Here is a 113,809-nt window from a genome sequence, read left to right as displayed (position 1 = left end):
ACTGACTCCTGTACGACGGCATGCGGGCATACGCGTACAAGTACACCGTTGCGGGACAGTTCCGGATTCACACCGGATTCCCCTGCGGCGACAGCGAGCATGAGCATACATCTTGTGCCGGGCTCCGGAAGCACCCCCACATGTTGTGTCGTGGCGGCTCCGGAGGGTGCAGCGGAGTGTGTCAGAGCGTCAACTCGTAGCTGAGGAGCATGATGTCGTCCAGCTGCGGGACGGGGTTCCAGTCGCGGCCGGGGGCGCGGGTGAAGCCGAGGCGCTCGTAGATGCGGTGGGCGCTGTGCATGGTGCGCTGGGTGGACAGCACGATGCCCCAACAGCCCTCCGTGGTCCGGGCGCGGTCGATGCACGCGCGGACGAGGGAGGTGCCCACGCCCCGTCCTCGGGCCTCTTTCGAGACCGCCAGCATCCGTATCTCGGCCTCGCCCTCGCGCGAGATCTCGGCCATGAGTCCGCCGGACGGCACGAAGGTCACCCCGCCGAGGACCCTGCCCCCGGAGGACTTGGAGGACTTGGAGGTCCCGGCGCTCTCCACGGCCACCAGCACGTCGGCCGCGGCGGCGCGCTTCGCGACGTTCCGCAGCTCGCCGAGATACTCGTCGCTCTCCCCGAAGTCGAGCAGCCCGTCCCCGAGATAGGCCTGCGCGGTGATCTCTCCCAGCGCCGTGTACTCCCCGGGCTCCGCCCGCCTGATCGCGATGTCCATGCCCCGCAGTGTGCCCGAGGAGGGCGACGGCGGCTCCCGGATTTTCCGCTCCTCCGGCTTCCGGGGAGCGGGGGAGCGGGGGGCGGGCCCTGGGCCCGGAGGAGAAGACGGGCAGGGGCGGCCGGGGGCGAGAACGCCCCCGGCCGCCCCTCGGGCCAGGCCGACAGGGCCTAGTGCCCCGCCCCGGCCGTGGCCGGCGGCAGCTCCACCTGGACGCCCTTGTCGCCGGCGTCCGCCGTGTAGTCCTCCGGCGACGTCTCGTCGATGCCGTCGGGGGCCTTGAAGGCCCTCAGCGCGAAGGTCAGGACGACCGTCACGACCACGTTCAGGACGAACGCCGTCAGGCCGATGTACCCGATCTCGCCGATCCCGGGGATCTCCTTGGCCGAACCACCGAAGTGCTTCTGGGTCGGCGAGGCCACCCCGTACGCCGCGACCGTGCCGTACAGCATGCCGACCGCCCAGCCCGCGAGCAGCGCCCACCGGTGGAACCACCGGGTGAACAGACCGCCGACCAGCGCCGGGAAGGTCTGCAGGATCCAGATCCCGCCCAGCAGCTGGAAGTTGATCGCCACGGTCTTGTCCATGGTGAGGACGAAGGCCAGCGCGCCCACCTTCACCAGCAGCGAGACCAGCTTGGAGACCTTGGTCTCCTGGGCGGGTGTCGCGTCGGGCTTGATGAAGTCCTTGTAGATGTTGCGGGTGAAGAGGTTCGCCGCCGCGATGGACATGATCGCCGCCGGTACGAGCGCGCCGATACCGATCGCCGCGAACGCCACGCCCGCGAACCAGGCCGGGAACATCGTCTCGAAGAGCTGCGGGATCGCCAACTGCCCGTTCTGCACCTTGATCCCGGCCGCGATCGCCATGAACCCGAGCAGCGCGAGCAGCCCCAGCATCAGCGAGTACAGCGGCAGGATCGTGGTGTTGCGCCGGATCACCTCACGGCTGCGGCTGGACAGCGTCGCCGTGATCGAGTGCGGGTACATGAACAGCGCCAGCGCCGAGCCCAGGGCCAGCGTCGCGTACGTCCACTGGCCGGCCTCGCTCGGGGTCAGGGCGCCACGGGGCGCGCCCGTCGCCGGGTTGGTCTGGCTGTAGGCCTCGCCCGCCTTGGCGAAGATCTCGTCGAAGCCGCCCAGCTTGATCGGGATGTAGATGATCGCGACCGCGATGACTATGTAGATCAGCGTGTCCTTGACGAACGCGATCAGGGCCGGTGCGCGCAGGCCGGACGAGTACGTGTACGCGGCCAGCACGCCGAAGGCGATGAGCAGCGGCAGGTCCTTGATGAACCAGTTGGTGTCCTCCCCGCCGCCGACGCCCATCACGTCCAGGACGGCCTGGATGCCGACCAGTTGGAGCGCGATGTACGGCATCGTCGCGAGGATGCCGGTCACCGCCACCGCGAGCGACAGCCCCTTCGAGCCGAAGCGCCCGCGTACGAAGTCCGACGTCGTCACGTACCCGTGCTTGTGCGAGACCGACCACAGGCGGGGCAGGAACGTGAAGATGAGCGGGTACACCAGGATCGTGTAGGGGACGGCGAAGAAGCCGGCCGCGCCCGCCGCGTAGATCGCCGCCGGGACCGCCACGAAGGTGTATGCCGTGTAGAGGTCGCCGCCGAGCAGGAACCACGTGACCCAGGTGCCGAACGACCGTCCGCCCAGGCCCCATTCGTCGAGGCTGTCGGTCTCGGCCCGGCGCCAGCGCGACGCGAGGAAGCCCATGACCGTGACGGCCAGGAAGAAGAAGATGAAGACGGCGAGTGCCACGCCGTTCACGCCGTCGTTCATGCGGACGCGCCCTCCTTCCGGGACTTGCGGGCGCGCTGGTCACGGTTCCACAGCGCGTACGCGACCATGGTGAGCGCGGTCGAGACGAACACCCACAGCATCTGGTACCAGTAGAAGAACGGGATGCCGATGAAGGCCGGGTCGACCTTCGCGTACGACCCCACCCAGAGCATCGCCACGAACGGCGCGATCAGACAGAGGGCGATCACCACACGGACCGGTGTCACCACCGGCGGTTTCTCTTCGGGCGCTCTCGGCGCGTCCGGTGTGTCCGGCATATGACGGCTCCGTCCCCTCACTGATCACCTGTGCGACGCGCAGGAAATCTAAGGGACGGCTTTGCTTTATGGAACCCCCCGTCCGCACACCGGAGATCGCGTACCCTTCCGCCGCCGGATCGGATGCCGGACCACGGCGGATGCCCTGCCGCGGATCCGCCTCCCGGCGGTCCGCGCACAGCCGCCCGCACACTCCCTGCGGACCTACTCCGTGGGCCGCTTGAGCCGTGCGACGAACTTGTAGCGGTCCCCCCGGTACACCGACCGCACCCACTCCACCGGCTGCTCGTCCTTGTCCAGCGAGTGCCGGGACAGCATCAGCATCGGCAGGCCCACGTCGGTCCCGAGCAGCCCGGCCTCCCGGGGTGTGGCCAGGGACGTCTCGATCGTCTCCTCGGCCTCGGCGAGATGCACGTCGTACACCTCGGCCAGCGCCGTGTAGAGGGACGTGTACTTGACGAGCGACCTCCGCAGCGCGGGAAAGCGCTTCGCGGACAGATGCGTCGTCTCGATGGCCATCGGCTCACCGCTCGCGAGCCGGAGCCGCTCGATACGCAGGACGCGCCCGCCGGCCGTGATGTCGAGAAGCTCGGCGAGGGTGTCGTCGGCGGTGATGTAGCCGATGTCCAGGAGCTGCGAGGTGGGCTCCAGGCCCTGCGCCCTCATGTCCTCGGTGTACGAGGTGAGCTGGAGGGCCTGCGAGACCTTCGGCTTGGCGACGAAGGTGCCCTTGCCCTGGATGCGTTCGAGGCGGCCCTCGACGACCAGTTCCTGGAGGGCCTGGCGCACGGTCGTGCGTGAGGTGTCGAACTCGGCGGCGAGCGTGCGCTCGGGCGGTACCGGCGTGCCCGGCGGCAGCGTGTCCGTCATGTCGAGCAGGTGCTTCTTCAGGCGGTAGTACTTGGGCACGCGCGCGGTACGGATGGGGGCCCCACCCTCGTTCTCCGCACTGCTGACGTCGGTGCTCATACTCTGCCTTCCCGGCTCCGGGTGCCGATGCGGCCGACGTGCGCGTCGGCCACGGCTCACATCGTGGCACGCCCAGCCGTGCGAGTGTCCTCCCGCACGCTGCGTGATCCCCTCTATATACCGTCGGGGTCCCTTTTGGTCTAGTCCACCGCGAGAGCGGGTGCGCCGTGGACACCGGCCGCGGCCTGCGCACGGGCGCGCCCGTTCTGTCGCCCCTGTAGTGAAAGGTCCCTTCATATGTAGGTCGCGTAACGGACGGCCGGGAGCGGCTTTTCGACCCTTGACACCCCTCTAGGTCTAGGCCAAGCTCCCCGTACTGGTCTAAACCATTGAGGACCAGGTCCCAGCCCCACGGGCAGTACTCGTCGTAAGTCACGCGGTGGGCAGGGGGGTTGCTGGCATCCCTGAGGAGGATGACGTGAAGCGCAAGCTCATCGCGGCCGTCGGTGTCGCGGGCATGTTGATGTCGGTCGCGGCCTGTGGCGGCGACGACGGTGACAGTGGTGACAAGACGGGGGCCGACGGTTTCAAGGGCCAGACCCTGACCGTCTGGGCCATGGACGGCTCCACGCCGCCCGGCTGGACCAAGGACGTCAAGGCCGCCTTCGAGAAGAAGACCGGCGCCAAGCTGAAGTTCGAGACCCAGCAGTGGAACGGCATCCAGCAGAAGATCACCACCGCGCTCTCCGAGGACAGCCCGCCGGACGTCGTGGAGGTCGGCAACACCCAGACGCCCGCCTACGCGGCCACCGGCGGTCTCGCCGACCTGACGGACCTCAAGGCGGAGATCGGCGCCGACTGGACCGAGGCCCTCAACGCGTCCTCGGTGTTCGACGGCAAGCAGTACGCGGCTCCGTGGTACTTCGCCAACCGCGTCGTCATCTACAACAAGAAGGTCTGGGCCGACGCCGGCATCAAGGACACCCCGAAGACCCGCGAGGAGTTCTTCGCGGACCTGAAGGCCATCGACAAGAAGACCGACGCCGAGCCGATCTACCTGCCCGGCCAGAACTGGTACTTCTTCGACGGCCTGACCATCGGCCAGGGCGCCGACCTGGTGAAGAAGGACGGCGACAAGTACGTCTCCAACCTCGCGGACCCGAAGGTCGGCAAGGCCATGGAGATCTACAAGAAGTACCAGTCCTTCTCCAAGGCCCCCAAGGACAAGGACGAGGCGACCCCGCAGCAGGCCGAGGTGTTCGCCAAGGGCAAGGTGGGCGCCTTCGTCGGCATGGGCTGGGAGGCCGGCACGGCCATCGCCGCCAACAAGAAGATCGAGAAGGACATCGGCTACTTCACCATCCCCGGTGAGACGGCCGACAAGCCGGAGGGCGTCTTCCTCGGCGGCTCCAACTTCGCGGTCGCCGCGGGCAGCAAGAAGCAGGAGCTCGCCAAGGAGTTCCTCAAGGTGGCCCTGTCCGACAAGTTCGAGGGCGCGCTCGCCAAGGAGAACGGCGTCATCCCGAACAAGGAGTCGCTGCAGTCCCACCTCGCGGGCAACGGCGCCGCCGAGGCGGCCGCCCCGGCCGCGGCCGGCGGAGGCACCACGCCGCTGATCCCCGAGTGGGCCGCCGTGGAGAACGACCCGAACCCGATCAAGGCCTACATGACCGCGGTCCTCAAGGGGAAGTCGCCCGCCGACGCCGCCGAGCAGGTCGAGTCCGAGATCAACAAGCGGCTCGCGCAGAGCAGTTGAGCACCCGCCGGGGGCGGCCCGCCCGCCCCCGGCGCCGGCGCATCGAACGACCTGTGACTCCTGACGGTGGAAGAGATGGCGAGCATGTCAGTGCAGACCGAACGCACGGACACAGGCACGGCCGCGGCGCCCGGTGCCCGTAAGACCGACGTACCCCCGCCCACCGACGCCACGGACCCGGCCACGGCCAGGAGGCGCGGCGGTGCGTCCGCCCCCTACCTGCTCCTGGTGCCCGCGCTGCTCGTCACCGTGGTGCTGCTCGGCTGGCCGCTGGTCAAGAACGGCATGCTGTCGTTCCAGAACCTCAACCCGCGCCAGCTGATCCTGCACCTCACCGAGTGGAACGGCGGCGACAACTACAAAGAGGTCCTCGGCAGCGCTGACTTCTGGAAGGTCGTCCAGCGCACGGTCGTCTTCACCACCGTGAACGTCGTCCTCATCATGGTGCTCGGCACCCTCGTCGGCCTGCTCCTCGCCCGGCTCGGCAAGCGCATGCGGTTGCTGCTGCTGCTCGGTGTGGTGCTGGCCTGGGCGATGCCCGTGATCGCCGCGACCACCGTCTACCAGTGGCTGTTCGCCCAGCGCTTCGGCGTCGTCAACTGGCTGCTCGCCAAGGCGGGCTGGACGTCGATGGCCGACTACAACTGGTTCGGCTCCCAGCTCTCCACCTTCTCCGTGATCACCCTGGTGATCGTCTGGCAGTCCATCCCGTTCGTGGCGATCAACCTGTACGCCGCCACGACCACCATCCCGAAAGAGCTGTACGAGGCCGCCTCCATCGACGGGGCCGGGGTGTGGAAGAGCTTCACCCACGTGACCTTCCCGTTCCTGCGGCCGTTCCTGTGGGCGACGACCTTCCTGGAGGTCATCTGGGTCTTCAAGGCGTTCCCGCAGATCTTCGCGATGAACATGGGCGGACCCGACCGGCTCACCGAGACCCTGCCGATCTACGCGTTCGTCGAAGGCCCCGGCAACCAGCACTACGGGATGGGCGCGGCGATCTCGTTCCTGACGATCCTCATCCTGCTCGGCCTGACGGCCTACTACCTGCGAACCGTTCTCAAGCAAGAGGAGGACGAGCTGTGAAGCGCCCCGTCTCTTCCGTGGCGTCCCGGATCTGGCCCAACGCGACGGCCCTCGCCCTCTTCGTCGTCTTCGCGTTCCCCGTCTACTGGATGTTCGCGACCGCGCTGAAGCCGACCGGCGACATCATCGCGGACGACCCGGTCTTCGTGCCGACCGACATCACCCTCGACCACTTCCGACGGGCCCTGGACGCCGACCACTTCTGGACACTGGTCGGCAACTCCCTGACGGTGACCGTCCTCGCGGTGGTCTTCTCCCTCGTCATCGCGCTGCTCGCGTCCTTCGCGCTGGCCCGGATGCGGTTCAGGGGCCGTCGCGGCTTCCTCCTGACCTTCATGATCGCGCAGATGGCACCGTGGGAGGTCATGGTCATCGCGATCTACATGATCGTGCGCGACGCCGACCTGCTCAACAGCCTCGTACCACTCACCCTCTTCTACATGATCATGGTGCTGCCCTTCACCGTCCTGACGCTGCGCGGGTACGTCGCCGCCGTGCCGAAGGAGCTGGAGGAGTCGGCGATGGTGGACGGCTGCACCCGCAGGCAGGCCTTCGTGAAGGTCATCTTCCCGCTGCTCGCCCCCGGACTGATGGCCACCTCGCTCTTCGGCTTCATCACGGCGTGGAACGAGTTCCCGCTCGTCCTGATCCTCAACAAGGACGCCGAGAAGCAGACGCTCCCGCTGTGGCTCTCCAGCTTCCAGACGACGTTCGGCGACGACTGGGGGGCCACCATGGCCGCGGCCTCGCTCTTCGCCATCCCGATCCTGGTCCTCTTCGTCTTCCTCCAGCGCAAGGCCGTCAGCGGACTCACCTCCGGCGCGGTGAAGGGATAACGCCACCCGATGACCACCATCGTCTCCGGCACGGACACGCTGACCCGCGACGCCCTTGCCGTCCTGCAGCCCGGCTTCACCGGGACCTCCGCCCCCTCCTGGCTGCTGCGGCGGCTCGGCGAGGGCCTCGCCTCCGTCGGCCTCTTCGGCCGCAACATCGCTTCACCCGCCCAACTCGCCGCCTTGACCGCCCAGTTGCGCGCGGAGCGGGGCGACGTACTGGTCGCCATCGACGAGGAGGGCGGTGACGTCACGCGACTGGAGGTGCGGACGGGCTCGTCGTTCCCCGGCAACCACGCGCTGGGCGCGGTCGACGACGTGACGCTGACCGAGGCCGTGGCCCACGAGCTGGGCCGCCGGCTGGCCGACTGCGGGGTGAACCTCAACTGGGCACCGTCCGCGGACATCAACTCCAACCCCGACAACCCCGTCATCGGCGTACGGTCCTTCGGCGCCGACACGGCCCTGGTCGCCCGGCACACCGCCGCGTACGTCCGCGGGCTCCAGTCCGCCCACGTCGCCGCCTGCACCAAGCACTTCCCGGGGCACGGCGACACCGCGGTCGACTCCCATCACGCGCTGCCGCGCATCGACGCGGAGCTGTCGGTCCTGCAGTCGCGTGAGCTGGCCCCGTTCCGCGCGGCCATCGAGGCCGGCACCCGCGCCGTGATGAGCGCGCACATCCTGGTACCCGCCCTCGACCCGGCCCACCCCGCGACCCTCTCCCGCCGCGTCCTCACCGGACTGCTGCGCGAGGAACTCGGCTACGACGGGCTGATCGTCACCGACGGCATGGAGATGCGGGCCATCTCCGCGACCCACGGCATCGAGCGGGGCAGCGTCCTCGCGATCGCCGCGGGCGCCGACGCCATCTGCGTGGGTGGCGGGCTCGCGGACGACGCGACGGTCCTGCGGCTGCGGGACGCGCTGGTCACGGCGGTCCGCTCGGGCGAACTCCCCGAGGAACGACTGGCGGACGCGGCGGCCCGGGTGCGGGCCCTGGCGTCCTGGACCGCCTCGGCCGCCGTGGGGCCGGCCTCCGCCGCCGACGAGCCCGACCCCGGGATCGGCCTGGTGGCGGCCCGGCGCGCGCTGACCGTCACCCGCGGCCCGCACTGCGCGCCGCTCACCGGGGCGCCGTACGTCGCGGCCCTCACCCCCGCCACCAACATCGCCGTCGGGGACGAGACCCCCTGGGGCGTCGGCGCCGAGCTGCGCCGCAGGCTGCCGGGCACGGAGACCGGGAGCTTCTCGGGGGAGGGGGCCGGGGCGGAGGTGCTCGCGGCCGCCGGGCCGCGCCGGGTGGTCGCCGTCGTGCGCGACGTCCACCGGCACGGCTGGATGGCCGAGGCTCTCGACGCGCTGGTCACCGCCCGGCCGGACACGGTCGTGGTCGAGATGGGCGTACCGCAGGCTCCGCCCCGGGGCGCCCTCCACCTCGCCACGCACGGCGCTGCCCGGGTGTGCGGCCTCGCAGCGGCGGAGGCCATCACCGCCCTGTGACCTTGCCGGGCCCCCGGAGCACCTGGAGCTTTTCAAGGGGCCGGAGACCGGGGCTTTCAGGGGCGCGGGGAACTGCGCGATCAGCTGCGGCGAGCCCGCACCCGACCTCGCACTGGCGGCAGCGCCGAACGACAGGCGCCGGACTCCCACGCGGGGAGCCCGGCGCCTTCCGCGTCCCCCGAGAACCGCTAGATCCCCTGCCAGGCCGGCTTGTTGGAGTACGTGTGCCGGAAGTAGTCCGCCAGCTTCAGCTTGGACGCGGCCGCCTCGTCCACCACGACCGTGGCGTGCGGGTGCAACTGGAGCGCGGATGCCGGGCACACCGCCGCGACGGGGCCCTCGACGGTCGCCGCCACGGCGTCGGCCTTGCCTTCACCGGTGGCCAGCAGCACCAGGTGCCGTGCCTCCAGGATCGTCCCGATCCCCTGGGTGATCACGTGGTGCGGCACCTGCTCGATGTCGCCCTCGAAGAACCGGGCGTTGTCGACCCGTGTCTGCTCGGTCAGCGTCTTGATCCGCGTACGGGAGGCGAGCGAGGAGCACGGTTCGTTGAACCCGATGTGCCCGTCGGTGCCGATCCCGAGCAGCTGGAGATCGACCCCGCCCGCGTCGCCGAGCGCCTTGTCGTACGCCTCGCACGCGGCACGTACGTCCTCGGCGGTCCCGTCGGGTCCCATGAACGCCGCCATGCCGATCCCCAGAGGCTCCAGCACCTCGCGCCGCAGCACGGACCGGTACGACTCGGGATGCTCGGCCGGCAGTCCCACGTACTCGTCGAGCTGTGCGACCCGTGTCCGCGAGGCGTCCACGGCCCCGGAGCCCACCTTCGCCGCCAGCGCCTCGTAGATGGGCAGGGGGGTCGAACCGGTGGCCACCCCGAGCAGGGCTTCGGGCTTGTGCCGGATCAACTCCGCCATGGCCTCGGCAATGAGCTCGCCACCCGCCTTGGCGTCCGGAACGATGACAACTTCCACGCTGGGCCTGCCGTTCTGAGAGGGAACTCACCTGCATATGTGGTATAGACCAATCTAGCAGAACGCTCCTTCCCGGTCACCGCTGCCCGGCCGCTCCTTCCGCCCGGCGTTTTCCCTGTCGCCCGCTCTGGAATTCGCCGCACGGTGAGCAGCCAGGACGTCACGGGCACCGCCGGGCCGGTCCCCAGGCCGCGCGGACGCCCCCGCTCCTTCGATCGCGAGACGGCACCGCGGTGGAGCGGATGCTGCGCGAGGCCGCAGCCGGGTTCACCGTGCCGGGCCGCCCGCTCGGCTGCCTGGTCCTCCACGCCGCGACCAACTGCACCACCCCCGAGGTGGAGGCCTCTCTGCGGGATCGGCGCAGGGCCGGCATCGCCGCCGTGGAGCGCCGCGTACGGGCCGGTGCCGACGCGGGCGAGCTGCCCCCGGACACGGACACGGACACGGACACGGACACGGACACGGACACGGACGCGGCAGCCCTGGCCCGCCGTGCCGGCGCCATGATCCAGGGCATGTCCCAGCAGGCGCGCGACGGTGCCACCAAGGAGGAACCGGAGGCGCTCGCCGAACTCGCGATGTGAATCTGGCCCCGCCCGTGAACCGCTCGGGGTTAGGCTGCGTGGTGGATGGAGGACGCGAGTTGTTGGATTGAGAGACAACAACAAACATCCGTCAACGCATGGACACTCACAGTGGTCTAGTCCACAATGCTTACGCGAAGCTTGAGAACGCAACTGCACGATCAAGCCAGCTGAACGACCAAGCCTCCGCCTTCCCCGCACAGGAAGGCGGATCGAGGAACCGGCGCTCTCTGCCCTGACTGCACCGGCTCCTCATCCTTCGGCCGATCGGGACCGCACACCCCGCGGCCGATGTTGCTCCGGGCTGCGGTGCCGGGAGGGTTGAGGGTCCCTCCCAGGCGCCGCGGCCCGCGGGTGTTCTCCGGGGCCGCGCGGGTGGCCGATTTCGGGCCTTGTCGCACGCGACGGGTACGCTCGCACACGTGCCCTCCATGAACGATCTCGTACGCCAGCACACGGCCCTCGGTGACTCCGACCTCGAGTGGCTGCATCTGCTGGTCTCGGAGTGGCAGCTGCTCTCCGACCTCTCCTTCGCCGACCTCGTCCTGTGGGTCCCCACCCGCGACGGCACCCGCTATGTCTCGGTCGCCCAGATGCGACCCAACACCGGCCCCACCTCGTACCAGGACGACATGGTCGGTCACCTCGTGCCGCGCGGCCGCCGCCCCATGCTGGACGCCGCCCTGGACGAGGGCCGGATCGTGCGCGAGGGCGACCCGGAGTGGCGCGAGGAGGTGCCCGTCCGGGTCGAGTCCATCCCCGTGCGCAGGGAGGGCCGCGTCCTCGGTGTCATCGCCCGCAACACCAACCTCCTCACCGTGCGCACGCCCTCGCGGCTGGAACTCACCTATCTGCAGAGCGCATCCGACCTGGCGCAGATGATCGCGGCGGGCTCCTTCCCGTTCCCCGACCAGCAGGTGGACATGGATGCCTCGCCCCGCGTGGGCGACGGCCTGATCCGGCTGGACGCGGACGGCGTCGTCCAGTACGCGTCACCGAACGCGCTGTCGGCGTACCACCGCCTCGGCCTCGCCGCCGACCTGGTCGGCCACCACCTGGGCATGACCACCGCCGAACTCGCCCCGTCCCGGGGCCCGGTGGACGAGGCGCTGGCCAAGGTCGCCAGCGGCTGGGCGCCCCGCGAGTTCGAGATCGAGAGCAACGACGGCGTGATCCAGCTGCGCGCCATCCCGCTCAAACCCAAGGGCACCCGCGTGGGCTCGCTGGTACTCCTGCGGGACGTCACCGAACTGCGGCGCCGCGAGCGGGAGTTGATCACCAAGGACGCGACCATCCGGGAGATCCACCACCGGGTGAAGAACAACCTCCAGACGGTCGCGGCGCTGCTGCGTCTCCAGGCCCGTCGCATCGAGTCGGACGGGGGCCGCGAGGCTCTCGAAGAGGCGGTGCGCCGCGTCGGCTCGATCGCCATCGTGCACGAGACGCTCTCCCAGAACCTCGACGAGCGGGTGGAGTTCGACGAGATCGCCGACCGGGTGCTCGCCATGGTCGCCGAGATCTCACCGGGCAAGGTCGTCGGCCGGCGCACGGGCCGCTTCGGCATACTCGACGCCGAGGTCGCGACCCCGCTCTCCATGGTCCTCACCGAGATCCTGCAGAACGCCCTGGAGCACGGCTTCCGGGAGGGTGAGCGGGGCACGGTCGAGGTGTCCGCGGTCCGCGGCGGCACGTCCAAGGAGTCCCGTCTCCTGGTCACCGTCCAGGACGACGGGGTGGGCCTGCCCGAGGGCTTCGACCCGCACCGCTCGGGCAACCTCGGACTGCAGATCGTGCGGACCCTGGTGGAGGGCGAGTTGGGCGGCACCTTCGACATGGTCCGGGCCCCGGAGCGGGGCACACAGGTCGTACTGGACATTCCGGTACGGGCCAACAAGTAACCCACGTCACTCGGGCCGCCTGAGTAATCCAGGCGGCCCGGGCCGCCACCGGGCCCTCGGAAGCGACCCGCACCATTACTTCACGAACACGCTACGTAATCCTCGCCCGAGGGAATCGGTCGCGGACCGACGCCAGGAAGCCCGGGCAGGACGCGATCGCAAACAGCAATGAGCCCCGGACCACTGGGTGGTCCGGGGCTCATAGTGTTCATGCGGTTGTGCGCATCGGGGGTACTGCGCGCTGCGGCTCGGGGGCGGGAGATGCGTACTCGCTGTACGCGCCGCCAAGCTCAGGCTGTTGTGGGGCGGGTTGTCAGGCGGAGGCCTGACGGGCCCTGTTGCGGGCGGCGCGGCGCTTCATCGCACGGCGCTCGTCCTCGCTGAGACCACCCCAGACGCCGGAGTCCTGGCCGGACTCAAGCGCCCACTGCAGGCACTGCTCCATGACGGGGCAGCGACGGCAAACGGCCTTGGCTTCCTCGATCTGCAGCAGCGCAGGACCGGTGTTGCCGATGGGGAAGAAGAGCTCCGGGTCTTCCTCGCGGCAAACGGCGTTGTGACGCCAGTCCATGGCTGCTACCTCTCCTTGGTATTACATGCACGTTGCTTGTGAATGTGAACGCTTTCACGAATCCCTCAACAAGTGAAGGGCCGACTGCCATACGGACTGGCATCGTCCTGTGATGTGAGGAGGGGTTCCGGCGCTCTGTGGGGGCGATGTTGCGGCCCGTCCCGAGCGCCACGTAGAGACTCGCAAACCTCAGCGGCGGATACAACCCCTACCGGAAAGTTTTTTTTGATTCCTCGGTGTCGACTAGGTCACAGCCGTACTTCCATGGGGTGGATCCTGGTCTAAACGTTCGAGTGGAAGGACTTTAGCCCGTTCCGCTCACACAATCACACGCAGTGCACGGCGAACGCCTGTGAACGCGACGCTCGTACGCAGTCCGAGGTGGTCGCCGTCCATCTGCAGGGGGAGTGGGACCTTCGAATGCAAGGTGAAGTCGGTCAGATCGTGCAGGGACACCGCGTGCTTGCCATGGGGTCCGCGCTCGGGGGACGAAGTGAGCAACTGGGTGCCATACCGGGCAACCGCACCCGTCGACATGCGGCTCAGGCCGAGCACGTCGAGGCCGGTATCGAACGAGGCCTTAGGTGACGCGTACACCGGGCGATTGCCCAGATACGTCCACGGGGAGGTGTTGCAGACTATCGAGAGCACCAGATCGGTCACCGGGTCGCAGCCGGGCCGCTCCAGTGTGATGGTGCCGCGGCGACGGTGGGTCTCCCCGAAGAACTGGCGCATCGCCTGGCGGAGGTAGAGAGAGTGGGTGGAGCGCTTGCCGCGCTCACGGTGCTGTTCGACGCGGCCGACCACGCCGGCGTCGAAGCCGAGGCCCGCGTTGAAGGTGAACCAGCGGGCGGGGACGCCCTCGTCCTCACTGCCCGGGGTGCCCGCGGCGAGACCCAGGCCCACCGTGCGCTCCCGGCCCTCCCGCAGGGCGTCCAGGAGGGCGCCCGTCGCCTCGACGGCGTCGTTGGGCAGGCCCAGGGCGCGGGCGAAGACGTTGGTGGAACCGCCGGGGACCACGGCGAGGCCGGGCAGATGGTCGGGGTCGGGGCCGTTGTGCAGCAGACCGTTCACGACCTCGTTGACCGTGCCGTCGCCGCCGAGGGCCACGACCAGTTCTATGTCCTTGCTCTCCGCGGCCTGCCGGCCGAGGTCCCTGGCATGGCCGCGGTACTCGGTGGTGACCGCTTCGAGTTTCATCTCGCTCGCCAGCGCGTGGATCAAGACGTCACGCGTGCGTGCGCTGGTGGTGGTTGCTGCCGGATTGACCACAAGAAGTGCACGCATGCGATGCAGCGTACCTACCGCTTGGTACTCGGCCCATACCGAGGTGAGGATCAGGTGAGAAGGCGAGCGCCCGGCGCGTGCGCCGGGAGTGCCCCGGGCGCAGGGGAGTGGACGGGGCGAGGGCTACCCTTCAGGGGTGAGTTCTGCGCAGAATCCCACCCCGGAATCGACCGACCCCGACCCCCGCCCCGGGCGGCTGACCGCGGCCGCGGCGCTCGCCGGGCTGGAGGGGCTCGCCCTCGTCGTCGGGGGCGTCTACATGCTCGTGATGGGCCTCACCGGCCACCCGGACGACCGGAGCCAGGCCGTCACCGGGGGTGTGACGCTGATCGTGCTCGCGCTGCTGCCCCTGCTTGCCGCGCGCGGGCTGCTCATGCGCCGCGGCTGGAGCCGGGGGCCGGCGATCATCACGCAGATCATGGCGCTGCCCGTCGCGTACAACCTGCTCCAGGCCGACAGCCTCGCCATTCCCGGGGGGATCGCCCTGGCGGTGGTGGCGGTCGCGACGTTGGTACTGATCCTGAACCCCGAGACGACGCGGGCGCTGGGGATCACCGGCCCCGGCGGGATCCGGGAACCGAAGTAGGACCCGAAAGCAGGACGGGGCGCCGCGAGCAGCACGGGCGGCACCCAGGGCGTAGTGGGTCCGCGCGTCGAGGCCGTGCCGGGTGCGCGGGCCGGTCGTCGCGGCTCGCGCGGTTTCACCGGGTCCCCGGAGGGCAGACGGTCTCCCGCGCCCCCTGACGGAAGGGCGCGGGGCTTCCTACTCCTCGACCAGCAGCTTTTCGCGGAGCTGGGCCAGCGTGCGGGCCAGCAGCCGGGAGACGTGCATCTGGGAGATGCCGACCTCCTGGGCGATCTGCGACTGGGTCATGTTCGCGAAGAAGCGCAGCAGCAGAATGCGCTTCTCACGCGGAGGGAGGTCCTCCAGGAGCGGCTTGAGGGACTCGCGGTACTCGACGCCCTCCAGTGCCTCGTCCTCGGAGCCCAGGGTGTCCGCGACGGCCGGCGACTCGTCGTCCGTGTCGGGGACGTCCAGGGACAACGTGGAGTACGCGTTGGCCGACTCCAGGCCCTCCAGGACCTCCTCCTCCGAGATGGCCAGTTTCTCGGCCAGCTCGTGCACGGTGGGGGAGCGGCCGTGCTGCTGGGAGAGCTCCGCGGTCGCCGTGGTCAGCGAGAGCCGCAGCTCCTGCAGACGGCGGGGCACGCGCACGGCCCAGCCCTTGTCCCGGAAGTGCCGCTTGATCTCACCGACGACCGTCGGAGTCGCGTAGGTCGAGAACTCGACACCACGCTCCGGGTCGAAACGGTCGACCGACTTGATCAGACCGATGGTCGCGACCTGTGTGAGGTCGTCCAACGGCTCGCCGCGATTGCGGAAACGGCGCGCGAGATGCTCCACGAGCGGCAGGTGCATGCGGACCAGCTGGTTGCGCAGCTCCGCGTACTCCGGACTGCCGGCATCCAGCTTGCGCAGCTCGATGAACTTGAGCCGCGCCCCGCTCCGGTTGTGGGGGTCGTGCTGTGCGCCCGACGCGCTGTTGTCGGCATTCCGCTCGTGCTCGTGCTGCTCGCTCATGATCCCGCCCGTCACCCGCCGCCGCCCTTCCACGGACGCTCCCCCAGACTCCGTCCGGGGGGACCCCCTTTGCGCGGCAACGTCTGGATCCTGTCGCCCGTCACTGCCGGAGGGCGCTTCGCGCCCGTCCTCCTCGATCGGCTCCGCCCCAGACGCCCCGGCCGCCGGGGACCCACCGTCCTCCGGATGCGGCCGGGCCTGCTCGGGGATGCCGTCGACCCCCTTCGCCAGGGGCCGGGGCGCGCCGGGGCCGTCCTCGCCCCCGGCGGCAGGTTCCCGTGTGCCGCGCTCTTCGTCCCGCACCGGCCCGTCCCCGTTCCTCACGCCGGCCCGGGTCCCGCGCCGCGCTGTTTGTAGAGGCTGATCGAAACGGTTTTGTCGTCGGCCACCGAGGAGGAGACCTTGCCCGCGAGGGCCGACAGCACGGTCCAGGCAAACGTGTCCCGTGCGGGGGCGTGGCCGTCGGTGGTCGGGGCCGAGACGGTCACCTCGAGCGAGTCGTCGATCAGGCGGAACACACAGCTGAGCACGGAGCCCGGCACCGCCTGTTGCAACAGGATCGCGCACGCCTCGTCCACGGCGATGCGCAAGTCCTCGATCTCGTCGAGGGTGAAGTCCAAACGCGCCGCGAGGCCGGCCGTGGCCGTGCGCAGCACCGACAGGTAGGCACCCGCAGCCGGCAGCCGGACTTCCACGAAGTCCTGGGTCGCGGGCTCGCCTGCGATCTGGGACACCCTCACCTCCAAGGTGGTACAAGCTCTTTCGGGGGCCGGGGGTTGCCCCCCGGGTAACGCGCCATGTGGTTCAGCGGTGACGCTACCGCGCTCTCAGCTTTCCTGTCCCCGGGACCCCAACCCCTTGCTGTCACTCATAGTAAACCTATGTATACGCACAGTGGCTAGGGGTCTGCGGGCCCAATTGGGAAGAGCGCGCGCCGGGTTGACGTACCCAGACGTCAGACGGTCGAACCGTCCGGATCCCACGTCACACCAGGACGTGGTCGACGAAGCACCAGCGCCAGCTCTCACCGGGCTCGAAGGTCCGCATGATCGGATGTCCCGAGTCCTTGAAATGCTCCGTGGCGTGCCGCATCGGCGACGAGTCGCAGCAGCCCACGTGGCCGCAGACCAGGCACAGTCGCAGCTGCACCGGATGCGAGCCGTCCGCCAGGCACTCCAGGCAGGTGTCGCTCAACGGTGCGGGTTCCGGACGGGGCAGCGCGTCGGCGTGCGTGCACTGTTTCATGATTGCCAGATTACGTCGGGTGTGCGGGAATCCGCGCGGAAACGAAAGCGGGCCGATACCGATGCATGTGATGCCCCTGCTCCTGCTGATCGCGGGCAGTGCCGCCGTGGCGGGGGCGGCACGCCGTACCCCGGTGCCCGCGCCCCTGCTCCTCGTCGCCGCGGGCCTGATCGTCTCGTACGTGCCCGGCGTGCCCGAGTACACCCTCGACCCCCACGTGGTCCTGCCGCTGCTGCTGCCTCCGCTGCTCTACACGGCCGCCACGGACAGCTCGTACCTCGATCTGCGGGCGCAGATCCGGCCGGTCGCGCTGCTGTCGGTCGGGTACGTGCTGTTCGCGACGTTCGCCGTCGGCTGGGCCGCCTACGTGATCGTGCCGGACCTGCCGCTCACCGCGGCGCTGGTGCTCGGCGCGGTCGTGGCACCGCCGGACGCCGTGGCGGCCACGGCGGTGGCGCGCCGCGTCGGCCTGCCGTCGCGGGTCACCACGATCCTGCAGGGCGAATCGCTGGTGAACGACGCGACCGCGATCACCGCCTACAAGGTAGCGATCGCCGCCGCCGTCGGCGAGGGCGCGACCTGGGCGGGCGGCATCGGCGAGTTCCTGATCGCCGCGCTCGGCGGCATCGGCGTCGGCATCGTCCTGATGGTGCCGATCCACTGGATGCGCACCCACCTGAAGGAGGCCCTGCTGCAGAACTCCCTGTCGCTGCTGACCCCCTTCTTCGCGTACGCGGTGGCCGAGCAGGTGCACGCCTCCGGAGTGCTCGCCGTGGTCGTCGTCGCGCTCTACCTGGGACACCGCAACTGGGAGGTCGACTTCGCGACCCGCCTCCAGGAGGAGGCGGTCTGGAAGATGGTCGCGTTCATCCTGGAGTCGGCGGTCTTCGCCCTCATCGGCCTGCAGCTGCCGGTCATCCTGAAGGGTCTCGGCGAGTACGAGGGGACGAGCGCCGCCTGGTACGCGGTGGCCCTCTTCGTGATCGTCGTCGTGACCCGGTTCGTCTGGGTGTATCCAGCGACCTTCCTGCCGCGCCTGCTGTCCGCGCGGATCCGGGAACGGGAGGTGAACCCCACCTGGAAGGGGCCCTTCATCATCAGCTGGGCCGGGATGAGAGGTGTGGTCTCGCTCGCCATCGCCTTCTCGATCCCGCTCACCGCGGACGGCGGCGAGGACTTCCCCGGCCGCAACATGATCCTCTTCCTGACCTTCACGACGGTGATCGGGACCCTCGTCGTACAGGGGCTGACACTGCCGCCGCTGATCCGCGTGCTGAGACTCCCCGCGCGGGACCGGCAGGCCGAGACCCTCGCGGAGGCGAACGCCCAGGCGCAGGCCTCCCGGGCCGCCGAACGGCACCTGGACGACCTCCTCTCCGACGAGCGAAACGCCCTTCCGCCGCCCCTCGCCGACCGGCTGCGCACGGTCCTCGAACGCCGCCGCAACGCCGTCTGGGAACGCCTCGGCCAGGTCAACAGCGTCACCGGCGAGACCGTGGACGACACGTACCGGCGGCTGTCCCGGGAGATGATCAGCGCCGAGCGCGAGGTGTTCGTGAAGCTGCGGGACGGTCTCTACATCGACGACGAGATGCTGCGGACACTGCTGCGGCGACTCGACCTGGAGGAGGCCGCGGCCTTCCGGGAGGCGACCTGAGCGCTCCGCCGGAGGGGGCATGGCATGCCGTCGGCCGGACGTTCGGGTCCGGACCTACCGGTCCGGCGGGTCGAGCGGACGGCCCGTGATCACCGCCGCGACCGTCGTCCCGCGCGGGAACACGCCCTCCTCCGTGAGGGTCAGGAGACCATACAGCGACTTGGCGACATAGAGACGTTCGACGGGCAGGTCGTGGCGGCGCTCGAAGTCGGCGGCGAACGCGTCGAGTTCGGGAGGCGTACGGGCGTAGCCGCCGAAGTGGAAGCGGTCGTCCAGGGACCAGTCGCCGCGCGGGCCGCCGAACGCCTCGTCCTGGAGGGCGCGTATCTCCGCGTCGAGGAAGCCGCCCCTGAGGACCGGTATGCCCAGCGCGCGCTGGCCGGGGGCGAGCCCTCCTGCCAGGCCCGCGAGCGTGCCGCCGGTGCCGCAGGCCAGCGCGACGACGTCGGCGCGCCCGCGCAGCTCCTCGCCCAGGGCCGTACAGCCGCGTACGGCCAGGGCGTTGCTGCCGCCCTCCGGGACCACGTACGCCTCCTCGCAGGCGGTCGCGCGCAGAAGGGCGGCCAGTGTTCCGGGCTCGCTCTTGCGGCGGTACGACGATCTGTCGACGAAATGGAGCCGCATGCCGTCGGCGGCGCACCGGGCGAGGGAGGCGTTGAGGGGGCGGTCGGCGAGCTCCTGCCCGCGGACCACACCGACGGTGGGCAGGCCCAGCAGGCGGCCGGCGGCGGCGGTGGCCCGCAGATGGTTCGAGTACGCGCCGCCGAAGGTGAGGACCGTGCGGCCGTCCGCCGCTCGGAGGTTCGGCGCCAGCTTGCGCCATTTGTTGCCGATCAGCTGGGGGTGGATCAGATCGTCCCGCTTCAGCAGCAGCCGCACTCCGTGCCGCGCGAAACGCTCGTCCACGGCCTCCCGCAGCGGCGACGGCAGCCGCGGCCGCAGAGCGCCGAGGCCGGCTGCTTCAGGGGTGTCGGGGCCGGTCACACCCTCATTGTCGGACACACGTCCGAGCGACACGCGGGGCCGGGCCGACACGCGCCGCGCCGGGACCTCCCGCCGCAGGCAGAGAGGTCCCGGGCGGACAGGAAGGCGCCCGTGGGGGACCGGCCTCCGACGGGCGCCTGTCCGTCACTGCAGACGGTCGCGGATGCGGGCCCGCATGGCGGCCATCGTGAAGCCGCGCGGGTCGATCTTGCCCGGCTGCCACTCGAGGTGGCCGATCACCGAGCGCTCCGTCCAGCCGTGCTGGCGGCAGACCGCCGCCGCGGCCCGCTCGATGGCCTCCAGCTGGGCCGCCGGCCAGGGGTCCTCGCCGTCGCCGAGGTTCTCGCACTCGAAGCCGTAGAAATGGCGGTTGCCGTCGGTGTTGGCCTCGTTGTCCGCCGGCAGGGCCGTCTCGGCGATGACCGCGCGCAGCACGTCGTCGTCGCCGAGGCCCGCGTGATTGGAACGGCCGTACCCGACGAGGTGGACGCGGCCGTCCTTGGTGATGACGCCGTGGCACAACGGGCCCGGTAACCCGCTGTAGCCGTCCCGGCAGAGCTCCACCGTGCGCTGGCTGCCCGATGTCACCGTGTGGTGGATCATGACGCCGTGGACCGGGCCCCACGGGCCCTTGTGGTTGCGGTTGTGATTTTCCCAGTCCCCGACCTCGACGACGGTGAGCCCTTCGTCCTTCAGCCGGTCCAGAAATCTGCCCGCGGACATGGGTGGGGCCATGGCCGCCTCCTTACACGGACGCGACGGCCACCTGTCGTGGCCGTCTCGTACCGGTGCTTGTACCCGCAACTTCCCGTCACGGACCACCTGTTCGCACGGCGTGCGAGGCGATCCGGTCGGCGGGGCGGGCCGAAGGCGTCAGGAGCGCAGGAAACCGTCACCGTGCGTCGCGATGTGGCTCTCCAGAGCCTGGAGGGCCTGCTGCGTGGCCTGCGGGGAGCCGCTGCCGCGCCGCTCCGCGAAGTAGGCCGCGCCGAGGTCCTTCAGCAGGTCGCCACCGGCCCGCTGCGCCTGGACCTCGTCGATCTTCTGCTTGCCCTGCGTGAGGCCGCGCTGCGCCTGTTCCTTGGCGCGGTCCAGGAAGCCTGCCATGACTGTCTCCATACGTCGTTCGTCCGTTTTGCCGGTTCAACGGACGGCCCGATCTTGGAGTTCCCGGCCGGAAGGATCCACGAGCCGCCGGGCAGGGTCCGCCGACCTGTTCGGACGCCCGCGCACATGCCCCGGTTTGCGAAGATCCATTCCCGCTCTTTCGTGTAATAGCACCAACACGGTCCGTGATGGAAGGGTTGTCGCCGCAGCTCGTTGCACGATGGGGAGGGCATTTTCATGTCGGTAGGCGAAGAGATCCGCGCGGACCAGGATCAGCCGCAGAAGAGTCTCGGCACATCCGCGGCGCGGAACCTGGCCACCACCACCAAGTCCGCACCACAGATGCAGGAGATCAGCTCACGATGGCTGCTGCGCATGCTGCCGTGGGTGAACGTGCAGGGCGGCACGTACCGCGTGAACCGCAGGCTCAGCTACTCCGTGGGAGACGGCCGCGTCACGTTCGTGAAGACCGGTGACCGGGTCCAGGTCATCCCGGCGGAGCTCGGCGAACTGCCGGCGCTGCGCACCTATGAGGACCAGGAGGTGCTCGCCGAGCTGGCGCAGCGCTGCGAGCAGCAGGAGTTCGCCCCGGGCGACGTCCTCGCCTCGTTCGGCAGCCCGGACGACGAGGTGTTCCTGCTCGCGCACGGCAAGGTGGAGAAGATCGGCACGGGCCCCTACGGGGACGACGCGGTGCTGGGGGTCCTCGCCGACGGCGCGTACTTCGGCGAGCAGGCGATCACGGACCCGGACGCCATCTGGGAGTACACGGCCCGCGCGGTCACCGCGTGCACGGTCCTCACGCTGCCCCGCGCGGACGTCGACCAGATCGCGGAGCGCTCCGAGTCCCTGCGCGAGCACCTCGCGCAGTTGCGCGCGATTCCCGCCCAGCGCGCCAACACGTACGGCGAGAAGGAGATCGACCTCGCGGCGGGCCACACCGGGGAGTCGGCCATCCCGGGGACGTACGTCGACTACGACGCCGCGCCACGGGAGTACGAACTCAGCGTCGCCCAGACCGTGCTGCGCATCCACACGCGCGTGGCGGACCTCTACAACCAGCCCATGAACCAGACCGAGCAGCAGTTGCGGCTCACGGTGGAGGCGTTGAAGGAGCGCCAGGAGCACGAGCTCATCAACAACCGCGAGTTCGGGCTGCTCAACAACTGCGAGTACGACCAGCGGCTCCAGCCGCACGACGGCGTCCCCGGCCCGGACGACCTGGACGAACTGCTCACCAGGAGGCGCGGCACCAAGCTGCTGCTCGCCCATCCACGAGCGATCTCCGCGTTCGGCCGTGAGCTCAACAAGCGAGGGCTCGTCCCCGAGACCCTGGACATGGCCGGCAACCGCATTCCGACCTGGCGCGGCGTGCCGATCTTCCCGTGCAACAAGATCCCGGTCACCGAGGCCCGGACGACCTCGATCATCGCCATGCGTACGGGGGAGGCCGAGCAGGGAGTCATCGGCCTCCAGCAGGCCGGCATCCCGGACGAGATCGAGCCGAGCCTGTCGGTGCGGTTCATGGGGATCAGCGAGCAGGCGATCATGTCCTACCTCGTGACGACGTACTACTCGGCCGCCGTCCTGGTGCCCGACGCGCTCGGCGTCCTGGAGAACGTCGAGATCGGCCGCTGGCGATGACGTCCGGTGTGCGGCCTGCCGGGCGCCCGCCCGCAGGGAGGGGCGGACCACAGGGGCACGCGCCCGGTGCCGGTGCGGCAGCCGCCGTCCGGGCATCCTCCAGGGCGGACCCGTGGGTGAGCTCATGACGGAGACGCAGCAGAGCCCGCTGCCGGCGGTGGGCGGGCCCGGCACCGGCGAGGGACCGGTACCCGCGGCACGGCACGGCCCGCCCGACGGGCAGGAGGCGGCCGTGATCCTGGAGCGGGCCCGCACATCGGTCGATCCCGAACTGCGCCGGGCCGTGGAGTCGCTCCCCGGCGAGCTGCGGCGGATCGCGTGCTACCACTTCGGGTGGGAGCACGCGGACGGCACCCCGGCGGCGGGGAACGGGGGCAAGGTCATCCGGCCCGCGCTCGTCCTGGCCGCGGCCGGGGCACTGGGCGGGCAGCGGACGACGGCCGTACGGGCGGCCGCCGCGGTGGAGCTGGTGCACAACTTCACGTTGCTGCACGACGACGTGATGGACCGGGACACCACCCGTAGGCACCGGCCCACCGCGTGGGCCGTGTTCGGCGACGCCGACGCGGTCCTCGCGGGGGACTCCCTGCAGGCGCTGGCCCATCGGCTGCTCGCCGACGATCCGCATCCGGCGTCCCCGGCGGCGGCCGCGCGGCTCGCGAGCTGTGTGGTCGAGCTCTGCGCGGGACAGCAGGCGGACACCGCCATGGAGCGGCGTGGTCCCGACGACGTCACGCTCGACGAGGTGCTCGCCATGGCCGAGGCCAAGACGGGCGCGCTGCTGGGGTGCGCGTGCGCGCTCGGCGCGCTGTACGCGGGCGCCCGTGACGAGGACGTCGAGGCACTCGACGCGTTCGGGCGCGAGGCCGGGCTCGCCTTCCAGTTCATCGACGACGTGATCGGTATCTGGGGGGATCCGAGGCGCACCGGCAAGCCGGCCGGTGCGGATCTCATGGCCCGGAAGAAGTCCCTGCCCGTGGTCGCCGCGCTCACCTCCGGCACGCCCGCCGCGGCCGAACTGGCCGAGCTGTACCGGGCTCCCTACCGCGACGGCGATCTGGAGCGCACGATCCTCGCCGTCGAGCGGGCGGGCGGCCGGGACTGGGCCCAGCTCCAGGCCGCCGACCGGATGGCGCGGGCACTGGACCATCTGTCCCGTGCCGTCCCCGACCCGGAGGCGGCGGGAGGTCTGCTGTCGCTGGCGGAGTACGTGACGCGGCGGAACACGTGAGCGCGCGGCGCAGGGCGTGAGGAGGAGGCGAGATGCGTGAGGAGCACGTGAGGAGGGGCGCCGGAGCGGAGCGACGGGCGAAGGACGGAGTCGCGAGCGGTGACGGGGGACCGGCGCCGTTCGCGCGGTGAGAGGTGGAGCGTGCGCAGGGTGAGCGAAGGGGTGGGGCCTGTACAGCGGTGAGAGCGGTCGGGGGGGGCGACGTCGTGCGGTGCCCGCGAGGACGCGGCAGCCCAAGCCGTACGACGCCGGGGACGAGAGCGGCCCGGACCGGCAGGCACCAGTCCGGACCGGCAGGCACCAGCCCGGGCGGGCAGGCACCGGCCCGGACCAGATCGGCCATGCGCCGGGCCGGATCCGTCGGCACCGGCCCCGTACAGGCCAAGCACGGCCCGGACCGGCGAGGCACCGGCCCGGACCGGTGGAGCGCTGTGCCGGACCGGACATGTGCCCGGCGCGGTGCCGTCCGGTCGTGTGGCATGCCGCGCCGGTCCGGGTGCGGGCGCGGACCGCCTTGTGTCCCGCCTGCGTCGAGTCTCCCGAGCGGTGCGGCTCTCGTGGCCGTACCGCGTCCTGGACGCCGGAACACCGTACGTCGCGCGGTACCTGACGAAGCGGCGGGGCGGAGGGGGTTCCGGTTGCGGCGGGCCCCGCGCATCCCCACGGTGCGCGGGGCCCGCCGCCCTTGTGTCAGGTGTGATCGCCTAGGCTGCAACGGCCGAATGGGCAGGGGCAGTTGAGGCGAAGGGGCGGGACATGGGAGTGGCGATCCGAAGAGCGGGCGAGGGCGACCGGGAGGCCGTGACCCGGCTCCTCGACGAAGCCTTCCAGGACGACCCGGTGAGCGGCTGGGTCTTTCCCGACGCGGACCACCGCCGGCGTACCCATCCGTTGCTGATGAGGGCCTTCCTCGACATCGTGCTCGACGCCGGGTACGTGGACGTCACCGAGGACGGCTCCGCCTGCGCGCTCTGGCTCTCGATGCCTGCGGAGGCCGACAAGGAGGACGAGGACGGGCCGGCCCAGCTGCGTGAGGCCGTCGATCCCGGTAACGAACGGGTCGAACTGATCGGCCGGCTGACCGCCGAGGCGCATCCGGCCGGCGCCGCCCACGAGTACCTGTGGATGATCGCCGTCAGGCCGGGCCGGCAGGGCGAGGGACTCGGCACCGCGCTCATCCAGCACGTGCTCGAGCGGTGCGACGGCGAGGGCCTGTCCGCGTACCTGGAGGCGAGCAGTGCCCGGAGCCGTGATCTCTACGGGCGGCTCGGCTTCGTCTTCACGGGCAGTACGGTCGACCTGCCGGCGGGGCCGGCGATGTGGCCGATGTGGCGTGAGCCGCTGAGCGAGCCGCTCCCCGAGTGAGGGCCGTAAGCCGCTCGGGGACCGAGGTGCATGGGTGGCGTGCCGGTCCGTAGGGGCTGGTTGTGCAGTTGTTCCCCGAGCGCCGATTTCTGCCCCCGACCGGAGGGTCGTTTCCCAGATCCCCGTTTCCCCGAGCCCCGGTGCCCCTGAAGGGGACCCTGCTCGTCAAGGGAGCGGGGTCCGCACGGCTGTCATTAGCGGACGGCCCGCGGTCGCGGAAGCTCGGCCCGTGAGTCCTTCGTGGCCTTTCGTGGGCCAGTACCTTCCCATCGACGTCGAGCGGTCCGGCTCGGTACTGCGGGTCGGCTCGGCACTGCGAGCCGGCCGCCGTCCGGAGCCCCGTCTCCCACTTGCGTCCCGGGGCCGTGAATCCTCGGGAATCGCCTTGCGACCACTACAACTGAAGCACTATGAAGGGAGTGGTTCATACGGCTTACGGAAAGAGACCGGCTTGCGAAAGCTCACATATTTCATCGCCTGCTCGATCGACGGCTTCATCGGCGACCCGAGCGGCGACGCGACGGCGATGCACTCCTTCGTGGACGAGGAGGTCTTCGGGTTCCTGAAGGCCGAGTACCCGGAGACGCTGCCCTCCCATGTCCGCCGGGCGACGGGCATCGACGACCTGCCCAACCAGAAGTTCGACACGATCGTCCAGGGCCGCCGGAGCTACGACCTCGCGCTGGAGATCGACGTCACCAGTCCCTATGCCCACCTGCGGGAGTACGTCGCCTCGCGCACCCTCGGGGAGTCGCCCGACCCGCACGTCGAGATCATCGCCGACGATCTGGTCGGCAAGGTCCGCGAGCTCAAGGCGGAGGACGGCCACCTCGGCATCTACCTGTGCGGCGGCTCCCGGATCGCGGGCGAGCTGATCGACGAGATCGACGAGCTCGTCGTCAAGACGTACCCCGTCGTGCTGGGTACCGGCATGCCGATGTTCGGCTCCGGGTCCGCGGCCGGGGAGTTCACGCTGGGCGAGGTGCGCACGTTCAAGAACGGGGCGACCGTGCGGGCGTACAGCAGGAACCGCTGATTCCGGGGCTGTCGCTCGCCTGTCGGCCCGACTCCTCCCGCAATATCCTGTGGGCATGGCCAGTGATGAGTACGTCTGTCCGGTCTGCAAGCAGTCCGTCGACACGGTCGTGCGTCGGCACAAGACGCTGGGTGTCTTCGTGCCCCTGTGGGGCCCCGGCTCCTGCCGCAACTCTCGGTGCGGGAGGTACGAGGAGGGCGAGGAGCCCGAGGCGGAGCCCGCCCTGACGGCCTCCGAGGCGGAGCCCGTGCTCATGGCGGAGCCGGGCCCGCCTCCCGAGGAACGCGGGGCAGGCACGGAACGGGACTCCTGAACGGCCCCCTTCGAACAGGCCCGCGGAGCCGTCGGCGTGCCCGCCGGCAGGCGTCGAGGACCGACGGGTGAAGGCCGCCGACGTGCCCGCGAGAAGTCGCGGAAAGATTTCTCCACCAGTGTGTAGAGAACCGCGGTCGCGCTCCGACGTCCCCTGTGAAAGCCGCCCGCCACGGGCGGACCGAACCGAAGGAGCGGACTCATGAAGTACCTGGTGATGATTCAGGGCACGCAGGCGGACTACGAGGCGCAGAGCGGCAAGGCCTCCGCCGGGGCGCCCGCCTGGACCGAGCAGGACATCCAGGCCATGTACGCGCACATGGGCGCGATCAACAACGACCTCGCCGAGACGGGCGAGATGGTCGACGGCAACGGCCTCGCAGAGCCGGCCCGGTCCCGGTTCGTCGAGCGGGGCCCGGACGGGAAGCCCGTGATCACCGACGGGCCCTACGGCGAGACCAAGGAGGTGCTCGCCGGCTACTGGGTCCTGGACTGCGCGAGCCTGGAGCGGGTCACGGAGATCGCCGCGCGCGTCCTGGAGTGCCCCGTCCCCGAGGGCACGACGGGCTACCCGGTGGTCATCCGGCCCATCCTCGACGGCGGCGGCGGGGACGTGTGAGCCGTCCCCCACGGCGCCCGTCGGGACGTACGGACGAGATCGAGGGCCTGCTGCGCCGACACGCGCCGCAGGTCCTCGGCGCGCTCGTACGGCGGTACGGGCATTTCGACGCCGCCGAGGACGCCGTACAGGAGGCGCTGCTCGCGGCGGCCGGGCAGTGGCCCGAGGACGGAACTCCCGACAATCCGCGCGGCTGGCTGATCAGGGTCGCCTCGCGGCGGCTCACCGACGTGCTGCGCAGCGAGGAGGCCCGCCGGCTGCGGGAGGAACGGGCGGCGGCGCTCACCCCGCGCGACGCGTTCACAGCACCGCCGCCCGGGGCGGACCGCGCACCGTCCGAGGACGACACGCTCAGCCTGCTCTTCCTCTGCTGCCACCCCGATCTCGCCCCCGCCGCGCGGATCGCGCTCACGCTGCGGGCCGTGGGTGGTCTCACCACCGCCGAGATCGCCCGCGCCCATCTCGTGCCCGAGGCGACGATGGCGCAGCGGATCAGCCGGGCCAAGCAGAAGGTGAAGGGCGCGGGCTTCGGGCGCCCCGAGAACTGGGAGGAGCGGCTGCCCGCCGTCCTGCACGTCCTGTACCTGATCTTCAACGAGGGGTACACGGCCACGTCCGGGGCGACGCTCCAGCGGGCCGAACTCGCGGGCGAGGCCATCCGGCTGACCCGGACGACGCACCGGCTGCTGCCCGGCGCGCACGAGGTGACCGGTCTGCTCGCGCTGATGCTCCTCACCGACGCCCGCCGGGCCGCGCGCACCGGCCCGCACGGCGAACTGGTCCCTCTCGACGAACAGGACCGGGGCCTGTGGGACAAGGCGGCGATCGAGGAGGGCGTGGCACTGGTGACGTACGCCCTGACCCAACGGCAGCCCGGGCCCTACCAGCTGAGAGCCGCCATCGCCGCCGTCCATGACGAGGCGGCCTCGCCCGACAGCACCGACTGGCGGGAGATCCTCGGCCTCTACGACATCCTCGTGCGGTTCGTGCCCGGCCCGGTCGAACGGCTCAACCGGGCGGTGGCCGTCGCGATGGTCCACGGGCCGACGGCCGGGCTCGCCGAACTGGCACCTCTGGAAGCGGAGCTGGCGTCGGGCCACCGGCTCGACGCGGTCCGCGCGCACCTCCTGGAGCGCGCCGGGGACACCGAAGCCGCCCGCGCCGCCTACGAGTCGGCGGCCGGCAAGACCCTCAGCCTCCCGGAACGGAACTACCTGCGGGTCCGCGCCGCCCGACTGAGGCCGTGACGCGGGACCACGCCCGGGCCTGCGCCGTCCTCCGGCCCGCTCACGGTGACCCGGGCTTTCGCCCCGATCCCGTCCGGCCCGCTCGCCCTACTTGCGCTGCGTGAAGCGCAGCAGATTGCCCGCAGGGTCGCGGACCGCGCAGTCGCGGACCCCGTACGGCTGGTCCGTCGGCTCCTGGAGGACGTCGGCATGCGCGGCGAGCAGGCGCTCGTACGTCGCGTCGCAGTCCTCCGTGGTGAAGATGACACCCCGGAGCATCCCCTTGGCCAGCAGCTCGGTCACGGCCCGCCGGTCGGCCTCCGGAGCGTTCGGATCGGCCAGGGGCGGCTCCAGGACGATCTCCACGTCCGGCTGCAGCGGAGGACCCACGGTGACCCAGCGCATGCCCTCGAAACCGACGTCGTTACGGACCTCCAGGCCCAGCACGTCGCGGTAGAAGGCGAGCGCCAGGTCGTGGTCGTCGACCGAGATGAAGCACTGCGAGATTTTGAGGTCCATGGCCTCACGCTAAGGGCTTCACCGCGGCACCGCGCACCGGCCGCGTGTACGTCTTCGCCACGCACGCCGGGATCGCCGCCCCCGGCTCGTGCGACCGCGCCCGGTACGCGCTCGGCGACTCTCCGACCAGCTCCGTGAAGCGGGAACTGAACGAACCGAGCGACGTACATCCCACCGCGAAGCAGACCTCCGTGACGCTCAGGTCGCCGCGCCGGAGCAGCGCCTTCGCGCGCTCGATGCGGCGGGTCATGAGATAGCTGTACGGAGTCTCGCCGAAGGCCGCCCGGAAGCTGCGCTGGAAGTGGCCCGGAGACATCAGCGCGGTGCGCGCGAGCATGGGCACGTCCAGCGGCTCGGCGTACTCGCGGTCCATCCGGTCGCGGGCCTTGCGCAGCCGGACCAAATCCTCCGGGGTCATGTCCTCAGCATCCCACGGCCCACTGACAGAGCCCCTGCCCGCAGTGCGGCCGGCCCGCGGGCACGGTGTCGTGAGCTCGGCGGGGACCGGTCCGACACCTCCGCCGCACCCGATCGCGGCCGCCGCCGGACGAACCCCGCCGGTCCGCGACCCGGAGCGCGGGGGCCGACGGTCGCGCGTCCTCGCGGGAGAGACTGCTCCGGTGCCCTCTCGGGACGGCCCTTCGCGTCCTCGCGCACGTCACTCGGCGGGCTCCGCCGACGACAGGTCGGTGGTGCCGTCCAGGACCTCCTGGGCCACGGCCGGGAGGCGGCGCCGCTGGGAGCGGGCGCGGCCGCGCAGCAGGACGAAGGCCTCGTCCACGCTGATCCGCCGCCGCTGGGCGAGGGCGCCCTTGGCCTGCTCGATGAGGACGCGGGACTGCAGCGCGGTCTCAACTGCTCGGCGAGCAGCGTCTGCCGGTGCAGCGCCCGCCGTTGCAGGATGCCGATGGCGGCGAAGTCCGCGAGGGCGTGACCCAGCCCGCGAGCCGTCCGTCGGCCGGTGTGCCGGCCCGGTCGAGGAAGAGGGTGAGGGCGCCGACGACCTGGTCCCTCAGCCGTAACGGGACGGCCGTCACCGAGTGGAATCCCAGTTCGAGGGCCCGGTGGGTGAAGCGGGGCCGGCTCGTCCGCGCGTCGGGATGGTCGAGGAGGACGCCCTCCAGGGGCCGGCCGGAGCGTACGCAGTCCCGGGACGGCCCCTCGTCCCGGTCGACGCCGTCGCGCTCCAGACCGCGGGCGTGGGCGTCGGATCCGGCGGACGTCGGACCGTCGCCCGGGGCGCCGGCCAGGACGACGCCCGCGGACGAGAAGTCGTTCGTCGTCTGTTCGTCGTCTGTCGCTTCGTCCGGTCGAGTCGGTACTCGTTGCTTTCGAAACTATGACGACGGCGACCTCTTTCGACGGTCATTCGCCCAACGGGTGCCCACGGAAGCCGCCCCGGGCGCCGGTGCCGGCGGACCGGCCGGGGCGGGACACGGAAGGGGCCCGGCCGGAACTCCGGCCGGGCCCCTTCCGGGAATGCCCGCTGACCTGCGAGGGTGCACCGCCCGCCGGTCATGGCGGGCCGGCGGCCGGCCCCGGGGCCGACAACCTGCCCTGGGTCAGGCCTTCTTGGTCTCCCAGAAGATCTTGTCGATCTGGGCGATGTAGTCCAGCGCCTTCTGGCCCGTGGCGGGGTCGGTCGAACCCTTCGCGGCCGAAAGGGCCTTGAGGGCGTCGTTGACCAGCTGGTGCAGCTCCGGGTACTTCTCGAAGTGCGGGGGCTTGAAGTAGTCGCTCCAGAGCACCGAGACATGGTGCTTGGCGAGCTCGGCGCGCTGCTCCTTGATGACGGTGGCGCGGGCCTGGAAGTGCGCGTCGTCGTTGGCGGCCATCTTTTCCTGGACGGCCTTCACCGACTCGGCCTCGATGCGGGCCTGGGCGGGGTCGTACACACCGCAGGGCAGGTCGCAGTGGGCGCTGACCTTGACCTTGGGGGCAAACAGGCGGGAGAGCATTGAGCTGTCCTTCCTCGTGATCGTCTTCTCAGGTGGGACATTACTCCGTGAGTGACGGGTTTTCGCGAGTGCCCCCATGGGCTTAGGACAAAAGTCCAGGGTGAGACTGGGACTCGTGGAGGATAGGACCGGGGAGGTGCCGGGATGCCGGAGCTGTCGCAGGAGACCGAGCGCGGGAGGGCCGTCCTGCCTTTCGGGACCGCCGAGGTGACGGGGCCGTCCATGGTGCCCACGCTGCATCACGGGGACCTCCTCGTCGTGCAGTACGGCGCCAGGGTCAGGCCCGGTGACGTCGTCGTGCTGCGCCATCCGTTCCAGCAGGACCTGCTGGTCGTCAAGCGCGCGGCCGAGCGGCGCGAGGGCGGCTGGTGGGTCCTCGGCGACAACTCCTTCGCGGGCGGCGACAGCACCGACTACGGGACCGTGCCCGAGGACCTGATCCTCGGGAAGGTGCGGTTCCGCTACCGGCCGTTCAAGAAGGGTCAGCGTTCGCCGTTCGCGGTCGCGCGCTGGGCGTTGTCCACCGCGAGGCCCGTACTGTCGGGCCGGTCCGCCTCCAGGCGCTTGCGGGCACGGTAGGCGGCGACGTTCGCCCGGGTCGCGCAGCGGTCCGAGCAGTAGCGCCGGGAGCGGTTCGTCGAGGTGTCGAGGTAGGCGTTGCGGCACGGCGCCGCCTCGCACAGGCCCAGACGGTCCACGCCGTACTCGGTGAGGTGGAAGGCCAGGCCCATCGCGGCGATCGCGGCGTACCCCGCGGTCGCGTTCGACGGGTGGTCCGACAGGTGCATGTGCCACAGCGGGCGGCCGTTGTCGTCCCGGAAGTCGTGGCCCGAGATCTGCGGGCTGACCGGGAACTCCAGCAGCAGCGAGTTCAGCAGGTCCACGGCAAGCGTCTCGTCGTCCCCGTCCGCCGCCTCGAAGACCGCGCGCAGCCGGGCCCGTACCCCGCGGAAGCGGGTCACGTCGGCGTCCGTGGCGCGCCGGGCCGCCGACGCGTTCCCGCCGAAGAGGTCGCGGACCGCGTCGACCGAGGTGAGCGCGTCCTTGCCCCGGGCCGGTTCCTCGCTGTTGACGAGACGCACGGCGTAATCCGAGTAATAGGCCAGTTCCACTTGTAGTCCTTACGGGGGCGCTCTATGGTCGTGCTGCGGACACGTAATGGCTAATTGTGCTTCCAGGGTATTACACGCTGGGCGGGAGAGGGGCTTTCATGACGACCACCACCGGGTCGGACTGGCAGGCGTGGCAGCAGAGCTGGGACCGGCAGCAGGAGTGGTACCTCCCGGACCGCGAGGAGCGCTTCCGGGTCATGCTCGACATGGTCGGGGCACTGGTCGGCCCCGAGCCGCGTGTCCTCGACCTCGCGTGCGGTACGGGAAGTATCACGGCCAGGCTCTTCGAAAGGTTCCCGAAGGCGGTCAGTACCGGTGTCGATCTCGATCCGGCGCTCCTGACCATCGCCGAGGGCACCTTCGCGGGCGACGACCGGGTCACGTTCGTCACGGCGGACCTCAAGGACCCCGACTGGACCTCCCGGCTGCCCCACGACTCGTACGACGCCGTCCTCACGGCCACCGCCCTCCACTGGCTGCACAGCGAGCCCCTCGCGGTCCTCTACGGCCAGGTCGCCGGACTCGTCCGCGACGGCGGGGTGTTCATGAACGCGGACCACATGATCGACGAGACGACCCCCCGGCTCAACGCGGCGGACCGCGCGCAGCGGCACGCGCGGATGGACGAGGCGAAGGCGGCCGGCGTCCTCGACTGGTCCGAGTGGTGGCAGCTCGCCGCCCAGGACCCCGTCCTCGCCGAACCCACGGCCCGCCGCTTCGAGATCTACGGGGAGCACGCGGAAGGCGACACCCCGTCCGCCGCCTGGCACGCGCGCGTGCTGCGCGAGAAGGGCTTCGCCGAGGCCCGCGAGGTGTGGCGCTCCCCGTCGGACGCCCTGGTACTGGCCCTCAAATAGCCGGCACGGAAAAGCCGGGCCCAGCCCCGCTTCTCAGGGGCGCGGGGAACTGCGCGACCAGCCCCCACCGGCCTGCAGACACCTGACCGAACCGGCACCTGACCGAACCGGCACCCGCCCGAACCGGCACCGAAACGACCGGCTAGGTCCGCACGGTCGCGGCACGCGAAGGGGCGGTACGAGGAATCCGTACCGCCCCTTCGAGAGTCGCCCGACCGCCGGAGGCTAGAGCACCTTGGACAGGAACGACTGTGTCCGCTCGTGCCGCGGATTCGTCAGTACGTCCCGCGGGTGACCGGACTCGACCACCACTCCCTCGTCCATGAAGACCAGCGAGTCGCCGACCTCCCGGGCGAAGCCCATCTCGTGGGTCACGACGACCATCGTCATGCCGGACTCGGCGAGGTCGCGCATGACGTCGAGGACGTCACCGACGAGCTCCGGGTCGAGCGCCGAGGTGGGCTCGTCGAAGAGCATCAGCTTCGGGTCCATCGCGAGGGCCCGCGCGATGGCGACCCGCTGCTGCTGGCCGCCCGAGAGCTGGGACGGGTAGTTGCCGGCCTTGTCGGCGAGGCCGACCCGTTCCAGCAACTGGTTCGCCCGCTCGCGCGCCTGTGCCCTGCTGACGCCCTTGACCTGAACAGGGGCCTCCATGACGTTCTCGAGCGCCGTCATGTGTGGGAACAGGTTGAAGCGCTGGAACACCATGCCGATGTCCCGCCGCTTCAGGGCGACCTCGCTGTCCTTGAGCTCGTACAGCTTGTCGCCCTTCTGGCGGTAGCCGACCAGCTCCCCGTCGACGTACAGCCGCCCGGCGTTGACCTTCTCCAGGTGGTTGATGCACCGCAGGAACGTCGACTTGCCGGAGCCGGACGGGCCGATGAGGCAGAAGACCTCGCTGGGCTTCACCTCGAGGTCGATGCCCTTGAGGACCTCGACCGGGCCGAACGACTTGTGGACGCCTTCGGCCTTCACCATGGGCGTACCGGAGCCTGCCGCGGTCGCGTTCTTGGTCACGTCGGCGCTCATGCGTTGGCCCCTCCCCCCGAGCGGTTGGACAGTGACAGCATGTTCGCCTTGATCTTCTGGAACGGCGTGGCCGGGAGCGAGCGGCTCGAACCGCGGGCGTAGTACCGCTCGATGTAGTACTGCCCGACGCTGAGCACCGAGGTCAGGACCAGGTACCAGGCGGCGGCCAGGAAGTACATCTCCACCGGTGCGCCCGAGGACTGGCCGATGTCCTGGGCGTATCTGAAGAGTTCGGCGAACTGGACCACCGACACCAGCGAGGTCGTCTTCAGCATGTTGATGACCTCGTTGCCCGTGGGGGGCACGATCACGCGCATCGCCTGCGGGATCACGATCCGCCGCAGGGTCTTGCTGTGGCTCATGCCCAGGGCGTGCGAGGCCTCGGTCTGGCCCTCGTCGACCGACAGGAGGCCGGCGCGGCAGATCTCCGCCATGTACGCGGCCTCGTTCAGGCCGAGCCCCAGCAGCGCCGTGAGCAGCGGCGTCATGAAGCTGGACCAGTAGTCCTTGTAGATCGGACCGAGGTTGATGTACTGGAAGACCAGGCCCAGGTTGAACCAGACGACGAGCTGGACCAGGACCGGGGTGCCCCGGAAGAACCAGATGTAGAACCAGGCGATCGACGAGGTCACCGGGTTCTTCGACAGGCGCATCACCGCGAGGAGGATGCCGCCCGCGATACCGATCACCATCGACAGGACGGTGAGGAGCATCGTCTGGCCGACGCCCTTGAGGATCCGGTCGTCGAGGAAGTAGTCCGGTACGGCACCCCAGTTGATCTTGCCCTGGGCGAACGCGTAGATGATCGATACGAAGAGCGCGATCGCGATGACGGCCGAGACGTACCGCCCGTAGTGCCGGACCGGGATGGCCTTGATGGCCTCCGGTCCGGCCGGGGGAGTGTCCTCGGGGCCGGCCGTCTTGTCGATGTCAACAGTCACGGATGTTGCCTTTCAGTGCCGCTGGGAACGCGGTCACTTGCCGCCGTTGAGGGTGGCTTCCTTGACGGCGCCGGCGTCGACGCCCCACTTCGCGATGATCTTGTCGTACTCGCCGTTCTTGATGATCGCGTCGAGCGCGGCCTTCAGGGCGTCCCGCAGCTCGGTGTTCGACTTGTCGATCGCGATGCCGTACGGGGCGGCCTCGACCTGCTCGCCGACGACCTCGAAGTCCTTGCCGCCGCCGGAGGTCTTCGCCGCGTACGCCGCGACCGGGAAGTCCGAGGAACCGGCGTCGGCGCCGCCGGCACGCAGCCGGGTCTGGGCCTGCTGGTCGTTGTCGAAGGCCTCGATGGAGAGCTTCTTGCCGGCCGGGCACTTCTTGGCCTGGGCCTTGGCCAGGTCGTTGGAGACGGTGTTGCGCTGCACCACGACCTTCTTGCCGCACAGGTCGTCCCAGGTCTTGATGCCCTGGTCGTCGCCCTGCTTCGTGTAGATCGAGACGCCCGCGGTGAAGTAGTCGATGAAGTCGACACCCTCGCCGACCTTCTTGCCGGTGTCGGCGTCGATGCCCTCCTGGCGGTCCTTGGTGTCCGTCATCGCCGACATCGCGATGTCGTACCGCTTGGAGCGCAGGCCGGTGAGCAGGGTGTCGAACGTGCCGTTCTCGAACTCGAACTTCACGCCGAGCTGCTTGCCCATCGCGTCGGCGAGGTCGGGGTCGATACCGACGGTCTTGCCCGAGTCGTCCTTGAACTCGACCGGCGCGTACGCGATGTCCGAGCCGACCTTGATGACGCCCTTGTCGCGGATGGCCTTGGGCAGCTGGTCGGCGAGCGGGGCCGCGCTGGAGTCAGCGGTGTCCGAGCTGCCGCTGTCCTTGTCCTTGGTCTGGTCACCGCAGCCGGTGAGCAGCAGGGCGCCTGCGACCGCGATCGCACCGACCGCGGCTATCCGGGACTGCACGGCGGTCGTACGACGGGTGGAGCTTGCGGTCATGGTGGGTTCCTCCGGCGGGTGGGTGAGTTGCCGATGGGTCGGCAGTAGCCGATGGGTCGACGAGAACACACACCTTCGGGTGTCGCGACCTCGTGTGATTACGGCATCTTGCCATTCGGACTCGGACCTTCAGGGCACTCGCCATGTCAAAATCGGATAACGGGTGACCCCCGAACCGGACCGAGTCGGTCCGCCATGACCGGATCTTGTGCGGAAAACCTTCGCCACAGCCGGAAGATCTTCGGTGAAACGCACGTTGCGGGCGACCGCTTCTGGGCACTTCCGGCACCACGGTGCTTGTCGGTGACTTGTTCGCGAAGCGTGTCTGTTCGACGCATTCGGTCACGTGTCACGTCACCGGTATGTGACCTTGCCTCTCCGGTATGCGAGCCGGGCTTCTCCGGTCTGTGACCTTCGGCCGCCCGCGTGTGACCTTCGCTCCATGGACTCGTCCGCGGTGCGGTCCGTCCGGTAAGAAGGTTCCTTACACCCCTCATCCGGGGCTCAGGGCGCGTGTGCGGCGCGCCCGTCGCGCACGTACCCGTACTTAACAGTCATCAGGGACATGCGCGGTGCCCGCCCGCTCCTCACCCGGAGCGGCAACCCTCAACCATTAAGACTTAAGGGGTAAAACAAAGTGGCAGCGGAGATCGTCAATCCTCGCAGCGACAGCAGTACGGATCAGGAAGGCGGGGCCGAGCCCCTCGATTCCTTCGACCCGGCGTTCGCGCTGCACCGCGGCGGCAAGATGGCCGTGCAGGCCACCGTGCCCGTCCGTGACAAGGACGACCTGTCCCTGGCGTACACGCCCGGCGTCGCGAAGGTCTGCACGGCCATCGCGGAGCAGCCGGAGCTCGTCCACGACTACACGTGGAAGTCGTCCGTGGTCGCCGTCGTGACGGACGGCACCGCCGTCCTCGGGCTCGGCGACATCGGGCCCGAGGCCTCGCTCCCCGTCATGGAGGGCAAGGCGATCCTGTTCAAGCAGTTCGGCGGGGTGGACGCCGTGCCGATCGCGCTGGCCTGCACGGGTGTGGACGAGATCGTCGAGACCGTCGTGCGCCTCGCGCCGTCCTTCGGGGGCGTCAACCTGGAGGACATCTCGGCGCCCCGGTGCTTCGAGATCGAGCGGAAGCTGCAGGAGCGGCTGGACATCCCCGTCTTCCATGACGACCAGCACGGGACGGCCGTCGTGACGCTGGCGGCGCTGCGGAACGCGGCGCGGCTGACCGGGCGGACGCTCGGCCAGCTGCGGGCCGTGATCTCGGGCGCGGGCGCGGCCGGGGTCGCCATCGCGAAGTTCCTGCTGGAAGCGGGGCTCGGGGACGTCGCCGTCGCGGACCGCAAGGGCATCGTCTCGGTCGACCGGGACGATCTGACCCCGGTCAAGCGGGAGCTCGCCGTCATGACCAACAAGGCGGGGCTGTCCGGCTCGCTGGAGGCCGCGCTCGCCGGGGCCGACGTCTTCATCGGCGTGTCCGGCGGCACGGTGCCGGAGCCGGCCGTGGCCTCCATGGCCGAGGGCGCGTTCGTGTTCGCCATGGCGAACCCGAACCCCGAGGTGCACCCCGACGTCGCCCACAAGTACGCGGCGGTCGTCGCCACCGGGCGGTCGGACTACCCGAACCAGATCAACAACGTGCTGGCGTTCCCCGGGATCTTCGCGGGAGCGCTCCAGGTGCGGGCCTCCCGGATCACCGAGGGCATGAAGATCGCCGCGGCCGAGGCGCTGGCCGCGGTCGTCGGGGACGACCTCGCCGCGGACTACGTGATTCCGTCGCCGTTCGACGAGCGGGTCGCTCCCGCGGTGACCTCGGCGGTGGCCGCGGCGGCCCGCGCCGAGGGCGTGGCCCGGCGGTAGGTCCGTTCGGCCGGTTGCGTGCGTGAGGTTCGGGTCCCGTCCTGGTGGGCGGGGCCCGAATTTTCCTGCGTGGGGATCTTTTACCTCGAGGTTCGGCCGGGTGGGTGAGCCGGGTGCGGGTGGGCGGGGGCTGGTCGCGCCGTTCCCCGCGCCCCCGAAAGACGGGGCCGCGCCCCTGTCCTTCGTCCCTGGGGCGGCGGTACCTGCTTCTGCCCAGGGGGACGCGTGTCACAGAGGGACGTGGTTCCGTGCGAGGGCGAGGGGCGCCTAGGGTCGGACCATGTTCGCTGCCTACGCTGCCCGTATCGACCGTGACCAGCCGTTGAACGGCCTTGAGTTGGGGGAGCGGCCCGCCCCCGGCGCCCGGACCGGCTGGACGACCGTGAACGTCAAGGCCGCCTCCCTGAACCATCACGACCTCTGGTCGTTGCGCGGGGTGGGGCTCGCCGAGGACAAGCTGCCGATGATCCTCGGCTGTGACGCCGCGGGGATCGACGAGGACGGCAACGAGGTCGTCCTGCACTCCGTCATCGGGCAGACCGGCCACGGCGTCGGCCCGAAGGAGCCGCGCTCCATCCTCACCGAGCGGTATCAGGGGACCTTCGCCGAACAGGTCTCCGTGCCCGCCTGGAACGTCCTGCCGAAGCCGAAGGAGCTCTCCTTCGAAGAGGCCGCCTGCCTGCCCACCGCCTGGCTGACGGCGTACCGCATGCTCTTCACCAACGCGGGAGTGCGCCCCGGCGACTCCGTTCTCGTCCAGGGGGCCGGAGGCGGTGTCGCCACCGCCGCGATCGCGCTCGGGAAGGCCGCCGGGCTGCGGGTCTTCGCGACCAGCCGGGACGAGGCCAAGCGCAAGCGGGCCCTGGAGCTGGGCGCCGTCGAGGCTGTCGAGTCCGGGGCCCGGCTGCCGCAGCGCGTGGACGCGGTCATCGAGACGGTCGGCGCCGCCACCTGGTCCCACTCGGTCAAGTCCCTCAAGCCCGGCGGCACCCTGGTCATCTCCGGTGCCACGAGCGGCGACCGCCCCTCGCACGCCGAACTGACCCGCATCTTCTTCCTCGAACTCAAGGTCGTCGGCTCCACGATGGGTACGAAGGACGAACTCGAGGACCTGCTGTCCTTCTGCGCCGCCACCGGCGTCCGCCCCGTCATCGACGAGGTGCTGCCGCTCGACCGGGCCCGCGAGGGCTTCGAGCGGATGGAGTCCGGTGAGCTCTTCGGCAAGGTCGTCCTGACCGCCCCTTGACCCTGTTCCGGCCGTCTTGCGGCGCCGGCAGGTGAGGTGAGCCGCCTCGCCGGGCCGGGCCGCAGGCTCGCCTCGCACACCCGGGCATGTCAACCGAGGTTGACACGCCCGGGTGTGTCAATCTAAGTTGACACCATGACCGAAGCAACGGATCTCGCCGAGCGCGCGGGCGACCGCGATCCGCGGATCGGGCTGCGGGCCGTCTCCGCGTTGCGGAGGCTGCTGGAGCAGCTCGAAGCGGTGCAGGTGCGCAGCGCGCGCAATCAGGGCTGGTCGTGGCAGGAGATCGCCGCGGAACTGGGTGTCAGCAGGCAGGCCGTGCACAAGAAGTACGGGAGGCAGTGATGTTCGAACGCTTCACCAAGGACGCCCGCGCGGTGGTGCTCGGCGCGGTCGGCCACGCCGAGCGACTGGACGCGGAGACGGTCGAGGAACAGCACCTGCTGCTGGCCCTCCTGGACCGAGAGGCCAGCCGTGCGTCGTTCGCCCTGATGTCTCTGGGGCTCACGGAACGCAGGGAGTCCGTCGAACAGGCGCTGGCCGAGGCGCGTCGTCGCGGCGGGCTCTCCCGCGCCGACACCGACGCGCTCTCGGGGCTCGGCATCGACGTCTCGGCGATCGTCTCGCGCGTCGAGGAGGCCCATGGGGAGGGCGCGCTGGAGAGCTCGCCGGACAGCAGGGGCGGCGGGCGGAACAAGGGATGGTGGTCCGGCTTCCTCGGCGGGCGCCGCCCCTTCGCCCAGGGCGCCAAGGATCTCCTCACGGAGTCCCTGCGCATCGCCCTTGCCCAGCAGGACCGGTACATCGGCGACGAGCATCTCCTCCTCGCCCTGACCGCCCGACCCGGTGTCCCCGCCGAGGTGCTGGCCGACCACGGAGTGACCTACGCGTCGCTGCGGCGCGTGCTGTACGGCGGGGGAGAGGCGAAGGCGGGCTGAGGGGGAGGGAGGGACCGAGGGGGCGAGGGGCCGCGCGAGCGGGCCCTGCGGCGGGGCGGGCGCGTCCCTGGCGCTGGTGGGTCGGCGATGGGGGCATGTCGCCGGGCCGCACTCCCTGGAGGCGCCCGAGGGTCTCTGGAGGTGCCTGGGGGCGCCTGGAGGTGCAATGCCTTCCGGTCCGGCGCGACCGGTGGCGGAACATCCGAGGAGCCGAGGCGGTCCCCGCCGGGCCGCCTCGGCCGTCGAGAACCGCCTCTGCCGATAGGAGGCTCCCTCGACTGCCGGGACGGCCGACTGCCGGGACGGCCGCCGGGCCGCCGCTCAGGCCTTCGGGGTCCGCAGCGCGGCGCCTATACGCGCCGCGGCCGACGACAAGTGGCGGCGGGCGTCACGCAGCTGTTCCTCCGTCACTCCGTGGTCGCGGGCCGCGTCACGGATGTCGTCGCGGAAGCGGTCCAGCAGGCGGTCGAGGTCCCGGGCGGGATCACCCGTGGAATCCTCGTGGGCCCAGGAGGGCTCGTACCCGGCGGGAAAGTCCTCGGGAGTGACCGTGTAGTCGGCCTTCTCCGTGCCGGACCCCCCTGCCTCCGCACCTGCTTCTGCCCGGGCCTCTGTCCCTGCCCCTGTCCCGGTGGCCGGCGCCGATCGGCCTCCGAAGCCGAAGTCCTTCCCGAACCCCTTGCCGAAGTCCTTGCCGAAATCGCCGAACTCCTTGGCGAGTTCGGTCAGGCCCTCCCGGACACCCGTCGGCCAGTCGCCTCGGGTGAAGTGGTCCTGCACCTGGTCCTGGACGTGCTTGGCGATGCGCTGGAGCTCCTCCTGCGCCTGCACCCGGACCTGCTCCTGGGCCTCCTTGGCCTGGTGGCGGGCGCGCTGGGCCTCCTCCCGGGCGCGGCGGCTCTCGTCCTTGGCGCGCCGGGCCTGTTCCTTCCACTCCTGCTTGACGCGGCGCATCTCCTCCTTGGCGACGCGCCACGCCTCCTTGTCCCCGAGGTCCGTGAAGTCCCCGTGGCCGCCCGGGTGTTCCTCGTGGTCGCGGGGGCCGGCTCCCGCGGAGCCCCGTCGCGCCTCGCTCGCCGCCGCCCGCATCTCACGGCGCAGGTCACCCGCTGCGCCCCGCACATCGGCACGGATCTCCGCGGCGAGCTCGGCGACGGACTCGCGGATCTCCAGCTCCAGATCGGCCAGTTCACCGCTGCGGTCGGCCAGCTCGGCACGGCCCGCGTCCGTGATCGAGTACACCTTCCGGCCGCCCTCGGTGGTGTGGGTGACCAGGCCCTCGGCCTCCAGCTTGGCCAGCCGCGGGTAGACGGTGCCGGCCGACGGCGCGTACAGCCCCTGGAAGCGCTCCTCCAGGAGGCGGATCACCTCATAGCCGTGGCGCGGTGCCTCGTCGAGGAGCTTCAGCAGGTAGAGCCGCAGGCGGCCATGGGCAAAGACGGGAGCCATGTCAGAGCCCCTTCTGGTGGGTCGGGCCGTCGGGTGATCCGCCCGTGGCGTCGGGAGCGGGGTGTTGCGTGGGGCGGGGGGCTCCGGCGCCGCTGACGCCGCCGGGCACCACGTCCTCGGGGACCGCGCTGTGCCCCTCGTCGGACGTGGACGTGGACGCCGCGGCTCCGGCGCCCGACTCGGACGGGTCAGGAACCGCGCCCTCCGGTACATCCTCCCCGACGTCCGGTCCCTTCTCGAAATCCGCTTCCTCGTCCCATGGTTCGTCCTCCGCCGGAGGACGTCGCAGCAGCGCGACCGAGCCGGAGACGGTGGTCGCCCTCAGGCGGCCGTTCCCCGCGCCGAGCCTCCCGGTGATCTTCTTGGCGCCCCACTGGCCGGTGATCCGGAGATCCTCGAAGGCGCTGGAGACGGCGCCGCTCGCCGAGTCCACCTCCACCTCCGCGTCGGCCGGATGCGGCAGCCGGACGGCGATCTCCCCCGAGATGCTGGTCAGGCTGATGTCGCTGGGGCGGCCGGCCGGATCGAGGTCGACGATCACCATGCCGCTGACCGACTCGACCCGTACCGAAGGGCTGGAGCCCTCGATGACGGTCAGATCGCCGGAGACGGAGTTGAGCCGGAGGTCGCCGGTGAGGGCCTGGGTCTCCACGTTCCCCGAGACGGTGTCCGCGCGGACCGGGCCGGAGAGTCCCACGAGCGTGGTGTCGCCGGAGATGCCCCTGACCATCGCGCGCCCGTCGATGCCGGAGACCACGGCGGTGGCGCTTACCACTCCCACCTCGACGCGCGTGCTCGCCGGCACGGCCAGGGAGACCACCGCGCTGCGGCGCCAGCCCTTGCGGTCCAGCCACTTGAGGAAGCCCTTCCAGGGCAGGTCCTCGTACGCGACCGTGAGCGTGCCGTTCTCCTGGGTCACCATCAGGGGTGGTCCCTCTATCGCGGACACCTCGAGGCGGGCGGAACCATCGTCGACCCCCACGACGTTCACCGTGCCACTGGCGATGCGCACGTGGAGGGCCGTCACCGGTTCGTCGAACGTGAGCTTTTTCGGCTCTGCGACGGACCACTCGGACATGGTGCAGACCTCCTCGGCAGGGATGGGGGCACGACACGTCATATCGCGTCTCCCAATAGACACGATATATCGCGGATTCGTGAAGTCAAGACACCCGTATCGGTGATCTGGACGGCCCCTGCGGCCTACTCCTCGTCCTCGTCGTCGTCCAAGCGCGCCAGCCAGGTCGCCAGCCGCTCCACCGGCACCTCGAAGTCCGGATTGAGGTCGACGAACGTGCGCAGCTGCTCGGAGAGCCACTCGAAAGTGACCTCCTCCTGGCCGCGCCGCTTCTCAAGTTCCTCGATACCGCGGTCGGTGAAGTACATGGTGGTTGTCTCCTGCGTGCGGACCCGGTCGTTCTCCTCCTCACAGCCTACGAAACCGGTCGTAGTCCTCCCGCACGCCGATCCCGTGACTAAGGTGTGCGCCTGGCACGGCACGGGTAACTCCCCTTTCCCGAAAGCTTGTTCAGCCCTGTTCAGCCGTGCGGTCCCGTTGCCGCCGAGCGGCGCGAGACGGAGGGGTGAGATGTCCGAACTGATGACGGCCGCCGGTCAGCTGGCCCCCTATCTGAGTGCCGCGGCCGCGTCCATGGGGACCGCCGTGCTCGTGACGGCCCGGGACCGGCTCGCCGAGAGCGTCGTCCAGGGCGGTCGTACGTTCCTGGACGCCGCTCTGGGACGCCGGGCCGACGGCGACGGCGTCACACCGCAGGAGGAGGACGCCACCGGGCCGAGAGCGGCTCTAGCGCAGCTGTCCCCGGCGGAGCGCGAAGCACTGGAGGCGGCGGTCGGCCACTGGCTCGCGGGCGACGACCTGAGCGCCGCCGCCCTCAAGGAGTGGATGGCGAAGGCCGCCGGGCTCCGGCCGGGCGGCGACACCCATGTGGAGGCCAACGGCCGGCACGCCGTGGCCGTCGGGCAGGTCCGGGGCGATCTCAACATCACCTTCGGACCCGACCCCCAGAGCGGCAGATGACCAAACCCGCCGACGGCGTCCGTGAGGGCGTCCGCGAGGGCGCCGCGGAGGTTCAGGGCGGCCCCAGCGCGCGTGGTGAGGGCACCTGGGTCACGGCGGTCGGTCAGGTGCTCGGCAACTTCGTCGTCAGCCTCGTCGTCGGCGACGCCCTGCGGAGCACCCTCGACAACGCCCGGAGCTGGCGGGTGTGGAACTGGCCGCCGTTCGCGGTGGTCCTCGGCCTCGGCGGTGCCGCCCTGCTCCGGGCACCCGAGGGGCCGGGCGGCCAGCTCCTGTGGCCGTACCTGATGATCGGCGCCGCCGCGCTGATCGCGCTCGTACGCGTCGCGGGCATACGGGGGCACGCCGCGGTCCAGGCCGTCGCCTCCGCGCTGTCCGTCGCCCTCGCCGTCGGCGCGACGGTGTGGGTAGAACAGCTGCGGGGCCACGGGGAGGTGGACGTCACGGGGCTCACGACGGTCGCGCCGTCCCGCCCGCTGGGTGACGGGGAGACGCTCGTCGTGGGCGTGGACGGCGGCCCGGTCCGTACCCACCTGCGTCTTGTCCTCAGGGTCGACGACGCGGACCCCGACATGCAGTCCTGCACTCCGGAGACCCGCCTCGGGCTCCGTCTCGGCGGCGGCCCGAGCACGGTCACCGAGGTCCGGTCGGGCCGGCCCGTCGAACTGCCGCTGGGAGGGGCCCGGGACGGCATCCGCGTCACCGTCACGGTCCACACCGACGCCGGCTGCCGGATGAACGTGTTCGTCGACGACGCCGTGCTGCACGGCTGAGAGGTACGGAGTGAGCTCGAAGACCCGTGTGTACGTGGCCGTGGCGGCGTTCTGCGCCATCGTCGCGGTCGGCCTGACGCTCGCCGTCAGTTCCGGCTCGGACGACCAGGACGAGACGTTCCTCGGCAAGGAGCGCATCAGCGTCGGCATGCACAACGACCTGCCCGGCATCTCCTACGAGGAGAACTACCGCCGCTCAGGCCTCGACCAGCTGCTGTTCGAGCAGATCAGGGAAGGACTGGGCATCAAGTCCGCGTCCCCGTCGAACGTGTCCTCCGAGGGGCGCATCCCGGCGTTGGAGAAGGGCGAGGTCGACATGGTGATCGCCGCGTTTTCCATTACGCCCGAGCGCATGAAGCAGGTCGATTTCGTGGGGCCGTACGCCACCACCCGGCAGGGATTCCTGGTCGGGCCCGCGTCGACCGTCCGCGAACTGAAGGACCTCAGGGGCAAGACCGTGTGCTCCTGGGAGGGCACCACGTCCGACGCGGCCCTCCAGGAGTTCGAACGCGAGGGCATCCAGACCCAGACGCTCGTCGACGCCTCCGACTGCATCGAGGCTCTCGAACGCGGCCAGGTGCAGGCGGTCTCGACCGACCAGATGATCCTCTACGGCTTCGCGCGCCACCACGTGAAGGACGGGCTGCGGGTCGTGCCAGGCGTCACCATCGGAGCCCCGCAGCACTACGGGATCGGCCTGCCGAAGGGGCACCGCAAGGACTGCCTCGAACTGCGCGAGTTCGTGAAGCGCTATGTCGAGAGCAGCGACTGGATCAAGGACATGGAGACGTCGCTGCCGGACATCCCCGCCAGGGAACCGGGCTGGATCAGCGACTACAAGCCGAGTGACGAGTCCATCGACGCGCGCTCCTGCCGGGACAAGCCGAGCGCCTGACCAGCGGGGAACGCCGAAGGGCCCGGTCCGCGACAACCGCGGACCGGGCCCTTCGCCCGTACGAGGCGACTCATGCGGGTCACCTCGTACGGGTCACTGACTGCGACAGCCGGTCAGGCCTCGAACACCTCGCGGACGAGCTGCTCCTGCTCGGCCTGGTGGCGCTTGGCGGAGCCCACGGCCGGGGACGAGCTGGCCGGACGCGAGATGCGCCGCAGCCGCTCCCCGTGGGGGACGTCCGCGCCGACCGCCAGGTCCAGGTGGTCGATGAGGTTGAGCGCGATGAACGGCCACGCGCCCTGGTTCGCCGGCTCCTCCTGGGCCCACAGGTACTTCTCGGCGTTCGGGTACTTGGCGATCTCCGCCTGGAGCTCGGCACCCGGGAGGGGGTACAGGCGCTCGATGCGGATGACGGCCGTGTCCGTGATGCCGCGCTTCTGGCGCTCCCCGTCGAGGTCGTAGTAGACCTTGCCCGCCGTGAAGACGACCTTCTTCACCGCCGCCGGGTCCACCGAGGCGTCCCCGATGACCGGACGGAAGCCGCCCGTCGTGAACTCCTCCGCCTTCGACGCGGCCGCCTTCAGACGGAGCATCGACTTCGGGGTGAAGACCACCAGCGGCTTGTGGTGCGGGTTGTGCACCTGCCACCGCAGGAGGTGGAAGTAGTTCGACGGGAGCGTCGGCATGGCGACCGTCATGTTGTTCTGCGCGCACATCTGCAGGAAGCGCTCCGGGCGGGCGGACGAGTGGTCCGGGCCCTGGCCCTCGTAGCCGTGCGGGAGGAGCAGCGTGACGCCGGACGTCTGGCCCCACTTCTGCTCCGCCGACGAGATGAACTCGTCCACGACCGTCTGGGCGCCGTTGACGAAGTCGCCGAACTGCGCCTCCCACAGCACGAGGGACTCGGGACGCGCCAGCGAGTAGCCGTACTCGAAGCCCATCGCCGCGTACTCGGACAGGAGCGAGTCGTAGCAGTTGTAGCGGGCCTGCTCGTCCGAGAGGTACTGGAGCGGGGTGAAGTCCTCGCCCGTCTCCCGGTCGATGAGGACCGCGTGGCGCTGGCCGAACGTGCCGCGGCGGGAGTCCTGGCCCGAGAGGCGCACCGGAGTGCCCTCCAGGAGCAGGGAACCGATCGCGAGCGTCTCGCCCATGCCCCAGTCGATCGTGCCGTCCTCGACCATCGACGCGCGGCGCTGCAACTGGGGCAGCAGGCGCGGGTGGACGGTGACACGCTCGGGGATGTTGACCTGGGACTCGGCGATCCGCTTGACGACCTCCTGGGAGACGGCCGTGGTGACCGCCACCGGGAACTCGGGCTTCACGTCCGGGGTGTGCGCCTCGGACGGCGCGGACGCCGCCTCGCGGACCTCGGTGAAGACCTTCTCGAGCTGGCCCTGGTAGTCCTGCAGCGCCTGCTCGGCCTCCTCCAGCGTGATGTCGCCCCGGCCGATCAGCGACTCGGTGTAGAGCTTGCGCACCGAGCGCTTCTTGTCGATCAGGTCGTACATCAGCGGCTGGGTGAAGGCCGGGTTGTCGGACTCGTTGTGACCGCGGCGGCGGTAGCAGATGAGGTCGATCACCACGTCCTTGTTGAACGCCTGGCGGAACTCGAAGGCGAGCCGCGCGACGCGGACCACGGCCTCCGGGTCGTCGCCGTTCACGTGGAAGATCGGGGCCTCGATCATGCGGGCCACGTCGGTGGCGTACATGGACGAACGCGAGGACTCGGGCGCCGCGGTGAAGCCGACCTGGTTGTTGATGACCACGTGGACCGTGCCGCCGGTGCGGTAACCCCGCAGTTGCGACATGTTCAGGGTCTCGGCCACCACGCCCTGGCCCGCGAAGGCCGCGTCACCGTGCAGGGCGACCGGCAGGACCGTGAAGTCCGTGCCGCCCTTGTTGATGATGTCCTGCTTGGCGCGGGCGATGCCCTCCAGGATCGGGTCGACCGCCTCCAGGTGCGAGGGGTTGGCGGCCAGCGAGACCTTGATCTGCTCACCGTCCAGGCCCGTGAAGACGCCCTCGGCGCCCAGGTGGTACTTGACGTCACCGGAGCCGTGCATCGACTTCGGGTCGAGGTTGCCCTCGAACTCCCGGAAGATCTGCGCGTACGACTTGCCGACGATGTTCGCGAGGACGTTCAGCCGGCCGCGGTGGGCCATACCGATGACGACCTCGTCCAGCCGGGACTCCGCGGCGCTGTCGAGGACCGCGTCGAGCAGCGGGATGACGGACTCGCCGCCCTCCAGGGAGAAGCGCTTCTGGCCGACGTACTTCGTCTGCAGGAAGGTCTCGAAGGCCTCCGCCGCGTTCAGCCGGCGCAGGATGCGCAGCTGCTCCTCGCGCTCCGGCTTGGAGTGCGAGCGCTCGATACGGTCCTGGATCCACCGGCGCTGCTTCGGGTCCTGGATGTGCATGAACTCGACGCCCGTGGTGCGGCAGTACGAGTCGCGCAGCACGCCGAGGATGTCGCGCAGCTTCATCAGGGACTTGCCCGCGAAACCGCCGACCGCGAACTCGCGCTCCAGGTCCCACAGGGTGAGCCCGTGCTCCGTGATGTCCAGGTCGGGGTGCTTGCGCTGGCGGTACTCCAGCGGGTCGGTGTCGGCCATGACGTGGCCGCGGACCCGGTAGGAGTGGATCAGCTCGAAGACGCGGGCGGCCTTCGTGACGTCGTCGTCGTGCGAGGCGTCGATGTCCTTGAGCCAGCGGACCGGCTCGTACGGAATGCGCAGGGCCTCGAAGATCTCGTCGTAGAAGCCGTTCTCACCGAGGAGGTAGTTCGCGACGACGCGGAGGAACTCGCCCGACGCGGCGCCCTGGATGACCCGGTGGTCGTAGGTCGACGTGAGCGTCATGACCTTCGCGATGCCGAGCTTGTTCAGGGTGTCCTGGGAGGTGCCCTGGAACTCCGCCGGGTAGTCCATCGAGCCGACGCCCATGATGACCGACTGTCCGGGCATCAGACGCGGGACCGAGTGGACGGTGCCGAGGCCGCCCGGGTTGGTCAGCGAGACCGTGACACCCGAGAAGTCGTCCATCGTCAGCTTGCCGTCACGGGCGCGGCGGACGATGTCCTCGTAGGCCTGCCAGAACTCGAAGAAGTTCAGCGTCTCGGCCTTCTTGATGCCCGCGACGACCAGCTGGCGGTCGCCGTTGGGCTTCACCAGGTCGATGGCGAGGCCGAAGTTGATGTGCTCCGGCTTGACCAGGGTCGGCTTGCCGTCCTTCTCCGTGAAGGAGTAGTTCATGGACGGCATGGCCTTGATGGCCTGCACCATCGCGTACCCGATGAGGTGGGTGAAGGAGATCTTCCCGCCCCGGGCACGCTTCAGGTGGTTGTTGATGACGATGCGGTTGTCGAAGAGCAGCTTCACCGGGACGGCGCGCACGGACGTCGCCGTGGGCACCTCGATGGAGGCGTTCATGTTCTTCGCGACCGCGGCGCTCGGGCCCCGCAGCGTCACGTACTCGGGACCCTCGTGGGTCTCGGACGCGGGCGCGGCCTTCGCGGCGGCGGGCTTGGCCGGAGCGGGCTTCGCCTGAGCCGGAGGGGCGGCGGCCGGTGCGGCCGCCTTCGCCGGCGCGGCGGGCGCGGGCTGCGCGGCCGCGGGTGCGGCCTGGGCCGGAGCGGCCTGGGCCTGAGCCGGGGGCGCGGCGGGAGCGGCCGGAGCCGCCTTCGCCGGGGTGGTGGTGCCCGCGGCCCCCGCGGCGGCGGTACCCGCCGGAGCCGACGCGGCTACGCCGCCCGGCTTGTAGTCGGCGAAGAAGTCCCACCAGGCTCGGTCCACCGAGTTCGGATCCTGGAGGTACTGCTGATAGATCTCATCGACGAGCCACTCGTTCGGACCGAACGCGGCGGCGGGGTTCTTCCCGGCCTGGTCCTCGGTCGAGATGCTCGAGTTACTGGGGGACTGTGGCGACACGGCGGCAACCGCCCTCTTCCGCTTCACAAGGTGATGGACAGCGGGAATAAAGGCTACGCCTCCCGGACCGCCTAGGTCAGGCCGGGCCTGGCCATCGTCGCGTAAGTCACATCGAAAAGCGTGTTTCGGTGCTGGAAATGGCGGGAAACAAGCCAGGTTCCGATGCAGAACGGACGCGTCGGCTCAGGACCGCGATCGCCAAAGGCCGGGTCTCCGTGCGAGGAACGCACGCTGACACGTGTCCTGCTGCCCGATCACGTGGATCTTGGGCTCTTGCTTCGAACCCTACGTCAACCTGTCCAGCGAAGGCACTCCCGGAAGAGTGACCTGGATCCGGCAGCCACCCTGGGATTCGGCCACGCCGATCCGGCCACCGTGCAGATCGACCGCCCAGCGGGCGATCGCGAGCCCCAGACCCGTACCGCCGTCACTGCCCGGACCGTGCGGGGCGACGACCCCGCCGCGGTTGAATCGCTCGAAGACCCGGTGCCACTCGGAACGCGGGATGCCCGGGCCCTCGTCCAGCACTTCGAGGTCCAGTGACTCGGGGCAGTCGCCGCGCCGGGCCTTCACCGTGACGCGGCCGTGCGGCGGGCTGTGCTTGACCGCGTTGTCGATGAGGTTGGCGACGACCTGGTGGATCCGCTCCGGGTCCGCGTGCGCGGTCAGCTCGGGCGGTGACACGTCGAGGTGCAGATGGACGTCCGTCCGCGTGTGGCTGCCCGAGCCGGAGGCGATGCCCGCGCGCGCGGAGGCCACCATGTTGGCCTCCTTCAGCACGCCGGACAGGTACGGCCACACCTCGAAGCGGCGCTTGCGCAGCGGCACGACGCCGTTGTCCAGACGGGAGAGGTCGAGGAGCGTCTCCACGAGCCGTCCCAGCCGCTCGGTCTGCTTCAGGGCCGTGCGCATCGTCTCGGGGTCGGCGGCGGAGACACCGTCCACCACGTTCTCCAGGACCGCCCGCAGGCCCGCGATGGGAGTGCGCAGCTCGTGCGAGACGTTCGCCACGAGCTCCTTGCGCTGACGCTCCTGGGCCTCCAGGTCGTCCGCCATGCGGTTGATCGTCTGGGCCAGGTCGCCCAGCTCGTCGCGGCGGTCGGCGCCTCTGACGCGGCGGGTGTAGTCGCCGTGCGAGATGCCCCGCGCGACGGTGTTCATCTCGTCCAGCGGAGCGGTCAGCGAGTGCGCCACGAACTGGGTGATCAGCAGCGCCGCGATCATCGAGAAGACCGTGATGAAGCGCAGCTCCGTCTCGGTGCGCACGGCGATCATCAGCAGGCCGGTGGTGATGAAGACCGAGACGACGACCAGCGTCCCCAGTTTCGTCTTGATCGAGAAGGGCCGTACGTCGCCCCAGGAACCCGAGCCGGAGCCGGTGCCCGAGACCGCGCTCGATCTCCTGCCGGCACCCGGGCTCTTGCCCGTACGCGAACCCGATCCGGCACCCGCCTTCGCGCTCCTGCGTGGCACGCCGAGACCGCTCATCACTTCCGCCCCCTCAAACCAGGGTGCCCGACACTACGGCGTCGGGGTCTCCAGCGCGTAGCCCACACCGTGCACCGTACGGATCCGCTCGGCGCCGATCTTCCGGCGCAGCGCCTTGATGTGGCTGTCCACGGTCCTGGTGCCGGACGCGTCCGCCCAGTCCCACACCTCGGCGAGCAGCTGCTCGCGCGAGAGCACCGCACGCGGTGTGTTCGCCAGGCAGACCAGCAGGTCGAACTCGGTGGGCGTGAGGTGGACGTCCTCGCTGCGCACCCGTACCCGGCGCTGCGCGTGGTCGATCTCCAGTTCGCCGAGGCGCAGGATGCCGGAGCGCGGCGTGGACGCGGCCAGCGCGGCCCGCTCCACCCGGCGCAGCAGCACGTGCACGCGCGCGGCCAGCTCACGCATCGAGAACGGCTTCGTCATGTAGTCGTCGGCGCCCACGCCGAGCCCGACCAGCATGTCCGTCTCGTCGTCGCGGGCGGTGAGCATCATCACCGGCACCGGACGGGCCGCCTGGACCCGGCGGCAGACCTCGAGGCCGTCGAAGCCGGGCAGCATGATGTCGAGGATCAGCAGGTCGGGCTGCCACGCTTCGGCCGTGTCGACGGCGGCCGGTCCGTCACCGGCTGTTTGCACGAGGAACCCCTCGGCGCGCAGCCGGGCGGCGATGGCGTCCACGATCGTGGGATCGTCCTCGACCACCAGCACCCGGCGCTGAGCGCCCGGCGTGGCCGCCGTGCCGTTGTGCGAGGTGTGTGTCTGCTCCATCGCCCGCCCCTGAGTGTGCTTTCCGGAACCAGTGGGGTGATTCCATGACTGCGATTGACGCTTGAATGATCGGCGTCAGAGCAGCAGGGTACGGGCAGTTACGGTCGCTCGGCTATCCAGGCCTTACCGCGAGATGCACCGCGTCCGGAACGCCCCGGGCAACGGGGATCTCTTCGGTACGCACCCGACGGAACCCGGCATTCCGCAAGCTACGCGCGAAACCAGGCGAAGGATTGGCCGACCAAACAGCGAGTACCCCGCCGGGCCTCAACACCCGTGCGCACGCGGCGAGTCCGGCCTTCGAGTAGAGGCTTTCGTTGCCGTCCGTGACGGTCCACTCGGGCCCGTTGTCGATGTCGAGGCACAGCGCGTCGTACGTGGCGGATGTCTCATTGACGTACGTGACGAGATCGACCTCGATGATCTCGGTCCGCGGATCCTCGAGCGCCGGGGCCGACAGTTCGGCGAGGGGCCCCGCCCGGTGCCAGTCGATGACGGCCCGCTCCCGCTCGACGACCGAGATCCGGCCCCAGCGCGGTTCGGCCGCCGCGTGTGCGAGGGAGAAGCCGACGCCGAGGCCGCCGATCAGAACCTCCGGCCCGGTGCGCCCGTCCAGCGCGCCGAGCGCGGCGTCGACCAGCCGTCTCTCCGACCGGCCGTCGGAGGTGTCCATGAGGAAACAGCCGTTGGAGATGATCTGCAGCACTCCGCCGTGGCGGCGCAGCACGACCTCGCCGTACGGGCCCTCGCGGCGGTCGATGACTTCGGGGCTGCCGTGCGGAGCGTCGTACGAGGCGGTCATGGGCCCATCCTGGCAAGTTCCCCCGGGCCGGGCAGTCGATTTTCGCCGTGCCGCACGGAGCACCCCTGACCGGGACGTGGGCGGCCTGTCGAACCGCTGTGAATCGGCTCGCACGCGGCCTCCGCCATGGACAGCGTGATCGCGTGCGCCGAGGGTGGGGTGGAACGGAAGGAGTCCCGGACGTGGAACGGAGAGCGACGGGCGCGTCCTCGGATGCGAACGCCACCGACGACGGCGCGGCCGGGCCGGGCGACGGCACGCCGGCCGGACCGGACGCCACCAGCGCGCCGGGGCCGGACGGTGCCGTCGTGCGCGGGCTCGACGCGGTGCCCCGGCAGCGGGGCGTCGTCGGCGGGGGCGCCCCGGCCGGCGGCCGGGGGCCGCGCCGCGCCGTCCGGGGTTCGCGCGCCAGGGAGGGGGAGCCCGGGACCGGTCCGCGACGGCGTCGCGCGCGGCCCCCGCGCCTGCTCCCCGGTCCCACCGGGACCCCCTTCACCTTCGGGTACGCCGTCGTGCTCGCCCTGACCTCGCTGTTCACCGAGTACGCCGACGCCGGGGTGGTGGACCGGGTGCTCCAGGGGTCGAGCACGGATGTGGCGCACCTGGCGCAGTCCCCGGTGCACGTGCTGGTCGCCAGCGCGCTGTGGGTCGCCGGCGGGATCACCTCGGTGTACGTGATCGCGTTCCTGCTGGTGCTCACCGCGCTGGAGCGGCGGATCGGCGGATGGCGTACAGCGGGTGTCTTCCTGCTGGGGCACGCGGTGGCGACCCTGGCCACCGAAGTACCCGTCGGCCTCGCGGTCCTCGTCGGCCACCTCCCCGAGAGCTCCCTCCACCGCTACGACTACGGCATCAGCTTCGGTGTCGCCGCGAGCGTGGGCGCGCTCGCCGGGCTCCTGCCGCCCCTGCCGCGCTGGACGCTGCTCGCGGTGGCCGGCTGGATGGTCGTCGGCGACCTGATCGCTTTCACGGACCCCCTGACGAACTGGGGCCATCTGATGGCGCTGGCCCTCGGGGTGGCGGCCTGGCCGCTGGTGCGGCGGTCCCGGGGGCCGGCGGCACCGGCTCCGCCCGCCCCGTCCTGACGGCACTCGGCCCCCGCGGCCCTCAGCCGCCGTGCCTCAGGTCTCGGACCTGGCCTCATGCTTCGGGGCCCGGCCTCGGGTGTCAGCTCCAGGACGGGGCCGGGAATCCCGCAGCGGCGCCGTAGGGGACGGGCCTGCCCGTGAACGCGTCGAGAAGCAGGCGGTCGCCCACCGGGCGGTCCAGCTTCACCGTCACCTTCCTCATCCGCAGATCGTCCGTGCACGGCCCGTCGGCGCGGTCCCGGATCCAGCCGGAGAACACCACGTTGTCGCCGGACTCCAGCACGTCCACCGCCGGGCCCTCGTCGCAGGAGCCGTGATGGGCCCGCAGCGTGACGGTGCGGCCGTCCCGCGACACGGTGGTCAGCCCGAAGAGCGGATACAGCGCGTCCGAGGCCTCCGCGACGGGCTTGACGGGCGGCCGGGGAAGCTTCGAGGGCCCGACAGCGACCCGCTTGAGCGGGGTGTCGTATCCCGCGACGGTGAAGTGCCAGGCCGGCACGGAGGCCGGGCCCCGGCCGGTGGAGAGGGTCATCCGGCCCAGCCGGGCGCCGGTCACGACGAGGGAATGCCCGGAGTCCCCGCCCCGGGCGAGCTTCTCGTAGGCGGCCCGAGCGGAGGAGACGACAACGGGGAGTGAGCCGCCGCTCCGCCACCGGACCTCCCCCTTCTTCTTCGGCGGGGCGCCGGGGAGCGGGCCGCGCAGCTCGAAGTTCTGGGCCTCGTAGGCGCGCTTGTCGGCCTGGTCGCGGAAGGCACCCTCGGGCAGCTGGACCGGGTCGTCCAGCGGGAAGTACCCCTCGCGCCAGATCCGCGCGGCCTCCGAACCCGCCCACGCGTCGGAGACCTGACGCGCGCGCTTCATGGTCTGTTCGGGATCGTGTGCCGCGCCCGGGCCGCCCCCCTTCCCGCCGCACGCGGCGGTCCCGGTGAACAGGGCCAGTACGACGAGCAGTCGCAGCAGCTGTGCGGTCCGCATGACGCCCCCGAGGCAGACGGCCGGAAGGAATCCGACGACGCACCTGTGACGCCGGGGTCCGGCGGAACGTTCAGTCCCCGTCCTGGGAACCCGCGAGGTCCCTGCCCGTGAACTTCGCGCTCGTCAGCCCCGCCTTCACGCTCCACCCCAGCGACTCGTACAGGGCCCGCCCCTCCGGTGTCCCCGCCAGGACGCCGGTCTCGGCGCCCCGGACGGCCGCCGCGTGCGCGAGGGTCCGCACGACGAACCGGCCCAGGCCCCTGCGCCGGTGTGCGGGTGCCGTCTCGATCTGGTCGGCGACCGCCGTGGTCCCGGTCGGGGCGATCTGTCCGCGCGCGGCCCACGCACCGTCCGCGTCCGCGAGGAGTACGCGGGTGACGCCGCCCCGGGACCAGGTGCGCAGCCGGTAGCCGTCCGGCACGGGCGGCGCGGGAACCGGGGTGAGAGGCGCCGACATCAGGTACCCGGGCTCGGGGTCCACCCACCAGCCGTCTCCGAGCCAGGGTGCGACGCGGGCGGGCTCCGCGAACACCTTGAGCCACACGCCGGCCCCGGTCACCGCCTCCGCCACCTTGCGGACCGTGGCCTCCTCGACCCGCTCCTGCGTCATGCCCAGCACATGCCGGGTGACGTGCTGCTCCTGGCCCACGTCCACCGTGTACCCCCAGGGCTCGGCCACCGGCGGCGCCGCCCCGCGCGAGACGACCCATCCGTCCACCCAGGCCCGCACGATCTCGTTCACGCCCACCTCGTAATAGGTCAACAAGTGCTTCAGTCATTACCGAGGGTGGACGATACGGGTCGACCGGGCCGGCCCGACAGAAGTGATCGCTCACAGCGAACAGGGCTGGGGGAACAATCGGCAGCCCTGGTGCATTGAGTCGGCATAGCTCAACTTGAATGCCGAAGGGGAGATCATGACTTTGACGTCCGCACCGCTCACTCTGCCTGTGCTGCCGCTCGACGACGAGGTCGTGCTGCCCGGCATGGTGGTGCCCCTGGACCTGAACGACGCCGATGTACGCGCCGCCGTGGAGGCCGCCCAGGCCGCCGTGCCTTCCAGTGGTGTCAGTGGGGCAAGCAAGCCGAAGGTGCTGCTTGTTCCACGCATCGACGGCACGTACGCGAACACGGGGGTGCTCGGCACGGTCGAGCAGGTGGGACGGCTCGCCGACGGCGACCCCGGCGTCCTGATCCGTGGCCGCGGCAGGGTGCGCGTCGGCGCCGGTACGACCGGGCCGGGCGCGGCCCTGTGGGTGGAGGGCGTGCAGGTCGAGGAGACCGTGCCCGATCCGCTGCCCGGCGCCGTGACCGAGCTGGTCAAGGAGTACAAGGCGCTGGCCACCAGCTGGCTGAAGAAGCGCGGCGCCTGGCAGGTCGTGGACCGTGTCCAGCAGATCGACGACGTGTCCGCGCTGGCCGACAACTCCGGCTACTCACCGTTCCTGACGACCGCCCAGAAGGTCGAGCTCCTGGAGAGCAGCGACCCGGTGGCCCGGCTGAAGCTCGCCACCGAGCAGCTGCGCGAGCACCTCGCCGAGCAGGACGTCGCCGAGTCCATCGCCAAGGACGTACAGGAGGGCGTGGACAAGCAGCAGCGGGAGTTCCTGCTGCGGCGCCAGCTGGACGCCGTGCGCAAGGAGCTGCGCGAGCTGAACGGCGACGCCGAGGGCGAGGAGTCCGACGACTACCGGACGCGCGTCGAGGCCGCCGACCTCCCCGAGAAGGTCCGTGAGGCCGCGCTCAAGGAGGTCGAGAAGCTGGAGCGCTCCAGCGACCAGTCGCCCGAGGGCTCCTGGATCCGCACGTGGCTCGACACCGTGCTGGAATTTCCGTGGAACGAGCGCACCGAGGACGAGTACGACATCCAGGGCGCCAAGGCGGTCCTGGACGCCGAGCACGCCGGACTGGACGACGTGAAGGAGCGGATCACCGAGTACCTGGCGGTCCGCAAGCGGCGCAACGACCGGGGGCTGGGTGTCGTCGGCGGTCGTCGCGGCGGCGCCGTGCTCGCACTAGTGGGCCCGCCCGGTGTCGGCAAGACCAGCCTCGGCGAGTCCGTCGCGCACGCCATGGGCCGCAAGTTCGTCCGGGTCGCCCTCGGCGGCGTACGGGACGAGGCGGAGATCCGCGGCCACCGGCGTACGTACGTCGGCGCGCTGCCCGGCCGGGTCGTGCGGGCCATCAAGGAGGCCGGGTCCATGAACCCGGTGGTCCTGCTGGACGAGATCGACAAGGTGGGCTCCGACTTCCGCGGCGACCCGGCGGCGGCCCTGCTCGAAGTCCTCGACCCGGCGCAGAACCACACCTTCCGGGACCACTACCTGGAGGTCGAGCTCGACCTGAGCGACGTGGTGTTCCTGGCCACCGCCAACGTGCTGGAGGCCATCCCGGAGGCGCTGCTCGACCGCATGGAACTGGTGCGGCTCGACGGATACACCGAGGACGAGAAGGTCGTCATCGCCCGCGACCACCTGCTGCCGCGCCAGCTGGAGCGGGCCGGTCTGGAGGAGGCCGAGGTCGCCCTGGACGAGAGCGCGCTGCGCAAGCTGGCCGGCGAGTACACCCGCGAGGCGGGCGTCCGGAACCTGGAGCGGTCCGTGGCACGGCTGCTCCGCAAGGTCGCGGCGCAGCACGAGCTGGGCGAGCGGGAGCTGCCGTTCACGGTCGGCGCGGACGATCTGCGCGGGCTGATCGGCAGGCCGCACCACGTGCCCGAGTCCGCCCAGGACCCGGCCGAGCGCCGCACGGCGGTGCCCGGTGTGGCGACGGGACTCGCGGTCACGGGCGCCGGCGGTGACGTCCTCTTCGTGGAGGCGTCGCTGGCCGACCCGGAGACGGGCGCGTCGGGCCTGACCCTCACCGGTCAGCTGGGCGACGTGATGAAGGAGTCGGCGCAGATCGCGCTGTCCTTCCTCCGCTCGCACGGTGCCGAGCTGGAACTGCCCGTCGCCGACCTGAAGGACCGGGGCGTGCACATCCACTTCCCGGCCGGCGCGGTCCCGAAGGACGGCCCGAGCGCGGGTGTCACGATGACGACGGCCCTGGCCTCGCTCCTGTCCGGCCGCCTGGTCCGCACGGACGTGGCGATGACCGGTGAGGTCTCGCTCACCGGCCGGGTCCTCCCGATCGGCGGCGTCAAGCAGAAGCTGCTCGCCGCGCACCGGGCAGGCGTCACCACGGTCGTCATCCCGAAGCGCAACGAGGCCGACCTTGACGACGTCCCGGCCGAGGTCCTGGAGAAGCTCGACGTCCACGCGGTGACGGACGTCCGCCAGGTCCTGGAGCTGGCGCTCGCGCCGGCGACGAACGGCGCGGCGACGAAGGTTCCGGTGGCGGCGTGACGGACGCGACCGGATGAGAGGGCCCGGGCTCCCCGTGAAGGGAGTCCGGGCCGTTTCGCGTCCGCCGTCCGCCGTCCGCCGTCCGCCGGCCCCGCTCGCAGGCCGCGGCACGAGCGGTGGGCCGTTTCGGCGTCGACTCGCCGGACCGGCTCCGAAGGGTCTGGCATAGGCATGACATATCGTGCGGGCCGGAGAAGCCGCGCCTGTGCATGAGGGGCGGGCTGGTGCGGGCGAGGAGCCCGGAGGCTGCCGCTGGTCCGTTCCTGCGAAATACTGGCCCAGCTGCGGCAATGGCGGTCTTTGGCGGAACTTTCAGGATCGGGAAAACCGGGTCATGGGTGCTGACGTGCACGAGGGCGGAAACGGCGAGGGGCACCGGACGGGATCCGGTGGCCCGGGGAGTGGTGTGGACCGGAGCGCTGTGAACCAGGAGTTCCTGGCCCTGGAGCGCGAACTGACCGTCCTCCTGCGGCGCGCCCGCTCCTCCTCCGGCGAGATGGTCCGCGAGGTCCACCCCGACCTGGAGTCCTCCGCGTACGGCCTCCTCGTACGTCTGGAGGAACGCGGCCGGCAGCGCGCCACCGAGCTCGCCGCTTACATCGGCGTCGGCAAGGCCACGATGTCGCGCCAGCTGCGCGCCCTCGAGGAACTGGGGCTCGTCGCCCGCGAACCCGACCCGGCGGACGGCCGCGCCTGGCTGGTCCACCTCACGGAGGAGGGGCGGGTGCGGTTCCGCACGGTGCGGGACGCCCGGCGGGCGCGGTACGTGCGGGAGCTTGCCAGCTGGGACAGCGAGGAAGTGGCCGAGCTGGCTCGGTTGCTGCATCGGTTGAACCGGGGTGTGGAGCAGGGCTGAGGGACCGCCGGGGAAAGGGTTGTTCGACGGCTGCCGGCCGGTTCTGGCTGGTCGCGCAGTTCCCCGTGCCCCCGGAGGGGCGCCCCGAGGCGGAGCCGCACAGGGCACGGCCCCGCACCCCCGAAGGGGCGGCCCCCGCGTGCTCGCGGCGCCCGTTCACAGCTCCACGTACACGACCGTCGCGTCGTCATGCCGTTTCGACCGGCCCAGGAACACCCGCTCCTCGTCCGCCAGTTCCAGTGCCCGCACCCGGTCGATCAGGGCCTGGCCGCCCTCCTTGCGGATGAGGGCCGACAGGGCCGCCCAGTCGCCCTCCCCGAACTTCTCCACCCAGCGGGTCGCGCCGTCGGTGAGCGCGGTGAGGGCGCGCACCTCGGCGCGGGGGAGGGCCCCCGTGACGGCGAGGGCCGCCACCGAGGGGTCCGCCGCGGCCGTGAAGAAGCCGCCCTCCTTGTTGCGCAGGGTCGCGTCGGTCTCGGCGTGCGAGGCCAGGGCGGCCCGCGGGACGCGGGAGAGGCGGTCGTCGAGGACGGGAGTGACCGTGCCCGAGGGGGATTCGACGAGGAGCGTCGAGTCCGACAGCACCAGGTACTCGACGGTCTCGGGGGACCAGCGGGCCAGCACCACCGTCGCCTGCGGAGTGCGTGGGTGAGAAAGGTCACAGGTGGCCCGGTGGGCGTCGGCGGTACGCGCGATGGCGTGCCCCAGGACCTCGGTGAGCGTCAGATCTCGCCGTGAAACGGACAGTTCACTCAGCGCGCCGCCGAGCCGGGCGGTGAACCAGGGGACGGAATGCAGACAGCCGTGATCGGTCGCGGGAGGCGTCACGCCGTCCAGGACGACGATCGAACCGCCCTGTCCGGAGGCCGGAAGTCCGACCGACGCGTAGTCCTCGTCGGGGCGGGCGGGGTCACCGGGTACCGAGATCAGTTCCGAGCGCATCCGGCCAGTCTGCACGAGCCCTTCACAAGCTTCGCCAAAGGCTGGCAACCGTCGCCGAATTGACCTGGACCAGCAGGTCAGGCGCCTGTTTTGGGATGGAATCACCGGCTCCGGTGAGGCGTGGCGGCGAATCTTGCCACCGGTCGTCGTGGACGTCCAACCGGCCTGCCGCGCAAGGATGTCGCGCCCGCCACAGGAACTTGCCGGGCCGCTCCCCGGCGATGTTCACTCCTTCGTGTGGCGGGTCAGGCGATGCGCGACCACTGCCCACCGGCACTGGGAGGGTCGGGAGCCGTACCGGGACGACACGCGAGTTGACGGACAGTCACCCGGGCCCATGGGGACACGAGTCAAGAATGCGAGCACCGGTGCAGAAGATGCGGCCCCGTCGCAAAGGCAGGCAGCCGGCCTCGGGTGAAGCCTCCGGGCACACACCGAACCCACCGGCACCGCAGGGCACTCCGGACCCCGCGGGACGCGGCCGCCCCGCCCACGTACGCAGTCGGCTGATCGTCGCCGTCGCCGTCGTGGCCGCCGCGATCGCCGGAGCGGGCGCTCCGTCCGTGATCGCCGCCTCCGGGCAGCTGAACGACTCCCAGAACCTGGTGACGCTCGCCGAGCGCACCCAGGACGCGCTGGCCCTCGCCCACTCGCTGGCCGACGAACGCGACGAGGTCACCTCCTACCTCGCGGCCGGCCGCCCCGACGGCGAAGGCCCCTCCGAACGCCGCAGCGCCCGCGTGGACCGCCAGGTCGACGAACTGCGCGCCGAGGCCGTCGACGCGGACGCCCCCGCGGCCTTCCTGAAGACGCTCGACGGAATCGCCGCCGTCCGCAGGGCGGCGCTCACCGGGGAGAGCAGCGCCCTCGAGGCACACCGGGCGTACTCGGCCGTGCTCACCGAACTCCACGGTCTCGCCGAGGAACTGGCCGAGGAGCTCCCGCCCCGCGCGGGCTCCGGCGCGCACGCCCTCGCCGACCTCGACACCGCCGTCCAGCAGGCCGCCGCGACCCGCGGCCTGCTCCTGGCGGCGCTGAACGTCCCCACCACCACCCGGACCACCACCGACCCGATCACGGGCCTGCCCACGACGACCACCACGTCGTCGGCCGCCGAGAGCAGGCAGCGCGACGCGCTCACCGCCGCGGCGCAGCAGGCACACGTCCGTGAGCAGGCGGCCCTGGCCGACTTCGGCGGCACGGCACCGAAGGCGGACCGCGCCTCGTACGACTCCACGGTGAACGGGCCCGACGTCACGTCCGCCGACAAGTACCTCGCGGCCCTGGCCGACCAGCCCACCCTCTCCGACTCCGAACTCGCCACCAGCACCAAGAAACTGGACGCGGCACTCTCCGCCCGCGTGGAGCTGATGCGCGGTGTCGAGGCGTCCCTCAACACCCAGCGCGCCAAGGAACTCGCCCAGTGGCGCGACGACGACGTCACCGGACTGGAGATCCGTATCGCGGTCCTCGGCGCGCTGATGCTGCTCGCCGTCGGTGTCTCCACGGGGATGGCCCGCTCGCTCACGCGCCCGCTGGCCGTCCTGCGCCTCGGCTCGGCCCGCCTCGCCGCGGAACCGGGCACCGGGGAGCCGGTCAAATTCACCGGTCGCAACGACGAGTTCGCCCAGGTCGTACGGTCCGTCAACACGCTCCACGCGCACGCCCTCGCGCTCAACGAGCGGCTCGCCACCCTGGAGGGCGACCGCAAGCACCTCATCGGCCAGCGCCAGAAGATGGCCGACGAACGCGACAGGTTCCGTACCGAACTCGCCGAGGCGACCGCCCACCTGGAGCAGGTCCGGCAGAGCATCCACGGCACCTTCGTCAGCCTGGCCCTGCGCACCCTGGGCCTCGTCGAGCGGCAGCTCGGCGTCATCGAGGGCCTCGAAGAGCGCGAGCAGGACCCCGACCGTCTCGCCACCCTCTTCCGGCTCGACCACTTCGCCACCGTCATGCGCCGCCACAGCGAGAACCTGCTGGTCCTCGCGGGCGCGGAGCACGGCCACCAGCACCCCGGGCCCGTCCCGCTGGTCGACGTCGTCCGCGCGGCCGTCAGCGAGATCGAGCGGTACGAGCGGGTACGCATCGCCGCACTGCCGCCGCACGCGCACCTCGCCGGGTTCGCGGCCGACGACATCAGCCACCTGGTGGCCGAACTCCTGGAGAACGCCTCCTCCTTCTCGCCGCCCGACATCCCCGTCGAGGTCTCCGGCTGGCTCCTGGAGAGCGGCGAGGTCATGCTCTCCGTCCAGGACGAGGGCATCGGCATGACCGCCGAGCGGCTCGACCGGCTCAACACGCGCCTGTCGGCCTTCGACCCGCAGGACGCGTACGACGAGGAGAGCGGCGAAGGCCTCGGGCTCGGCCTGTACGTGGTGGCCCGGCTCGCCCACCGGCACGGCGTGCGGGTGCAGTTGCGCGAGCAGAAGCAGGGGGGCGTCACGGCTGTCGTCGTCCTGCCGAAGGCCATGCTCGCCGCCGCTCCGGCCGTCGCCGTCCCCCCGGCGACCACCGCCCGCACCCCCGGGGGCGCGGCGGCGATGTCCCTGCCGGGCGCGGACGCCGAGGTCAACTCCAATGTGCTGTACGCCCGTTCGGGACGCGACCCGCTGATCTCGGCGGCGGAGGACTCCCTGCGGGGCCTCGACGCGCCGGAAGGGGAGACGCCGGGCGCCACCGGGGAGGCCGCACGCGGCGGAACTCCCCTCGCGGAGCCCACAGGCGAAGGCTCCGCGGCGGATTCCGGGACCGCGGAGCAGTCCGGGCAGAGGGGCCTTCCCGAACCGCGGGATGCCGCCGAGCCCGCCCGGTCGGCCGAGGCCGTCGAGCCCGCCGACTCCGTCGAGCAGTCCGAACCGGCCGACGGCACCGACTCCGCCGGGACTTCCGAGGTCCTTGGTGCCCCCGGCGCCTCCGAGTCCTCCGCGGCAGCCGGTCCCGAGACGACCATGGTGCTCATGGCGCCCGTTCCGCCGGTGGACGAGCCCTCCCGGCCCGGCGACGCCCGGACCGGGGCCGAAACCGGAGCCCACGAGCCCGGACCCGGTGTCCCGGCCGGCGATCCGGCGATCCGGCTCCCCGCCCAGACAGCCGCCGACCCCTATGCCATCGGACCCGACACCCACGAGCGTGTCCCCGACGCGGCGCAGCCGTCCGCGACGCCCGAACCGGCCGAGCGGGTCACCGACAAGGGGCTGCCCAAGCGGACCCCGAAGATCTCCGCGCCCGCCCCGGCCGCGGGCCCCCGCCAGACGTCCGTGGACGCCGAGGCACTGCGCCGCAGGCTCGGCGGATTCCACCGGGGCGCCAGCGAGGGCCGCCGCGATGTCGAAGCGGAGATCGCCGAACAGACGTCGGAGCTGCAGACACCGACCGCACATGCCGTAGAAACCAAGGGGGACACAGTCGAGGAGGCAAGCAGTTGACCGCGTCCAGTACCTTCGGACTGAGCCATGAAGCCCGTAATCTGCATTGGCTGCTGACGAACCTCGTCGAGGAGGTGCCGGGCCTCCTGTCGGTCGCGGTCGTCTCCTCCGACGGTCTGCTGCTGCTTTCCTCCGACCCCGGGAGAAACGCGCAGGCCCGGCGGGACACCGGGAGACCCTCGAGCCCCCGGGGCTCGGCGGCGGACCTGGCCACCATCGTCTCGGGCATCGGCAGCCTCGCCATCGGCGCCGCCCGGCTGATGGACGGCGGCGCCGTCAAGCAGACGATGGTCGCGATGGAGCACGGCGGGCTCTTCGTCATGTCGATCAGCGACGGTTCGCTGCTCGGCGTGCACGGCGCCCCGGACTGCGACATGAGCGTCGTCGCGTACCACATGGCGCTCTTCGTGGGCCGCGCCGGACACGTCCTGACTCCCGAACTCCGCAGCGAGCTGCGGCAGTCGCTGGAGGCCACGGCGATGGAGGCGGCCCAGTGAGCGACGTGAGCGGTACGCCCAAACTCCCGGTCCGCGGCGGCGACCGAAAGCCCGCCCGCGTACGCCCCTACTCGCTCACCGGCGGCCGCACGCGCTTCGGGCACGTGCTGCTCGTCGAGACGTTCGTCGCGGCGCTCGAGGCCCCGCCGGAGCGCCGTGAGCTGGAGAATGGTTCCCTCTCCACCCGGGTGATGCCGGAGATGCGGGCCATCGTCGAACTCTGCCGCCGGATGCGCACGGTGGCCGAGGTCGCCGCCCTCCTGAAGATGCCCCTCGGTGTGGTCCGGGTGCTCCTCAGCGACCTGGCGGACCAGGGGAAGATCCGCGTGTACGGAACAGGTCACGGCCCGGGACAGCCGGACCGCGCACTGCTGGAAAGGGTGCTGAGTGGACTCCGTCGTCTCTGACGTCTCCCACGTCCCGGACGTCTCCCGGTCGTCCGGGTTCCCCGAAGTGGTGGAGCCCGACGAGGAGTTGAAGGCCTGGCAGAAGGACCGGACGCGCGCCCCGATCGCCACGAAGATCGTGGTGGCGGGCGGCTTCGGCGTGGGCAAGACGACGCTCGTCACCGCCGTCTCGGAGATCACGCCTCTCCAGACGGAGGCGTTGATGACCCAGGCGAGCGAGGGCACCGACGACCTCAGCTCGACGCCGGAGAAGACGACCACCACGGTGGCCATGGACTTCGGCCGCATCACGCTCGACGACGATTTGGTGCTGTACCTGTTCGGGACGCCGGGGCAGCAGCGGTTCTGGTTCATGTGGGACGACCTCGTGCGCGGGGCGATCGGCGCCGTGGTCCTCGCCGACACCCGGCGCCTGAAGGACTGCTGGCCGGCCCTCGACTACTTCGAGAGCTGCGGGCTGCCGTACGTCGTCGCCGTCAACCACTTCGACGGCAGTGAGAGGTTCGAGCCGGAGGACGTACGGGAGGCGCTCACGATCCGCCCGCACATACCTGTCATGATCATGGACGCGCGCCACAGGTTCTCGGTGATCGAGACGCTGCTGGCGCTGGTGGGGCACGCGCTCGACGTCAGTCCCGGATAACCCGGCACCACCCGACGTCAGCCCCGAACAAGACGTACGCAGAGTGAGGACCAGCATGCGGAAGATACTCGTCGTCGGAGCCGGCCAGTCCGGACTCCAGCTCGCCCTCGGACTCCAGTCGAACGGGTACGAGGTCACCCTGATGTCCAACCGGACGGCGGACGAGATCCGTACCGGCCGCGTCATGTCCACCCAGTGCATGTTCCACACGGCACTGCAGCACGAGCGCGAACTCCAGCTGAACTTCTGGGAGTCCCAGGCCCCGAAGATCGAAGGGCTCGGCGTCTCGGTCGCGGTCCCCGGCTCGCACGACCCGGGGCCGACCCAGCGTGCGATCGACTGGGTGGGCAGACTCGACGGGTACGCACAGTCGGTCGACCAGCGCGTGAAGATGGCCGGCTGGATGGAGACGTTCGCGCAGCGGGGCGGCCAGCTCGTCATCCACGGCGCCGCGGTCTCCGACCTCGACTTCTTCGCCCGCACGTACGACCTGGTCCTCGTCTCGGCGGGCAAGGGCGAGCTGGTCTCGATGTTCGGCCGCGACGCCGCACGCTCCCCGTACACGGAACCCCAGCGCGCGCTGGCCGTCGCGTACGTCCACGGGCTCGGCCCGCGCCCCGAGCACCCGGACCACGACGCGGTCCGCTGCAACCTCGTCCCCGGTGTCGGCGAACTGTTCATCATGCCCACGTTCACCACCTCCGGCCGGGCGGACATCCTCTTCTGGGAGGGCATACCCGGCGGCCCGCTGGACGTCTTCCAGGGTGTCAAGGACCCGGCCGAGCACCTCTCCCTGACCCTGGAACTCATGGAGCGGTTCACGCCGTGGGAGTACGCGAGGGCCACCAAGGTCGAGCTCACGGACGCGGGCGGCACGCTGGCCGGACGTTACGCGCCCACCGTCCGCAACCCGGTCGGCCGGCTGCCCGGCGGCGGCCTGGTCCTCGGTGTCGCCGACGTCGTCGTGGCGAACGACCCGATCACCGGGCAGGGCTCCAACTCGGCGTCGAAGTGCGCGGCCTCGTATCTCGGCTCGATCCTCGCCCACGAGGACAAGGAGTTCGACGAGACGTGGATGCGGGGAACGTTCGAGCGGTACTGGGACACGGCCCAGCACGTCACCAAGTGGACGAACGCGATGCTCGGCGCCCCGCCGGAGCACGTCCTCAACCTGATCGGCGCGGCGGGCCGGCTCCCCCCGGTGGCTGATCGTTTCGCCAACGGGTTCAACGACCCCTCGGACTTCGAGAACTTCTTCTACGAGCCCGAGAAGACGGGGGCGTACCTGGCCTCCGTGGCGGGCGGCTGAGGACCGGCTCCCGGTGTGTGGCGGGGCTCGGCCGGGGCCACACGTCCCCTCACGGGGCGCTGTAGCCCTCGTCCGAGCCGTCCCGGGCGCCCTCGGGGAGCTTCGGCGGCGCGTACTGGCGCAGGGGCTCCTCGTCCGGGTCCGGTCGCACCGCACCCAGTACGGGATTGGCCGCGATCGGCGAGACCTTGATCCGCGCGCCCGGTCTCGGGGCCTGCACGACCAATCCGTCGCCCAGGTACATCGCCACGTGAGTGGCCTCCGGGAAGTAGACCACCAGGTCGCCGGGGCGCAGTTCGTCCAGCTCGACGCGGGGCAGTCGGGCCCACTGCTCCTGGCTGGTGCGGGGGATGGTGCGGCCCGCGCTGTCCCACGCCTGTGACGTGAGCCCCGAGCAGTCGTACGCGTCGGGGCCCTCGGCGCCCCACTCGTACGGTTTGCCGATCTGCTCCACGGCGTAGCGCAGGGCCTCGTCGCCCTGCCGGGAGGGCCTGCGCGTGCTGCTGAGCGCGCCGGACGCCACCAGCTCGTCCTGCGCCTCGGCCACGTCGGCCTCCTCCAGCTCGGCCACCCGCGCCAGCTGCTCGGCGGTCAGTGAGGCGAGCAGCTCCTCCACGTCCTCCAGCCGCTTCCGTACGAGGTCGCGGTCCTTCTTCCGCCGTTCGGTCAGGGTGAGTTGGCCGTCCAGGGCGGCGCGGGCCCGGCGTGCCAGCTCGTCGGTCCTCCGCTCGCTCCCCGCCAGCCGCTCGACCGTCCCGGCACGCTCCTGCGAGACCTGCCGGATCACCTGCCCCTGGTCGAGCGCGTGCTGCGGATCACGGGCGAGCAGCAGCCGGACGTACGAGGAGATCTCGCTCGTGCCCTGGTACTGCTGGCGGGCGAGCCGTCCGGCGGCGCCGCGGCTGTCCTGGAGGGAGAGCCGGGCCGCCGCGAGTCCTGCGTTGAGCTTCGCGACCTCGGCCCGCCGCCGCTTCAGCTCCTCCTCGGTCCTGTTGTACGCCTCGGTGGCCTCCTCGGCCTCCCGGTACAGCCGCTGCAGTTCGGTCAGCAACTCGGCCACCGACCGCCCGCCTTCGGCCGTCGACCCCCCGCCTTCGGGTGCGGGACCGTCGCCCGGCTCAGGAGCGGCGTCGTCGCCGGGCTCCGGCACGGCACTGCGGGCGGGGTCGGGTGCGAGGCTCTCGCCGGGACCGGGCACGGCCGAGGCCGGTACGGGCACGAGGACCGCGCCGGCCGCGATCGCCGCCGTACAGACCAGCCGCAGAAGCCTTCCTGACACGTCATCACCTCCGGTGCGGGGCGGCCCTTCCGCTCCTCCGCACCGCGAGCATCAGACGCCCGCGCGACCCGCGCGCGCCGACCGTGGGCGGTTCGGCCCAACAAGGTCACTCGTCGGAGTCCTACGGCTTGCCGTCCGGCGTGGCGTCCGGCCCGCCGCCCGCCTCGGTGCCAGGCCCGGGCTCCGGTGCCGGGTCCGGCTTGGACCACGGCCACCTGAGCCTGCCGCTCCCGCCCGTGGGGTCGTACTCGTACTTCCACCCCTGGTGCAGGCCCAGCCGCCTGCTCGCGCCCGCCTGCACGCGGCGGTAGACGAGGACCGTGGGCGGGCCGCCCGCGCCGTCCGGCACCGGGACCCGGTACACCTTCGGCGGGTGCCCGGTCGGGCCGAGCAGGATCGGCAGCACACGGCCGTCCAGGGGGCCGCCCTCGAAGGGGGTCTCTTCGCTCTTCACGGAGTCAGTGTCACAAACGACGGACCGGCCGGCGGCACAGGCCGTGCCGTCACAGCAGGTGCGCGGCGTCGCCCACCAGGGGCAGGACGCTGCGGGCCAGCGAACCCATGGGGCCGTCCGCGGACTCCAGCGCCAGCGCGGCCCGTACGACGTCCGCGGTCTGGGCGTCACGGGCGGCGGTCGCCACCAGGCACGCCACGAACTGCTCGACGAGCCAGTCGCGCAGCTCGTCCAGCGCGGGCTCCTTCTCCTCGTCCAGCCAGATCAGCGAGGCGGCCTCCACGGCCGTGATCCACATCCGGACGGTCATCCGCAGCCGGGGCCCCGGCTCCTCGGTGTCCAGATGGCTCAGGATGTGCTCGGCGGCGGCCCGTCGTACGCCGTCCACGATGGCCGTGGTCCTCGACGTCTCGACCACGCTGCCGCCCTGCAGCAGAGCGCTGAACCCGGCGTCGTGCTGGTCGACGAAGGCGAGGTAGCGGTCCAGCGCGTTGGAGAGCCGCCGGGTGAGCGGGCCGTCCGGCGGCTCCGCGAAGCACTGCTCCAGCTCCTCCGCGGCCGACCGCAGCGCGGCCTCGTACAACTGCTGCTTGCCGCCGGGGAAGTACCGGTACACCAGCGGTCGTGAGACGCCCGCCGCCTCCGCCACGTCGTCGAGGGAGACGTCCTCCGGTGCCCGCACCGCGAACAACGACAGCGCCGCGTCGAGAAGCTGACTGCGTCGCTCCTCGACACTGAGCCGCCGGTACGCGCGTGTGGGGGCCTCCGAGGTCATGCCTCGCAGCGTAACCCGGCCCGGGGGGTGCGCGGTGGGGTGGGAGTTCGCCGGGGGCCGGGGGCCGGTGGGCGGGTGCGGGCGGTGGGGGCTGGGTGCGCGGTGCTTCAGGCCAGCAGGCCCGACGACTTCCACAGGCGGCGGCCGGGGCCCCGCAGGACTCCGATGTCGTCCAGGAAGTCCGTCAGGCGCTTCGCGCCGGTCTGCATGATCTCCCGGCGGTGGCCGCTCGCCTTCACCTGCGCCATGGCCTCACGCCTGTCCAGGCCGATGTTGGTGTAGACGTCGGGATTGACGAAGGCGACCGAGAAGACGCGGGCGAACTCGCCGGAGGTGACCCGGGTGAACTCCTGCGACCAGCGCGGCGCGGTCACCATCTGGCGGCGCAGTTCCTCCCGCGCGTACCGGACGTGCCGGGCCTCCTCCACCACATGGATCCGCGTCACGCCGCGGACCAGGGTCTGCACCCGCTCGTCCGGGAACGTGAGCCGCTGCATCCAGTCGAGCACCTCCTCGCCCAGCAGCGTGGCCGTGAACGAACCGGGGGTCGTGGACACCGTCTTGAAGAAACGGCCCAGGTTCTGGTGCGCCCGGCTCACCGGGTAGTGGGGCGTCCCGCCCCGGCTGATCAGCCGGGCGAACATCTTCGAGTGCCGGCACTCGTCCTCGATCTCGGTCAGCGCGTACCGCACGTGTGCGCTCGTCGCCGCCTTGTCGTAGATGTGCCGTACCAGCAGCTGCATCAGGATGATCTCGAACCAGATCCCCAGCGAGGCCAGTGCCGCGGCCTCGTGCTGGGACAGCAGGATCCGCTGGTCCTCCGGCATCCGCTTCCACAGCGGTGTGTCGTAGAGCGACACGAGCTCCGGTGGCCAGAACCACTTGCCGTCCTCGAAGGGCGCGTCCCAGTCCAGCTCCTTGTCCGGGTCGAAGGAGTGCTTCGCGGAGGAGTCGAGCAGCCGCTGGGCCACCTGCTCCCGGTCCTTGAGCAGGCCGAGGGCGTCACGCAGCCCCTCGATGGCGCTGTCCTCCGTCACGGTCGTCATGGCTGTGCCCACCTCGTCGTACCTCGTCGTACCGAAAATCCACGGAGTTACCGCCGGTCACGTCTTATGAGACTGCTTGTCAGCAAGCTCGTCAATCCCTTCCGCGCAACTTGTTGACCCGTCGTCTACTACGTAGGAGCCTGCGAGACATGCCGACCTACGACCTGTACGCCATGGACCCCGGAGCTCCCCTCTGGCAGGTGCCCGCGACCGGCGCGGCACGCTTCAGCTGGGAGTACGACGAAGGGCGCGCCCGCCTCCTCGCCCTCTACCAGAAGGGCAAGGACAAGCAGTGGGACGGCCGGAAACGGATCGCCTGGGACCTGGAGGTGGACCCCTGCGATCCTCTCGGCACCCCCGACGAGTCGCTGTCGGTCTACGGCACCCCGTACTGGGCCAGGATGAACGACCGCGACAAGGGCGAACTCCGCAAGCACTACGCCTCGTGGCAGTTCAGCCAGTTCCTGCACGGCGAGCAGGGCGCCATGGTCTGCGCGGCCCGCATCGTCGAGTCGGTGCCCGACCTGGACGCCAAGCTCTACTCGGCGACCCAGACGATGGACGAGGCGCGCCACGCGGAGATCTACGGCCGCTTCCTCCACGAGAAGATCGGGATGCTCTACCCGGTCAACGACAACCTGCAGTCGCTGCTCGGCGACACCCTGCGCGACTCCCGCTGGGACATGCCGTACCTCGGCATGCAGGTCCTCATCGAAGGGCTGGCCCTCGCCGCGTTCGGCATGATCAGGGACACCACCGACAAGCCACTGCCCAAGCAGATCCTCGCGTACGTCATGCAGGACGAGGCGCGGCACGTCGCCTTCGGCCGCATGGCGCTGCGCGACTACTACCAGCAGCTCTCCGACGCCGAACTGCGCGAACGCGAGGAGTTCGTCATCGAGGGCTGCTACCTGATGCGGGACCGCCTGCGCGGGGTCGAGGTCCTGGAGAACTTCGGCATCCCGACGGCCGAGGCCGAGGAGTACAGCGAGCGGTCCGAATTCCTCGCCCTCTTCCGCCGGTTGCTGTTCTCCCGCATCGTCCCCTGCGTCAAGGACATCGGCCTGTGGGGCAAGCGCCTCCAGCAGGCCTACGTCGACATGGGCGTCTTCGACATGGGCAACTCCAACCTCGACCTCCTCATGGCCCAGGACGAGGAACTCGCCGAGAAGCTCGACGCGGAACGCTTCGCGGCGGAGGAACAGGCACGGGTCGCGGAGGTGGGCGAGGCGATCCGGGCAGGAGCGGAGTCCTGAGAGCCGCCGCGGCCCGGTGCCGCGACAGGTGTCAGACCGGGCACTCCAGCCCGGGGAGCGTGCGGGCCGCCCCCGCGGCCTGCGGCGGGGCGTCGGCCGACAGCGGGATCCCGGTGGGCAGCGCCTCGCCCGGGCCGGGCGGGAACGACGTCCGCAGTGTGAAGGCGTACGCCGTGGCCCCGTGCGCCCGCAGGTGCAGCAGCCGCTCCTCCGCCTCGGCCACCGTCGGCCGGTGCCCGGCCGGCACCCACCACAGGGCGGTCATCGCCTCCCGGATCCGCTCGAACCACTCGTTGCGCCGGGCGAGGAGCTCCCGGTGCTGCCCCTGGTACATGAAGGCGGTGAGGGCGTTGGTGTCCCGCCACACCGTCAGATTGATGATCAGCCAGTCGTCGCCGAAGACCGACACGTCCGTCGCGTTGCCTTCGTCGCTCTGCAGCCGCCAGACGAATCCGTCGGCGGCGTCGGCGACCGCGTTCACCGGGTCGAGGGCGTCGACGAAGTCCTTCAACTGCGGGGAGTCCAGCGGGGCTTGGAGTCGCGAGATGTTCACCTGGGCGAGTTCGTACGCGGCCTTGGGCTGAGTCATGACCGAACGTTAGGTCGGGCGGTGGGCGAGGCGCCACCCCCGTCTCACCGGTCGAGCACGGCCTTCATCACGGCCCGGGCGACCGGCGCCGCGTCCCCGCCGCCGCTGATGCCGCCCCGGTCGGCAGCCGACCCCTCGACGACCACCGCGACCGCCACCGCCGGCTCCATGGAGTCCTCGGCCCGGGCCCAGGAGATGAACCAGGCGTAGGGCGTACCGGAGTTGTGGACGCCGTGCTGGGCCGTGCCGGACTTGCCGCCGACCGTGGCACCGGGAATGGCGGCGTTCGTGCCGGTGCCCTCCCGCACCACGTCGGTCATCATCTCGCGCAGCCGGACCGCCGTGGCGGGGCTCATGGCCTGCCGGAGGGTGCGCTGCCCGGTGGTGGACACCGTGTCGCCGTCGCCCGTGGTCGTCCGCTCCACCAGGTGCGGCGTACGGACCGAGCCGTGGTTCGCGACGGCCGCGGCGACCATCGCCATCTGCAGGGGCGTGGCACGGGTGTTGTACTGGCCGATGGAGGAGAGTGCGAGCTGTGCGTCGTCCACCCGGGTGTCGAAGGTGCTGGGGGAGACCCGGAACGGAATCCCCAGCTTCCGGTCGTTGAAGCCGAACTCGGCGGCCTTCGACCGCATCGCGGCCAGACCCACCTCCACACCGAGTCCGGCGAAGACCGTGTTGCACGACCACTCGAAGGCATAGCGCAGTGACGCGTTCGCGCAGCCCTCCACCTCGTTCGTCAGCCGCACCGAACTGCCCGGCAGCCGGTACGGGTCCGGCGAGTCGGTGGGCGCGTCCACATCGCGCACCACGCCCGCGTCGAGGGCCGCCGCGGCCGTGACCACCTTGAAGGTCGAGCCCGGCGGATACGTCTGCCGCACCGCCCGGTTGAGCATCGGCCGGTCCGCCGCGCCGTTCAGCCGCGCCCACGCCCGGCCCACCTCCGCGTCCGTCCCGGAGAGCTCACCCGGGTCGTAGGAGGGAGTGGAGACCAGCGCCAGGATCCGCCCGGTGGACGGTTCGAGCGCGGCCACCGCGCCCCGCCGGGAGCCGAGTCCGGCGTACGCCGCCCGCTGCGCCGCCGGATCGAGCGTCGTGACCACGTGGCCGCCGGGGCTGCGAGCCCGGGTGAAGTCGTTCCACAGCGGGATCGGCGTGAGCGACGGATCGGTGCCCGCCAGGACCCCGTCCGCGGCACCCTCCAGGAAGGCCGTCCCGTACACCTGCGAGGCGAAGCCGGTGACCGGCGCGTACAACGGGCCGTCCCGGTAGGTCCGTTCGAAGCGGAACTGCTCCCCGGAGTCCCTGGAGCCGGTGACGGCCCTGCCGCCGACGAGGATGTCGCCGCGCGGCTGGCCGTAGCGGGCGATCGTGTGGCGGCGGTTGGCCGGACTCTCGTCGTACGTGCGGGCCTGGACGATCTGGAGGCGGGCGGCGTTCACCAGGAGGGCGAGCAGGAGGAGCGCGCAGAAGGCGGCGGCGTGGCGGATGTACCTGGTCATCGGGCGGCCGTTCCCCGTCATGGCGCTGCCTTCCTGTCGTGCCGCTCCTCCTCGGACCGGCCGCGTGCCGAATCGCTGAGGCGGATCAGCAGGGCCACGATGATCCAGTTGGTGACGACGGAGGAGCCGCCCTGCGCGAGGAACGGCATCGCCATCCCGGTCAGCGGGATCAGCCCCGTCACGCCGCCCGCGATCACGAAGACCTGGAGCGCGACGATCGAGGCGAGCCCGACCGCGAGCAGCCTTCCGAAGGGATCGCGGACGGCGAGGCCCGCCCGCAGTCCGCGCTCGACCAGCAGTCCGTACAGCAGGAAGATCGCGGAGAGGCCGGCCAGGCCCAGCTCCTCGCCAGCCGTGGCCAGGATGAAGTCCGACTTGACGGCGAAGCCGATGAGGGTGGAGTGGCCGAGGCCGAGTCCGGTGCCGAGGAAACCGCCGGCGGCGAACGCGTAGAGGGACTGGACGAGTTGGTTCGGGCCGAGGCCCGCCTCGACCGACGCGAACGGATGCAGCCAGTCCTCGACCCTGCTGTGCACGTGCGGCTCCAGCCAGCCGACGGCGAAGGCCCCGCACGCGGCCAGCAGCAGCCCCACCGCGATCCAGCCGGTGCGGCCCGTGGCGACGTACAGCAGGATCACGAAGAGGCCGAAGAAGAGCAGGGACGTGCCGAGGTCCCGCTCGAGGACCAGCACGCCGACGCTGAGCAGCCAGACCGCGACGATCGGGCCGAGCACGCGCCCGGTGGGCAGTTGGAGCAGCCAGATACGACGGCCCGTGTACGCGAGGGCGTTGCGGTTGGCGGCGAGGTAGCCGGCGAAGAACACCGCGAGCAGGACCTTCGCGAACTCGCCCGGCTGGATGGAGAATCCGGCGACCCTGATCCAGATCCGGGCGCCGTTCACCGAGGGGAAGAAGATCGGCAGCACCAGGAGGACGAGCGCGGTCACGACGGACACGTACGTGTAGCGCTGGAGCACCCGGTGGTCGCGCAGGAGCACCACCACCGCGATGAACAGGCCCACGCCCAGCGTCGACCAGACGAGCTGGGTGGGCGCCGCCCGGTCGGCCGGGGTCTCCAGGTCGAGCCGGTGGATGAGGACCAGGCCCAGGCCGTTGAGGAGAACGGCGATCGGCAGCAGCAGTGGATCGGCGCAGGGGGCGCGCAGGCGCACCGCGAGATGCGCGAGGAGTGCTAGCACGCCCAGCCCGGCGCCGTAGCCGGCGGCGCCGGGCGGGACGGATCCGGTCCTGGCGAGGCCGACGTCGCAGTAGCCGTACACGGAGAGCAGGACGGCCACGACGATGAGGGTGAACTCGATGCCACGGCGCCGGGGGAGGGGTACGACGGGGGCCGGCGGGTCGGCCTGCGCTGTCGTTCCGGGCGAGAGCATGTCCGGAAGTTAGCAAGCCGGTCGCCCGATGTCCTGTTATGTCGCGACAATCGGGCCGTTCCGGTGCTCCTTGCGGGCCGGAGGCCGGTCTCCCCGGGGGGCCCTCAGCACCAGCGGGGCACCGGGCCGATGTTGTCGATGAAGCGGGCCGTTCCCCAGGCCCAGGTGCCGTCCGCGAGGAGGTACCACAGGTGGTTGCCCTTGACGTTCTCGCCGGGCGTCTTGCAGAAGATGGAGACGACCTTGCCGTAGTGCGCGAAGCCGATGACGGCGCTGCCGCGGGTCGGCTTGTCGCGCAGGTTCAGTCCGCCGGGCGCGGTGACGCGGCCCTTGTAGAACTTGGGGTGGTGACCGTCGTGGTGGCCCCAGTCGTCACCGGCGAGGGCGGGGCTCGCGGCGCCGACGACGAGAGCGCCGCCGGCGGCGGCTATGCCGAGGCGGGTGAGAGCGGTACGCAGGGACATGGCGGGCTCCTCCGGAAATGGGGGACAGAGCTGACTAATCGCCACATTAGGAGCGCTCTTCGGTGCGCGCCCGCCACGCTGAGCCATCGGGGCGGCGGGGCGGGCGGAGCCGGTGGCGTCCCCGGACCGGCGCCTGTCCCGGCCGCGGCGGGTCTCGGAGCCCGGCCGTCCCGAGGCCTCCGGGCACGCGGCGGCCGCGCGACGAGCCACGACGCACCCCGCGACGAGCCACCCCGCGACCGGCGGACGGGTCCAGGAATCAGACGGGTCCAGGAAGCAGGCCGGTCCAGGAGCAGAGGGGCCTAGCAGCAGACGGGCCTAGGAAGCGGTCAGCGTCAGCGTGGCCACCGCGCCGCCGTCCGGCGCGTTCGTGAAGACGAGGCGCGCGCCCAGTACCTCCGACTGGCCCAGTGCGATCGTCAGACCGAGCCCGTGCCCCTTGGAGCCGCCCTCCGTGCGGAACCGCTGCGGCCCGTGCTCCAGAAGGTAGGGCGGATAGCCGTCGCCGTGGTCCCGCACCGTGATGACGGGCCCGTCGACCGTCAGTGCCACCGGCGCCCGCCCGTGCTTGTGCGCGTTGGCCACGAGATTGCCCAGCACCCGCTCCAGACGGCGCCGGTCGGTCTCCACGACCGCGTCCCGCAGGACTCTGACCTCGGTGCCGGTGTCCGCGTCCGCGTCCGTGCCGGTGCCGGTGCCCGCGTCCGTGCCTGTACCCGTGGCCGGGCCGGTGCCCGACGCCCGGACCACCCGCTCGGCCACCGGCCCGAGCCGTACGGCGTCCACCTCCAGCCGCTCGCTGCGCGCGTCGAGCCGGGAGATCTCCAGCAGGTCCTCGGTGAGTGTGCGCAGGGCGGCGACCCGGTCCCGCACCAGCTCGGTGGGACGGCCCGGCGGCAGCAGTTCGGCGGCCGCGTGCAGTCCCGTCAGCGGGGTCCGCAGCTCGTGCGCCACGTCCGCGGTGAAGCGCTGCTCGCTCAGCAGTTTGCCCTGCAGCGAGGACGCCATCGTGTCCAGCGCGCCCGCGACCGCGGCCACCTCGTCCTGCGGGCTCGTCGGGTCCCCGGCCCGCGGATCCCGTACCCGCGCGTCCAGGTCGCCGGCGCTGATCCGCCGTGCCACCTGGGCCGTCCCGTGCAGCCGCCGCGTCACGCGCGTCACCGCGAACGCGCCCACGAGCAGCGTCACACCGATGGCCAGCGCCGAGGAGCCGAGGATCGCCCGGTCCAGGCCGTCGATCGTGCGGGCGCCCTGCGCGTAGTCGACCCGCACGGCGAGCGTCCGGCCGTCGCTCGCGGGGCCGGCCGCCCACATCGTCGGCCGCGGGTCGTCGTCGCCGACCATCGTGCCGCGGTCCCCGGCCTCGGCGAGCGTCCGCAGTTCGGCGGGCAGCCCCGGCAGGTCGACACCCGCGCCCGGCGGCAGCCGGTCACCCGCCTCGAACGCCTCCGCGGTCCGGGTCAGCCGGTCGAGCGCCTGCGTGCGGGCCTCGCCGACGGTCTGGTCGGTCACCGAGACGTGCACGAGGATGCCGAGGAGCGCGGCGAGGCCGCAGCACATCACCGTGATGAACACGGCGGCCTTCCAGGTGAGGCTGGCGGTCCGGTGCCGCAGCCGCCGCGCGCGGTCCGGCCGGGGGCGCGGACCGGCCTGAGGGCGGCTCACCGGGCGTCGGCCGAGGGGCTCGCGGACGGGGTGCGCGCGGGTGCGCGGCCGGACGGCGGGGCCGTCGCCCCCACTCGCAGGATCTCGTCCTTGGCCGCGAGCATCGCCTTCTGGCGGCGGTCCCACGACCAGACCGTGCGGTACTCGTAGCCCGCCAGCTTCGACGGCGACCGGATGATCACGTCACGGCCGGCGATCTCGACGCCGAGGGTGCTGTCCGTCGTCGCCATGACCTCCGTCAGCGTGTGACCGATGACGGTGTACGTGCGCACGCCCAGCTGGTTGTCCGGCATCCGCACCCCGAGCACCATGTCGTCCCGGCCGTCGCCGGTGAGATCGCGGTAGTACGCCCGCAGGAGAGGGCACGCCCGGCCGCGCTCGCCCTTCCTGCCGCAGGCCGCGACCCGCCGGGCCGTCTGCGCGTAGGGCGCCTTGTCGCCGGTGTAGAGATCCGGATGGGCGGCGATCTCCGCACGGAAGACGGCGACCGGGTCGGCCTTCCGGATGTCGTCGCCCGGAGCCGTGACGCCCTTGACCGTCTCCGTGTCCGCCTCCCCGTAGTCGAGGGCGGGCGAGGTGGCGGGCGGGACCTCCGGCCACAGCCGCGCCGGGCCCACGGCGGTGGACGTCGGGCCCGCGCCGCGCAGACCGCCGGCGTCGCCGCAGCCCGCCAGCAGCAGGCCGGCGAGAGGCAGCACGAGGGTGGCGCGCGCGAGACCGCGGACGCCCGCGGGGCGGTTGTGGATCACTGCGCTCCTGTCGGGGCCGGCCCGCAGGGGCGAGATCGGCGTTGATGTTGCGGACACCTTATTCGTACGGAAGTCCTTTTTGTTCGCGGGGCGGAGGGGGCACCCGGCGTTATTCGGCGAGTTCCTCCAGGAGCCGGGCCGTGGCCAGCCCCGTCCGCAGGTACTCCACGAAGAGCTTGTTGTGCAGGGCCCACGGTGAGCGGCGGGAGCGGATCAGACGGATCGCGTCGTCGGCCGTGCGCCCCGCGCCGACCAGGACGTGGGCGACCAGCAGCCCCGAGCGGTTGTAGCCGTGGTAACAGCGCACCAGGACGCGCCGGCCGTCGTCGAGCGCCTCCTCCGCGGTCCGGGCGAGCCGTATCACGCCCGCCAGCTGGGTGCCGTCCAGCGGGCCGTCCGGGATGGGCCACACATGGTGTTCCACACCGGGGTCGGGGCCGTGGCCGGGTAGTCGCAGCAGGGTCAGAACCAGGTCGAACTCGTCACGTACGACGGCGAACTCCGGCGATCCCGTCCGGCCCGTGTACTCGTGACCGCCCATCCACAGGCCGGGCACGATCTCGCTCCACGGGCTGTCCGGGGCCGGCGCGTCGGGTCGCTTCCTGCTGTCCCGCAACGGCGCCTCCCCCTCAACTCCTCCCAAAGGTAACCGCCTTCTTGCCCCTGGAGCACCCCGCCTGTTCCCATGGTCGTGGGGTGATGGTGCATGAACGGACTGCGCGTCATACCGGCCTGGCGGCACGGCCAGGAGCGGCTGTACGTCCGCCTCGCGGACGGCAGGAACATCGCCTGGTACGACAGGGAGGCGGGCCGGGTCAACCTGCTCGGCGAGGAGCGGCGCGACGACGTGCTCGAGGCGCTCGGACCCTTCCTGACCGGCGCGGTGACGGTCGGGCCGCCACCCGTGCCTACCCCGGCGGAGCTCGCGCGGCTGTCCCTGCACCCGGACGACGACCTCGCGCCGAACCGGCCCGGGGAGGCGCTGCAGATCGCGCTCGACCGTGAGCCGGCCGCCCCACGGCGTCTGCGGCCCGATCCGCGGAGGCGGGCTCTGATCGCGGAGCAGGCGGTGGGAGAGGCCCTGGACCGGCTGGAGGGGGCGGGCTGGCACACCCTGCATTCGGTGCCGCTCCCCGGCGGTGACCGCATCCACCATCTCGTCATCGGCCCCGGCGGACTCTTCTGCGTCCGCACCCTCTATGCCCGCAAGCAGCGCGTCCTCGTGGCCGATCCGATCGTCACGGTCGGCCGCCGGGAGCCCTATCCACTGCTCCGCGCGGTCCGCGCCGACGCCGACCGGGCCTCGTACGCCCTGACCGCGGAGGTCCGCCCGGTCCTGGCGGTCTTCGGCCCGTCCGCCCTCGAGGTCACCGCCCCGCTGCGGGAGGCCCGTGCCCTGACCGACACGGACCTCCCGACCCTGGCCCGCCTCGGCGGGACCCTGAAGCCCGCGGACGTCGAGGCACTGCACGCGATGGCACGCGACCGGAACACGTGGACGAGGGTGTGAGCCCCGCGGTCGCCCGCGGGGCGTGATCAGCGCAGCGGCTTGAAGTAGTGGTCGAGTGCGAAGTCGCCGATGCGGTGACCGACGCGGCTGCCGACGACGTCCGCGGTGCGGAAGTGGATTCCGCTCCAGACCCGGGCGTTGATCACGTCACGGTCGAAGTCGGCCGACCTCGTGTACGTCCGGGTGGTGCCCGTCACCGCGGACGAGACGCGCAGGTCGATGTCACCGCCGGTCAGCCGGTCCAGTACGGCCATGACGGCCCCGTCGTTGGCGCAGTGGCCGCCCATGTACTCCGGGTACGGGGGAGTGTTGAGCAGGGGCTCCCAGGACCGGTCGGCCCGGGTGGCGGGGTTGCCGTCCGTGTCGGCGAGCCGGATCGCGTGGACCGGGCGCCACAGGGCGTAGGTGAACTTGGAGTTCCAGGTGGTGATCGTCGCGTCGGCCGACGCGGTGTTGGCGGCGGCGAACAGCCGGGCCGCCTCGACGATGTCCAGTCCGTTCCGCGCGGCGTGGTCGCGGTAGGCCGCCTGGAGCTGCTGTGGCAGCGGGTCGGAGAAGAAGCGCGCGGTCTCGGTCTGCCAGGCCGTCCGCCGCGTGCTGTTCTTCGAGCCCGTCGCCTTCACCTCGGCGAAGTCCCGGGCGTACTTCTTCGACGTCAGCGCGGGCGGCGGCCCGGGCATGAACCGGTCCGGCGAGTCGAAGAGCATCGGCCGCAGCTTGCCGAGCCACGGGTTCGTGAAAGGCCGGTGGCCGGGCGGGGCCGGGCGCCAGACACCGGGGGCGGGCTTCCTGTCGTACGTCACCCGGGCGTCGCGCCCGTCGTTCTCGCGCAGTTCGATGAGCCGGGCGGCCGCGCGCTCCCCGAAGCGGACGCCCCGGGCCTCGGCCCTTCCGTCCGGGACCTTCGCCAGTGAGGAGCCGAAGGCGGTCTCGATCCGCTGCTTCGAGGCCGGGAAGTACGTCAGCAGGACCCGGCGCGCGGCGGCCGCGGCGGCGGCTTCGGAGGAGGCGTCACGGGGACCGCGTTCGCGCCACTTGTACGGGGTGTAGCGGCCTTCGATGCCGACGACCGCGTTGTAGACGGCGGCCGAGACGAAGCCGTACCAGAGGAACGGCTCGGCCGTCGGGCGTCCGGCGTCCACGCTGACCACGGCGGCGGCGGTCTCGCTCCAGTCGTTGATCACCTGAGCGTTCGGGACGTGGTCCGAGGCCCGGTCGGGGGCGCCCGTGGAGGCCGGGGCGGCCGTGGGCAGCGCGCCGAGGGCGAGAGCCGTCAGCCCGACGACCAGTGTGCGGCGGACGGCACGGGAGGGTGGTGCTGCTCGCATGGTGCTCCTTTGTGATGAGGTGCCCCCCTCGTCTGTGGTGGGGCCCCCCGTCCGTTGCGAGGTGCCCCTCGTCCGGTCGGCCGGACGCGCTCGGGAAATCGTCCGGTCGTGCTCAGGGCAGCGAGCCGGCCTGGCGGGCGTCGAACAGCGGGGCCAGCAGGTCGCCGTGGTCCCGCAGCCGGGGCGCGATGTCCGGGGCCAGGAAGGTCAGTTGGCGGGCGGTCCGGCACTGCTCGACCTCGGCCCACGTCACCGGTGCCGACACCGTCGGCTCCGCCCGTGCCCGCAGGGTGTAGGGGGCCGCGGTCGTCTTCCGTGCCGCGTTCTGGCTCCAGTCGACGAAGACCTTGCCCGGGCGCAGGCTGCGCGTCATCCGGTGCACGACGAGCCGCGGCATCGCCCTCTCCGCCTCCACCGCGAGCGTCTTGGCGTACTCCGTCGTCCGGTCGGAGGGCGTCGGACGCAGCGCCGCCAGCAGATGCAGCCCCTTCGACCCCGAGGTCTTGGCGTACGCCTCGATCCCGTCCGACGCCAGCCGGCCCCGTAGCCACAGCGCGGCCTCGCAGCACTCGACGACCGTCGCGGGCGGCCCCGGGTCGAGGTCGAAGACCAGCCGGTCGGCGTCGCCCGGTGCGTCGATCAGCCACTGGGGCGTGTGGAACTCGGTGACGAGGTTCGTCGCCCAGACGAGGCTCGCGAGGTCCTGGACCAGGACCATGCGGGCGGGGCCCTCCGACCGTGGCACCTCCGCCGTGGTGACCCACTCGGGTGTACCCGGCGGCACGTTCTTGGCGAAGAAGACCTGGCCGTCGGGTCCGTCCGGGTAGCGCAGGAAGGAGAGCGGCCGGTCGCGCAGATGGGGGAGCAGGGCGTCGGCGGTCGTCGCGTAGTAGTGCAGCACCTCGCCCTTGGTGAAGCCGGTCGCGGGATGGATGACCTTCTCCAGATTGCTCAGCGCGAGCCTTCGCCCCTCCACCTCGGTGATCGGCGTCATACGATGACAATTCCACACAATTTAAAAAAATCATTGGAAAACGTCATCAGGTATCAATAATGGTCGGCAACCGAGTGGAAGGTGCTGCACGTGCGATCCATCTGGAACGGCGCCATCTCCTTCGGGCTGGTCAGCATCCCGATCAAACTGGTGAACGCCACGGAGAACCACTCGATCTCCTTCCGGCAGATCCACACCGAGGACGGCGGCCGCATCCGCTACCGCAAGGTGTGCGAGATGGAGGAGCGCGAGGTGACGGCGTCGGAGATCGGCAAGGGGTACGAGGACGCGGACGGCACGATCATCCCGATCACGGACGAGGACCTGGCCTCCCTGCCGATCCCGACCGCCCGGACGATCGAGATCGTGGCCTTCGTGCCGGCCGACCGGATCGACCCGCTCCAGATGGACACGGCGTACTACCTGGCGGCGAACGGGGTACCGGCGGCAAAGCCGTACACCCTGCTGCGGGAGGCGTTGAAACGCAGCCGGAAGGTCGCCATCGCGAAGTTCGCCCTGCGCGGGCGGGAGCGGCTCGGCATGCTGCGGGTCGTCGACGACGTCATCGCCATGCACGGCCTGCTGTGGCCGGACGAGATCCGGACGCCCGAAAGCGTCGCCCCGGACGCGAGCGTCACGGTCCGCGACAAGGAACTCGATCTGGCCGACGCCCTGATGGACACCCTCGGCGAGGTCGACCTCGCCGAACTCCACGACGACTACCGCGAGGCGGTGGAGGAGATGATCGCGGCGAAGGCCTCCGGCGGGACGGCGCCCTCCGCGCCCTCCACCGAGAAGTCCGGCGGCAAGGTCATCGACCTGATGTCGGCCCTGGAGAACAGCGTGCGGCAGGCGCGCGTCGCGCGGGGCGAGGACTCCGCCGACGCCGGACCGGACTCCGGATCAGACGCTGAATCCGGCTCCGACGCCGAGGTGAAGCCCCTCCGCAAGGGGGCGGCCCGGAAGTCCTCCCGGGCCGCCCCGAAGCCGCCCTCGGGGAAGAAACCGGCGTCCGCGGCGAAGAAGGCGGCCGCCAAGAAGACGACCGCGGGGGCACCGGCGAAGAAGGCCTCGGCCAAGAAGACTCCGGCCAAGTCGGCGGCCGGGGCCGACGCGAAGAAGGCTGCGGCGAAGAAGACGTCGGGCGGGGCGAAGAAGACTGCGGCACGGAAGAGGGCGTCGGCCTGAACCGGGGCAGGGCCGGGGGCCCTGCCCCGGTTCAGGCCGACGCCCGCGCCTCCGGGGTGTCGTCCGTCGGCTGGGGGTCTCGTGTGGCTGGGCGCGCAGTTCCCCGCGCCCCTTCGGGGCGCCCTCCTTGGGGTGCCCGCCTCGCTCGCGGGGCGGTGGCTACCCGGCGGCCCGGGCGGGCGTCAGCGTGTCCCCTGTCGCATCTCCCGGGGGCTCACCCCGAAGCGCTGCTTGAACGCCGTGCTGAGCGCGCTCGCGGAGGAGAAGCCAGAGGCGTACGCGAGGTCGGTGATCGTCATGTGCTCGCACTCGCCGCACCGGAGCCGGTCCCGGACCACACGCAGCCTTTCCTCGCGGATCAGCTCGCGAGGAGTGGTGCCCGCGCGCTGGAGGGCCAGCTGGATCTGACGCAGGGACCAGCCGAGGGACCGCGCCATGGAGGTACCGGTCAGACCGGGATCCGCCGCGTGCTCGCGCACATGGCGGCGCACCACCGCCTCGACCTCCGTCAGATGGCCGGGCGCGTCCGGCCGGTCGTCGCCGACGGCGAGCATGCACAGCAACTCGACCACGCGCTCGGAGACCGCGTTGAACTGCGGGTCGGTGAGCGTCTCGCGCTCCTCGTGCAGGTCGTTCAGCATGGAACCGACCACGCGCCCCAGCCCCCTGCCCAGATCCAGCGCGGCGCCCAGCGGGGACTTCCGGTGCAGCGGGCCGTCCAGCTCACGGGCCGGGATGGTGAAGATGAACGCCCGGGTGGACGCGTCCTGCACGCACTCGAAGGGCGCCCCGAAGGTCAGCAGCGTGCCGTGCCCCGGTGTCAGCCGCGCCTCCCGGCCGTCCTGCCGCAGCACGATCTCCCCGGTGAGGGGGAGCAGCAGCCGGTAGTCCTCGTCGGGGGCCTGGCGCACCTGGTGCGGTGTCCTGCTGTACTCGATCTCGTCCGACCGGAACTTGACCAGCTGGTAGACGTCGGTGCACTGACGGACCGTCTCCCCGCGGAAGTTGTCCGTATGCGTGTATCTGTAGCCCATCCGGGACTGGACCGACGCGATGTGCTCGCTCCAGAAGTCGGTCCGCTCCAGCGGATCCACCTCACCGGTCGTCTGCGACTCCACGACGTAGGTTCCCGCGGGCAATGTGCTTCCTCCGCCCAGAGTGCCCCGGCCGTTCCCGGCAGCCCTGCTCAACCGGCTTTCTGGACACGGCAGTTACGGGCAGTAAGCGTAGTACAGACGTTCCGTTTCCGTGGCTCGGAGCGAAAGGTGAAGTGGATCGCACACGGACGTGTGCCCGAAGGGGCGGGTGCGGCGGTCGGCGCGCAGGGTCGCGCGTGGTGCGTCTGAGGGCAACTTCCTTGCGCGCGCGGGCAAGAACGCGCGCCGGCTCGCGAGTACCGTCGGGCGCCGCGCCCCCCTGCGCCCCACCCCGCCCTTTCGCCCCGCCCGTTCCCGATCCGTGCCCGTCGCCCCTTCCCCGCACTTGAGGACCTCATGAAGGAACAGATACCGGAGGCGGTGTTCTGGTGCGTGGCCGCCGGGCTGCTCGCCGCCACCGTGCTGCTGGTGCGCCAGCGCGGCATCACCGCGCGGCTGCGCCGGCGCAACGCCGAGCTGGCGGAAGACCTGCGCACCCGGGAGGAGGAGGTGCGGCACCTGGTCGCCGTACGCCTCCCGGCGCTGGAGGACCACGGACCGCAGCAGCAGACCCCACCGGGCATCGGGCTCCTCGACGCGCGGCTGGCCGGAAGCGGCTTCGCGAAGTGCCTCGACCACGTCCTGGAGCGCTTCGCGAGCGCCGTGGAGCACGCGCAGGCCCGCGCCGACCAGTCCGCGAAGGCCGCCCTGAAGTCGTCGATGCGCTCGATCCAGGCACTGGCCAACGAACAGCAGGTCGCCATCTCCGACATGCAGGACCGGCACGACCGCCCCGACGTGCTGCGCGACCTGCTGGAGATCGACCACACCAACGCCCAGTTCGGCCGCCGCGCCCAGGCCATCGCCGTGCTGTGCGGATCCTGGCCCGGCCGCCAGCGCTCCACCTCCGCGGTCATCGAGGTCGTCCGCGGCGCCACGTCCCGCATCCGCGACTACCGGCGCGTCCAGATCCACGGACAGGCCGACATCGCCGTCGAGAGCCGGGCCGTGGAGCCGGTCGTCCTCACCATCGCCGAACTGCTCGACAACGCGGCCCGCCACTCGCAGCCCAACACCAAGGTCGAGGTCAACGTCCAGTCCGTGCACAACGGCGCCTGCGTGATCATCGACGACGCGGGCGTCGGCATGGACGCCCACGCGACCGACCGTGCCGAGGCCCTGCTGTCCGGCCGGCACGCGGTGGACGTCACCCGGCTCGACGACCCGCCCCAGTTCGGCTTCGCCGTCATCGGCGTCCTCGCAGCGCGGTACGGGTTCAGCGTCTCCGCCGACACCCGCTCCCCGTACGGCGGCGTCCGTGCCGTCGTGTTCCTGCCGTCCGCCCTGCTCACGCACCGGGACCCCGCGGAGGAGCTGCCACCCGTGACCGTGCCTCCCGCCCGTGCCTCCGCACGCACGCCGGCCGCGTCCGCGCCCCTGGCGGCCTCCGCGTCCGTGACCGAGGCCGCGCCCACGGCCGCGTCCGCCGGTACGGCCGGAGCGGCGCCCGAGCCGTCCCCCGCCGCCGAGCCGCAGCCGGGCCCGGCTGCGGAAAAGCCGCTCGCCGCCGAGCCGGCCACCACCCCGGGCGGGCTGCCCAAGCGGCGGCGCCGGAGCCCGGCACAGACACCGGACGAACCCGGCGGCGGTGCGCAGGCCGCGCCGGAACCCGTCGAGGAACCCGGTGCCCGGTCGGCCGAGGAAACCGCCCGTCGCATGGGCGCGTTCGCCCGAGGCACCCTCCACGGCCGCGCGGACCAGGCCGCGGAACCGGACTTTCCAGGCACCCCCCACGAAGACGAAGGGAACATCCAAGGATGATCGAGCCCGCGAACAACGAGCTGGGCTGGATGCTCGACGAGGTCCTGAAGGTCCCTGAGGCGCGGCACGCGATCCTGCTCTCGGCCGACGGCATGCTCCGGGCCCACTCCGCGGACATCGGCCGGGACGACGCCGAGCGGCTCGCCGCGGGACTCTCCGGCGTCCAGTCGATCAGCCGCAGCACGGCCGAGTTCTGCGGCAGCGCGCAGGCTCCCTGGCGGCAGACCCTGATCGAGTTCGCGCACGGATACGTCTTCCTCGTGGCAGCGGGGGAGGGCGCCTACCTCGCCGTGTCGACCACCGAACACGTCGACATGGAGGCCGTCACGTACCGCATGCACAAACTCGTCGACCGGCTCGGCAAGGAACTGACCAGCCCGGCGCGTCGGGACGCCGGCCACCCGGTATGACACCGCCGAGGCGTCCCGGAGGGAGGCTGGTGCGGCCGTACGTCGTCACGGAGGGCCGCTCCCACCCGACCCGCAACACCCTGGACCTGGTCACGCTGCTGATCGCCGCCGACGATCTGCCGCTGACCGGACTGAGCCCGGAGAAGCGGGCGTTGATGGAGCTGTGCCGGCCCGGCGCGCTGTCGGTCGCCGAGGTGGCCGGACATCTGTCGCTGCCGGTCAGCGTCACCAAGGTGCTGGTCGCCGACCTCATGGACAGCGGCCATGTCGTCACCCGCGCCCCCATCCCGTCCGCCCGGCCTTCCGAGACCCGCATCCTCCAGGAGGTCCTCGATGGGCTTCGCGCCCGCCTCTGAAGACAGCCCCGCCGGCGACAGCCCCGCCGGGTACGGGCACGCCGGAGACGGCTCTCCCGACACCGGCCACCGTCACACCGGAGGCGTCCACCTCGCGAGCGGTGTGCAGACCGCCGTCAAGGTCCTCGTCGTGGGGCACTTCGCGGTCGGCAAGACCACCTTCGTCGGCGCGCTGTCCGAGATCCGGCCGCTGCGCACCGAGGAGGTCATGACCCAGGCCGGCGCGCTCGTCGACGACCTCGCGGGCACGAAGGACAAGACGACCACCACGGTCGCCCTCGACTTCGGCCGGCTCACCCTCAACGACTCCCTGGTGCTCTACCTCTTCGGCACCCCCGGGCAGCAGCGCTTCACCGAGCTGTGGCAGGACATGACACGCGGGGCGCTCGGCGCGCTCGTCCTCGCCGACACCCGGCGCCTCGGCCAGTCCTTCGACGTCATGGGCGTCCTGGAGGACCTGGGCCTGCCGTACGCCGTGGCCCTCAACGACTTCGACGACTCCCGCGAACACGACCTGGCCGAGGTCCGCGAGGCCCTCGACCTGCTCCCCGAAACCCCCCTCGTACGCTGCGACGCCCGCGACCGGGTCTCCTCCACCCACGCGCTGATCGCCCTCGTCGAGTACCTCCTCACCCGCGACGGCAGCAGCGCCGGCGACAGCGAACTGGAGCACGCGTGACCTCCCCCGAAGCATCGGCCGCCGGATCTGCCTCCGTCGGTTCGGCTCCTGCCGGATCTGCCTCCGCCGGTTCGGCTCCTGCCGGTTCGGCCCCCGTCGGTTCGGCTCCTGCCGGTTCCGACGCCGCTCCGCCCGAGGGCTGTCCGTACCACCACCCCATGCACGGACCCGAGTTCGCCGCCGACCCCGGTGCCCTCTACGACGAGCTGCGGGCGCACGGCAGCACCGCGCCCGTCGAGCTCGCGCCCGGCGTCCGGGCCACCCTCGTCACCGGGTACGAGGCCGCGCTGCACGTCCTGCGGAGCCCCGAGACCTTCTCCAAGGACCCCCGCCGCTGGCGCGACCTCGCCGAGGGCACCGTCGCGCCGGACAGCCCCGTCGTGCCGATGATGATGTACCGGCCCAACGCGCTGTTCACCGACGGCGAGGAGCACCGCAGGCTGCGCGGCGCCATCACCGACAGCCTGGCCGGCGTCGAGCCCAGCACCCTGCGCGGATACGTCGAACGCAGCGCCGACACGCTCATCGACCTGATCGCCCCGCGCGGCCGGGCGGACCTGCTGGCCGAGTACGCCCAGGTGCTGCCGCTGCTCGTGTTCAACCGCCTCTTCGGCTGCCCGACCGACCTCGGCGAGCGGCTCGTCGAGGGCATGTCCGGGATCTTCGACGGCGTGGACGCGGAGAAGGCCAACGAGCTGCTCACGGTGACCCTGCTCGACCTCGTCGCGTTGAAGCGCGCGCGGCCGGGGCAGGACATGACGTCGTGGCTCATGGCCCACCCCGCAGCCCTCACCGACGAGGAGATGATCCACGAGCTCGTCGTCCTGATGGGCGCGGGCACCGAGCCCCAGCAGAACCTGATCGCGAACAGCCTGCGGCTGCTGCTGTCCGACGACCGGTTCGCGGGCAGCCTCGGCGGCGGCAGCCTGCCCGTCGAGGACGCCCTCGACGAGGTCCTGTGGACCGACCCGCCGATGGCCAACTACGCGGTGCACTACCCGGTCCGGGACGTCGTCTACGAGGGCACGCTGCTGCGCGAGGGCGATCCCGTGGTCGTCAGTCTCGCCGCCGCGAACACCGACCCGGCGTTGACGAACGACCAGCGGGCCGGGAACCGGGCCCACCTGGCGTGGAGCGCCGGCCCGCACAACTGTCCGGCGCAGAGCCCGGCCCGGCTGATCGCCGCAGTGGCGGTCGAGAAGCTGCTCGACCGGCTGCCGGACGTGCGGCTCGCGGTGCCGGTGGACGAGCTGGAGTGGCGGCCGGGGCCGTTCCACCGGGCGCTCGCCGCACTGCCGGTGCGGTTTCCGGCGGCGCCGGTCAGCGGGGAGGAGCAGCGGGTGGACGCCGTGCGCCGGCCTGTACTGCCCGCCGGCGCCGGGCCCGACCCGACGGGACCGGTGCCGGTGCGCCCGACGGGCGGTTGGGCACGGCTGAAGGCCTGGTGGCGCGGGGAGTAGAGCGAGGGCGGGGCGCCGGGGGTGAGGGCGGGTGCGGGTCGTGTGCGGTCGGGCGCGCAGTTCCCCCGCGCCCCTGGGTGGGCGGGGGGTTCGCCCCGTAAGGGGCGCGGGGAACTTCGCGAGCAACCCACGACGGCGGGCGGCCGAGGACGGCCGGTGTCGCCCCCTTGACGGGGGCGGCGCCTCTTCAGGGGCGCGGGGAACCGCGCGGCCAACCCCACCGACCCGCACCGGACATGCGGCGGACGCCGTCAGCCGGTCACATTCAGCCGCACGGGAAGCGCACGGTGCCCGTTCGAGATGAACGACGCCACCGGACTCAACTCGGCGTCAGAGACGGCGAGTTGCATCCCGGGAAACCGCTCGAAAAGCGCCGGCAGCGCAACCCGCGCCTCCATCCGCCCCAACGGAGCGCCGAGACAGAAGTGCACCCCGTGCCCGAACGCCAGATGCTCCTTGCCGAGCCGCGTGACGTCGAACCGGTCGGCGTCGGCCCCGTGGTCCTCGGGGCTGCGCCCGGCGGCGGCGTACGCGGCGAGAATCGCCTCACCCTTGCCGATCACCACCCCCTGCGGCCCGCCCAGTTCGCCCATCGCCAGGTCCTCGACGGCGTACCGCAGCGGCAGGCTGGCGACCGGCGCCCGGACCCGCAGCGTCTCCTCGATCACGTCGTCCCAGGTGGCGCGGCCCGCGCGGACATGCGCGAGCTGCTCGGGATGGGTGAGCAGGGCATGGATGGCGTTGTCGATGAGGTTGACCGTGGTCTCGTGACCCGCGCTGATCATCAGCACCAGCGTGTCGAGCAGTTCCTGCTCGCTCAGCCGGGTGCCGTCCTCGTCGTCACGCGCGGCGATCAGCCCGGAGGTGAGGTCGTCACCCGGTGACTCCCGCTTGGCGGCGACGAGTTCGCCGAGGGCCGCGTACAGCCTCGTGTAGATGTCCGTGACCTCCTCCGGCGTGGCGGCGGTGTTGAAGACGCCGTCCACCACGGCCCGCAGCTCCGCGCCCTGCTCCTCGGGCAGCCCGAACAGGTCGCTGATGACCTGGATCGGCAGCGGGTAGCAGAACTCCTCGCGCAGGTCGACGACCCCGCTCCGGCGTCCGGCCTCGTCGATGCGGTCGAGGAGTTGCTTGGTGATCTCCTCGACGCGCGGCTGCAGCGCGGCCGTCCGGCGGGCGGTGAACGCCTTCGCCACGAGGGTCCGCAGCCGTTTGTGCTCCCCGCCGTACGCCGTGAACATGTTCTGCACGGCGACCCAGGTGAACAGCGGCCACTCGGGGGAGATCTCCCCGTTGATCCACAGCGGCCAGTGCCGCCGCGGGTCCTTCGACACCCGCGGGTCGGTGAGCAGCTTCTTCAGTAACTCCGTACTGCTGACCGCCCAGGCCTCCACGCCGCCGGGGAGCTCCACGCGTGTCACCGGGCCGCGCCCGCGTATCCGCGCCGCCTCGCCGTGGATGTCGCGACCGGACGGGTCGATGACGATGGAGCCCTGCTCTGACATGGGAGCCTCCCGGTACCCGAACTCGAACCGTGCGAACGCCGATACGGCGAGTGACGTTACGCGGCGGCAGTGCGCGCCAACGAGGCCGCGAAAGGCCCGCTGCGCACGTCGGCAAGTTCCCTACGCGTACCGGCAAGTCGGCGGCCGGGTCCCGCCCGGTCCCGCACGCGCCCTCTTCTTCTTGGGCCGTGCTCCCGGGTGAGAGCCGGTGACCGCCGGTCCGTGCCGAGCGGCGGCGCGCCGAGGTGGTCGCGGCGGCCACTCGGCCGGGGCGCCCACGCGCCGTTCCGCCCCGCCGCCATCGCCGTACGCACTCCACCCGCACCGGTGGCAGCGCCGAAACCGCCGGTCAGGGCTGGACGTACCCCGCCCCCAGCGGCTCCGGATCCGCGCGCCCGGGGCGCCCCCGTCCGGACCCTCCACCGACCTGGTGCGGGGATCTTGACGACTTCGAGTTACCGGTAACATCATGGTTCTCGTAGCGCTGCCGCCGATGCCCCGGGCGGCTCGTCGCCCGCGGGATCGTGGGCCGTCCACTGGAGTCCGCGTGAGTGACCACGTGACAGACCCGTCGACCGCGCAGCCGGTCGCGAGCCTCTCGAAGCATGCCCGAACGGCCCCGGGAACTCCCGTGTTCAGCAGGGCTGCCGTCGTCGCGTCGTGCGTCGGGTTCGTTCTCATCGGTGCACTGCAGGCCCTCTACGGACCCGCGATCCCCGCCTTCCGCGAGGAGTTCGGGCTGTCACCCTCGGCCGCCGGACTGGGCCTGAGCGCGCACTTCGTCGGCGGTGTCGCCGGGGTGCTGCTCTTCGACCGGCTGTACGGCCGGCGCGGCAACCGGCAGATCCTCGGCGCCTCGTACCTGCTGATGGCCGTCGGCGCGGCGGGCTTCGCGCTGGCGCCGAACTGGCCCGTCGGCCTGGCCGCGGCCCTGCTCGCCGGACTCGGCTTCGGCGGTATCGACTACGGGCTCAACCAGCTGTTCGCCGTCGGCTTCGGCCGTCGCTCGACCGCCATGCTCAACATCCTGAACGCGCACTTCGGCGTGGGCGCGATCCTCGGCCCGGCCGTGATCGGCGCGGTCGGCTCCGACCACTACCCGGCCGTCTTCCTCGTCTTCGCCGCAGTCAACCTGCCGCTGCTGCTGTGCCTGAAGGGTGTACGCGACCGGGCGCCCCAGCCGGGCGAGGCGGCGGACGCGGACACCGGCAGCACCTCGGTCCTCGGCCGCAGTCTGGGGTCGGTGCTCGCCATGTTCGTCACGCTGTACGTCCTGCACGTGGGTATCGAGGCGGGCGTCGGCGGCTGGGAGCCCACGCACCTGGAGACGGTCGGTTACGGGGCCGGGGTCGCCGCCACCGCCACCTCCGTGTACTGGCTGATGATGACCGTCGGCCGCTTCCTCGTGGCCCCCATCGCCCTGCGCCACTCCGCCCAGTCGATCATCACCGTCTCGTGCGCGGGCATGACGGTCTGCCTGCTGCTGGCCACCGTGCCGGGACTCGCCCCCTACGCGTACGCGGGTGTCGGCCTGTTCATCGCGCCGATCTTCCCCACCGGGCTGCCCTGGCTCAACAGGGCCGCCCCGAGGGCCCGCAGGGCGGGCGCGGTGGTCATCGCCGCGTCCATGGCCGGCGGCGTCGTCGCGGGTCCGGCGCTCGGCAAGGCCATCGAGTGGTCCGGGGTCCGCGCCGTCCCGCTCCTGCTGTGCGCGGTCTCCGCGCTGTGCCTGGCGGCCACGCTCTGGCTGGTCCGCGCCACGCGCACGGCCACGGACCACTGACCCACCGCACCACCGACCCCATATCCGAGCCGAAGGGAAGCAGCATCCCATGTCAGCCCTGACGACGTCCTCCGACGGTTTCCAGCTCCACGGAGAGCCCTTCCGGATCATCTCCGGAGCGATGCACTACTTCCGCATCCATCCCGACCAGTGGTCCGACCGGCTCCGCAAGGCCCGTCTGATGGGCCTCAACACGGTGGAGACGTACGTCCCGTGGAACCTCCACCAGCCCGAGCCCGGCACGCTCGTCCTCGACGGCTTCCTCGACCTGCCGCGCTATCTGAGCCTCGCCCGCTCCGAGGGCCTGCACGTCCTCCTGCGGCCCGGCCCGTACATCTGCGCCGAGTGGGACGGCGGCGGTCTGCCCTCCTGGCTCACCACGGACACCGACATCCGGCTGCGCACCAGCGACCCCCGCTTCACGGACGCCCTCGACCGCTACCTCGACCTGCTGCTGCCCCCGCTCCTGCCGCACATGGCCGAGTCGGGCGGCCCGGTGATCGCCGTACAGGTGGAGAACGAGTACGGGGCGTACGGCACCGACACCGCGTACCTCGAACACCTCGCCCGGTCCCTGCGCACCCGGGGCGTCGAGGAACTCCTCTTCACCTGCGACCAGGCCAACCCCGAGCACCTGGCGGCCGGCAGCCTGCCCGGTGTCCTCACCACCGGCACCTTCGGCAGCAAGGTCGCCCAGTCCCTGGAGCAGTTGCGCGCCCATCAGCCCGAAGGGCCCCTGATGTGCTCGGAGTTCTGGATCGGCTGGTTCGACCACTGGGGCGAGCCGCACCACGTGCGTGACGCGGCCGACGCCGCCGCCGACCTCGACCGGCTGCTCTCGGCGGGCGCCTCGGTCAACATCTACATGTTCCACGGCGGCACCAACTTCGCCTTCACCAACGGCGCCAACCACGACCACGCGTACGAGCCGATCGTGACGTCGTACGACTACGACGCCGCGCTCACCGAGAGCGGCGACCCCGGCCCCAAGTACCACGCCTTCCGTGAGGTCATCTCCCGCCACGCCCCGGTCCCCGACGAGCCCGCCCCGGCACCCGCCTCCAAACTCCCGCACACGCCCGTCGAGCTGGACCGCCGCGCCCCGCTGCTGGCGCATGCGAACGTCCTGGCCAAGCCGGTACGTGTCGACGCCGACCCGGTGACGATGGAGGAGCTGGGCCTGCGGGCGGGCTACGTCCTGTACCGCACGACGGTCCCGGCGCCCGGCGACGGTGTGCTGCACTTCGCGGGCGGCGTCGGCGACCGTGCCCAGGTCTTCGTCGACGGCGCCCCCGTCGGCGTACTCGAACGCGAACGCCACGAGGAGGCCCTGCCCGTCCGCGTCCCACGGGCCGGCGCCACGCTGGACGTGCTCGTCGAGAACATGGGCGGCGTCAACTACGGACCCCGCATCGGCGCCCCCAAGGGCCTGCTCGGCCCGGTCACCTTCGAGGGCACGCCCCTGCAGGGCTGGGACTGCCATCCGCTGTCCCTGGACAACGTGGGCTCCGTGCCCTTCGCCCCGGCGGCGTCCCCGGAGGAAGGCGCGCCCGCGGACGCCGGACCCGCCTTCCACCACGGCACCTTCGAGGTCCGGGTGCCCGCCGACACCTTCCTGTCCCTGCCCGGCTGGACCAAGGGCCAGGCCTGGATCAACGGCTTCCACCTCGGCCGCTACTGGAACCGCGGCCCGCAGCGCACGCTGTACGTCCCGGCGCCCGTCCTGCGCCGCGGCACCAACGAGCTGGTCCTCCTGGAACTGCAGGCCACGACCGGGCCGCGCGTGCAGCTCACCGACACCCCCGACCTCGGCCCGGTGAAACCCTGATGCCCCTGCGCCTGCGGGTGTCCGCTCCCGCCGCACCCCCGCTCACCGGCCACCTCCCCTTCGCCGACGCCCCCGGCGTCCCCGACCCGATCGGGGTCACCAGCCGTTTCCTCACCAGGGGCGGCCGCCCGTGGTTCCCGGTCTCCGGCGAGTTCCACTACAGCCGCTACCCGGCCGGGGAATGGGAGGAGGAGCTCCTGAAGATGAAGGCGGGCGGGGTGACCGCCGTCGCGAGCTACGTCATCTGGATCCACCACGAGGAGACCGAGGGACGGATCCGCTTCGACGGCGACCGCGCCCTGCGGCGCTTCGCCGAACTCTGTGCGCGGCACGGCCTGGACTTCGTCCCGCGCATCGGCCCCTGGTCCCACGCGGAGACACGCAACGGCGGCCTCCCCGACTGGCTGCTCGCCCGCGACTGCGTCCCGCGCACCGACGATCCGGCCTACCTGGCACCCGTACGCACGTGGTACGAGGCGATCGCCGGGCAGTTACGCGGCCTCGACCGCGCCCACGGCGGCCCGATCGTCGCCATCCAGATCGAGAACGAGCTCTACGACCAGCCCGGCCACCTGCTCACGCTGAAGCGCATGGCCCAGGAGGCCGGCCTGAGCGCCCCGCTCTGGACGTCGACGGCCTGGGGCGGGGTGCGGCTGCCGCCCGACGAACTGCTCCCGCTCTACGGCGGCTACCCCGAGACCTTCTGGACGGAGGCGGACGGCGGCTGGCCCGACACCTGCCGCAAGCACTTCTTCTTCACCCACCAGCGCGACGACGAGGGCATCGGCGCCGACCTGCGCCCGACGACGGTACGCGGCGGCGACCCGGCCGCCCTCACGGACCGCTTCCCCTGGGCCACCTGCGAGCTGGGCGGCGGCATGGCCGTGTCCTACCACCGCCGCCCGCGCGTCGACGCGGCCGATGTCGGCGCCCTCGGCCTCACGAAGATCGGCTGCGGTTCCGTGTGGCAGGGCTACTACATGTTCCACGGCGGTACGAACCCGCCGGGCGAGCGGACGACCCTCCAGGAGTCCCACGCGACCGGCTACCCCAACGACCTCCCCGTCCTCACGTACGATTTCCAGGCCCCGCTGGGGGAGTACGGCCAGTACCGGCCCTCGTACGACGAACTCCGGCTCCAGCACCTGCTGCTGGCGGACTTCGGACATCACCTCGCGCCGATGGGGTCCTCCCTGCCCGAGCGGCGGCCGACGGGCCAGGACGACCGGGACACCCTGCGCTGGGCGGTGCGGGGCGCGGAGACCTCGGGCTTCCTCTTCGTCAACAACCACCAGCCGCACGAGCAGCTGCCGCCCCACCCGGACACCTCGTTCACGGTCGACTTCCCCGGGGCGCCCGCTCTCACGTTCCCGAGCACACCGGTCACGGTCCCGGCCGGCGCGTACTTCTGCTGGCCGCTCCGCCTCGACGTCGGCGGACTGCGCCTGGACTGGGCCACCGCCCAGCCCGTGTGCACGGTCGACGACGACGGCCGTACGGTCCTGATGCTGGCGGCCACGGACGGCATCCCGGTCGAACTCGCCCTGGACACACGCACGGTGACGTCGGTGAGCACGCCCTCCGGGGAATGCGCCACGCTCGACGACCGCGTCCTGGTCACGGGGCTGCGCCCCGGCACCGACGCCCTGGTCGAGGTGGACACGGCGGACGGCACCCGGGTCGGCCTCCTCGTCCTGGACGCCACGACGGCCCGTACCGCCTACCGGGGTCTCGCGTGGGGAGCCGAACGGCTGGTGCTGTGCGACGCGGGCGTCGTCTTCGACGAGCACGCCGATCAGGGGCGGGGCGAGGTCCGGATCCACACCTCGGCCGCCGACGAGCCGTCGTTCGCCGTGCTGCCCGCACCGCGACGGCCTCCGGTGGTGAAGGGGGCCGGGATGCGAAAGGCACAGAATGCGCGGCCGGAGACGGCGGACGTGTGGGATCTGGCGGTCGTGCGGGAGGCGGCGGACGGGGTGTTCACGAGGTACACCGTGCCGGGCGACGACCAGGACCTGGGGTTCACGGGGGCCGGGGAGGCGCTGCGGGTCCGGGACGCGGGCCCGCCACCCGAACCCGTGACCGGCGTCCAGGGCCGGGCGAGCGCCCCCGCCGACAAGTACTACGACACGGCCGCCGCCGAGTACGCCATCACCGTCCCGGACGGACTGCCCCTGACCGGAACCCTCCTGCGCGTCCACTGGACCGGGGACGTGGCACGGGCGTACGTGGACGACAGGCTCGTGGCGGACCAGTTCCACTCGGGCCGGGTCTGGGACATCGCCCTGGACCGGCTCCCGGCGTTCGCTCTCCGCGGGGAGGGGCTGCGGCTGAAGGTGCTGCCCCGGGCGGCGGGCGCCCGGGTGTACGTGGCCGCGGAGGCGACGGGTGCCGACGCCGCAGCGGAGGCGACCGGTGCCGACGTAGGTGCGGCCGCGGCGTCCGTCGGGCACGTCGAGTGGGTGCGGACCCGCACGTGCGTGGTCGGGGCGGGCTGAGCGCGCCACGCCGTCCTCCCGCCCGGCGGCCTATCCTGTGGGCCAGCCGGGCGGGGCCCGACCGCCGAGGACGAACCCGAAGGACATCACCCGTCATGACCCGAAGTGCCGGTGACGGCGCGCCGCCCCAAGGAACTCCTCCCAAGGACCTCCCCAAGGGCCGCAGCCGACGCAACTTCGCGGGAGCGCGCCCGGTGATGGACGACGTGGCGCGGCTGGCCGGTGTCTCCAAGCAGACGGTCTCCCGCGTACTGAACGACAACCCGGCCGTCCGCCCCGAGACCCGCGAGGCGGTGCGGACCGCCATGCGCACGCTCGGCTACCGCCCCAGCCGCAGCGCACGCTCCCTGGCCAGCGGCCGGACCCGCATGCTCGGCGTGATCTCCTTCGACGCGGCCCGCTTCGGCCCCGCCTCCATCCTGACCGCGATCAACACCGCGGCCCAGGACGCCGGTTACCTGGTGAGCTCCATCGCGCTCGACACGGCCGACCGGGCCACCGTCGTACGGGCCGTGGACACGCTGTCCGCCGAGGGCGCGGACGGCGTGATCGCCATCGCCCCGCAGCGCTGGGTGGGCAGGGCGCTGGCGGAGGCGCAGCTCGACACCCCGCTGATGGTCCTGGAGAACGACCTGGGCAAGGACGCGTCGTTCGTCACCGCGGACAACAGGGCCGGCGCCCGCAAAGCCACGGAACACCTGCTGGCTCTCGGCCACGCGACGGTCTGGCACATCGCGGGCCCCACGGGCTGGCTGTCGGCGGACCGCAGGGTGGAGGCATGGCGGGCCACGCTGCGAGCCGCGGGAGCCGAGATTCCGGAGCCCCTCGTCGGTGACTGGAGCGCCGACTCGGGCTACGAACTCGGCCGCCAGCTGGCCGGCCGCCCCGACGTCACCGCGATCTTCGCCTCCAACGACCAGATGGCCCTGGGCGTGCTGCGCGCCCTCAACGAGGCCGGCCGCCATGTCCCCGACGACGTCAGCGTCGTCGGTTACGACGACATCCCCGAGGCCGCGCACCTGCTTCCCCCGCTGACGACGGTCCGCACCGACTTCCCCGAAATCGGCACCCGCTCCCTGCGGCTGCTCCTGTCCCAGCTGGACGGCCCGCCGGAACCGGCGGTGGACCGGGTGGTGCCGGTCGAGCTGATCGTGCGCAGGAGTACGGGCCCCGCGCCGGGACGCTGATCGCGCACCCGGGTCATGGACAAGGAAAATCTGTGCGGATCAGGTGAGTGGGCAGGCACTTCGGCGAGATAGAAAGGACACATGCCGGAGAGCGAGACCCCTGTCGGACCCATGACCGACGTCGAAACAGATGTCGATGCCGACACCAATACCAACGCCGATGCCGATGCCATGGAGGAGCCGAACGCCGAGAACGAGTCGCGCGCCGAGAACACGGACGCTGCTGTCGGCACGGCCGCACGCGCGCAGGCGCACGAGGACCCGGGCGGGCCCGCGCAGGAGCGCGCGCAGGCCGCTGCCGCCGATGTCGACGACGTGGACGCGGTGACCCGCGCGGTGCTGACCGCGTCACGCGTGCTCGTGGCGGTCTCGGCCCGCTCGCTCGCCGAGGTCGAGGAGCGGGTGACACTGCCGCAGGTCCGGATGCTGGTCGTCCTGTCCACGCGTGGCGCCACCAAGCTGGTCACCCTCGCCGACCTGCTCCAGGTCGCGCCGTCCACGGCCATGCGCATGGTCGACCGCCTCATCGCCGCCGGTCTCGCCGACCGGCAGACCAACCCCGGCAACCGCCGCGAGACCCTTCTCCAGCTCACGGAGGAGGGGCGGCGCACCGTCGAGGACGTCACCGCCCGCCGGCGCACCGAGATCGCCACGATCGTCGAACGGCTCACCCCGACACAACGGACGGCGATCGTCGAGGCGCTGACGGCCTTCAACGAGGCGGGCGGAGAGCCCCCGGTCCCGGCCGTGTACGACGCGGAGCCGCACCCCCTGGGCTGGGGAGACGCGACAACGACGCACGACGCCTGAGTCCCCCTCCGGACCTCCTCCGGTTCCCTGCTCCCGGTTCCCCGACCCTGCCGGTGGCTGCGTGGATCACCCGGCGCTCGGGCTGGGCGTCGGGGAGGTCGTGTTGACGTCCAGCCCGGGCGGCTCGTTGAGGACGAGGACGGGCGAGCCCGGCTGCGGCGGGGGCGGGGTCATCTCGACCTTGGGGAGCTTCGGCGGTGTGGTCTGCTGGAAGTTGACCTGGTCGTAGTTGACCAGGTCGGTCTTCTCCAACACCGTGATGTGGTCGAGGACGGTGTCGTTGGCCAGGTCGGCCAACTGCCGGATCATGGTGTTCTGGGTGCTCGCGCGGATCTTGGCGATGGTCGGGAAGATCTGCCCGTGCGTCACGCGCATGATGTTCACGGCGGTGGTGTCGAACTGCTTGCCGGTGTTCCCGTCCACGGTCGCCACGAACTGCTGCTGCTGCGGACTGGCCTGGTTGGGCAGCGTGATGCCCAGCTCAGGAGCGATCTTGCGGCACAGCTCGTCGAGCCCGGAGTGCCCCGCGACCAGGTGCTCCCCGGCCTCCTTCATCTCCGGGGTCGTCCCCCGCTCCATGGCCATCAGACCGAGCGGATGCTCCCACAACCCGGCCGCACGAACCTTGATCACGAAGTCCCGGTCGGCCTCGGTCAACGGCCCGTACTGGGTGTTGGCGATGATCCGTTCCTGGTCGGTCGCCGTCTTCTCCACGCCGACCAGGGCCGGATACGCAAGCGCGGCAAGGGTCACCACCAGCCCACCGACCACGAATACGGTTCCTGCCGTGCGCTGCGAGATACCCATGCTGCCTCCTGAGATGAACGGCCCGTCCCCAGGAGTACGTACGAGACGCACAAGGCAATCATTGCGCAGGGTAAATTTTGCACTCTGCGGATCATGAAGGCCCGTCGCGGTGCCCAAGGGGCCACGCACCTGCCATGACTGCCGCGCCACCACCGCATCCGCCCCACCCGCCCGGGCTCCGGACGGACGGTCGGACAGCGACCGAGTGACGGTCGGGCGGCGGCGGCCGAGGGACGAGCGGCCGGAAGGCGCCCGCCGAGTCGGAGCCAGAAGACGGGCGGCCTCGCATCCCGCTTCCCCCTGCGGAGCAACGCCTTGTGCTCGCTCAGGCTTGAAAGGCGGGCGTGATCGGCCTCGGTGAAGCCCTTGCGCCGGCCTTTTGCGGGGCCGCGGTCGAGGTGGATCCGGTAGATCAGCCGAGGTTGGTGGCCGGACCTGGTGCAGATCAGCGCGGCCATCGAGACGCGTTGGGTGCCTGCGGCGGTGACCTTCGCGACGGGTGTGTAGCCGGTGCTGCCCCAGGTGCGGCCCTTGGGCGGCCTCAGGCCCTGGTCGGCTTCGTCCTCGAAGCAGAGCCGGGCGCCCAGGTCCGCCGCCCTCTCCTTATGACGGGCCACTGCTCGTCCTTCTAGGCGGCGATCTTCGCCTCGTCGCGCTACGGTGGCCCTGCGGGCCGGGACCTGCACGCTCCAGCCGATGCGGTGCAGCAGCAAGTCCAGCCCGGCCAGGGTGTAGTCGACCTCGAACCGGCGACGCACGATCTCGGCGAGCCGGGCCAGAGTCCAGCACTGGTCGGGCCAGTCGGAGGCGGCCGGCCCGCATCCAACACCGTCTCCAGCACACGCAGTTGATCCGCGTCGAGCTTGCGGCGAGCGCCACCGGGACCCTTGGAGACCAGAGCCTGCCGGCCACCCGAAGCCAACGCCCGCCGCCAGCGGTTCGCCGACATCCGCGTCACCCTGAAGCGCCAGGCCGCCTCCCGGTCACTGGCCCCGGCCTCGATCAGCTCGGTGGCCGCCAGCCGGACCCGCTCACGCCGGGCTCGCGCTGAGCCTGCGCTACCTGCGCCACCACTCGCCCCAGCTCCCATCCCGTCCACGCCTCGTCCACGGACCCCGATGTATGGCCGCTCCAGACGGCACACGCCTGTACATACGCCAAGACCCCGTCCTCAGCTAAAGCGCTGATGGCGGGGTCTCTGGGCACCTCATACAAGGTGCCCCCGGCAGGATTCGAACCTGCGCACACGGCTCCGGAGGACGTCGGCTTCCCAGGTGTTTTCGCAGTTCAGATGCTTGCCTGGCAGGTTGTCTGGCTCGCTGTCCCGCGCATGTCCCGTGAAAAGGTAATACCCCGTTTCACCGTCTTATGTGTAATTTCCGTCTGCTGCCCGCCAGTCCCGCCGTGTGGGAGGCCGCGACCCCCTCGGGTAAGTGCGGGAGGTGTATGGCGCGCCGTTCAATCGAGCGGGAAGGCGTTCCGGGGTGCGCGGGCAGGGCCCACAGGTTTTCGTCCTGATGGCTGGGGGCGGGTGCCCATGCCGAGTTTCCGGCTTCCGGGAGCCGATGGACAGAAGCTGGCCTGGCTGCATGTAGGCGCGGGCCTCGTGACTGATCGGGCGGACGGCGTGCCGTCAGACCTTGATGACGGTGACGCGCCCGCGGCAGAGCGTGGCGAGGTCCTCGGGGTCAGAGGTGAGGACGGTGACGGGTCCGGGGGCGGCCAGCGCCGTGGCGCTGAGCATGGCGTCGATGGCGTACTTGTGGCCGTGCAGGCTGGCGTCGGCGAGGAGGGCGGCGGCGTGGCGGGCGATGGGCTCGGTGACCGGTTCGATGACGAGGCGGGACAGGGTCCATTCCAGGGCTGGTCGATTGATCCGTGGGTGGATCACTTCCACGAGGGTGGCTGCGGAAGTGATCACCCGTAGGTCGTCGGCGCGGGCGAGGGCGAGCCAGCCGGTGACCGTGCGGTCGCGCAGGACGGCCTTGGCCAGCCCTTCGCTGTCGAGGACCAGGGTGCCGCCGGGGGCGGCGGGGGAGGGGGTCACGCGGCGTTCGCCCCGCCTTGGGTCTGCTGCTCTCGGGCTTGGTGGAGTTGGTCGCGCAGAGCCTGAACCTCTTCGTCGCTGATGGGGCCGTGTTCGGCCTCCGCCACCGTGATGAGCTCGTTGAGGTTGTCCCGCTCGATCTGGCGGGCGACAGCTGCGGCGACGTAAGCGGACAATCCGGAGGGACCACTGCGGGCCTTGGCGGCTTCGGCGATGTCGCGCGGCATGGTGATCGAGTACTTGCCGGTAGGCTCACTCATGCTACCTATCCTACCTTGCATCCTCCCTTGGTTGGGTGGAGCTGGCAGAGTCAGCCGTCGCGGTGCTGGTCCGACGTGAGCACGAATCTGGGTTTGGGCGTACGACGGAACTCAGGGGGCGTCCCAATGATCGACGCTGATAGGAATCATTGTTCCCTCGCGTGAGTCGGACATGGGGGCACACCGCTGTCGGGCGGGCGCGAACGCCTTCGCGGGACCGTGTCGAATCTGGTCCGGGAAAGTGCAACGGCCTGTTTCTCCGTGTCCCTTTCGCTGTCCCGCTTGGTAAACATGCAGGTCAAAGCGGCCTCTTGAGGATGACGGATCCACCGTGCGGCTTTCTGACTCACATTTGTCCCGCAGGAATTAATTTCGCGGGATCGGACAATTGGGATTTCATCCGATCGGCCATGGAAAACCCCTGATCAAGGCTATGAGGGGTCGAGTGGTCACGGTCAAGTAGGCTGTGTGTTTTGACATGCAAAAGAAAGGCCCTGACCGGCGTTTCCGCTGGTCAGGGCCTAAATTTCCGGTGCCCCCGGCAGGATTCGAACCTGCGCACACGGCTCCGGAGGGCACGCGGCTTCGTGAAGGCATTCCGGCGCTGACCTGCGGATACGCTGGAGCTTGATCGCTCACGGGGTGATCTCACTCGCCACCCACGCGGAAGGGGTGTCAACCCGTGGGCTGAGTGTGGCCGGCCAGGGGACTTGCGCACAGCCCCTGCCGCGCCGCGCTACCTGTCTCCGAGACACCTGGAATTCCCGATCTTTGAGCTATGTGTCGGTACCTGGCTCTAGTATCCGATTGAACCTCAAGTAAGAGTCCTCGGCCGGAGGGAGCCAGCCACGGTGACGGAGGGACGCTCGCCAGTCAGGCTCGGCCTGGCGGACGGTCCTGACCAAGCGGTCGAATGGGCTCCGTGGATCGGACCGTTCATCGTGCTTGGCGCGAGGCTCCGGCGGTTCACAACGAAGCTTGATGGACGGCAACTGGTCGTCGCCGTCTCGGTCCCGCAGCGCGACTATGCGGCTGCGCTCATCGCCAGTGGCTGGATGCTGTCGAGCCCGGCGCCCGAACTCGCGGACCCGATCGAGGTCTTCCGGGCGTCGACCCGGGCGACGTACCTCCGCGGGGTGACGAGCAACCGGATCAACACAGGCGTGTTCGCGTGGCTCCAGGGCGACGCCAAAGATGGGCGGGTCCTCGTAGCCGACAAGCTGTTGCCGGTCGCCCGGTACGAAGCGGTCAGCGAGCTCGACGGTCCGGTGGAGTCGTCGCACTCAACGCTGCCGACACCAGGCTTCCTGGCACAGCATGTCGGCGCGTCGGCCTCGTGGGCCCAGCGGATGGCCGCTCCGCCGTCGGACCTCGTCCTCATCGGCACCAAGAAATGGCTGCTGGATGACCTGGCTGCGTGCATCGGCAATGCCTCGGATACGACGGATGCGCCGTGCCCACTCTCGAACTACGTGCTGCCGGTCGTGAACGGGGCGGCGACGTGGTCGACTCCGGTGGTGTCCGCCCCTGCATTGGCAGATGCACCGCACCTCGTTGAGCAACTCCAAGCCGCCATCCTCGACGGCTATGGTGCGATCAAACACCTCAACGGCATCCCTGCGCCGATCGTTGTCTGCGTGATCGATCGGTCGGTTGCGGATGAGTCCGCAGCGGAGACAATCATGGAGGCCCGGAGTTCCAACAGCCGACCGATCAGTATGAAGGATGAGCTGCATTGGCTGCCGCCCGTCGGCGTCGAGGCGCTCGCGTTCACGGTGGCGCCATGAGCAGGGCACACGCCGTCATCAGGCGGTACAAGACGTGCGCCGAAGTCATGAAGCACGGCGTTGAGATCTTCGTTGTAGGCGATCCGGCAGGTGCGCGGCTCAATGCTGCGGCTCGCCGCCTCGCCCGTACCGTCAGCGAAAACGATAGCCACGTGTGGGGCGACCTGCTGAACGCAGCGAACGCACTGCGCTGGCGCCGTATGACGCAGCCGCAGCCGCGCGGATTCCATCCGGCGATCACCGAGGCCGGCGACGCGGTCGTCCGCGAGGCTCGCGTACTGCGTGGTGCAGTGGCAGACGAGGTGCTCCTAGAAGAGATCGCGGCAGCCGCCCAGGACGTGTGTCAGACCGATTCGCCAGTCGGCGCCGAGCTCCGGCGCTCGATCGAGGAGGCAGATCCGTCCATCTGCGCCGTCGTGGCCAGCAGCCATCGGGCCCGGGCTGGAATGCAGGAGTGGCTCGCCTCGCTCGCTGTCCCCGTTTTGCTGCCCGGCGAGCTTGGTGCAGTGGACGAGCGCATCGAGCAGCTGTATGTAGTTGGGCCGCCGTTCTTCTTTCCGCCGTCGTTGGTGACGGCACCAGCGACGGACGAGCTGACCTTCCTCATGCCGGCATGGTTCGGTCACCGAGCGATTCCAACGTCGCGATTCGCCGACCAGGCTGACGGCGCGATGAAGGCCAAGGTCAGGGAACGGGCTGTCGGCGATCTCAGCGAGCCAGAATCGTTTGTCTCCAACGATGAGCCGCTTGAGGAGACCTACTACCCGCAGCCGATGTGGCGCGGGCGCACTTCTGGTGACCGTGAGCCTGCACTAGACGAAGCCGAGGCGTGGAAGGTGCTGCTAGCCGGAAATCTTGCTATCTGGCTGGATGATGGCGACCGGATTCGAACGCTCGATCCGCGTCAGCCGGCGGGCGAACGGGTGACGTACGCCGCCGTCGGGGATGTCGTGCCGGGAACGTACCTAGTGCTGCGCAATGGAGAGACGGAACGCGGCGCCATGTATGAGGCCGCGCTACATCTCATGGGATCGCAGGCCGAGGCCATCAAGGCGACGCAGTGCGGATGGAAGGCGGCTTTGGAGGCACGGCTCGCGAGCAAGGGCGCGGTCGCGAGCATCGCAGAGCTGCGAGCGCGGGGCGTCAGGTCGGCGGCGCGTGTCCGGGCGTGGACCGAGCCGACACTCATCAGCCCGAAGCATGAGCGTGACCTGGTCCTCTTGCTTGAGTGGCTGGGACTGGCTGTAGAGCCCTCGCATCAGAACGCGATGGCGCTGCGCCGCGCGGTTTACCGGGCGAGCGCGGATCTGCGCGAAGAACTGGAGGACGCGGTGAGCCGGGCTGGCCTGGCGGCCCTCGAACGTGATGGCCATATGAGCCTGGAGATCGAGCGCGAGGGATTCCGGAGCATGGTGGTCGCACGCGTGCAGGCGCGTTCCCCCTACACAGAGATCGTGCCGCGGCCGCACGTGCGGGCCCCCTTCTCCGATCGGAGCGGCAAATGGCTCGAATGATTCCTTCGTACTTCCCGACGAGGACGCCGCCAGGGGAGCAGGCGCTGCACAAGGCACTCGCCGAGAGCGACGCTACCGACGACTGGATCGTGCTGCACTCGCTCGCGATTGCCGAGCATGTGAAGAAGCCCGAGGGAGAGGCCGATTTCATCGTCGTCGTGCCAGATCTCGGGGTTCTGGTCATCGAAGTGAAGTCGCACCTTACGGTCGACTATCGAGACGGACTGTGGAAGCTCGGCAACGACGCCCCGACTGCGCGAGGTCCGTTCAAGCAGGCGAGCGACGCCATGCACAGCCTGCGCAAGTACCTATTGAAGAAGAAGGTCAACCTCAGCTCGACCCCGGTGCTCAGCGCCGCCTGGTTCACCGCCGTGCGCGCGCGGACGATGCTTCCCGAGTCGCCCGAGTGGCACGACTGGCAGGTGCTCGATTCCGAGGACCTCAAGAACGGCGTCGCTGCTGCGGTCCTGCGCACGATCAAGGCAGGCACCGCGCACCTCGATAAGACCACCCATGTCGCGTACGGCGGGGTCGGCCCCGACGAGGCGACGGCCCGACGGGTCGCGTTCCTGCTGAGGCCCCAGTTCGAGGTGGGGGTGGTCGCCGGCGATCTCAGGCACGCCCGCCAGGACCAGCTCGTCCACTTCGTCGAAGAGCAATACGAGGCCCTCGACTCGATGGCCGACAACCATGCGGTGCTCTTCACCGGGCCGGCCGGGTCCGGCAAGACTCTCCTGGCCATGGAGGCGGCACGGCGTGAGCTCGCCCAAGGGCATCAGGGCCGTTTGCTCTGCTTCAACCGTCTGCTCGGTAGGCGCCTAACGGCCGATATGCCCGAGGACCCGGGCCTGAAAGTCGGTACCCTGCATCGCCAGCTGCTGGCGGTCACTGGGGTGAAGCCGCCCGCCGATCCACCGGCCGAGTTCTGGACCGAAGAGCTGCCGGAACGAGCGATGGAGAGCATCGTCGCGATGGGCGACGACGCGGCGGCGGACTTCCTCGTGATCGACGAGGTGCAAGACATCCTCAGCGAGCCGTATCTCGATGTGCTCGACCTGATGGTCAAAGGGGGGCTCCGGTCGGGGCGTGTGCTGCTGTTCGGTGATTTCGAGCGGCAGGTGATCTACGACGATGGCGCGGGCCGGGAACTACTTCGCGCGAGGATGCCACGCCTGCCGATCTGTCGGCTGACCATGAACTGCCGCAATCTGCCACGCATCGGTTACAGCGTCAACATGTTCAGTGGCCTCGAGCCTGGCTACAGGAAGTTCCGCCGCGGTGACGACGGGATGAATCCCGGATGGTTGAAGTACGAGGCCGGGAGTGACCAGACGCCGCTGCTGCTGGAGGCGATCCGGCGGCTCCGGGATGACCACTACCAGCTGCACGAGATCTTCGTGCTCAGCCCGCTGGCGGAAGGGTCAGTCGCGGCGTCCACGACCGATCAGTGGCTCCGGCAGATCCTGCAACCGGCGACCGGTCCGGCGCGGAGAAAGGGCGAAGTGCAGTACGCCACCATCCAGGCGTTCAAGGGACTTGAGGCGTCGGCGGTCGTGGTCACGGATCTCGACCGGAAGCTCGTGCCCAACTTCGAGGCGGTCATGTACGTCGGGCTTACCAGGGCGACCGACCGGCTGTACGGAGTTATTGAGGCTGACACACTACGCGCGGTTATGGAGGGCGAGCGGTGACCGGTGAGGGAGCGCGCGGCATCGTAGAGGCCGCAGTACGCCGAGAGTTGTTCGGACCGGAACCGGGGCAGCACTCGCTGGGCGCCCCGATTGACTGCTCAGGGCCCAAGTACATTTTTGCGACCAAGGAGGAGGGCAACGGGCAGTTCCATGACCGCGACACCCTAGAGGAGGTGCTGACACGCTCAGACCCGCTACGGCGGTACGGCGTGGGTGTCCTCTACAGCGGCGGGAGCGCCGGGGGCACGGCCATCGACGAGCACACAGTCGTGATCGACGGCGCTCCCCAGAGCGAGGAAAACCTCGACCAGCCGCCGGTCGAAGTGATGGGGCACGCCTCCCGGGATGAGGTTGACTCGGACGACTTTGACCTTTCCGATGCCAACCGGCGGAAGCCCTCGGCGATGGCGATCTCGTTCAAGGTCAGGGTGCCGTCGGACGGCTCGCTCGGTGTGCGGGTGACCGGCGCGTACTACGACCGGGTCGTTGTGACCATCCCCGGTGTGTCGGATCTCGACTGGTGGGTGCGCCGACCGTTCGAGCTCGACGCGACAGTATCCGGCGCCACGCTCCTGAATGAGGTGCACAAGATCAAGGTTGTGCCGACAGTACCGTCGGTGAGCGAGCCAAAGATTGCTCCCGCCAAGGTACCGACGCTCAGCGTTTTCAGCCGGATGGTGCCGGGCGAGCCTGATGCGGACCTCCGACTCATCACCCTTGCCGTGATCAACGAGGTGCCCGGCACGGGTCCGGGCAGCGCCTTCTTCCAGATGGGGTTCAAGGCAACCGCACAGGGAGGTCTCCAGATCGAGCCCTACCCGGACGTCGAACAACCCGATAGTGACGAGGAAGAGGAGTCGATTGCGCTGCTCTACCGCGAGCGTCTCACGTACGCGATCGGCCACGGCTGCGCCGCAGCTTGGGAGGAATCCCAGCCCGTGACCTGGGTCGAGGCGGACGCCATGCCCGCGTACGAAGTCGCGAGCCTGACGCCCGACGTCTACGAGGTGCATCAGGACGGAAGCCGTACCCCAGTCAGCGTGAGCATGGCCGAGCTCGCGGAGCAGACCCCTGCAGGCGATGCCCAGGTCGAGAAGGTGCTCAGGCTGTACCGCGAATGGATTGAAGGGCGGGAGGCCTCGATCCGCGATCTTGATGAGCGGATCCAGCCGGCGGCATTGCGGCACATGCGGCTCTGCCGCGAGGCGCTCAAGCGGATGGACGAGGGCTGGCAGCTCGTTCTGCACGACCCTCTGGCGGCGCGCGCATTCCAGCTCGCCAACTTCGCGATGCTTTATCAGCAAGTCCGTTCCCGCCTTGACACCCGCGAGGTCGTCAGAGATGAGCAGGGCGTCTATCGTCCTGTCGGCGTGCATCCGGACGCCGTGCCCGGGGCCCGTGACGGTCGGTGGCGTGCTTTCCAGATCGCGTTTGTGCTTGCGAGCCTGCCAGAGCTCGTCGATCCGACGCATGCGAAGCGGTCCGTCGTCGATCTGATCTTCTTTCCGACCGGTGGCGGAAAGACCGAGGCTTACCTGGGTGCTTCGGCGATCTCGCTCATCGCCCGCCGTCTGCGCAACTCGGCCGACGCCGGGACCGACACTCTGATGCGTTATACCCTTCGGCTCCTGACCGCCCAGCAGTTTCTTCGGGCGTCGTCCCTGATCTGCGTTCTTGAGGACATGCGCCTTGAGAACAAAGAAGAGCTCGGCAAGGCGCCGTTCGGCATCGGCGTCTGGCTCGGTGGCGACTCCACGCCGAACTCGTGGAAGGCGGCCGAACGGAGCCTTAAGAAGCTGCGTTCGGATTCCAACGCGCCGAACCCGTTCCTGCTCCTCAAGTGCCCGTGGTGCGGCACAAAGATGGGACCGGTCCGGCGTGCCAAGAAGGGGCAGGACACGCCGGGGTACGTATGGTCAGGCAATCGCTTTGTGTTCAAGTGCATCGACGAGCTTTGCCGCTTCGGCGGACGCGAGGGGCTGCCGGTGCATGTGGTCGACGACGACATCTATGAAGCAAGGCCGTCGATCGTGATCGGCACTGTCGACAAGTTCGCGACCATGGCGTGGCGGCCCAAGGCCCGCAACCTGTTCGGGTTCGGCGAGGATGGTGAGCGTCTGTACTCGCCTCCGGGCCTCATCATCCAGGACGAGCTTCACCTAATCTCTGGCCCGCTCGGGTCCATGGTCGGCCTTTATGAGCCGGTGATCGACGACCTTGCTACCGATCGTTCTGGAGGGGAGCCGATCCAGGCGAAGATCATTGCGTCGACCGCGACCGTCCGGCGCTATGAGGACCAGATCAAGGGACTGTTCGGTCGCACCGAAGTGGCGCTGTTCCCGCCGCACGGGTTGACCGAGGGGCATTCGTTCTTCGCTGAGCCCGCGACGCTGGAGGATGGAACGCTCGCCCCCGGCCGGAGGTACCTGGGGGTCATGAGCGCCTCGCTCGGCTCGACACAGACCGTGCAGGTCCGCGTCGCCGCCGCGACGCTTCAGGCGGGACCGCAGATCCCGGACGAGGCCGATCGCGACGGTTATTGGACGAACCTCAACTTTCTGAACAGCCTGCGAGAGCTAGGCAACACTGTTTCGCTGCTGGAGTCCGACGTGCCTGACTATCTCGTCGGCTTGCAGCGTCGTGACGGCATCACGCCGCGCTGGCCCCGCAATTCGATGGAACTGACGTCGCGTCGGCGTAGCGACGAGATCCCCAAGGCGATCGAGCAGCTGCAGGAGAAGCTCCCCTCGCCGGGCTGCATCGACATCTGTCTCGCATCCAACATCATCGAGGTCGGTGTCGACGTGTCCCGCCTCGGCCTCATGACGATCGTGGGTCAGCCGAAGACGACCGCACAGTACATCCAGGTCAGCGGCCGCGTCGGCCGCGATACGCGAGCGCCTGGCCTCGTCATTACGATCTACGGCGCTGCGAAGCCGCGCGACCGAAGCCACTACGAGCGGTTTCGAACGTATCACCAGCAGTTGTATGCCCAGGTCGAACCGACGTCCGTCACGCCGTTTGCCGAGCCTGTGCTGAAGCGTGCGCTCCACGCCGCGGTGATCTCCCGCATGCGGCAGCGTGAGCCCGACCTCGAGCCGTATCCCTTCCCAAAGGCCGCATACGACGCAGCGGTCGCGCTCCTGCGCCAGCGTGCAGAGCTTGTCGACCCCGAGGAGGTCCCCATGTTTGACTACTGGGCCGCGGAGCGGGCTCGTCAGTGGGGGCTGGGTGAGCGGACGGCGTGGGCCGCGAGCACGTTCTTTGATGGTGACCCCAAGCAGGGCCTGATGCGCCCGGCCGGTGAGCTCGCCGATCCCGACAACAAGACGATCACCTGGGACACACCCATGAGCATGCGCAGCGTTGACGCGGAGTGCCGACTGGAGATCACGCGGGCGTACGTCGTGGATGACCTGGCATAGGAGGACAGTGAGGCATGAGTAGCGGAAGCATCCGGCGGGCGCAGCTTGTGGCGCCGTTCGGCGTGGGTGCGATGAGCGTGCTCGTCGACGGCACGTCGGTGATCACGGCCGGTCTTGACCACTGGTACCCGAAGGACGACCCAAACCTCGCGCTGGAGGAATTCGTCGTCCACGACTGGCGCCTTGAAGCTCGTCTCAAGGTGGCCGGGTTCCGGCTACCACCGGACTTCCGGCCGGTCGGGAGCGACAAAGACCATCGCAACGTCAAGCTGACGGTTCCCGTTCTGCGGTTCCCCCGCTGGTGCTTTTGCATGTACTGCAAGCAGCTCAAGCGGACGACGCTGAGCTTCCAGGACGTCGTTCGCTGCGAGGATCGTGTCCACGAGGGGCGTCGTGGCAGTGGTCCGCGCATGTCGCAGGTGCCGTTCGTGGCCATCTGCGAGGACGGACACCTCGACGACTTCCCATTCGACAAGTGGGTGCACCGGTCGAAGAATCCGGCGTGCACTGGCGTGCTGCGGCTGTTCTCGACCGGCGGCGGAGGGCTTGAAGGACAGGTCGTCCGCTGCGGCTATGACAACAAGGGCCAGCGTGACGAACGGTTGGGGTGTGGGGCGTCCCGCACCTTGCAGGGCATCACGATGGGCGGCCGCCGCGGCGACGACGGCCTGGAAAGCACCGCCCTCACCGAGGACCTAGCCGGACGCAGCGACCCCTACCGCTGCTCGGGGGCCCGTCCGTGGCTCCATGAGGTGGACGGTCCGTGCGACAAGTCCGTCCGTGGTGCCCTCCGAGCTGCCGGCAACGTCTACTTCCCGCGGGTCGAGTCATCGATCTTCCTTCCACAGCAAGAGGGCGTCGTAACCGACGTCATGCGGGAGCTCCTTAAGCGGGCTGACGTCGGTGTGGTCATGGAGGTCGTCCACTCGTTCGCGGGTGCCGACGCGACCCCCGCGATGCTCCGCAAGCGACTGGCGCCCGAGCTCTTCGACTCATACAGCGACGAGCAACTTCTCGCCATGTACCGCGACCTGCACGGCATCGGAGCCGACGGCCAGGGCGGGGGAGACGGCTCGGACGATCTGACGAGTGACGACATCTGGCGCTACCCCGAGTTCAGGAGGATCCGCGAGACCCCCGATGACGACGCCCTGCGCGCGACCAACCCCGGCATCCACGCGGATCTGCGTTCACACATCGGCCGGGTAAGAAGCGTGACCGTCCTCCAGGAGACGCGGGCCCTGCGGGGCTTCACGCGGGGACGCGACAGCGAGCTCAAGCTGCCGGTAGGCAAGGCCATGCTCCGGCGCCGCCCGTTGCCGCCGGACAGGGACTGGCTGCCCGCGTATGTGGTGAAGGGCGAGGGCATCTACTTGGAACTCGCCCCCGACCGGCTCGCGAGGTGGGAGGCTCGGGATGAAGTCCAGGCGCGCGCCGGCATGATTGCGAACCGCCACTCGCAAGTGATCACGGACCGGGGCGGACGCCTCCGAGACCTCAGCGCAGGGTTCGTCATGCTGCACACGCTCGGACACCTCCTGATCAACGAGCTCGTATTCACCAGCGGTTACAGCTCAGCGTCACTGCGAGAGCGTCTCTACGTCTCGCAACAGAGCGGGCGTGACATGTCCGGTCTGCTGATCTATACCGCGGCTGGCGACTCTGAGGGCACCATGGGAGGCCTTGTCCGGATGGCCCGGCAGGAGCACCTGCGAGCCGTCTTTGCGTCCGCCTTGAGCGATGCACGCTGGTGCTCGACGGATCCGGTGTGTATGGATGCGGGGGAGAAGGGGCAAGGCCCCGACTCGTGCAACTTGGCCGCCTGTCATGGCTGCGCACTGCTGCCTGAGACGAGCTGCGAGGAGTTCAACCGTTTCCTCGACCGCGGCTTGGTAATCGGTACGTTCGATAACCCGGCCCTAGGATTCTTCTCTGACTTCGCGCTATAGCTGCTTCGCTCCTGCATCGAGCAGCCGCGACGGATGTGCCTCGCGGCCGACGTGGCAATGTCTACCTCCACGGGGAGCAACGGGATCCGGGGGCTGCGAACGGCGGACCCAGTCACGAGTGGGGTCCAGCAACCAGTGTTCCGAGGTGGTGCTGGGTGGCGGAGTCCGTTGAGTAAAGACGCGCGCCTTGTGTTCCCCGGGTGGCGAGGATGCGATAGGTGTTCAGGGCGTAGCGCAGGTACTGCTGCGGAGAAAGGCCACGAAGGCTCTGGTCGCGGCTCTTCTCTGGTCTGGCCTGCCAACCGGTGGGGGTCCAGGTGATGTCCTCGCCGAGAATGACGGCGCTGTAGTCGTATTCCATGCCCTGGGCCGTGTAGACGCAGCCGATCTGCTGGTGGCCGCCCGGGTCGGTGGCCCAGAATGCCCGTCCCGGGGTGTCGGTGCCTGCGAGGATGCCGCCTGCGCCGGAGTTCCAGGGCCGTTGCCACAGATGGTGGTCGCCGGTCTCGTCGGTCCAGGGGATGGAGACTTCTGGCGTGAGGGGCGGGGTGGGAGGTGAATCCCAGGGCCAGCAGAAGCCGGCGCTGATGCGTGCGCTGCGGCCCGCATGCTGGTGGGTGGTGACCCAGTCTTCGAGTTCGGCAGGGTTGCCGGCGATGGCGAGGTCGTAGTCGGTGCCCTGCCATACGGGTGCCTGGCCGTCCTCTTCGAGCAGGGCGTCGATCCAGTCGAGATAGGTTCGCGAGCCCCCGCACCGGAACTGGGTGGTCAGGTCGATGTGGGCGAAGGTGTAGCCGCGGGCGCGGGCCAGGCGGCGGAGTTCGTCGAGGGTGGTGCCTTCGCTGGGGCGGACGATCTGGCGTTCGTCGAGGAAGAGGACGAGTGCCGCGCAGTCGCGGATGAGCCGGGTGAACAGGTCGGGGAACTCGCTGCTGCGCAGCAGCGGGTCGGTGCGTGCCCGGTGGGCCTCGTCCAGCAGGACGATGCTGCTGTCTCTACTCAGGCCGCGGGGCAGCGTGGTGGTGAGGGTGCTGATGAGGCCCCTGGCTGTGTCCCCGACAGCGCGGGTGAGCTGCTGGGTGAGTGTTCCGGACGGGGACAGGAGCCTGGGGTTGGCGTTTTCTCTGAGGCAGAGGTCGCCCAGGACCCGGGCAGCGATCGCGGTCTTGCCTGTGCCCGGTCTGCCCGTGACGGCCACGATGTGGCCGGGCGTGCCCCGCTCGATGGCCGCGATCGCGCGATGGATGGTCTGGCGGACCTTGTCCTGGTCGCCGATGAGCCGGAACCCGTCGTGGCCTTCGATGGTGCCGGCGACCCTGGCCAGCAGGGATGCGGAGGGACGGTGTCGGGCCATCAGGAAGTCGCTGACCGCCTGGCGGCCAACGGGCTCTACGTCTGCGCACTGCAGCCGTCCGGCCAGCAGTGATGCTTCGGCGTCCTTGGGAAGGTCGTCGGCTCCCAGCAGCGGGAAGGCGGCGCTGGGGCCGCCAGCGGCGAGTGCGCTCAGGTGGCCGGTCAGTTCTGCGGATGCGTTGTGCAGGAAGGCCAGGCCGCGCACCTCGAGGTTCAGCTCGGCGGGAACCCAGTCGTTGAGGTAGGCGACGTATCCGCCGACTTGGCGCCCGGGGTGCAGAACCTCGCGGTCCCCCACCATGAGCATCCCGGCTCCCACCGGATGCGGTGCGGCGAACGTCCACTGCTTGAGTTCGACAACGACAGCCACGAGGCGGCCCGCACGCTGGCCAAGGAGGAGTGCATCGATCCGCTGGCTGGAGCCGGGCAGTTCGTACTCCAGCAGCAGATGCAGATCGTGCAGCCCGGCGCCAACCAGCACACGCACCAGCGCCGGCCAGCTCTCCGACCAGCTCCGCAACTCAGCTTCCCCCGGCGCCCGGCCGTGCGCGGCGGTATACCGCTTGGCGCACTGCGCGACGAAGCCCGGATTGGTGAGCCGGACCGTGGCTTCCTCCACGGTTCCCTCGAAGACATGCATGCATGATCTATAGCAGCCGCAACTGACAGTGCCCGCAGGCAAGTTCGCCGCCGGCCGGAACGACTGTCAGAGGCGCCTGGTAGGGATAGAGGCATGACGATCCGAGAACTCCAGGAAGAGCTAGCGCAGTTCGCCCGCGAACGCGACTGGGAGCAGTTCCACACACCGAAGAACCTCGTCATGGCGCTCGCCGGCGAGGCCGGTGAACTGGCCGAGATCTTCCAGTGGCTCACCCCGGAACAGTCGCAGGCCGTCATGGCCACGCCCGGCCAGGCCCAGGCGGTGCGCCAGGAGATGGCCGACGTCCTGGCCTACCTGCTGCGGCTGGCGGACGTCACCGGCGTGGACCTGGAGGAGGCCCTGGCCGAGAAGATCGAGCTGAACGGGCAGCGCTACCCGGTCGGCCTCGCCTACGGCCGCGCCGACAAGTACACGAAGCTGGGGGCCTAGCGAGCATGCGGATCCTTGCACAGCCGGCGAGACGCTCGGACAAGACCGTCGAAAAGCACTACCAGGACACCATCGCCAGCCCCGTCGTCTTCGACCAGCACGCCGACCTGCTGGATGCGGCCACCCTGGACGCGCTCAAGCAGCTCTTCCCGGACGGCACCGCCCCGATGTGGGGCGTCATGCCCGGCAAGAACGGGGCCAACCTCCCCGAGATCCGCAAAATGGGGCCCGGATCCTGGGTCTTCTTCAGCGGCGACAAGCGCCTCTACCTCGGCGGCACGGTCGCCCTGACCTGGCGCAGCCCACAGCTTGCGGCACGCCTGTGGGACACCGACGGCGACGGCGAGACCTGGGAGTACATGTACGCCCTCTCCGGCACCCGCGGCTTCGACATCCCCATCGAGGAAGTCCGCGCCCTGCTCGACTGGAAGCCGACCCGCAACATCATGCGCTTCCAGGCCTTCAAAGACACCGAGGCCGACCTCCTCCAGAGTCTCCTGACACTGGAACCCGCCCAGACCGTCCAGCCCGAGGACGAAGAAGCCGCAGCCCAGCAGGCCATCGCCGACTACACCGGCCCCCTGGAGCGCAGCGCCGAGCGCGCCCACCGAGGAGAACAAGCGCACCTCAAGCGCGCCCTGCTCCCCGGCCCCACCGGCGAGTGCGCCCTGTGCGGGCGCACCCTGCCGGCCGCCTTCCTCATCGCCGCCCACATCAAAAAACGGGCCGCCTGCACCGACGACGAGAAACGCGATCTGCAGAACGTCGCGATGCTCGCCTGCCTGCTGGGCTGCGACGGACTCTACGAACGCGGCTTCATCACCGTCTCCGAAGGCGGACAGCTCCAGGTCAGCCCGCTCGCTGCCTCATCACCAGCAGTAGCCCAACACGTCCAAGACCACCTGGCCAACTGCACAACCGCGTGGT

At 70.7% G+C, this 113,809-nt stretch carries 100 protein-coding genes, 1 tRNA gene, 4 pseudogenes and 1 riboswitch (2 of these 106 only partly in view); of the genes and pseudogenes, 52 read left to right on the top strand and 53 right to left on the bottom strand.

The window, feature by feature from the left end:
• Positions 1–107: riboswitch (cobalamin riboswitch) on the bottom strand; it reaches 30 nt to the left of the window's first position.
• A gap of 74 nt (positions 108–181) precedes the next feature.
• From O1Q96_RS38095 to O1Q96_RS38080, 4 genes are all read right to left on the bottom strand, one after another.
• Complete coding sequence (locus tag O1Q96_RS38095) at positions 182–721, bottom strand: GNAT family N-acetyltransferase (RefSeq protein ID WP_269252453.1); 540 nt, start codon at positions 719–721, stop codon at positions 182–184.
• 170 nt (positions 722–891) lie between these two features.
• On the bottom strand, positions 892–2,517 hold the full coding sequence (gene mctP, locus O1Q96_RS38090; RefSeq protein ID WP_269252452.1) for a monocarboxylate uptake permease MctP: 1,626 nt from the start codon (positions 2,515–2,517) through the stop codon (positions 892–894).
• Positions 2,514–2,795 (bottom strand): DUF3311 domain-containing protein, encoded by a 282-nt coding sequence (locus O1Q96_RS38085; RefSeq protein ID WP_269252451.1) that lies wholly within the window; start codon positions 2,793–2,795, stop codon positions 2,514–2,516. The genes mctP and O1Q96_RS38085 overlap by 4 nt, the downstream gene beginning before the upstream one ends.
• 204 nt (positions 2,796–2,999) lie before the next feature.
• The gene (locus tag O1Q96_RS38080) at positions 3,000–3,764 is read right to left on the bottom strand and encodes a GntR family transcriptional regulator (protein WP_217453180.1); all 765 of its coding nucleotides are present in this window, start codon (positions 3,762–3,764) and stop codon (positions 3,000–3,002) included.
• Positions 3,765–4,182: 418 nt separating this feature from the next.
• Here O1Q96_RS38080 and O1Q96_RS38075 point away from each other — a divergent pair, with 418 nt between their 5' ends.
• The 4 genes from O1Q96_RS38075 (at position 4,183) to O1Q96_RS38060 (ending at position 8,885) form a co-directional block, all read left to right on the top strand.
• Entirely contained in the window at positions 4,183–5,460 is a 1,278-nt protein-coding gene (locus O1Q96_RS38075) for an extracellular solute-binding protein (protein WP_269252450.1), read from the top strand.
• Between the two features lie 84 nt (positions 5,461–5,544).
• Positions 5,545–6,546, top strand: coding sequence for a carbohydrate ABC transporter permease (locus O1Q96_RS38070; RefSeq protein ID WP_269253888.1), 1,002 nt, complete (start codon positions 5,545–5,547; stop codon positions 6,544–6,546).
• The gene (locus tag O1Q96_RS38065; RefSeq protein WP_269252449.1) at positions 6,543–7,382 is read left to right on the top strand and encodes a carbohydrate ABC transporter permease; all 840 of its coding nucleotides are present in this window, start codon (positions 6,543–6,545) and stop codon (positions 7,380–7,382) included. Before O1Q96_RS38070 ends, O1Q96_RS38065 begins: the two co-directional genes overlap by 4 nt.
• A gap of 9 nt (positions 7,383–7,391) precedes the next feature.
• Positions 7,392–8,885 carry a glycoside hydrolase family 3 protein gene (locus tag O1Q96_RS38060; RefSeq protein ID WP_269252448.1) on the top strand — a complete coding sequence of 498 codons (1,494 nt, stop codon included), beginning with the start codon at positions 7,392–7,394 and terminating at the stop codon, positions 8,883–8,885.
• 188 nt (positions 8,886–9,073) lie between these two features.
• On the opposite strand, the gene nagB is transcribed toward O1Q96_RS38060, so the two are convergent.
• Positions 9,074–9,859: a glucosamine-6-phosphate deaminase gene (gene nagB, locus O1Q96_RS38055; protein ID WP_269252447.1), complete on the bottom strand. Its 786-nt coding sequence runs from the start codon at positions 9,857–9,859 to the stop codon at positions 9,074–9,076.
• 230 nt (positions 9,860–10,089) lie between these two features.
• Between nagB and O1Q96_RS38050 the strand changes: the two are divergent.
• Positions 10,090–10,443, top strand: a pseudogene (locus O1Q96_RS38050) (hypothetical protein); the annotation flags it as partial.
• Between the two features lie 431 nt (positions 10,444–10,874).
• Entirely contained in the window at positions 10,875–12,341 is a 1,467-nt protein-coding gene (locus tag O1Q96_RS38045) for a sensor histidine kinase (RefSeq protein WP_269253887.1), read from the top strand.
• Positions 12,342–12,654: 313 nt separating this feature from the next.
• Here O1Q96_RS38045 and O1Q96_RS38040 read toward each other — a convergent pair whose 3' ends face one another.
• The gene (locus O1Q96_RS38040; RefSeq protein ID WP_016639615.1) at positions 12,655–12,912 is read right to left on the bottom strand and encodes a WhiB family transcriptional regulator; all 258 of its coding nucleotides are present in this window, start codon (positions 12,910–12,912) and stop codon (positions 12,655–12,657) included.
• A 318-nt stretch (positions 12,913–13,230) separates the two neighbouring features.
• Positions 13,231–14,199: a diacylglycerol/lipid kinase family protein gene (locus tag O1Q96_RS38035; protein ID WP_269252446.1), complete on the bottom strand. Its 969-nt coding sequence runs from the start codon at positions 14,197–14,199 to the stop codon at positions 13,231–13,233.
• Between the two features lie 136 nt (positions 14,200–14,335).
• Here O1Q96_RS38035 and O1Q96_RS38030 point away from each other — a divergent pair, with 136 nt between their 5' ends.
• Positions 14,336–14,785, top strand: a complete 450-nt coding sequence (locus tag O1Q96_RS38030) for a hypothetical protein (RefSeq protein WP_269252445.1) — start codon at positions 14,336–14,338, stop codon at positions 14,783–14,785.
• A 177-nt stretch (positions 14,786–14,962) separates the two neighbouring features.
• Here O1Q96_RS38030 and O1Q96_RS38025 read toward each other — a convergent pair whose 3' ends face one another.
• From O1Q96_RS38025 to O1Q96_RS38015, 3 genes are all read right to left on the bottom strand, one after another.
• Entirely contained in the window at positions 14,963–16,105 is a 1,143-nt protein-coding gene (locus tag O1Q96_RS38025) for a SigB/SigF/SigG family RNA polymerase sigma factor (RefSeq protein ID WP_269252444.1), read from the bottom strand.
• Positions 16,102–16,515, bottom strand: a complete 414-nt coding sequence (locus tag O1Q96_RS38020; protein WP_055512819.1) for an ATP-binding protein — start codon at positions 16,513–16,515, stop codon at positions 16,102–16,104. The genes O1Q96_RS38025 and O1Q96_RS38020 overlap by 4 nt, the downstream gene beginning before the upstream one ends.
• A gap of 250 nt (positions 16,516–16,765) precedes the next feature.
• Complete coding sequence (locus O1Q96_RS38015) at positions 16,766–17,026, bottom strand: UBP-type zinc finger domain-containing protein (protein ID WP_217453190.1); 261 nt, start codon at positions 17,024–17,026, stop codon at positions 16,766–16,768.
• 61 nt (positions 17,027–17,087) lie between these two features.
• On the opposite strand from O1Q96_RS38015, the gene O1Q96_RS38010 reads away from it, so the two are divergent.
• The gene (locus O1Q96_RS38010; protein ID WP_269252443.1) at positions 17,088–18,683 is read left to right on the top strand and encodes a Na+/H+ antiporter; all 1,596 of its coding nucleotides are present in this window, start codon (positions 17,088–17,090) and stop codon (positions 18,681–18,683) included.
• A gap of 54 nt (positions 18,684–18,737) precedes the next feature.
• Here the strand turns inward: O1Q96_RS38010 and O1Q96_RS38005 are convergent, their stop codons facing one another.
• The 3 genes from O1Q96_RS38005 to O1Q96_RS37995 all read right to left on the bottom strand — a co-directional run bounded on the left by O1Q96_RS38005 (position 18,738) and on the right by O1Q96_RS37995 (position 20,774).
• Complete coding sequence (locus O1Q96_RS38005) at positions 18,738–19,667, bottom strand: 1-aminocyclopropane-1-carboxylate deaminase/D-cysteine desulfhydrase (RefSeq protein WP_269252442.1); 930 nt, start codon at positions 19,665–19,667, stop codon at positions 18,738–18,740.
• Positions 19,668–19,811: 144 nt separating this feature from the next.
• Entirely contained in the window at positions 19,812–20,402 is a 591-nt protein-coding gene (locus tag O1Q96_RS38000; protein WP_269252441.1) for an N-acetylmuramoyl-L-alanine amidase, read from the bottom strand.
• A 138-nt stretch (positions 20,403–20,540) separates the two neighbouring features.
• Entirely contained in the window at positions 20,541–20,774 is a 234-nt protein-coding gene (locus tag O1Q96_RS37995; protein ID WP_217453193.1) for a hypothetical protein, read from the bottom strand.
• Between the two features lie 237 nt (positions 20,775–21,011).
• Here O1Q96_RS37995 and O1Q96_RS37990 point away from each other — a divergent pair, with 237 nt between their 5' ends.
• From O1Q96_RS37990 to O1Q96_RS37960, 7 genes are all read left to right on the top strand, one after another.
• A complete protein-coding gene (locus O1Q96_RS37990) occupies positions 21,012–22,418 on the top strand; it encodes a family 2B encapsulin nanocompartment shell protein (protein ID WP_269252440.1) in 1,407 nt (468 codons plus the stop codon).
• 124 nt (positions 22,419–22,542) lie between these two features.
• Positions 22,543–23,649: a family 2 encapsulin nanocompartment cargo protein polyprenyl transferase gene (locus tag O1Q96_RS37985; RefSeq protein WP_269252439.1), complete on the top strand. Its 1,107-nt coding sequence runs from the start codon at positions 22,543–22,545 to the stop codon at positions 23,647–23,649.
• Positions 23,650–24,405: 756 nt separating this feature from the next.
• Positions 24,406–25,014, top strand: coding sequence for a GNAT family N-acetyltransferase (locus O1Q96_RS37980; RefSeq protein WP_269252438.1), 609 nt, complete (start codon positions 24,406–24,408; stop codon positions 25,012–25,014).
• Between the two features lie 451 nt (positions 25,015–25,465).
• Positions 25,466–26,050 (top strand): dihydrofolate reductase family protein, encoded by a 585-nt coding sequence (locus tag O1Q96_RS37975; protein ID WP_269252437.1) that lies wholly within the window; start codon positions 25,466–25,468, stop codon positions 26,048–26,050.
• 55 nt (positions 26,051–26,105) lie between these two features.
• Positions 26,106–26,363: a hypothetical protein gene (locus tag O1Q96_RS37970; RefSeq protein ID WP_269252436.1), complete on the top strand. Its 258-nt coding sequence runs from the start codon at positions 26,106–26,108 to the stop codon at positions 26,361–26,363.
• Between the two features lie 201 nt (positions 26,364–26,564).
• Positions 26,565–26,981: a YciI family protein gene (locus O1Q96_RS37965; protein ID WP_269252435.1), complete on the top strand. Its 417-nt coding sequence runs from the start codon at positions 26,565–26,567 to the stop codon at positions 26,979–26,981.
• Complete coding sequence (locus O1Q96_RS37960; RefSeq protein WP_269252434.1) at positions 26,978–28,228, top strand: RNA polymerase sigma factor; 1,251 nt, start codon at positions 26,978–26,980, stop codon at positions 28,226–28,228. Before O1Q96_RS37965 ends, O1Q96_RS37960 begins: the two co-directional genes overlap by 4 nt.
• Before the next feature lie 87 nt (positions 28,229–28,315).
• Here the strand turns inward: O1Q96_RS37960 and O1Q96_RS37955 are convergent, their stop codons facing one another.
• From O1Q96_RS37955 to sodN, 5 genes and pseudogenes are all read right to left on the bottom strand, one after another.
• Complete coding sequence (locus tag O1Q96_RS37955) at positions 28,316–28,726, bottom strand: VOC family protein (protein WP_269252433.1); 411 nt, start codon at positions 28,724–28,726, stop codon at positions 28,316–28,318.
• A gap of 4 nt (positions 28,727–28,730) precedes the next feature.
• Entirely contained in the window at positions 28,731–29,144 is a 414-nt protein-coding gene (locus O1Q96_RS37950) for a helix-turn-helix transcriptional regulator (protein ID WP_269252432.1), read from the bottom strand.
• Positions 29,145–29,384: 240 nt separating this feature from the next.
• Positions 29,385–29,573, bottom strand: a pseudogene (locus tag O1Q96_RS37945) (ANTAR domain-containing protein); the annotation flags it as partial.
• A 4-nt stretch (positions 29,574–29,577) separates the two neighbouring features.
• Positions 29,578–29,982, bottom strand: a pseudogene (locus O1Q96_RS44710) (GAF domain-containing protein); the annotation flags it as partial.
• A gap of 306 nt (positions 29,983–30,288) precedes the next feature.
• Positions 30,289–30,684, bottom strand: coding sequence for a superoxide dismutase, Ni (gene sodN / locus O1Q96_RS37940; RefSeq protein ID WP_055531247.1), 396 nt, complete (start codon positions 30,682–30,684; stop codon positions 30,289–30,291).
• A gap of 144 nt (positions 30,685–30,828) precedes the next feature.
• Here sodN and sodX point away from each other — a divergent pair, with 144 nt between their 5' ends.
• Complete coding sequence (gene sodX, locus O1Q96_RS37935; protein ID WP_269252431.1) at positions 30,829–31,263, top strand: nickel-type superoxide dismutase maturation protease; 435 nt, start codon at positions 30,829–30,831, stop codon at positions 31,261–31,263.
• Here sodX and O1Q96_RS37930 read toward each other — a convergent pair.
• A complete protein-coding gene (locus O1Q96_RS37930) occupies positions 31,167–31,796 on the bottom strand; it encodes a CGNR zinc finger domain-containing protein (protein WP_217454575.1) in 630 nt (209 codons plus the stop codon). The two genes, sodX and O1Q96_RS37930, sit on opposite strands and share 97 nt — an antisense overlap.
• A gap of 98 nt (positions 31,797–31,894) precedes the next feature.
• On the opposite strand from O1Q96_RS37930, the gene O1Q96_RS37925 reads away from it, so the two are divergent.
• A complete protein-coding gene (locus O1Q96_RS37925) occupies positions 31,895–32,653 on the top strand; it encodes a class I SAM-dependent methyltransferase (protein WP_269252430.1) in 759 nt (252 codons plus the stop codon).
• 225 nt (positions 32,654–32,878) lie between these two features.
• Here O1Q96_RS37925 and O1Q96_RS37920 read toward each other — a convergent pair whose 3' ends face one another.
• The 3 genes from O1Q96_RS37920 to O1Q96_RS37910 are packed head-to-tail and all read right to left on the bottom strand — an operon-like array spanning position 32,879 to position 35,619.
• On the bottom strand, positions 32,879–33,631 hold the full coding sequence (locus O1Q96_RS37920; RefSeq protein WP_269253886.1) for an amino acid ABC transporter ATP-binding protein: 753 nt from the start codon (positions 33,629–33,631) through the stop codon (positions 32,879–32,881).
• Between the two features lie 47 nt (positions 33,632–33,678).
• Positions 33,679–34,623: an amino acid ABC transporter permease gene (locus O1Q96_RS37915; protein ID WP_269252429.1), complete on the bottom strand. Its 945-nt coding sequence runs from the start codon at positions 34,621–34,623 to the stop codon at positions 33,679–33,681.
• Positions 34,624–34,656: 33 nt separating this feature from the next.
• The gene (locus O1Q96_RS37910; protein WP_269252428.1) at positions 34,657–35,619 is read right to left on the bottom strand and encodes an ABC transporter substrate-binding protein; all 963 of its coding nucleotides are present in this window, start codon (positions 35,617–35,619) and stop codon (positions 34,657–34,659) included.
• Positions 35,620–36,256: 637 nt separating this feature from the next.
• On the opposite strand from O1Q96_RS37910, the gene O1Q96_RS37905 reads away from it, so the two are divergent.
• The 4 genes from O1Q96_RS37905 (at position 36,257) to O1Q96_RS37890 (ending at position 39,664) form a co-directional block, all read left to right on the top strand.
• A complete protein-coding gene (locus O1Q96_RS37905) occupies positions 36,257–37,480 on the top strand; it encodes an NAD(P)-dependent malic enzyme (RefSeq protein ID WP_269252427.1) in 1,224 nt (407 codons plus the stop codon).
• Positions 37,481–37,760: 280 nt separating this feature from the next.
• The gene (locus O1Q96_RS37900; RefSeq protein WP_269252426.1) at positions 37,761–38,726 is read left to right on the top strand and encodes a zinc-binding dehydrogenase; all 966 of its coding nucleotides are present in this window, start codon (positions 37,761–37,763) and stop codon (positions 38,724–38,726) included.
• Positions 38,727–38,861: 135 nt separating this feature from the next.
• The gene (locus O1Q96_RS37895) at positions 38,862–39,071 is read left to right on the top strand and encodes a helix-turn-helix domain-containing protein (protein ID WP_010984411.1); all 210 of its coding nucleotides are present in this window, start codon (positions 38,862–38,864) and stop codon (positions 39,069–39,071) included.
• Positions 39,071–39,664 carry a Clp protease N-terminal domain-containing protein gene (locus O1Q96_RS37890; RefSeq protein ID WP_269252425.1) on the top strand — a complete coding sequence of 198 codons (594 nt, stop codon included), beginning with the start codon at positions 39,071–39,073 and terminating at the stop codon, positions 39,662–39,664. Before O1Q96_RS37895 ends, O1Q96_RS37890 begins: the two co-directional genes overlap by 1 nt.
• A gap of 321 nt (positions 39,665–39,985) precedes the next feature.
• Here the strand turns inward: O1Q96_RS37890 and O1Q96_RS37885 are convergent, their stop codons facing one another.
• The 3 genes from O1Q96_RS37885 to O1Q96_RS37875 all read right to left on the bottom strand — a co-directional run bounded on the left by O1Q96_RS37885 (position 39,986) and on the right by O1Q96_RS37875 (position 42,499).
• Positions 39,986–41,113: a PadR family transcriptional regulator gene (locus tag O1Q96_RS37885; RefSeq protein WP_269252424.1), complete on the bottom strand. Its 1,128-nt coding sequence runs from the start codon at positions 41,111–41,113 to the stop codon at positions 39,986–39,988.
• Position 41,114: 1 nt separating this feature from the next.
• On the bottom strand, positions 41,115–42,191 hold the full coding sequence (locus O1Q96_RS37880; RefSeq protein ID WP_269252423.1) for a DUF4097 family beta strand repeat-containing protein: 1,077 nt from the start codon (positions 42,189–42,191) through the stop codon (positions 41,115–41,117).
• A gap of 125 nt (positions 42,192–42,316) precedes the next feature.
• The gene (locus tag O1Q96_RS37875; protein WP_269252422.1) at positions 42,317–42,499 is read right to left on the bottom strand and encodes a DUF6104 family protein; all 183 of its coding nucleotides are present in this window, start codon (positions 42,497–42,499) and stop codon (positions 42,317–42,319) included.
• Between the two features lie 202 nt (positions 42,500–42,701).
• On the opposite strand from O1Q96_RS37875, the gene O1Q96_RS37870 reads away from it, so the two are divergent.
• The 3 genes from O1Q96_RS37870 to O1Q96_RS37860 are packed head-to-tail and all read left to right on the top strand — an operon-like array spanning position 42,702 to position 44,819.
• Positions 42,702–43,151 (top strand): hypothetical protein, encoded by a 450-nt coding sequence (locus tag O1Q96_RS37870; protein WP_269252421.1) that lies wholly within the window; start codon positions 42,702–42,704, stop codon positions 43,149–43,151.
• Complete coding sequence (locus O1Q96_RS37865; RefSeq protein WP_269252420.1) at positions 43,148–43,924, top strand: hypothetical protein; 777 nt, start codon at positions 43,148–43,150, stop codon at positions 43,922–43,924. The genes O1Q96_RS37870 and O1Q96_RS37865 overlap by 4 nt, the downstream gene beginning before the upstream one ends.
• Positions 43,925–43,934: 10 nt before the next feature.
• The gene (locus O1Q96_RS37860) at positions 43,935–44,819 is read left to right on the top strand and encodes a transporter substrate-binding domain-containing protein (protein WP_269252419.1); all 885 of its coding nucleotides are present in this window, start codon (positions 43,935–43,937) and stop codon (positions 44,817–44,819) included.
• 113 nt (positions 44,820–44,932) lie between these two features.
• Here O1Q96_RS37860 and O1Q96_RS37855 read toward each other — a convergent pair whose 3' ends face one another.
• From O1Q96_RS37855 to O1Q96_RS37840, 4 genes are all read right to left on the bottom strand, one after another.
• Complete coding sequence (locus O1Q96_RS37855; RefSeq protein ID WP_269252418.1) at positions 44,933–48,745, bottom strand: multifunctional oxoglutarate decarboxylase/oxoglutarate dehydrogenase thiamine pyrophosphate-binding subunit/dihydrolipoyllysine-residue succinyltransferase subunit; 3,813 nt, start codon at positions 48,743–48,745, stop codon at positions 44,933–44,935.
• A 285-nt stretch (positions 48,746–49,030) separates the two neighbouring features.
• A complete protein-coding gene (locus O1Q96_RS37850; RefSeq protein WP_269252417.1) occupies positions 49,031–50,233 on the bottom strand; it encodes a HAMP domain-containing sensor histidine kinase in 1,203 nt (400 codons plus the stop codon).
• Between the two features lie 33 nt (positions 50,234–50,266).
• A complete protein-coding gene (locus O1Q96_RS37845) occupies positions 50,267–51,004 on the bottom strand; it encodes a response regulator transcription factor (protein WP_055509869.1) in 738 nt (245 codons plus the stop codon).
• A gap of 112 nt (positions 51,005–51,116) precedes the next feature.
• Complete coding sequence (locus O1Q96_RS37840) at positions 51,117–51,806, bottom strand: spermine/spermidine synthase domain-containing protein (protein WP_269252416.1); 690 nt, start codon at positions 51,804–51,806, stop codon at positions 51,117–51,119.
• Between the two features lie 182 nt (positions 51,807–51,988).
• Between O1Q96_RS37840 and O1Q96_RS37835 the strand changes: the two genes are divergently transcribed.
• The gene (locus tag O1Q96_RS37835) at positions 51,989–52,891 is read left to right on the top strand and encodes a rhomboid-like protein (RefSeq protein ID WP_269252415.1); all 903 of its coding nucleotides are present in this window, start codon (positions 51,989–51,991) and stop codon (positions 52,889–52,891) included.
• A gap of 82 nt (positions 52,892–52,973) precedes the next feature.
• Here O1Q96_RS37835 and O1Q96_RS37830 read toward each other — a convergent pair whose 3' ends face one another.
• Together O1Q96_RS37830 and O1Q96_RS37825 are read right to left on the bottom strand one after the other, a co-directional pair.
• Positions 52,974–53,870 carry a hypothetical protein gene (locus O1Q96_RS37830; RefSeq protein ID WP_269252414.1) on the bottom strand — a complete coding sequence of 299 codons (897 nt, stop codon included), beginning with the start codon at positions 53,868–53,870 and terminating at the stop codon, positions 52,974–52,976.
• Between the two features lie 70 nt (positions 53,871–53,940).
• On the bottom strand, positions 53,941–54,612 hold the full coding sequence (locus O1Q96_RS37825; protein ID WP_269252413.1) for a GNAT family N-acetyltransferase: 672 nt from the start codon (positions 54,610–54,612) through the stop codon (positions 53,941–53,943).
• Between the two features lie 175 nt (positions 54,613–54,787).
• On the opposite strand from O1Q96_RS37825, the gene lon reads away from it, so the two are divergent.
• Both lon and O1Q96_RS37815 read left to right on the top strand, forming a co-directional pair.
• Positions 54,788–57,214 (top strand): endopeptidase La, encoded by a 2,427-nt coding sequence (gene lon / locus O1Q96_RS37820; RefSeq protein ID WP_269252412.1) that lies wholly within the window; start codon positions 54,788–54,790, stop codon positions 57,212–57,214.
• A gap of 346 nt (positions 57,215–57,560) precedes the next feature.
• On the top strand, positions 57,561–58,070 hold the full coding sequence (locus tag O1Q96_RS37815; protein WP_269253885.1) for a MarR family winged helix-turn-helix transcriptional regulator: 510 nt from the start codon (positions 57,561–57,563) through the stop codon (positions 58,068–58,070).
• 156 nt (positions 58,071–58,226) lie between these two features.
• On the opposite strand, the gene O1Q96_RS37810 is transcribed toward O1Q96_RS37815, so the two are convergent.
• Positions 58,227–59,012: a hypothetical protein gene (locus O1Q96_RS37810; RefSeq protein WP_269252411.1), complete on the bottom strand. Its 786-nt coding sequence runs from the start codon at positions 59,010–59,012 to the stop codon at positions 58,227–58,229.
• A 356-nt stretch (positions 59,013–59,368) separates the two neighbouring features.
• Here O1Q96_RS37810 and O1Q96_RS37805 point away from each other — a divergent pair, with 356 nt between their 5' ends.
• Genes O1Q96_RS37805 through O1Q96_RS37785 form a run of 5 tightly spaced genes read left to right on the top strand, consistent with a single transcriptional unit; the run spans position 59,369 to position 65,296 of the window.
• Positions 59,369–62,440: a sensor histidine kinase gene (locus O1Q96_RS37805; protein WP_269252410.1), complete on the top strand. Its 3,072-nt coding sequence runs from the start codon at positions 59,369–59,371 to the stop codon at positions 62,438–62,440.
• Positions 62,437–62,937, top strand: coding sequence for a roadblock/LC7 domain-containing protein (locus O1Q96_RS37800; RefSeq protein ID WP_269252409.1), 501 nt, complete (start codon positions 62,437–62,439; stop codon positions 62,935–62,937). Before O1Q96_RS37805 ends, O1Q96_RS37800 begins: the two co-directional genes overlap by 4 nt.
• 5 nt (positions 62,938–62,942) lie before the next feature.
• Positions 62,943–63,344: a DUF742 domain-containing protein gene (locus tag O1Q96_RS37795; RefSeq protein ID WP_269253884.1), complete on the top strand. Its 402-nt coding sequence runs from the start codon at positions 62,943–62,945 to the stop codon at positions 63,342–63,344.
• Complete coding sequence (locus O1Q96_RS37790; protein WP_269252408.1) at positions 63,325–63,987, top strand: GTP-binding protein; 663 nt, start codon at positions 63,325–63,327, stop codon at positions 63,985–63,987. Before O1Q96_RS37795 ends, O1Q96_RS37790 begins: the two co-directional genes overlap by 20 nt.
• A gap of 55 nt (positions 63,988–64,042) precedes the next feature.
• Positions 64,043–65,296, top strand: a complete 1,254-nt coding sequence (locus O1Q96_RS37785; protein WP_269252407.1) for a styrene monooxygenase/indole monooxygenase family protein — start codon at positions 64,043–64,045, stop codon at positions 65,294–65,296.
• A gap of 49 nt (positions 65,297–65,345) precedes the next feature.
• On the opposite strand, the gene O1Q96_RS37780 is transcribed toward O1Q96_RS37785, so the two are convergent.
• From O1Q96_RS37780 to O1Q96_RS37765, 4 genes are all read right to left on the bottom strand, one after another.
• On the bottom strand, positions 65,346–66,575 hold the full coding sequence (locus O1Q96_RS37780; protein WP_269252406.1) for an NlpC/P60 family protein: 1,230 nt from the start codon (positions 66,573–66,575) through the stop codon (positions 65,346–65,348).
• A 121-nt stretch (positions 66,576–66,696) separates the two neighbouring features.
• On the bottom strand, positions 66,697–67,029 hold the full coding sequence (locus O1Q96_RS37775; protein ID WP_269252405.1) for a hypothetical protein: 333 nt from the start codon (positions 67,027–67,029) through the stop codon (positions 66,697–66,699).
• A gap of 49 nt (positions 67,030–67,078) precedes the next feature.
• Positions 67,079–67,804, bottom strand: coding sequence for a TetR/AcrR family transcriptional regulator (locus O1Q96_RS37770; RefSeq protein WP_269252404.1), 726 nt, complete (start codon positions 67,802–67,804; stop codon positions 67,079–67,081).
• Between the two features lie 107 nt (positions 67,805–67,911).
• A complete protein-coding gene (locus O1Q96_RS37765; RefSeq protein WP_269252403.1) occupies positions 67,912–68,850 on the bottom strand; it encodes an AurF N-oxygenase family protein in 939 nt (312 codons plus the stop codon).
• 149 nt (positions 68,851–68,999) lie between these two features.
• On the opposite strand from O1Q96_RS37765, the gene O1Q96_RS37760 reads away from it, so the two are divergent.
• Positions 69,000–70,106, top strand: coding sequence for a ferritin-like domain-containing protein (locus O1Q96_RS37760; protein WP_269252402.1), 1,107 nt, complete (start codon positions 69,000–69,002; stop codon positions 70,104–70,106).
• A 31-nt stretch (positions 70,107–70,137) separates the two neighbouring features.
• Here O1Q96_RS37760 and O1Q96_RS37755 read toward each other — a convergent pair whose 3' ends face one another.
• The 7 genes from O1Q96_RS37755 to O1Q96_RS37725 form a co-directional block, all read right to left on the bottom strand.
• The gene (locus tag O1Q96_RS37755) at positions 70,138–70,695 is read right to left on the bottom strand and encodes a DUF3291 domain-containing protein (RefSeq protein WP_269252401.1); all 558 of its coding nucleotides are present in this window, start codon (positions 70,693–70,695) and stop codon (positions 70,138–70,140) included.
• 44 nt (positions 70,696–70,739) lie between these two features.
• A complete protein-coding gene (locus tag O1Q96_RS37750; protein WP_269252400.1) occupies positions 70,740–72,197 on the bottom strand; it encodes a penicillin-binding transpeptidase domain-containing protein in 1,458 nt (485 codons plus the stop codon).
• Positions 72,198–72,214: 17 nt separating this feature from the next.
• On the bottom strand, positions 72,215–73,588 hold the full coding sequence (locus O1Q96_RS37745) for an FtsW/RodA/SpoVE family cell cycle protein (protein WP_269252399.1): 1,374 nt from the start codon (positions 73,586–73,588) through the stop codon (positions 72,215–72,217).
• Between the two features lie 104 nt (positions 73,589–73,692).
• The gene (locus O1Q96_RS37740) at positions 73,693–74,052 is read right to left on the bottom strand and encodes an SH3 domain-containing protein (protein ID WP_269252398.1); all 360 of its coding nucleotides are present in this window, start codon (positions 74,050–74,052) and stop codon (positions 73,693–73,695) included.
• Between the two features lie 318 nt (positions 74,053–74,370).
• The gene (locus O1Q96_RS37735; RefSeq protein ID WP_269253883.1) at positions 74,371–75,612 is read right to left on the bottom strand and encodes an ATP-binding protein; all 1,242 of its coding nucleotides are present in this window, start codon (positions 75,610–75,612) and stop codon (positions 74,371–74,373) included.
• A gap of 101 nt (positions 75,613–75,713) precedes the next feature.
• Positions 75,714–76,466 (bottom strand): hypothetical protein, encoded by a 753-nt coding sequence (locus tag O1Q96_RS37730; RefSeq protein ID WP_269252397.1) that lies wholly within the window; start codon positions 76,464–76,466, stop codon positions 75,714–75,716.
• 109 nt (positions 76,467–76,575) lie between these two features.
• Positions 76,576–77,082, bottom strand: a complete 507-nt coding sequence (locus O1Q96_RS37725) for a protein-tyrosine phosphatase family protein (RefSeq protein WP_269252396.1) — start codon at positions 77,080–77,082, stop codon at positions 76,576–76,578.
• Between the two features lie 90 nt (positions 77,083–77,172).
• Here O1Q96_RS37725 and O1Q96_RS37720 point away from each other — a divergent pair, with 90 nt between their 5' ends.
• The gene (locus tag O1Q96_RS37720; protein ID WP_269252395.1) at positions 77,173–77,976 is read left to right on the top strand and encodes a nuclease-related domain-containing protein; all 804 of its coding nucleotides are present in this window, start codon (positions 77,173–77,175) and stop codon (positions 77,974–77,976) included.
• A 26-nt stretch (positions 77,977–78,002) separates the two neighbouring features.
• On the opposite strand, the gene O1Q96_RS37715 is transcribed toward O1Q96_RS37720, so the two are convergent.
• Together O1Q96_RS37715 and ligD are read right to left on the bottom strand one after the other, a co-directional pair.
• The gene (locus tag O1Q96_RS37715) at positions 78,003–79,304 is read right to left on the bottom strand and encodes a vanadium-dependent haloperoxidase (RefSeq protein ID WP_269252394.1); all 1,302 of its coding nucleotides are present in this window, start codon (positions 79,302–79,304) and stop codon (positions 78,003–78,005) included.
• Positions 79,305–79,416: 112 nt separating this feature from the next.
• A complete protein-coding gene (gene ligD / locus O1Q96_RS37710; RefSeq protein WP_269252393.1) occupies positions 79,417–80,298 on the bottom strand; it encodes a non-homologous end-joining DNA ligase in 882 nt (293 codons plus the stop codon).
• Positions 80,299–80,388: 90 nt separating this feature from the next.
• Here ligD and ku point away from each other — a divergent pair, with 90 nt between their 5' ends.
• Positions 80,389–81,486: a non-homologous end joining protein Ku gene (gene ku / locus O1Q96_RS37705; protein WP_483409987.1), complete on the top strand. Its 1,098-nt coding sequence runs from the start codon at positions 80,389–80,391 to the stop codon at positions 81,484–81,486.
• Positions 81,487–81,668: 182 nt separating this feature from the next.
• On the opposite strand, the gene O1Q96_RS37700 is transcribed toward ku, so the two are convergent.
• A complete protein-coding gene (locus O1Q96_RS37700) occupies positions 81,669–82,625 on the bottom strand; it encodes an AraC-like ligand-binding domain-containing protein (RefSeq protein WP_269252391.1) in 957 nt (318 codons plus the stop codon).
• A gap of 354 nt (positions 82,626–82,979) precedes the next feature.
• On the opposite strand from O1Q96_RS37700, the gene O1Q96_RS37695 reads away from it, so the two are divergent.
• The 5 genes from O1Q96_RS37695 (at position 82,980) to O1Q96_RS37675 (ending at position 87,348) form a co-directional block, all read left to right on the top strand.
• The gene (locus tag O1Q96_RS37695) at positions 82,980–84,443 is read left to right on the top strand and encodes an ATP-binding protein (RefSeq protein ID WP_269252390.1); all 1,464 of its coding nucleotides are present in this window, start codon (positions 82,980–82,982) and stop codon (positions 84,441–84,443) included.
• Complete coding sequence (locus O1Q96_RS37690; protein ID WP_269252389.1) at positions 84,440–84,853, top strand: roadblock/LC7 domain-containing protein; 414 nt, start codon at positions 84,440–84,442, stop codon at positions 84,851–84,853. Before O1Q96_RS37695 ends, O1Q96_RS37690 begins: the two co-directional genes overlap by 4 nt.
• Positions 84,850–85,209 (top strand): DUF742 domain-containing protein, encoded by a 360-nt coding sequence (locus tag O1Q96_RS37685; RefSeq protein ID WP_217457905.1) that lies wholly within the window; start codon positions 84,850–84,852, stop codon positions 85,207–85,209. Before O1Q96_RS37690 ends, O1Q96_RS37685 begins: the two co-directional genes overlap by 4 nt.
• The gene (locus tag O1Q96_RS37680; protein WP_269252388.1) at positions 85,187–85,888 is read left to right on the top strand and encodes a GTP-binding protein; all 702 of its coding nucleotides are present in this window, start codon (positions 85,187–85,189) and stop codon (positions 85,886–85,888) included. The genes O1Q96_RS37685 and O1Q96_RS37680 overlap by 23 nt, the downstream gene beginning before the upstream one ends.
• A 158-nt stretch (positions 85,889–86,046) precedes the next feature.
• Positions 86,047–87,348 carry a cytochrome P450 gene (locus O1Q96_RS37675; RefSeq protein ID WP_269252387.1) on the top strand — a complete coding sequence of 434 codons (1,302 nt, stop codon included), beginning with the start codon at positions 86,047–86,049 and terminating at the stop codon, positions 87,346–87,348.
• 251 nt (positions 87,349–87,599) lie between these two features.
• Here O1Q96_RS37675 and O1Q96_RS37670 read toward each other — a convergent pair whose 3' ends face one another.
• Positions 87,600–88,853 carry a cytochrome P450 family protein gene (locus O1Q96_RS37670; protein ID WP_269252386.1) on the bottom strand — a complete coding sequence of 418 codons (1,254 nt, stop codon included), beginning with the start codon at positions 88,851–88,853 and terminating at the stop codon, positions 87,600–87,602.
• A gap of 631 nt (positions 88,854–89,484) precedes the next feature.
• Here O1Q96_RS37670 and O1Q96_RS37665 point away from each other — a divergent pair.
• From O1Q96_RS37665 to O1Q96_RS37645, 5 genes are all read left to right on the top strand, one after another.
• Complete coding sequence (locus tag O1Q96_RS37665) at positions 89,485–90,636, top strand: MFS transporter (protein WP_269252385.1); 1,152 nt, start codon at positions 89,485–89,487, stop codon at positions 90,634–90,636.
• A gap of 49 nt (positions 90,637–90,685) precedes the next feature.
• Positions 90,686–92,464, top strand: coding sequence for a glycoside hydrolase family 35 protein (locus O1Q96_RS37660; RefSeq protein ID WP_269252384.1), 1,779 nt, complete (start codon positions 90,686–90,688; stop codon positions 92,462–92,464).
• Positions 92,464–94,962 (top strand): beta-galactosidase, encoded by a 2,499-nt coding sequence (locus O1Q96_RS37655; RefSeq protein ID WP_269252383.1) that lies wholly within the window; start codon positions 92,464–92,466, stop codon positions 94,960–94,962. The genes O1Q96_RS37660 and O1Q96_RS37655 overlap by 1 nt, the downstream gene beginning before the upstream one ends.
• 95 nt (positions 94,963–95,057) lie before the next feature.
• On the top strand, positions 95,058–96,149 hold the full coding sequence (locus O1Q96_RS37650; protein ID WP_269252382.1) for a LacI family DNA-binding transcriptional regulator: 1,092 nt from the start codon (positions 95,058–95,060) through the stop codon (positions 96,147–96,149).
• A gap of 171 nt (positions 96,150–96,320) precedes the next feature.
• Positions 96,321–96,959 carry a MarR family winged helix-turn-helix transcriptional regulator gene (locus O1Q96_RS37645; protein WP_419587089.1) on the top strand — a complete coding sequence of 213 codons (639 nt, stop codon included), beginning with the start codon at positions 96,321–96,323 and terminating at the stop codon, positions 96,957–96,959.
• A 66-nt stretch (positions 96,960–97,025) separates the two neighbouring features.
• Here O1Q96_RS37645 and O1Q96_RS37640 read toward each other — a convergent pair whose 3' ends face one another.
• The 5 genes and pseudogenes from O1Q96_RS37640 to O1Q96_RS37620 form a co-directional block, all read right to left on the bottom strand.
• Entirely contained in the window at positions 97,026–97,766 is a 741-nt protein-coding gene (locus O1Q96_RS37640) for a DUF4142 domain-containing protein (protein WP_269252381.1), read from the bottom strand.
• 335 nt (positions 97,767–98,101) lie between these two features.
• Positions 98,102–98,856 (bottom strand): annotated as a pseudogene (locus O1Q96_RS44705) (winged helix-turn-helix domain-containing protein); the annotation flags it as partial.
• Positions 98,857–98,983: 127 nt separating this feature from the next.
• A tRNA-Arg gene (locus O1Q96_RS37630) sits at positions 98,984–99,070 on the bottom strand.
• Between the two features lie 329 nt (positions 99,071–99,399).
• On the bottom strand, positions 99,400–99,813 hold the full coding sequence (locus tag O1Q96_RS37625) for a PIN domain-containing protein (protein WP_269252379.1): 414 nt from the start codon (positions 99,811–99,813) through the stop codon (positions 99,400–99,402).
• A complete protein-coding gene (locus O1Q96_RS37620; protein ID WP_269252378.1) occupies positions 99,810–100,073 on the bottom strand; it encodes a CopG family transcriptional regulator in 264 nt (87 codons plus the stop codon). Before O1Q96_RS37620 ends, O1Q96_RS37625 begins: the two co-directional genes overlap by 4 nt.
• Positions 100,074–100,924: 851 nt before the next feature.
• Between O1Q96_RS37620 and O1Q96_RS37615 the strand changes: the two genes are divergently transcribed.
• The 5 genes from O1Q96_RS37615 to drmB are packed head-to-tail and all read left to right on the top strand — an operon-like array spanning position 100,925 to position 110,439.
• Positions 100,925–101,860, top strand: a complete 936-nt coding sequence (locus tag O1Q96_RS37615) for a hypothetical protein (RefSeq protein WP_269252377.1) — start codon at positions 100,925–100,927, stop codon at positions 101,858–101,860.
• Positions 101,857–103,374, top strand: a complete 1,518-nt coding sequence (locus O1Q96_RS37610) for a hypothetical protein (RefSeq protein ID WP_269252376.1) — start codon at positions 101,857–101,859, stop codon at positions 103,372–103,374. Before O1Q96_RS37615 ends, O1Q96_RS37610 begins: the two co-directional genes overlap by 4 nt.
• The gene (locus tag O1Q96_RS37605) at positions 103,362–105,065 is read left to right on the top strand and encodes a nuclease-related domain-containing DEAD/DEAH box helicase (RefSeq protein WP_269252375.1); all 1,704 of its coding nucleotides are present in this window, start codon (positions 103,362–103,364) and stop codon (positions 105,063–105,065) included. Before O1Q96_RS37610 ends, O1Q96_RS37605 begins: the two co-directional genes overlap by 13 nt.
• Complete coding sequence (locus tag O1Q96_RS37600) at positions 105,062–108,490, top strand: helicase-related protein (RefSeq protein WP_269252374.1); 3,429 nt, start codon at positions 105,062–105,064, stop codon at positions 108,488–108,490. The genes O1Q96_RS37605 and O1Q96_RS37600 overlap by 4 nt, the downstream gene beginning before the upstream one ends.
• A gap of 14 nt (positions 108,491–108,504) precedes the next feature.
• Positions 108,505–110,439, top strand: a complete 1,935-nt coding sequence (gene drmB, locus O1Q96_RS37595) for a DUF1998 domain-containing protein (RefSeq protein ID WP_269252373.1) — start codon at positions 108,505–108,507, stop codon at positions 110,437–110,439.
• A gap of 112 nt (positions 110,440–110,551) precedes the next feature.
• Here drmB and O1Q96_RS37590 read toward each other — a convergent pair whose 3' ends face one another.
• Complete coding sequence (locus O1Q96_RS37590) at positions 110,552–112,432, bottom strand: DNA/RNA helicase domain-containing protein (RefSeq protein WP_269252372.1); 1,881 nt, start codon at positions 112,430–112,432, stop codon at positions 110,552–110,554.
• A 93-nt stretch (positions 112,433–112,525) separates the two neighbouring features.
• On the opposite strand from O1Q96_RS37590, the gene O1Q96_RS37585 reads away from it, so the two are divergent.
• Together O1Q96_RS37585 and O1Q96_RS37580 are read left to right on the top strand one after the other, a co-directional pair.
• Positions 112,526–112,882, top strand: coding sequence for a nucleotide pyrophosphohydrolase (locus O1Q96_RS37585; RefSeq protein WP_269252371.1), 357 nt, complete (start codon positions 112,526–112,528; stop codon positions 112,880–112,882).
• Between the two features lie 5 nt (positions 112,883–112,887).
• Positions 112,888–113,809, top strand: the 5' portion of a protein-coding gene (locus O1Q96_RS37580) for a hypothetical protein (protein ID WP_269252370.1). Its footprint extends 71 nt past the window's final position; the window shows 922 of its 993 coding nt (coding positions 1–922); it begins with the start codon at positions 112,888–112,890; its stop codon lies beyond the right edge, outside the window.

It is taken from the genome of Streptomyces aurantiacus (genome assembly GCF_027107535.1).
GTDB lineage: Bacteria > Actinomycetota > Actinomycetes > Streptomycetales > Streptomycetaceae > Streptomyces.
Note: the sequence above shows the minus strand (reverse complement) of the source record. Positions and strands in the feature narration are given on the sequence as shown.

Coding starts and splice junctions, on each gene's coding strand:
- O1Q96_RS38095 (WP_269252453.1), bottom strand. CDS start 721: ATGGACATCGCGATCAGGCGGGCGGAGCCCGGGGAGTACACGGCGCTG.
- mctP (WP_269252452.1), bottom strand. CDS start 2,517: ATGAACGACGGCGTGAACGGCGTGGCACTCGCCGTCTTCATCTTCTTC.
- O1Q96_RS38085 (WP_269252451.1), bottom strand. CDS start 2,795: ATGCCGGACACACCGGACGCGCCGAGAGCGCCCGAAGAGAAACCGCCG.
- O1Q96_RS38080 (WP_217453180.1), bottom strand. CDS start 3,764: ATGAGCACCGACGTCAGCAGTGCGGAGAACGAGGGTGGGGCCCCCATC.
- O1Q96_RS38070 (WP_269253888.1), top strand. CDS start 5,545: ATGTCAGTGCAGACCGAACGCACGGACACAGGCACGGCCGCGGCGCCC.
- O1Q96_RS38060 (WP_269252448.1), top strand. CDS start 7,392: ATGACCACCATCGTCTCCGGCACGGACACGCTGACCCGCGACGCCCTT.
- O1Q96_RS38045 (WP_269253887.1), top strand. CDS start 10,875: ATGAACGATCTCGTACGCCAGCACACGGCCCTCGGTGACTCCGACCTC.
- O1Q96_RS38040 (WP_016639615.1), bottom strand. CDS start 12,912: ATGGACTGGCGTCACAACGCCGTTTGCCGCGAGGAAGACCCGGAGCTC.
- O1Q96_RS38035 (WP_269252446.1), bottom strand. CDS start 14,199: ATGCGTGCACTTCTTGTGGTCAATCCGGCAGCAACCACCACCAGCGCA.
- O1Q96_RS38015 (WP_217453190.1), bottom strand. CDS start 17,026: ATGAAACAGTGCACGCACGCCGACGCGCTGCCCCGTCCGGAACCCGCA.
- O1Q96_RS38010 (WP_269252443.1), top strand. CDS start 17,088: ATGCATGTGATGCCCCTGCTCCTGCTGATCGCGGGCAGTGCCGCCGTG.
- O1Q96_RS38000 (WP_269252441.1), bottom strand. CDS start 20,402: ATGGCCCCACCCATGTCCGCGGGCAGATTTCTGGACCGGCTGAAGGAC.
- O1Q96_RS37995 (WP_217453193.1), bottom strand. CDS start 20,774: ATGGCAGGCTTCCTGGACCGCGCCAAGGAACAGGCGCAGCGCGGCCTC.
- O1Q96_RS37990 (WP_269252440.1), top strand. CDS start 21,012: ATGTCGGTAGGCGAAGAGATCCGCGCGGACCAGGATCAGCCGCAGAAG.
- O1Q96_RS37985 (WP_269252439.1), top strand. CDS start 22,543: ATGACGGAGACGCAGCAGAGCCCGCTGCCGGCGGTGGGCGGGCCCGGC.
- O1Q96_RS37980 (WP_269252438.1), top strand. CDS start 24,406: ATGGGAGTGGCGATCCGAAGAGCGGGCGAGGGCGACCGGGAGGCCGTG.
- O1Q96_RS37970 (WP_269252436.1), top strand. CDS start 26,106: ATGGCCAGTGATGAGTACGTCTGTCCGGTCTGCAAGCAGTCCGTCGAC.
- O1Q96_RS37965 (WP_269252435.1), top strand. CDS start 26,565: ATGAAGTACCTGGTGATGATTCAGGGCACGCAGGCGGACTACGAGGCG.
- O1Q96_RS37955 (WP_269252433.1), bottom strand. CDS start 28,726: ATGGACCTCAAAATCTCGCAGTGCTTCATCTCGGTCGACGACCACGAC.
- O1Q96_RS37950 (WP_269252432.1), bottom strand. CDS start 29,144: ATGACCCCGGAGGATTTGGTCCGGCTGCGCAAGGCCCGCGACCGGATG.
- sodN (WP_055531247.1), bottom strand. CDS start 30,684: ATGCTCTCCCGCCTGTTTGCCCCCAAGGTCAAGGTCAGCGCCCACTGC.
- sodX (WP_269252431.1), top strand. CDS start 30,829: ATGCCGGAGCTGTCGCAGGAGACCGAGCGCGGGAGGGCCGTCCTGCCT.
- O1Q96_RS37925 (WP_269252430.1), top strand. CDS start 31,895: ATGACGACCACCACCGGGTCGGACTGGCAGGCGTGGCAGCAGAGCTGG.
- O1Q96_RS37920 (WP_269253886.1), bottom strand. CDS start 33,631: ATGGTGAAGGCCGAAGGCGTCCACAAGTCGTTCGGCCCGGTCGAGGTC.
- O1Q96_RS37910 (WP_269252428.1), bottom strand. CDS start 35,619: ATGACCGCAAGCTCCACCCGTCGTACGACCGCCGTGCAGTCCCGGATA.
- O1Q96_RS37900 (WP_269252426.1), top strand. CDS start 37,761: ATGTTCGCTGCCTACGCTGCCCGTATCGACCGTGACCAGCCGTTGAAC.
- O1Q96_RS37895 (WP_010984411.1), top strand. CDS start 38,862: ATGACCGAAGCAACGGATCTCGCCGAGCGCGCGGGCGACCGCGATCCG.
- O1Q96_RS37890 (WP_269252425.1), top strand. CDS start 39,071: ATGTTCGAACGCTTCACCAAGGACGCCCGCGCGGTGGTGCTCGGCGCG.
- O1Q96_RS37885 (WP_269252424.1), bottom strand. CDS start 41,113: ATGGCTCCCGTCTTTGCCCATGGCCGCCTGCGGCTCTACCTGCTGAAG.
- O1Q96_RS37880 (WP_269252423.1), bottom strand. CDS start 42,191: ATGTCCGAGTGGTCCGTCGCAGAGCCGAAAAAGCTCACGTTCGACGAA.
- O1Q96_RS37875 (WP_269252422.1), bottom strand. CDS start 42,499: ATGTACTTCACCGACCGCGGTATCGAGGAACTTGAGAAGCGGCGCGGC.
- O1Q96_RS37870 (WP_269252421.1), top strand. CDS start 42,702: ATGTCCGAACTGATGACGGCCGCCGGTCAGCTGGCCCCCTATCTGAGT.
- O1Q96_RS37865 (WP_269252420.1), top strand. CDS start 43,148: ATGACCAAACCCGCCGACGGCGTCCGTGAGGGCGTCCGCGAGGGCGCC.
- O1Q96_RS37850 (WP_269252417.1), bottom strand. CDS start 50,233: ATGAGCGGTCTCGGCGTGCCACGCAGGAGCGCGAAGGCGGGTGCCGGA.
- O1Q96_RS37845 (WP_055509869.1), bottom strand. CDS start 51,004: ATGGAGCAGACACACACCTCGCACAACGGCACGGCGGCCACGCCGGGC.
- O1Q96_RS37840 (WP_269252416.1), bottom strand. CDS start 51,806: ATGACCGCCTCGTACGACGCTCCGCACGGCAGCCCCGAAGTCATCGAC.
- O1Q96_RS37830 (WP_269252414.1), bottom strand. CDS start 53,870: ATGCGGACCGCACAGCTGCTGCGACTGCTCGTCGTACTGGCCCTGTTC.
- lon (WP_269252412.1), top strand. CDS start 54,788: ATGACTTTGACGTCCGCACCGCTCACTCTGCCTGTGCTGCCGCTCGAC.
- O1Q96_RS37810 (WP_269252411.1), bottom strand. CDS start 59,012: ATGCGCTCGGAACTGATCTCGGTACCCGGTGACCCCGCCCGCCCCGAC.
- O1Q96_RS37805 (WP_269252410.1), top strand. CDS start 59,369: ATGCGAGCACCGGTGCAGAAGATGCGGCCCCGTCGCAAAGGCAGGCAG.
- O1Q96_RS37785 (WP_269252407.1), top strand. CDS start 64,043: ATGCGGAAGATACTCGTCGTCGGAGCCGGCCAGTCCGGACTCCAGCTC.
- O1Q96_RS37770 (WP_269252404.1), bottom strand. CDS start 67,804: ATGACCTCGGAGGCCCCCACACGCGCGTACCGGCGGCTCAGTGTCGAG.
- O1Q96_RS37765 (WP_269252403.1), bottom strand. CDS start 68,850: ATGACGACCGTGACGGAGGACAGCGCCATCGAGGGGCTGCGTGACGCC.
- O1Q96_RS37760 (WP_269252402.1), top strand. CDS start 69,000: ATGCCGACCTACGACCTGTACGCCATGGACCCCGGAGCTCCCCTCTGG.
- O1Q96_RS37755 (WP_269252401.1), bottom strand. CDS start 70,695: ATGACTCAGCCCAAGGCCGCGTACGAACTCGCCCAGGTGAACATCTCG.
- O1Q96_RS37750 (WP_269252400.1), bottom strand. CDS start 72,197: ATGACCAGGTACATCCGCCACGCCGCCGCCTTCTGCGCGCTCCTCCTG.
- O1Q96_RS37745 (WP_269252399.1), bottom strand. CDS start 73,588: ATGCTCTCGCCCGGAACGACAGCGCAGGCCGACCCGCCGGCCCCCGTC.
- O1Q96_RS37740 (WP_269252398.1), bottom strand. CDS start 74,052: ATGTCCCTGCGTACCGCTCTCACCCGCCTCGGCATAGCCGCCGCCGGC.
- O1Q96_RS37735 (WP_269253883.1), bottom strand. CDS start 75,612: ATGTGCTGCGGCCTCGCCGCGCTCCTCGGCATCCTCGTGCACGTCTCG.
- O1Q96_RS37720 (WP_269252395.1), top strand. CDS start 77,173: ATGAACGGACTGCGCGTCATACCGGCCTGGCGGCACGGCCAGGAGCGG.
- O1Q96_RS37715 (WP_269252394.1), bottom strand. CDS start 79,304: ATGCGAGCAGCACCACCCTCCCGTGCCGTCCGCCGCACACTGGTCGTC.
- ligD (WP_269252393.1), bottom strand. CDS start 80,298: ATGACGCCGATCACCGAGGTGGAGGGGCGAAGGCTCGCGCTGAGCAAT.
- O1Q96_RS37695 (WP_269252390.1), top strand. CDS start 82,980: ATGAAGGAACAGATACCGGAGGCGGTGTTCTGGTGCGTGGCCGCCGGG.
- O1Q96_RS37690 (WP_269252389.1), top strand. CDS start 84,440: ATGATCGAGCCCGCGAACAACGAGCTGGGCTGGATGCTCGACGAGGTC.
- O1Q96_RS37685 (WP_217457905.1), top strand. CDS start 84,850: ATGACACCGCCGAGGCGTCCCGGAGGGAGGCTGGTGCGGCCGTACGTC.
- O1Q96_RS37680 (WP_269252388.1), top strand. CDS start 85,187: ATGGGCTTCGCGCCCGCCTCTGAAGACAGCCCCGCCGGCGACAGCCCC.
- O1Q96_RS37675 (WP_269252387.1), top strand. CDS start 86,047: ATGCACGGACCCGAGTTCGCCGCCGACCCCGGTGCCCTCTACGACGAG.
- O1Q96_RS37670 (WP_269252386.1), bottom strand. CDS start 88,853: ATGTCAGAGCAGGGCTCCATCGTCATCGACCCGTCCGGTCGCGACATC.
- O1Q96_RS37660 (WP_269252384.1), top strand. CDS start 90,686: ATGTCAGCCCTGACGACGTCCTCCGACGGTTTCCAGCTCCACGGAGAG.
- O1Q96_RS37655 (WP_269252383.1), top strand. CDS start 92,464: ATGCCCCTGCGCCTGCGGGTGTCCGCTCCCGCCGCACCCCCGCTCACC.
- O1Q96_RS37650 (WP_269252382.1), top strand. CDS start 95,058: ATGACCCGAAGTGCCGGTGACGGCGCGCCGCCCCAAGGAACTCCTCCC.
- O1Q96_RS37645 (WP_419587089.1), top strand. CDS start 96,321: ATGGAGGAGCCGAACGCCGAGAACGAGTCGCGCGCCGAGAACACGGAC.
- O1Q96_RS37640 (WP_269252381.1), bottom strand. CDS start 97,766: ATGGGTATCTCGCAGCGCACGGCAGGAACCGTATTCGTGGTCGGTGGG.
- O1Q96_RS37620 (WP_269252378.1), bottom strand. CDS start 100,073: ATGAGTGAGCCTACCGGCAAGTACTCGATCACCATGCCGCGCGACATC.
- O1Q96_RS37610 (WP_269252376.1), top strand. CDS start 101,857: ATGAGCAGGGCACACGCCGTCATCAGGCGGTACAAGACGTGCGCCGAA.
- O1Q96_RS37605 (WP_269252375.1), top strand. CDS start 103,362: ATGGCTCGAATGATTCCTTCGTACTTCCCGACGAGGACGCCGCCAGGG.
- drmB (WP_269252373.1), top strand. CDS start 108,505: ATGAGTAGCGGAAGCATCCGGCGGGCGCAGCTTGTGGCGCCGTTCGGC.
- O1Q96_RS37590 (WP_269252372.1), bottom strand. CDS start 112,432: ATGCATGTCTTCGAGGGAACCGTGGAGGAAGCCACGGTCCGGCTCACC.
- O1Q96_RS37585 (WP_269252371.1), top strand. CDS start 112,526: ATGACGATCCGAGAACTCCAGGAAGAGCTAGCGCAGTTCGCCCGCGAA.